General features: G+C 73.7%; 82 protein-coding genes. 43 read left to right on the top strand and 39 right to left on the bottom strand.

The genetic code is table 11. From position 1 onward, the window contains the following. Window positions 1-544: 544 nt before the first annotated feature. The gene (locus tag ACXVGS_RS00935) at window positions 545-1,198 is read left to right on the top strand and encodes a hypothetical protein (protein WP_458531145.1); all 654 of its coding nucleotides are present in this window, start codon (window positions 545-547) and stop codon (window positions 1,196-1,198) included. A 193-nt stretch (window positions 1,199-1,391) separates the two neighbouring features. Then, window positions 1,392-2,081: a DUF2255 family protein gene (locus ACXVGS_RS00930; RefSeq protein WP_458536530.1), complete on the top strand. Its 690-nt coding sequence runs from the start codon at window positions 1,392-1,394 to the stop codon at window positions 2,079-2,081. 22 nt (window positions 2,082-2,103) lie between these two features. On the opposite strand, the gene ACXVGS_RS00925 is transcribed toward ACXVGS_RS00930, so the two are convergent. After that, window positions 2,104-2,472: a hypothetical protein gene (locus tag ACXVGS_RS00925; RefSeq protein ID WP_458529560.1), complete on the bottom strand. Its 369-nt coding sequence runs from the start codon at window positions 2,470-2,472 to the stop codon at window positions 2,104-2,106. Between the two features lie 209 nt (window positions 2,473-2,681). Between ACXVGS_RS00925 and ACXVGS_RS00920 the strand changes: the two genes are divergently transcribed. Beyond that, window positions 2,682-3,545, top strand: coding sequence for a hypothetical protein (locus tag ACXVGS_RS00920; protein ID WP_458529561.1), 864 nt, complete (start codon window positions 2,682-2,684; stop codon window positions 3,543-3,545). A 46-nt stretch (window positions 3,546-3,591) separates the two neighbouring features. Here the strand turns inward: ACXVGS_RS00920 and ACXVGS_RS00915 are convergent, their stop codons facing one another. The 3 genes from ACXVGS_RS00915 to ACXVGS_RS00905 form a co-directional block, all read right to left on the bottom strand. Further along, a complete protein-coding gene (locus tag ACXVGS_RS00915) occupies window positions 3,592-5,406 on the bottom strand; it encodes a hypothetical protein (protein ID WP_458536529.1) in 1,815 nt (604 codons plus the stop codon). 45 nt (window positions 5,407-5,451) lie between these two features. Continuing rightward, window positions 5,452-5,886 (bottom strand): hypothetical protein, encoded by a 435-nt coding sequence (locus ACXVGS_RS00910; RefSeq protein ID WP_458533723.1) that lies wholly within the window; start codon window positions 5,884-5,886, stop codon window positions 5,452-5,454. A gap of 97 nt (window positions 5,887-5,983) precedes the next feature. After that, complete coding sequence (locus ACXVGS_RS00905; protein WP_458529564.1) at window positions 5,984-6,826, bottom strand: MIP/aquaporin family protein; 843 nt, start codon at window positions 6,824-6,826, stop codon at window positions 5,984-5,986. A gap of 186 nt (window positions 6,827-7,012) precedes the next feature. On the opposite strand from ACXVGS_RS00905, the gene ACXVGS_RS00900 reads away from it, so the two are divergent. The 5 genes from ACXVGS_RS00900 (at window position 7,013) to ACXVGS_RS00880 (ending at window position 13,625) form a co-directional block, all read left to right on the top strand. Continuing rightward, window positions 7,013-9,748: a cation-translocating P-type ATPase gene (locus tag ACXVGS_RS00900; protein ID WP_458531141.1), complete on the top strand. Its 2,736-nt coding sequence runs from the start codon at window positions 7,013-7,015 to the stop codon at window positions 9,746-9,748. Between the two features lie 28 nt (window positions 9,749-9,776). Then, window positions 9,777-10,790, top strand: a complete 1,014-nt coding sequence (locus ACXVGS_RS00895; protein WP_458536528.1) for a polyphosphate kinase 2 family protein — start codon at window positions 9,777-9,779, stop codon at window positions 10,788-10,790. A 140-nt stretch (window positions 10,791-10,930) separates the two neighbouring features. Then, window positions 10,931-12,160 carry a diacylglycerol/lipid kinase family protein gene (locus ACXVGS_RS00890; protein ID WP_458531140.1) on the top strand — a complete coding sequence of 410 codons (1,230 nt, stop codon included), beginning with the start codon at window positions 10,931-10,933 and terminating at the stop codon, window positions 12,158-12,160. After that, the gene (locus tag ACXVGS_RS00885) at window positions 12,157-12,783 is read left to right on the top strand and encodes a phosphatase PAP2 family protein (RefSeq protein WP_458529568.1); all 627 of its coding nucleotides are present in this window, start codon (window positions 12,157-12,159) and stop codon (window positions 12,781-12,783) included. The genes ACXVGS_RS00890 and ACXVGS_RS00885 overlap by 4 nt, the downstream gene beginning before the upstream one ends. A gap of 8 nt (window positions 12,784-12,791) precedes the next feature. Beyond that, on the top strand, window positions 12,792-13,625 hold the full coding sequence (locus ACXVGS_RS00880) for a 4'-phosphopantetheinyl transferase family protein (protein ID WP_458529569.1): 834 nt from the start codon (window positions 12,792-12,794) through the stop codon (window positions 13,623-13,625). On the opposite strand, the gene ACXVGS_RS00875 is transcribed toward ACXVGS_RS00880, so the two are convergent. Continuing rightward, complete coding sequence (locus ACXVGS_RS00875) at window positions 13,591-14,955, bottom strand: M1 family metallopeptidase (protein WP_458529570.1); 1,365 nt, start codon at window positions 14,953-14,955, stop codon at window positions 13,591-13,593. The genes ACXVGS_RS00880 and ACXVGS_RS00875 overlap by 35 nt on opposite strands. Then, on the bottom strand, window positions 14,952-18,869 hold the full coding sequence (locus tag ACXVGS_RS00870; RefSeq protein ID WP_458536527.1) for a Pls/PosA family non-ribosomal peptide synthetase: 3,918 nt from the start codon (window positions 18,867-18,869) through the stop codon (window positions 14,952-14,954). The genes ACXVGS_RS00875 and ACXVGS_RS00870 overlap by 4 nt, the downstream gene beginning before the upstream one ends. A 190-nt stretch (window positions 18,870-19,059) precedes the next feature. Here ACXVGS_RS00870 and ACXVGS_RS00865 point away from each other — a divergent pair, with 190 nt between their 5' ends. Continuing rightward, window positions 19,060-20,568, top strand: a complete 1,509-nt coding sequence (locus ACXVGS_RS00865) for a CYTH and CHAD domain-containing protein (RefSeq protein WP_458536526.1) — start codon at window positions 19,060-19,062, stop codon at window positions 20,566-20,568. Between the two features lie 22 nt (window positions 20,569-20,590). Here ACXVGS_RS00865 and ACXVGS_RS00860 read toward each other — a convergent pair whose 3' ends face one another. Continuing rightward, the gene (locus ACXVGS_RS00860) at window positions 20,591-22,324 is read right to left on the bottom strand and encodes a SulP family inorganic anion transporter (RefSeq protein WP_458529573.1); all 1,734 of its coding nucleotides are present in this window, start codon (window positions 22,322-22,324) and stop codon (window positions 20,591-20,593) included. 86 nt (window positions 22,325-22,410) lie between these two features. On the opposite strand from ACXVGS_RS00860, the gene ACXVGS_RS00855 reads away from it, so the two are divergent. The 5 genes from ACXVGS_RS00855 (at window position 22,411) to ACXVGS_RS00835 (ending at window position 26,319) form a co-directional block, all read left to right on the top strand. Beyond that, window positions 22,411-23,895: an MFS transporter gene (locus ACXVGS_RS00855; protein WP_458529574.1), complete on the top strand. Its 1,485-nt coding sequence runs from the start codon at window positions 22,411-22,413 to the stop codon at window positions 23,893-23,895. A 31-nt stretch (window positions 23,896-23,926) separates the two neighbouring features. Further along, window positions 23,927-24,325, top strand: a complete 399-nt coding sequence (locus tag ACXVGS_RS00850) for a DUF1622 domain-containing protein (RefSeq protein ID WP_458529575.1) — start codon at window positions 23,927-23,929, stop codon at window positions 24,323-24,325. A 67-nt stretch (window positions 24,326-24,392) separates the two neighbouring features. Continuing rightward, a complete protein-coding gene (locus ACXVGS_RS00845; RefSeq protein WP_458529576.1) occupies window positions 24,393-25,136 on the top strand; it encodes a class I SAM-dependent methyltransferase in 744 nt (247 codons plus the stop codon). After that, the gene (locus tag ACXVGS_RS00840; RefSeq protein ID WP_458529577.1) at window positions 25,133-25,861 is read left to right on the top strand and encodes a hypothetical protein; all 729 of its coding nucleotides are present in this window, start codon (window positions 25,133-25,135) and stop codon (window positions 25,859-25,861) included. Before ACXVGS_RS00845 ends, ACXVGS_RS00840 begins: the two co-directional genes overlap by 4 nt. Then, window positions 25,858-26,319, top strand: a complete 462-nt coding sequence (locus ACXVGS_RS00835) for a hypothetical protein (protein ID WP_458529578.1) — start codon at window positions 25,858-25,860, stop codon at window positions 26,317-26,319. The genes ACXVGS_RS00840 and ACXVGS_RS00835 overlap by 4 nt, the downstream gene beginning before the upstream one ends. A 29-nt stretch (window positions 26,320-26,348) precedes the next feature. Here ACXVGS_RS00835 and ACXVGS_RS00830 read toward each other — a convergent pair whose 3' ends face one another. After that, window positions 26,349-26,672, bottom strand: a complete 324-nt coding sequence (locus ACXVGS_RS00830) for a hypothetical protein (protein WP_458536525.1) — start codon at window positions 26,670-26,672, stop codon at window positions 26,349-26,351. Window positions 26,673-26,776: 104 nt separating this feature from the next. Next, a complete protein-coding gene (locus tag ACXVGS_RS00825) occupies window positions 26,777-27,757 on the bottom strand; it encodes a serine/threonine-protein kinase (RefSeq protein WP_458529580.1) in 981 nt (326 codons plus the stop codon). A gap of 141 nt (window positions 27,758-27,898) precedes the next feature. Between ACXVGS_RS00825 and ACXVGS_RS00820 the strand changes: the two genes are divergently transcribed. Continuing rightward, a complete protein-coding gene (locus tag ACXVGS_RS00820; RefSeq protein WP_458529581.1) occupies window positions 27,899-28,771 on the top strand; it encodes an alpha/beta fold hydrolase in 873 nt (290 codons plus the stop codon). A 10-nt stretch (window positions 28,772-28,781) separates the two neighbouring features. Here the strand turns inward: ACXVGS_RS00820 and ACXVGS_RS00815 are convergent, their stop codons facing one another. From ACXVGS_RS00815 to ACXVGS_RS00805, 3 genes are all read right to left on the bottom strand, one after another. Beyond that, window positions 28,782-29,681: a hypothetical protein gene (locus ACXVGS_RS00815; RefSeq protein WP_458536524.1), complete on the bottom strand. Its 900-nt coding sequence runs from the start codon at window positions 29,679-29,681 to the stop codon at window positions 28,782-28,784. A gap of 137 nt (window positions 29,682-29,818) precedes the next feature. Beyond that, on the bottom strand, window positions 29,819-30,184 hold the full coding sequence (locus ACXVGS_RS00810; RefSeq protein WP_458529583.1) for an SHOCT domain-containing protein: 366 nt from the start codon (window positions 30,182-30,184) through the stop codon (window positions 29,819-29,821). Window position 30,185: 1 nt separating this feature from the next. Beyond that, window positions 30,186-30,620, bottom strand: a complete 435-nt coding sequence (locus ACXVGS_RS00805) for a DUF6325 family protein (protein ID WP_458529584.1) — start codon at window positions 30,618-30,620, stop codon at window positions 30,186-30,188. Between ACXVGS_RS00805 and ACXVGS_RS00800 the strand changes: the two genes are divergently transcribed. Further along, on the top strand, window positions 30,619-32,223 hold the full coding sequence (locus tag ACXVGS_RS00800) for a DUF2252 domain-containing protein (protein WP_458529585.1): 1,605 nt from the start codon (window positions 30,619-30,621) through the stop codon (window positions 32,221-32,223). The two genes, ACXVGS_RS00805 and ACXVGS_RS00800, sit on opposite strands and share 2 nt — an antisense overlap. A gap of 63 nt (window positions 32,224-32,286) precedes the next feature. Here ACXVGS_RS00800 and ACXVGS_RS00795 read toward each other — a convergent pair whose 3' ends face one another. After that, window positions 32,287-35,064, bottom strand: a complete 2,778-nt coding sequence (locus ACXVGS_RS00795) for a LuxR C-terminal-related transcriptional regulator (RefSeq protein WP_458536523.1) — start codon at window positions 35,062-35,064, stop codon at window positions 32,287-32,289. Window positions 35,065-35,196: 132 nt separating this feature from the next. Between ACXVGS_RS00795 and ACXVGS_RS00790 the strand changes: the two genes are divergently transcribed. After that, entirely contained in the window at window positions 35,197-35,601 is a 405-nt protein-coding gene (locus ACXVGS_RS00790) for a hypothetical protein (RefSeq protein WP_458529587.1), read from the top strand. Window positions 35,602-35,711: 110 nt separating this feature from the next. On the opposite strand, the gene ACXVGS_RS00785 is transcribed toward ACXVGS_RS00790, so the two are convergent. Together ACXVGS_RS00785 and ACXVGS_RS00780 are read right to left on the bottom strand one after the other, a co-directional pair. Further along, window positions 35,712-37,091, bottom strand: a complete 1,380-nt coding sequence (locus ACXVGS_RS00785; protein WP_458536522.1) for a hypothetical protein — start codon at window positions 37,089-37,091, stop codon at window positions 35,712-35,714. 114 nt (window positions 37,092-37,205) lie between these two features. Beyond that, complete coding sequence (locus ACXVGS_RS00780; RefSeq protein ID WP_458534138.1) at window positions 37,206-39,416, bottom strand: alkaline phosphatase family protein; 2,211 nt, start codon at window positions 39,414-39,416, stop codon at window positions 37,206-37,208. Between the two features lie 181 nt (window positions 39,417-39,597). Here ACXVGS_RS00780 and ACXVGS_RS00775 point away from each other — a divergent pair, with 181 nt between their 5' ends. Continuing rightward, window positions 39,598-39,825, top strand: a complete 228-nt coding sequence (locus ACXVGS_RS00775; protein ID WP_458528701.1) for a hypothetical protein — start codon at window positions 39,598-39,600, stop codon at window positions 39,823-39,825. 79 nt (window positions 39,826-39,904) lie between these two features. Here ACXVGS_RS00775 and ACXVGS_RS00770 read toward each other — a convergent pair whose 3' ends face one another. Together ACXVGS_RS00770 and ACXVGS_RS00765 are read right to left on the bottom strand one after the other, a co-directional pair. Then, entirely contained in the window at window positions 39,905-40,333 is a 429-nt protein-coding gene (locus tag ACXVGS_RS00770; RefSeq protein WP_221632464.1) for a DUF7144 family membrane protein, read from the bottom strand. A 179-nt stretch (window positions 40,334-40,512) separates the two neighbouring features. After that, window positions 40,513-40,926, bottom strand: a complete 414-nt coding sequence (locus ACXVGS_RS00765; protein ID WP_458528702.1) for a DUF7144 family membrane protein — start codon at window positions 40,924-40,926, stop codon at window positions 40,513-40,515. Window positions 40,927-41,109: 183 nt separating this feature from the next. Between ACXVGS_RS00765 and ACXVGS_RS00760 the strand changes: the two genes are divergently transcribed. After that, on the top strand, window positions 41,110-41,643 hold the full coding sequence (locus ACXVGS_RS00760) for a DUF1269 domain-containing protein (protein ID WP_141787968.1): 534 nt from the start codon (window positions 41,110-41,112) through the stop codon (window positions 41,641-41,643). Window positions 41,644-41,754: 111 nt separating this feature from the next. On the opposite strand, the gene ACXVGS_RS00755 is transcribed toward ACXVGS_RS00760, so the two are convergent. The 3 genes from ACXVGS_RS00755 to ACXVGS_RS00745 are packed head-to-tail and all read right to left on the bottom strand — an operon-like array spanning window position 41,755 to window position 45,085. Beyond that, the gene (locus tag ACXVGS_RS00755; RefSeq protein ID WP_458531132.1) at window positions 41,755-42,396 is read right to left on the bottom strand and encodes a potassium channel family protein; all 642 of its coding nucleotides are present in this window, start codon (window positions 42,394-42,396) and stop codon (window positions 41,755-41,757) included. A 7-nt stretch (window positions 42,397-42,403) separates the two neighbouring features. Then, entirely contained in the window at window positions 42,404-43,189 is a 786-nt protein-coding gene (locus ACXVGS_RS00750) for an HdeD family acid-resistance protein (RefSeq protein ID WP_458533041.1), read from the bottom strand. 24 nt (window positions 43,190-43,213) lie between these two features. Next, on the bottom strand, window positions 43,214-45,085 hold the full coding sequence (locus ACXVGS_RS00745) for a glycoside hydrolase family 15 protein (protein ID WP_458536521.1): 1,872 nt from the start codon (window positions 45,083-45,085) through the stop codon (window positions 43,214-43,216). 151 nt (window positions 45,086-45,236) lie between these two features. Between ACXVGS_RS00745 and ACXVGS_RS00740 the strand changes: the two genes are divergently transcribed. After that, window positions 45,237-46,028, top strand: coding sequence for an MBL fold metallo-hydrolase (locus tag ACXVGS_RS00740; RefSeq protein ID WP_458531130.1), 792 nt, complete (start codon window positions 45,237-45,239; stop codon window positions 46,026-46,028). A gap of 1 nt (window position 46,029) precedes the next feature. Here ACXVGS_RS00740 and ACXVGS_RS00735 read toward each other — a convergent pair whose 3' ends face one another. Together ACXVGS_RS00735 and ACXVGS_RS00730 are read right to left on the bottom strand one after the other, a co-directional pair. Then, entirely contained in the window at window positions 46,030-46,527 is a 498-nt protein-coding gene (locus tag ACXVGS_RS00735; RefSeq protein ID WP_458531129.1) for an RDD family protein, read from the bottom strand. Between the two features lie 27 nt (window positions 46,528-46,554). Continuing rightward, window positions 46,555-47,481 carry a hypothetical protein gene (locus ACXVGS_RS00730; protein ID WP_458528708.1) on the bottom strand — a complete coding sequence of 309 codons (927 nt, stop codon included), beginning with the start codon at window positions 47,479-47,481 and terminating at the stop codon, window positions 46,555-46,557. 131 nt (window positions 47,482-47,612) lie between these two features. On the opposite strand from ACXVGS_RS00730, the gene ACXVGS_RS00725 reads away from it, so the two are divergent. Then, the gene (locus tag ACXVGS_RS00725) at window positions 47,613-48,788 is read left to right on the top strand and encodes an NAD(P)/FAD-dependent oxidoreductase (RefSeq protein ID WP_458533042.1); all 1,176 of its coding nucleotides are present in this window, start codon (window positions 47,613-47,615) and stop codon (window positions 48,786-48,788) included. A gap of 10 nt (window positions 48,789-48,798) precedes the next feature. Here ACXVGS_RS00725 and ACXVGS_RS00720 read toward each other — a convergent pair whose 3' ends face one another. After that, window positions 48,799-49,152 (bottom strand): hypothetical protein, encoded by a 354-nt coding sequence (locus tag ACXVGS_RS00720; RefSeq protein WP_141787962.1) that lies wholly within the window; start codon window positions 49,150-49,152, stop codon window positions 48,799-48,801. 178 nt (window positions 49,153-49,330) lie between these two features. On the opposite strand from ACXVGS_RS00720, the gene ACXVGS_RS00715 reads away from it, so the two are divergent. Beyond that, on the top strand, window positions 49,331-49,525 hold the full coding sequence (locus tag ACXVGS_RS00715; protein ID WP_141787961.1) for a DUF4177 domain-containing protein: 195 nt from the start codon (window positions 49,331-49,333) through the stop codon (window positions 49,523-49,525). A gap of 181 nt (window positions 49,526-49,706) precedes the next feature. Further along, on the top strand, window positions 49,707-50,135 hold the full coding sequence (locus tag ACXVGS_RS00710) for a hypothetical protein (protein WP_458531127.1): 429 nt from the start codon (window positions 49,707-49,709) through the stop codon (window positions 50,133-50,135). Between the two features lie 46 nt (window positions 50,136-50,181). Here the strand turns inward: ACXVGS_RS00710 and ACXVGS_RS00705 are convergent, their stop codons facing one another. From ACXVGS_RS00705 to ACXVGS_RS00695, 3 genes are read right to left on the bottom strand one after another with little or no spacing between them, the layout of a single operon-like run. Further along, entirely contained in the window at window positions 50,182-50,655 is a 474-nt protein-coding gene (locus ACXVGS_RS00705) for a pyridoxamine 5'-phosphate oxidase family protein (RefSeq protein WP_458528712.1), read from the bottom strand. Window positions 50,656-50,659: 4 nt separating this feature from the next. Next, window positions 50,660-53,338: a magnesium-translocating P-type ATPase gene (gene mgtA / locus ACXVGS_RS00700; protein ID WP_458536520.1), complete on the bottom strand. Its 2,679-nt coding sequence runs from the start codon at window positions 53,336-53,338 to the stop codon at window positions 50,660-50,662. Between the two features lie 4 nt (window positions 53,339-53,342). After that, the gene (locus tag ACXVGS_RS00695; RefSeq protein WP_458528714.1) at window positions 53,343-53,522 is read right to left on the bottom strand and encodes a hypothetical protein; all 180 of its coding nucleotides are present in this window, start codon (window positions 53,520-53,522) and stop codon (window positions 53,343-53,345) included. 295 nt (window positions 53,523-53,817) lie between these two features. On the opposite strand from ACXVGS_RS00695, the gene ppdK reads away from it, so the two are divergent. From ppdK to ACXVGS_RS00680, 3 genes are all read left to right on the top strand, one after another. Continuing rightward, complete coding sequence (ppdK, locus tag ACXVGS_RS00690; RefSeq protein WP_458531125.1) at window positions 53,818-56,532, top strand: pyruvate, phosphate dikinase; 2,715 nt, start codon at window positions 53,818-53,820, stop codon at window positions 56,530-56,532. 2 nt (window positions 56,533-56,534) lie between these two features. Next, complete coding sequence (locus ACXVGS_RS00685; protein ID WP_458536519.1) at window positions 56,535-58,979, top strand: cation-translocating P-type ATPase; 2,445 nt, start codon at window positions 56,535-56,537, stop codon at window positions 58,977-58,979. 126 nt (window positions 58,980-59,105) lie between these two features. Beyond that, window positions 59,106-59,651 carry a hypothetical protein gene (locus ACXVGS_RS00680; protein WP_458533045.1) on the top strand — a complete coding sequence of 182 codons (546 nt, stop codon included), beginning with the start codon at window positions 59,106-59,108 and terminating at the stop codon, window positions 59,649-59,651. A gap of 24 nt (window positions 59,652-59,675) precedes the next feature. Here the strand turns inward: ACXVGS_RS00680 and ACXVGS_RS00675 are convergent, their stop codons facing one another. Both ACXVGS_RS00675 and ACXVGS_RS00670 read right to left on the bottom strand, forming a co-directional pair. Further along, the gene (locus ACXVGS_RS00675) at window positions 59,676-61,391 is read right to left on the bottom strand and encodes a GAF domain-containing sensor histidine kinase (protein WP_458528719.1); all 1,716 of its coding nucleotides are present in this window, start codon (window positions 61,389-61,391) and stop codon (window positions 59,676-59,678) included. A gap of 107 nt (window positions 61,392-61,498) precedes the next feature. Further along, window positions 61,499-64,294 carry a bifunctional acetate--CoA ligase family protein/GNAT family N-acetyltransferase gene (locus ACXVGS_RS00670; protein WP_458536518.1) on the bottom strand — a complete coding sequence of 932 codons (2,796 nt, stop codon included), beginning with the start codon at window positions 64,292-64,294 and terminating at the stop codon, window positions 61,499-61,501. Window positions 64,295-64,485: 191 nt separating this feature from the next. On the opposite strand from ACXVGS_RS00670, the gene ACXVGS_RS00665 reads away from it, so the two are divergent. Both ACXVGS_RS00665 and ACXVGS_RS00660 read left to right on the top strand, forming a co-directional pair. Continuing rightward, window positions 64,486-65,481, top strand: a complete 996-nt coding sequence (locus ACXVGS_RS00665; protein WP_458528721.1) for an NAD(P)-dependent alcohol dehydrogenase — start codon at window positions 64,486-64,488, stop codon at window positions 65,479-65,481. Window positions 65,482-65,507: 26 nt separating this feature from the next. Then, complete coding sequence (locus ACXVGS_RS00660) at window positions 65,508-66,389, top strand: universal stress protein (RefSeq protein ID WP_458531120.1); 882 nt, start codon at window positions 65,508-65,510, stop codon at window positions 66,387-66,389. A gap of 93 nt (window positions 66,390-66,482) precedes the next feature. Here ACXVGS_RS00660 and ACXVGS_RS00655 read toward each other — a convergent pair whose 3' ends face one another. Then, a complete protein-coding gene (locus ACXVGS_RS00655) occupies window positions 66,483-66,911 on the bottom strand; it encodes a hypothetical protein (RefSeq protein WP_458528723.1) in 429 nt (142 codons plus the stop codon). Window positions 66,912-67,037: 126 nt separating this feature from the next. Here ACXVGS_RS00655 and ACXVGS_RS00650 point away from each other — a divergent pair, with 126 nt between their 5' ends. The 8 genes from ACXVGS_RS00650 to ACXVGS_RS00615 all read left to right on the top strand — a co-directional run bounded on the left by ACXVGS_RS00650 (window position 67,038) and on the right by ACXVGS_RS00615 (window position 73,195). After that, entirely contained in the window at window positions 67,038-68,420 is a 1,383-nt protein-coding gene (locus tag ACXVGS_RS00650; RefSeq protein ID WP_458528724.1) for an MBL fold metallo-hydrolase, read from the top strand. Window positions 68,421-68,528: 108 nt separating this feature from the next. Continuing rightward, complete coding sequence (locus ACXVGS_RS00645; RefSeq protein WP_458528725.1) at window positions 68,529-69,407, top strand: universal stress protein; 879 nt, start codon at window positions 68,529-68,531, stop codon at window positions 69,405-69,407. A 25-nt stretch (window positions 69,408-69,432) separates the two neighbouring features. Continuing rightward, window positions 69,433-70,416: an ABC transporter ATP-binding protein gene (locus ACXVGS_RS00640; RefSeq protein ID WP_458536517.1), complete on the top strand. Its 984-nt coding sequence runs from the start codon at window positions 69,433-69,435 to the stop codon at window positions 70,414-70,416. Window positions 70,417-70,423: 7 nt separating this feature from the next. Then, on the top strand, window positions 70,424-71,296 hold the full coding sequence (locus ACXVGS_RS00635; RefSeq protein WP_458536516.1) for an ABC transporter permease: 873 nt from the start codon (window positions 70,424-70,426) through the stop codon (window positions 71,294-71,296). Between the two features lie 126 nt (window positions 71,297-71,422). Then, complete coding sequence (locus ACXVGS_RS00630; protein WP_458528728.1) at window positions 71,423-71,674, top strand: hypothetical protein; 252 nt, start codon at window positions 71,423-71,425, stop codon at window positions 71,672-71,674. Window positions 71,675-71,929: 255 nt separating this feature from the next. Then, the gene (locus ACXVGS_RS00625; RefSeq protein ID WP_458528729.1) at window positions 71,930-72,415 is read left to right on the top strand and encodes an Hsp20/alpha crystallin family protein; all 486 of its coding nucleotides are present in this window, start codon (window positions 71,930-71,932) and stop codon (window positions 72,413-72,415) included. A gap of 2 nt (window positions 72,416-72,417) precedes the next feature. Next, window positions 72,418-72,918, top strand: a complete 501-nt coding sequence (locus ACXVGS_RS00620) for a DUF1918 domain-containing protein (RefSeq protein ID WP_458528730.1) — start codon at window positions 72,418-72,420, stop codon at window positions 72,916-72,918. A gap of 19 nt (window positions 72,919-72,937) precedes the next feature. Next, on the top strand, window positions 72,938-73,195 hold the full coding sequence (locus ACXVGS_RS00615) for an SHOCT domain-containing protein (RefSeq protein WP_458534143.1): 258 nt from the start codon (window positions 72,938-72,940) through the stop codon (window positions 73,193-73,195). Window positions 73,196-73,228: 33 nt separating this feature from the next. Here ACXVGS_RS00615 and ACXVGS_RS00610 read toward each other — a convergent pair whose 3' ends face one another. The 7 genes from ACXVGS_RS00610 to ACXVGS_RS00580 all read right to left on the bottom strand — a co-directional run bounded on the left by ACXVGS_RS00610 (window position 73,229) and on the right by ACXVGS_RS00580 (window position 84,000). Beyond that, window positions 73,229-73,906 (bottom strand): response regulator, encoded by a 678-nt coding sequence (locus ACXVGS_RS00610; protein WP_141787940.1) that lies wholly within the window; start codon window positions 73,904-73,906, stop codon window positions 73,229-73,231. After that, entirely contained in the window at window positions 73,903-74,862 is a 960-nt protein-coding gene (locus ACXVGS_RS00605; RefSeq protein WP_458528732.1) for a universal stress protein, read from the bottom strand. Before ACXVGS_RS00605 ends, ACXVGS_RS00610 begins: the two co-directional genes overlap by 4 nt. A 19-nt stretch (window positions 74,863-74,881) precedes the next feature. After that, complete coding sequence (locus tag ACXVGS_RS00600; protein WP_458536515.1) at window positions 74,882-75,799, bottom strand: universal stress protein; 918 nt, start codon at window positions 75,797-75,799, stop codon at window positions 74,882-74,884. 139 nt (window positions 75,800-75,938) lie between these two features. Beyond that, window positions 75,939-78,968 (bottom strand): bifunctional [glutamine synthetase] adenylyltransferase/[glutamine synthetase]-adenylyl-L-tyrosine phosphorylase, encoded by a 3,030-nt coding sequence (locus tag ACXVGS_RS00595; RefSeq protein ID WP_458535767.1) that lies wholly within the window; start codon window positions 78,966-78,968, stop codon window positions 75,939-75,941. A 100-nt stretch (window positions 78,969-79,068) separates the two neighbouring features. Next, window positions 79,069-80,886, bottom strand: coding sequence for a carboxypeptidase-like regulatory domain-containing protein (locus ACXVGS_RS00590; protein WP_458531118.1), 1,818 nt, complete (start codon window positions 80,884-80,886; stop codon window positions 79,069-79,071). Window positions 80,887-81,047: 161 nt separating this feature from the next. Further along, window positions 81,048-82,385 (bottom strand): glutamine synthetase family protein, encoded by a 1,338-nt coding sequence (locus tag ACXVGS_RS00585; protein ID WP_458531117.1) that lies wholly within the window; start codon window positions 82,383-82,385, stop codon window positions 81,048-81,050. 55 nt (window positions 82,386-82,440) lie between these two features. Next, on the bottom strand, window positions 82,441-84,000 hold the full coding sequence (locus ACXVGS_RS00580; RefSeq protein WP_458531116.1) for a phytoene desaturase family protein: 1,560 nt from the start codon (window positions 83,998-84,000) through the stop codon (window positions 82,441-82,443). Window positions 84,001-84,153: 153 nt separating this feature from the next. Here ACXVGS_RS00580 and ACXVGS_RS00575 point away from each other — a divergent pair, with 153 nt between their 5' ends. Together ACXVGS_RS00575 and ACXVGS_RS00570 are read left to right on the top strand one after the other, a co-directional pair. Beyond that, window positions 84,154-84,942: a thioesterase family protein gene (locus ACXVGS_RS00575; protein WP_458536514.1), complete on the top strand. Its 789-nt coding sequence runs from the start codon at window positions 84,154-84,156 to the stop codon at window positions 84,940-84,942. Between the two features lie 82 nt (window positions 84,943-85,024). Then, complete coding sequence (locus ACXVGS_RS00570) at window positions 85,025-85,540, top strand: hypothetical protein (protein WP_458528739.1); 516 nt, start codon at window positions 85,025-85,027, stop codon at window positions 85,538-85,540. 145 nt (window positions 85,541-85,685) lie between these two features. Here ACXVGS_RS00570 and ACXVGS_RS00565 read toward each other — a convergent pair whose 3' ends face one another. Then, window positions 85,686-87,938, bottom strand: coding sequence for an immune inhibitor A domain-containing protein (locus ACXVGS_RS00565; RefSeq protein ID WP_458528740.1), 2,253 nt, complete (start codon window positions 87,936-87,938; stop codon window positions 85,686-85,688). Between the two features lie 300 nt (window positions 87,939-88,238). On the opposite strand from ACXVGS_RS00565, the gene ACXVGS_RS00560 reads away from it, so the two are divergent. Continuing rightward, entirely contained in the window at window positions 88,239-89,984 is a 1,746-nt protein-coding gene (locus tag ACXVGS_RS00560; protein WP_458536513.1) for an NAD+ synthase, read from the top strand. A 49-nt stretch (window positions 89,985-90,033) separates the two neighbouring features. Next, window positions 90,034-90,903 carry a 3-methyl-2-oxobutanoate hydroxymethyltransferase gene (gene panB / locus ACXVGS_RS00555; RefSeq protein ID WP_458528742.1) on the top strand — a complete coding sequence of 290 codons (870 nt, stop codon included), beginning with the start codon at window positions 90,034-90,036 and terminating at the stop codon, window positions 90,901-90,903. On the opposite strand, the gene ACXVGS_RS00550 is transcribed toward panB, so the two are convergent. After that, window positions 90,889-92,172 carry an MFS transporter gene (locus tag ACXVGS_RS00550; RefSeq protein ID WP_458528743.1) on the bottom strand — a complete coding sequence of 428 codons (1,284 nt, stop codon included), beginning with the start codon at window positions 92,170-92,172 and terminating at the stop codon, window positions 90,889-90,891. The genes panB and ACXVGS_RS00550 overlap by 15 nt on opposite strands. A 1-nt stretch (window position 92,173) precedes the next feature. Continuing rightward, on the bottom strand, window positions 92,174-92,767 hold the full coding sequence (locus ACXVGS_RS00545) for a winged helix-turn-helix domain-containing protein (protein WP_458528744.1): 594 nt from the start codon (window positions 92,765-92,767) through the stop codon (window positions 92,174-92,176). A 344-nt stretch (window positions 92,768-93,111) separates the two neighbouring features. Between ACXVGS_RS00545 and ACXVGS_RS00540 the strand changes: the two genes are divergently transcribed. From ACXVGS_RS00540 to ACXVGS_RS00530, 3 genes are all read left to right on the top strand, one after another. Continuing rightward, window positions 93,112-93,234 carry a hypothetical protein gene (locus ACXVGS_RS00540; RefSeq protein ID WP_458528745.1) on the top strand — a complete coding sequence of 41 codons (123 nt, stop codon included), beginning with the start codon at window positions 93,112-93,114 and terminating at the stop codon, window positions 93,232-93,234. 200 nt (window positions 93,235-93,434) lie between these two features. After that, window positions 93,435-94,436 (top strand): TIGR03557 family F420-dependent LLM class oxidoreductase, encoded by a 1,002-nt coding sequence (locus ACXVGS_RS00535; RefSeq protein WP_458536512.1) that lies wholly within the window; start codon window positions 93,435-93,437, stop codon window positions 94,434-94,436. 88 nt (window positions 94,437-94,524) lie between these two features. Next, on the top strand, window positions 94,525-95,349 hold the full coding sequence (locus tag ACXVGS_RS00530) for a hypothetical protein (RefSeq protein WP_458532953.1): 825 nt from the start codon (window positions 94,525-94,527) through the stop codon (window positions 95,347-95,349). Window positions 95,350-95,545: the final 196 nt, after the last annotated feature.

Here is a 95,545-nt window from a genome sequence, read left to right as displayed (position 1 = left end):
GCCATTCGAACCGGGCCGTAACCCTGGCGCCGACGTTGACATGTCCGATCCCTTCTGGCGCGCCTCGCCTCCAGCGGGAGAGGCCATGACCAGCTCACTCTCCGAGCCGAAGGGGGCCGCGTCGTCACCCCTGTGGGATGGCGGCACATTTCAGCTCAATCCGGTACGCGTCTCGGCCCACGGTGACCTAGGTCCCCGCCCCGCGGACTCGGATGATGACCTAGGTCCCCGCGCCGCAAAGTCGGATGGTGACCTAGGTCCCCGCCCCGCGCAGTCGGATGGTGACCTAAGGCCCAGCCTCTCGGAAGATCGTGCGAAAAGCCGGGCATAGGCGGAAAGGGGCTATTCGCCTGGAGGGATGCCCGCGGCCATTCGCGCATCCAAGGCTGAGGATTCATCGCATTTGCGATGAAGATCCGAGATTTGGAGGCTCGTCATGAGCCGTCAGCAGCCGACCGTGCAGGCAACGAACAGTTCGCGAGTGCGTCGGCGAAGACTTCTGGCCGGAGCAGGCGCTGTGACCGCATTGGCAACCGTCGCGGCCGTGGCTCCCCAAGCTGTCGCCGACACCTCGCCGCCGCCCACCAGCACCCTTCACCTGACGGGCCTGCGGAACGTGCGGTACTGCGAGATCTTTCTGATCAACCCGGGGCCCAACAAGACCACGGTCTACAACACCACGGGCAAGGACGACTGCCCCACCGCACAGTGGAACTCCATGGACCCCAAGGCCATCGCCAAGCAGTACCACGTCCAGTCGGTGTTCAAGAACGGACAGCGGTTCTGGGTGCTCGACTCGCTGATCCAGGCCAACACCAAGGAGACCAACAACTTCAACGGGATCCTGGCCACCAACTGGGGCCTGACGACGATCGCCGGCAGCACCCCGCCGCCCTACACGGTCCAGCCGGTCACGCGTACGTCGCAGTGGGTCTACAACTCCGGGACAGTCATCTTCGAGCTGCTCGCGCCGGGCAACAAGCGGTACGTCATGCAGGCGTACAGCAACATCGTCAACACGTCGCTGAAGTATGACGACCTGCTGCAACTCGGCTACATGATCCACCCGCCGAAGGGTTGGACCTACAAGGTCGAGGTCCTGGACCACCAGCTCTCACTGCCCACGGTGAACAACGGTGCCCAGGTCGTTCAGGACGAGTTCCAGGACAGCTACATGCTGGACACGAACCCGGGCTGAGTCACTTCGGCGCTGGTGGGTCACGCCTTCCCGTCGTCTGCGACGTGACTCACCGCGCCGGGGTCGCCCAAGTCAGTCCCCGGCCGGATGATCACCTTGACCATGGTCGGATCGCTGCGGAAGACGGTCAGCGCGGTCTCGACGTCCTCGAGTCCGTAGTGACCGGTGACGACGGCGTCGAGGTCAACCCGCCATCTGGACCGTCGGCGACGCACCCCGCGTCTGCGTCCGCTCCACCAACGGACGGTCGGCGGCCTGGTTCCGCGGCGCGACCCCCACCGGTGAGGGACAGGTGGTCGCCGGCACGGCATACGACGTGACCTTCACCGAGGCGGCGGCCGCCGAACTGGCCTGGGTCGACGCGGCCTACCGGCGCAAGTACGGCCACTACCCCTCGATCGTGGACCACCTCATCGAGGACGGACCGCGCTCGGCCACCCCGCAGGCCCACCCCGGCCTGACCCCACCCACCTCCGAACCCACCCACAGCTGGAGTGCGTCGGCACCCACGACCCGGTCGTCCAGGCGCTGCGCTCGGCCGCCCCGGCGGCATCGTCGGCTGCGTCGGCGTACCGCACGTCACGGACCTGCCGCAGGAGGCCATGTTCTGGAAGAACGTCGGGCTGCGCGGCGGCCCCGCGCCCGCCCGCGCGTACCTGCCCGACCTGCTCCAGCGCGTGTGGGACCGCCAGACGAGCCCGGCAGGGTCTTCGACCTCACCCTCACGCTCGAGCAGCTCGCCGAGGGTATGCCGCGATGGACCAGCGCCGGTCGATCAAGATGCTGCTGCGCCCCTGATCGCCTGGGCGCCCGGGCCCGGGTCGAGGCGTCCGTCCTTGCGCCGACCGGCCCCCGCCAAGGCCAGGAGCGCCGCACCGGCTGAGTCGGCGTGGCCGCCGAGTGCCTCAGCCGGCGCAGATCACGTAGACCGGCGGGGAGTAGCTGTAGGACGAGAATCGCCATCCGGATGAGCTGTACCAGGTGCCGTGCACATGTGTGGCCGTGGCCCGCCACCCGTTCCCCGAAGGGAAGCTGCCCGTCAGCGCGTACTCGTCGCTGCTGGAGCTGCCGTAGTAGTTGCTGGAGATCTGACCGACGCCGCCGCCGGTGACCTTGGTGCCGTAGGGGCAGGTGGCCCATCCGGTCCCATAGTGGGTGGTCGTCGTGCTGAAGTACCTGACGGCGGCGTTGACCGCGGAAGGCGAAAGCAGCCCCACTCCGAGGAGGACGACCACGGTGCCGACGACGCCGGTGATGAACGAACGAAGGCGCATGGGCTTGTCCCCTCGTGACGGTGATGATCCCCAAGGAGACTAGGGGCGGCTGACCTGCTCCGAAGCGGTTTTGGCTGGACTGCTCGCGGGTCCGCGGCCGAGTCTGTGCCAGTCCGAGCGGTGACCTGGGCAGGGCGACAACAACAAGGCGCCCTGACCTCGCAGCGGGCATATCGTGGTGTCAGGCCGCACACCGCACCTCCCGGACCATGTCCCCCACCATCGGCCGCGCCCGTTCCGCGTTCCTCGTTGCGTCGGCTGCCGCACTCCTGGCCGCGTGCGGCCCGGCGCCCCAGCGCGTGGCCGCACTCCTCGTGAGCAGTGCCCCGACGCCGGCAACATCCCCGGCCACCGCGGCCGCTCCGGCCGCGCGCCTCGCGCCACCGGCCCAGATCCGGGCCGCCGCCGGCACCGCGTTCATCCTGGCCCGTCACCCGGGCGAGCAGGTCTCGAGCACCAGCTGGGTGGTCACCAGCATCAGGGGCGACAGCGCCGTCGCCACCCTCGTCATGGGGCATCCGCTCGTGGCCTCGAGCCCGGCCGTGGCCCCGGTCCTGGCCGACTGCGACCGCCAGATGCGCCAGCAGGCCGCCAGCGACCTGCACACCTCGGTGGCCGTCCCGTTCGTCCTGTCGCTGACACCGGGGGCCACCACCGGCGCCCGCGTCAGCGTGGTCGTCCGGCACACCCTCGCCGCCGGGCTCTACCTCGCGGTGCTGGACACCCCCGTGCCGACGCGGGGGCCACCGCCGTGCCCTGCGGTCGCCGCGACCGACGTCCCGATCGCCAGCCGTATCGCGCCCGGGCAGGCCCGCCGGACGTGGTACCTCTGGGCGGTCTTTCCCAGCACCATCACGGCCGCCCAGCCCAACCCGGACGTGGGGGCCAGTGCGGCCGGTATCCCGGTGCCCCGGGTGCTCTTCGACGGGCTCGCCACCGGGTTCGCGCGCACCCACACCCCAACAGGTGATGGCACGGTCGTCTGCCACGGCCTGACGACGACCTACTGGCTCACCTACCTGCCCAGTGTCTTCGCCACAAGGATGCTCGACCCCTGCCGGGCCGTCGGCTGACGCCGGGTTCCGTACCGGCCCGCAGGTGAGCTGTCGCCGCCGGAGCTCACCGCAGCACCCAGCGGACCGGCCGGTCGGGGTCGGGCTCGTAGCGACAGGCCCGGCCGGTGCTGACCGTGTCGCGCAGCAGCCGCCCGAGCGAGGCATCGGCAACGGCGACCCGGTCGATGGCAGCAGCGACCGCCTTTCGCACCGCGACCCGGGCCTTCTCCGCCGTGGCGCCTGCCTCCCGTGCGCGTCCACCCAGCCCGGTGGCCCCGCGCAGCTGCTCCAGCAACGCCTCGCGCTCGGCGACCAGCGCGTCGAGCCGGCCCTCGTCGGCCCACGCATGGGCCTCTTCGAGCTCCTCGTCCAGCTCAGCGAGGCGGCTCCGGTAGGCCAGCCGGGCCCGGCGGTCGAGCAGCTCCCCGGTGGCCGCCTCATCCACGCCGGACCCGGGGTGCCCGGCGACGGCATCGGACAGCTCCAGCGCGGGCACGTCGACCCCCGGTCGGGCGAGGAGGTACTGCAGGTAGCACAGCCCCTTGGCCTCGCGCACCGGCGCCACCGCCCCGTCGCGCCCGACCCACCAGATCCCGTCCGCGCCGGCGCGCAGGTGGGCCACCACGACCGCACGCTGCTCCCCCGTCGCAGGCGTCGAAGTCGGGACCGCGGCCGACTCCAGGCGCCGCAGCCACCAGGTCGCTCCCAGGCGGCGGTATGCCGTGCCCGCCGCCGCCTCCCACCGTGCGGCCTCGTCCTCCCGGCCGAGCAGGCGGCAGGCCGCCGCCAGGTAGTCGTCGACGACCCCGACGAAGCTGACACCGCCGGCGTTGACCACTCCCCGTCCGGCACACGGCTCCAGCAGCCGCACCGCGGCGGCGACGAGGGCCTCCTCGCCCACGGCCACGGCGACCTCCGTCAGCGCGGTCACCGTCAGGAGCCAGTCGACGTCCCTGGGGATGCCGGCCAGGTCCGGCCCGGCGAGCTGGTGCAACAACGGCACCGCCCGCTCCCTTCGACCGGCCGCCACCCACAGCACCGCGCCCTGCGCGGCGACCGAGGTCACCGACTCCCGGAGGCCGAACGCCTCATACGTCGCCGCCTCGCGGGCCAGCGCCGTAGTGTTCCCGGCCTGCCGGGCGAGGTCGGCGGTCAGGGTGCGCTCGATGGCGTAGGTGTCGACCTCGCCGGCCTCGGTCCCGGCGGCGACCGCCTCGCCGGTGGCCGCGGCGGCGGCCGCCAGGTCGCCGGTGAGCAGGCCGGCCATCGCTCGGCGCGAGGCGGCGAAGAAGCGCACCCGTGCCGATCCTGCCTCCTCGGCGAGCAGCTCCAGGGCACGCAGCTGGCGCCGGACCGTCGGCAGGTCCAGCGTCTCCAGCGCCGTGGTGAGCCGCCACAGGTGGGCCGACAGGCGGGTCTCCACGTCGGCCACGTGTGCGGCGGTGTCCTCCAGCCGGGCGGTGATCTCACGTCGGGCGGCGAGGTCGTCCGGCCCCCAGTGCACCAGCAGCTGGGCGTCGAGCGCCTGGGCGAGCAGCTGGTCGTCCCCCAGCGACTCCGCCGCTGCCAGCGCTTCCGACGCGAAGCTCGTGGCCCGGGAGGCGTCGCCGGCCCAGGCCCACACCCGCGCGAGCGCCACCGCCAGACGGGCCCGCTGCTCCCCGCCGGCGAGGGACCAGGCCTCGTGCAGGAAGGCGGGCACCCGCCCGTGCTGGGCACCGAAGGCGTAGGTGCCGGCCAGCGCCAGCGCGGCCGCCCCCATGGCCTCGACGTCGCCGGCGCCCCTGGCCTGCTCGAAGGCCCGGACGTGGACGGCCCGGGCGGCGACCACCCCGGGGTGGCTCCCCTCCCTCGGCGCATCCTGCACGGACCCGCTCACGCACCGAGTCTAGGTCGGGCGTGAGCGGGGCAGGCGCGCAACGCGTCAGGGGCGGATCAGGGTCACTTCCGCGGCGTGCTCGGCCACGCGGGCGCGATCCCAGTCCCCGGTGCAGTAGACCGACAGGCGCTCGATCCCCTCCGCGCCGACGTCGGCGCGGAACAGCTCGCGGCAGTACCAGTGCTCGCCGTCCTGCTCCCACTGTTCCTCGACCTCGAGCACGAAGCCCGTCGGCGTCGGGTCCAGCCGGTGCCGCGGCACACGACCCGGCCCGGGGTGACCTGCCAGCCGGAGCGCCACCAGGTCCGGGACGCCGAGGGCCTGCAGCCGCCAGCGCGGCATGGTGAAGTCGCAGAAGACGTCCGGTGCGAACAGGCCCTGTGGCGGGCGGCCGGTCTCGAGGAAGGTGATCATCGCGTCCGCGACCTCGCGGACCCGGTCGGTCGAGAGGTACGCGGGTGCGGCGGTGGTGGTCGACATGGCTGCCTCCTGGCTGCCGGGTGGTGTGTCACCCCGCAGGCGTGAGGTCCGGTGTCACATCGTGACGCCGGGGTGACCACCCGGCATACCGGACCGATCAGGTGGCGGTTGCACCCTGCGCCGCCCGCCGCGCTGACACGTCTCCTCCGGCCCCGCGCAGCAACCACGCCACGCCGACCGCGAGCAGCGCACCGGCCAGCGGTCCCACCACGTAGGCCCAGAAGTCCGTCCACGTCCCGCCCACCAGGGCCGGGCCGAAGGTGCGCGCCGGGTTCATAGAGGCCCCGCTGATGGGGCTGGCCCACAGGCCGGCGAGCGCGATGTAGGCGCCGACCGCGATCGCCGAGAGGGTGCCGACGTTCTGCGCGCCGGAGGCAGTGCCGAGGATCGTGCTGAGCAGCCCGAAGGTCAGCAGCGCCTCGATGAGCGTTGCCTGCCACATGCTGATGCCCGGCCCGGGCACGGTCGCCCCGAGCTGTCCGACGTTGCCGAACATCGCCCGCAGCACCAGGCAGGCAGCGGTCGCCCCGACGAGCTGCGCCGCGATGTATCCCGGCACGCGGCCCCACGGGAAGTCGCGCCGCAACGCAAACCCCAGGGAGACCGCGGGGTTGAGGTGCGCCCCGCCGACGGCGCCCATGAACAGGATCATCGCCAGCACCATCAGTCCCGGCGCGATCACCGCCGCGGTGCGCGAGATCTGGCCGTGGCTGACCGCGTTGACGACGCCGCCGCCGGCCGCGACGAGGACGAGCAGGAAGGTGCCGAGCAGCTCGCTGAACAGGCGCCGCCACTCCTGCGAGGAGTCGTAGAACTGGGCGACGAGGTCGAGGTCACGCGTGATGAAGGAACGGGCGGCGGCGCGCTCGCCGACGGACAGGCCGTCCTGCGCGGCTCGCGGTGGCTGCCCGCCCTGGACCGATGACTGCGGCTGTGCCACGAGGACCTCCTCGGGAGTGGCGGACGACCCCTCCAGCGTTGGTCCGTCCGGCCCCACCCGCCTCATCCGCGCGGGGTGAGCAGCCGCCGTGCCGCCGTCCGCACACTGGCAGCACAGCGTGCCGGGTCCCGTGACCGAGCGGGCGGGGTGGTTCCACCCGGGCGCCCGGAGCGAGGAGGTGGCCCGGTGACCGTCCAGGCCCGGAAGAGTGAGCTGACCTCGCCTGCCGGGGGGCCGTGGTACGCCCGGCCCGCGACTGAGGTGACTGCTGCGCTGCACGTCGACCCTGAGGTGGGGCTGAGCGCCGCGCGCGCCGCGCAGCTGCTGTCCGACCACGGGCCGAACGCCCTGCCCGAGGAGAAGCCCGAGCCCGGCTGGAAGCGGTTCCTGGACCAGTACCGCAGCTACATGCAGATCATCCTCGTGGTGGCGGCGCTGGTGTCCCTGCTCATCCAGGAGTGGAGCACCGGAGTCCTGCTGATCGTGCTGACCCTCGTCAACGCCGTCGGCGGCCTGCGCCAGGAGGGCAAGGCCGAGAGCGCGATGAACGCGCTGAAGTCGATGATGAAGGCCACCGCCCGGGTGCGGCGCGACGGCGCCGACGCGGAGGTGCCAGCCGAGCAGCTCGTCGTGGGCGACGTGGTCCTGCTCACCGCCGGTGACCAGGTGCCCGCGGACGGGCGGATCATCGCCGCGAGCGCCCTGCAGATCGACGAGTCCGCGCTGACCGGGGAGAGCGTGCCGTCGGCCAAGGACGCCACCGTGCTGACGGGGCACGACCTCAGCCCCGGCGAGCAGTCGAACATGGCGTTCATGAACACGCCGGTCACCCACGGCAGCGGCACGATCGTGGTGACCGGCACCGGCGCCGACACCGAGCTGGGCAAGATCTCCGGGATGCTCACGGCGACCGAGGCCGAGCAGTCCCCGCTGACCCGCGAGCTCAACCGGCTGACGCTGTGGATCGCGGCAGCGGCCGGGCTGACCATGGTCGTGATGTTCGTCCTCGGCCACGCCCGGGGCCAGGCCTGGGACGTGCTGTTCGTCGCCGCTGTCTCACTGGCCATCGCCGCCATACCCGAGGCGCTGCCGACGGTCACCCAGGTGATCCTGTCCCTGGGCAGCATCGACCTGGCCAAGCGGAACGCGATCGTCAAGGACCTGCCCTCGGTGGAGACCCTCGGCTACACCTCGGCGATCAACTCGGACAAGACCGGCACCCTGACGATGAACCAGATGACGGCCGTCGAGGTGGTCGACCCCACGGACCGCTACACCGTCACCGGGACCGGCTACAGCCTCGAGGGCAGCATCCACCACGCGGCCGGGGCCACGGACACGATCGAGGCGGCGGTGCTGCCCTACGTGATCGCCAACGACGCGAAGATCGTCGAGGGAAAGGTCGTCGGCGACCCCACCGAGGGCGCGCTGCTGGTGCTCGGGCACAAGGCCGGGCTCGACGTCGAGGCCAGCCACGAGCGGCTGCCGCGGCTGGCCGCGCTGCCGTTCGACCCGGGATACAAGCTCATGGCCACCTTCAACCGGGCCCACGACGCCGACGGCCGCGAGGTCGTGCGCTGCTTCGTCAAGGGGGCGGCCCCCGCCGTGCTCTCCCGCGCGACGACGGCGCTCTCCGGCGGGCGGACGGTGCCCTGGGACGCCGCCCTCGGCAAGGCGGCCGTGGAGCACATGGAGCGGATGGAGCGCGAGGGCCGGCGCGTCATGGCCGCAGCCACCCGCGACCTCGACCCGGCCACGTTCGACAAGGACGGCGACCTGCTCGGCTACGTCGAGCACCTGCAGATGACCAGCCTCGTCGGCATGGTCGACCCGCCCCGGGAGCAGTCGAAAGCCGCCGTCGCCGCCGCCCAGTCCGCGCACATCCGCGTGCGGATGGTGACCGGGGACGACGTCACCACCGGCGCCGCGATCGCGATCCAGCTCGGCATCCCCGGCGAGGCGATCCTCGGCGCGGACTTCGCGGCCCTGTCGGAGGCCGACCGGCTGGACCGGATCGAGAGCATCGGCGTGGTCGGCCGGGTCGCCCCCGAGCACAAGGTGCTGCTGGCCAGCACGCTCAAGGCGCGCGGCGACGTCGTCGCGATGACCGGGGACGGGGTCAACGACGCCCCCGCGATCAAGGCCGCCGACATCGGCATCGCGATGGGCAGCGGCACCGACGTGGCCAAGAACGCCGGGCGGATGATCCTCACCGACGACGACTTCGCCACCATCGTCTTCGCGGTCGAGCAGGGCCGGAAGATCTACGACAACCTCGCGAAGTACATCCGGTTCGTGCTAGTGCTGCTGGTCACCTTCGTGCTGACGTTCCTCGGCGCCACCCTGTTCAACATCGCGGGCGGTGAGCCGTTCACACCGGCGCAGGTGCTGTGGGTGCACTTCTTCGTCAACGCGCCGTTCGGCTTCGCTCTGGGCTTCGACCTGGAGACACCCGGGCTCATGGCCCGCCGGCCGCTCCCCCGCGGCCAGTCGGTGCTGACGAACCGGCTGGTCGCGACGGTCGGCCTCGTCGGCCTCGTCATCACCATCGGGCTGCTCAGCCTGATCCACTGGGGCGGCGCGCACTTCGGCAGCACGCAGGTCGGTCAGTCGATCGCGTTCACCTCCTTCGCCCTGTGCCTCATCGTCGCCGCGTTCGAGTGCCGTAGCGAGACGGCCACCGCCCTGAGCGCGACCAGCTTTGACAGCAAGCAGATGAACTGGGCCGCCCTCGGCGAGCTGGTCCTCGCGGTGATGACCACGCAGATGGACATGCTCCGCCGGCTGCTGGGCACCACCGAGATCACCATGCGCGAGTTCGCCTGGGCCCTGGTGCCGGCCCTGGCGCTGCTCCTGTTGTGGGAGCTGGGCAAGGTTCCCCTCCGACGCGGCGCCCTGTCGGGCGTCGCCGGCACCGACTGACCGGGACCGGCAGGAAAGGACGGCAGCCATGGCGCACGACGACCGGGGCAAGCGGATCGCAGAGGCGATCGAGCCCCTGCGGGTGGAACCGGGCACGCAGGTGGACCTGGAGGAGGACTTCGACCCGCGGTACAAAGCGGACTTCGTCAAGAAGAAGGACGGCGCCGAGCTGCTGCGCACCGGGGTCGAGCTGCTCGCGGAGTACCAGGAGCGGCTGGCCGCGCAGGACACCTGGGGCGTCCTGGTGTGCCTGCAGGCGCTGGACGCCGCCGGCAAGGACGGCACCATCCGGCACGTCATGAGCGGGGTGAACCCGCAGGGGGTGCGGGTGCGCGGCTTCAAGGTCCCCTCGGCCGAGGAGCTCGACCACGACTACCTGTGGCGCTACGCCCGGGAGCTGCCGCCACGCGGCGACATCGGCATCTTCAACCGCTCGCACTACGAGGAGGTGCTCGTCGTCCGCGTGCACCCCGAGCTGCTCGACCGGCAGCAGCTGCCGCCTGAGGCGAAGGGGAAGGGCGTCTGGGACCGGCGCTACCGGGAGATCAACGACTGGGAGCACTACCTGGTCGACAACGGCTTCAAGGTGGTCAAGCTCTTCCTCAACCTCTCCCGGGAGGAGCAGCGGGTGCGCTTCCTGCGCCGCATCGACCTGCCCGACCACAACTGGAAGTTCTCCCCCGCCGACGCCCGCGAGCGGCTGCGCTGGGACGACTACCAGGAGGCGTTCTCGGAGATGCTCTCGGCGACGAGCACCGAATGGGCGCCGTGGTACGTCATCCCCGCCGACCGCAAGTGGTTCGCCCGGCTGGCCACGGCCGCCGTCCTGGTCGACACCCTCATGGACATCGACCCGCAGTACCCCACCGTCAGCACCGACACCCGCGCCGAGATGCTGCAGGAGAAGGCGGCGCTGGAGGCCGAGGCACCCAAGGGCGCCGAGCTCGACCCGTTCGAGGCGGAGGCGCTGCGCGCGGAGGAGGGCGGGAGCGGCCGGAAGAAGAAGGGCAAGAAAGGGAAGCACCGGAAGGACCGCTCGTGACCTCCGGTGCCGCGAGCCCGGGCCACCGCGGCGGTATGACGGGTGCCCATCCCGGTGGCTCGGACGCACCGCAATCCTCTGCACAGGTCTGGCTGGCGCGGGCAGCGGTGTGCGGCCTCGCCCTCGCCATCCTGGCCACGGTGGCCTTCGCCCTCATGGACGGCTTCCGGCTGTTGGTGACGGCCGCCCTCGGCGTGGTGCTCATGGTCGCGTCGGCGTGGTGGTTCCTGACCCACCGGGGCCTGGTGCGTTGGGTCGCCCTCGCCCTCGTCGTGCTGAGCCCGGTGGTGCTGGGATTCCTCTTCGTCCGCGCCCACCTGCTGTGGACCGTCGTGCTGGTCCTGGGTCTGCTCGGAGCTGCGGCAGCGGCCGGCCGCGAGGCCCTGGCCCGCGACCGGGTGCCGGCCACCATGCCCGAGCACGTCGTGCCGCCGCCGCTGCGCCCGTTCCTGGTCATGAACCCCCGATCCGGCGGGGGCAAGGTGGGGCGGTTCAACCTCAAGGAGCTGGCGGAGCAGCTCGGCGCGACCGTCGTCCTGCTGGAGGGACCGGGCACCGTGGACGTCGAGGCGGTCGCTCAGGACGCCGTGGCCGCGGGGGCGGACCTGCTCGGGGTCGCCGGCGGCGACGGCACCCAGGCCCTGGTCGCCGGGGTGGCGGCCGAGCACGGGCTGCCCTTCGTGGTCATCAGCGCGGGGACGCGCAACCACTTCGCCCTCGACCTCGGCCTCGACCGGGAGGACCCCTCGACCTGCCTGGCGGCGCTGACCGACGACGCCGTGGAGCTGCATGTGGACCTCGGCGAGGTCGCCGGACGCACCTTCGTCAACAACGCCTCCTTCGGGGCCTACGCCGAGGTGGTGCAGAGCCCGGCGTACCGCGACGACAAGCGGGGCACGACCCTGGAGATGCTGCCGGACCTGCTGACCGGTCAGGGGGGTGCTCGGCTCACGGCGCGGGCCGACGGGGTCTCCGTGGAGGGCCCCCAGGCGGTGCTGGTCAGCGTCAACCCCTACGAGATGACCGACCTGGCCGGCATGGGCCGCCGGGCCCGCCTGGACACCGGCCGGCTCGGGGTGGTCGCGGTGAGCGTGGACAACGCCCGGCAGGCAGTCGGCCTGCTGCGGCTGGCCCACGACCGCGGCGTCACCCGGGTCGAGGCACCGCAGGTGGTCGTCACCGCAGACACCCCCGAGGTGCCGGTCGGCGTCGACGGCGAGGCGCTCGTCCTGCCCACCCCGGTGACGTGCACGATCCGGCCCCAGGCACTGCGGGTGCGGGTCCCGCGGTCGCGCCCGGGCGTGCCGCCACCGACCCCGGCGCTCAACTGGGTCCGGCTGCGCCACCTCGCATTCGGGGGCCACCGGTGAGCCGGCCCGCGCCCCGCCCCGGCCTGCGGTCCGGGCGCCGGCGACGTCACGCGGCGCCGGCCTCCGACGTGGGCCACCGGGCCCTGGCCGAGCTCGCCGCCCTGGACCTGGCCGTCCACGACACCGTTGCGGGGACCCCCACCCCCACGCTGGACCAGGCCCTGGGCCGGGTCTCCAACGCCGCCAACTACTCGCGCCTGTGGGTCGTCACGGCCGCGGTGCTCAGCCTGCTGGGGCGCCGCGGCCGGCGGGCGGCCGTCGTGGGCCTGGCGGCCGTCGGAGCGACCTCGGCCACGGCGAACCTGGTCGTCAAGCCGCTCCTGCGCCGGGGGCGTCCGGTGCGGGTTGAGGCCGAGCGCGGCCACCGGGTGAAGATGCCCACCTCGGGCTCGTTCCCCTCCGGCCACACCGCCTCGGCGTTCGCGTTCTCCTCGGCCGCCGGCGCGGAGCTGCCGGTCCTGGCCCTGCCGCTGCGCCTGGCGGCCACCGCGGTCGGCTGGTCCCGGGTCCAGTCCGGCGTGCACTTCCCCGGCGACGTCGTCGCCGGTGCGCTGCTGGGGGCGAGCATCGGCAGCTGGACCCATCGTCTTGCGGCACGACGCCGCGCGGCACGGGAGGGATGATGACTGCCATGGGGACCCACGCGGGGGCCACCTCGACCGCCGCGACCACGGCCGGCGCCACCGCCACCGCGACCACCGCGGCGGGGCCGCAACCGCGCACGCGCGCACCCGGCATACCGCTCGTGCAGGTGTGGTGGAGCAGGGTGGCACCGCTGGACGCGGTCGCGCAGTGGCTGGACGCCAGAGACCTGACCCGGGTCGTCGCCCTGCACCGTGCGGACGACCGGGCCCGCTCCGCGACCGGTCGGGCGCTGCTGCGCCTGGTCGCCAGCCGGCTGATGGAGGTCCCGCCCGACGCGGTCCGGATGCGGGTGCTGTGCCCCCTGTGCGGCAGCGACCGGCACGGCCGTCCGGTGGTCACCGCCGTGGACGGCGTGCGTCCGCCGCAGGTGAGCATCTCCCACGCCGGTGACCGTGTGGTGGTGGCGCTGGCCACAACCGGTCCAGTCGGCGTCGACGTGGAACGGGTGTCGGCGACCCCCGACGGGGTGGCCGACGTGGCCTGGTCGGCAGCCGAGCGCGCGGCGCTGGACCTGCAGCCCGAGGGTCGCAGCCCGCAGGCCCGTGCCCGCGTGTGGGTGCGCAAGGAGGCCGCGCTCAAGGCCACCGGCTACGGCCTCGCGGTGGCGCCGTCCTCGCTCACGGTCACGACCGGGCCCGGTGACGCCCGGGTGCTGGCGTGGGCCGGCCACGAGGACTGGGCCGGGTGCCTCGGGCTCGCGGACCTCGACGTCGGCCCCGGGTATGCCGGGTGCCTGGCCGTGCGGTGCGACCCTGACGCCGTGCCCCAGGTGCTGCTCGACCGGGTCAGCGACGCCCAGCTGCGCCGGGAACGCCACTGACCGGCAGGAGGGGCAGCGCCGGCTCGTCCAGCCAGACCCGGAACAGCCCGTGCAGCGGCAGCTCGGTGTGCCGCGACGCGCAGTCCACGAAGTCCTGCGTGGTCACCACGCCGTGGCGGTGGGTGGCGGCCCAGTCGCGCAGCACGGCGAAGAACGCCTCGTCGCCGAGGACGATCCGCAGCGCGTGCAGGGTCAGCGCGCCACGCTTGTAGACCCGGTCGTCGAACATCAGCGCCGGCCCGGGGTCGGCCAGGACCAGGTTCTGGGGCAGCCGCGCGAGTCGGGCGTGGTGCTGCACCGCGAGCGCGTGCGCCGACGGGCCGCCCCGGTGCTCCGACCACAGCCACTCGCTGTAGCAGGCGAACCCCTCGTGCAGCCAGATGTGCTGCCAGGTCCCGATCGTGACGCTGTTGCCGAACCACTGGTGGGCCAGCTCGTGGGCCACCAGGCGCTGCTGGCCCTCGTGGCCGTCGAGGTGGTTGGCCCCGAACACCGACAGCCCCTGGGCCTCCAGCGGGATCTCCAGGTCGTCGTCGGCGACGACCACGTCGTAGGCCGGGAACGGGTACGGCCCGAACAGCTGGGTGAACAGCTGCACCATCTCGGCCTGACGCCGGAAGTCGTTCAGCAGCAAGGACTTCAGGCGCGCCGGGACCAGCGCCCGCTGGCGCACGGGGCCCCCGGCCAGCTCGACGACGTCGTAGCGACCCACCTGCACCGTGGCCAGGTAGGTCGACATCGGCTCGGCCTGCTCGAACACCCAGCGTCGGCGGCTGGCGAGCCTGGACTGCCCGACGAGGGTGCCATTGGCCAGGACCTCGTACGCCGCGTCGGTGGTCACCGTGATCCGGTAGCTCGCCTTGTCGCCCGGCTGGTCGTTGCACGGGAACCACGACGGTGCACCGTTGGGCTGGCTGGCGACGATGACCCCGTCGGTGAGCTCCTCCCAGCCGACCTCTCCCCACGGGGAGCGCAACGGCCGCGGGTTGCCGGAGTAGATCACCTCGACCACGAAGACCGCGCCGGCGGGCAGCGCCTCGGCCGGGGTGACGTGCAGCTTGCCGCCCCGGTGCACGTATCGCGCGGGTCGGCGGCCGTCGACGGTCACCCGGGCGACACGCAGGGCCCCGAGGTCGAGGCTGAACCGGCTCAGCGACTGGGTGGCCACCAGCGACACGCGCGCCCGCCCGGCGAGGTGGTTGCTCACCACGCGGTAGTCCAGGTCGAGCTCGTAGCGGCTGGCGTGGTAGCCGCCGTTGCCGTGGGTGGGCAGGTACGGGTCGCCGGCGGTCGCGGCACCCGGGCCGGGCCCGCCGGGGGCGGCCCTCACCGGGAGCCGGCCTTCTGCCGGACAGCGGCGGCCGTGGCGCCCTGCCGGTCGGGCCACGGCTCGACCGGGTTGCCCCGCCACCGGGTGTGCGCCGGGAGCGCCTCACCGCGCAGAACCAGGGACGCCGGGCCGACCGTGGTGGCCGCCCCGATGGAGGCTGCCGGCAGCACCACCCCGTGCGGCCCGAGAGTGGCGCCCTCCTCGAGGGTGACCCGGTCCATGCTCATGATCCGATCATGGAACAGGTGCGTCTGCAGCACGCACCCCCGGTTGACGCTGGCGCCCGCGCCGATGCCGACGAGGTCGGCCTCGGGCAGCCAGTAGCTCTCGCACCAGCTGCCCGGCCCGATGCTCGCGCCCAGGGAGCGCAGCCACACGGCGAGCGCGGGCGTCCCGGCGGCGGAGCGCGCGAACCACGGCGCGGCGAGCACCTCCACGAAGGTGTCGGCCAGCTCGGTGCGCCACACGAACGCGCTCCACAACGGGTGCTCCCCCACGGCGAACCGGCCGACCAGCACCCACTTGGCCAGAGTGCTCACCCCGGCGGCGAGCACGCCGGCCACCAGCAGGAGCAGCCCGCTGACCAGCCCGGCGACGACCCAGCCGGCTCGCGTGACCACCACCTGCAGGGCCGCCACCACCCCGACGCCGAGGGCGACCGTGCACATCACCGGCACGACGCGCAGCACCTCGACGGCCCCGCGCGCGACCTTGAGCCGCGTTGGCGGGTTGAAGGTGCGGGTCTCGTCCCCGGAGGCCGGGGGCCGGCGCAGCCGCACCGGCGGGCTGCCGAGCCAGGAGGTGCCCGCCTTGGCCCGGGCGGGGGTCGTCGACAGCACCGCGACCAGCCCGCGCTTGGGGACCCTGAGGCCGGGCCCGGTCATGCCGGAGTTGCCGAGGAACGCCCGCTTGCCGACCTTGGCCCGTTCGACCCGCAGCCAGCCGCCGACCAGCTCGTAGGAGCCGATCATCGTGTCGTCGGCGAGGAACGCGCCCTCCCCGATGGTGGTCATGCTCGGCAGCATCAGCACGGTCGAGGCCTCCACGCCCCGCCCGATGCGGGCGCCGAGAGCCCGCAGCCACCACGGTGTGGCCAGGCTGGCGTAGAGCGGGAAGAGCAGGCTGCGGGACTCGTCCATGAGCCGCTCGGTGGCCCACACCTGCCACCCGACCCGGCTGTGCACCGGGTGGTGTCCTTCGGACAGGCCCAGGGCCAGCAGGCGGACGCCGACCAGCACCAGCACCGCCAGCACGACCACCATCACGAGCGTGGCGACCGGCACCCAGACCAGCGCGGTGACGGCCGCCCCGCCGAGGGTGACGGTGCCGTGCACCGCCCGCCCGAGGACGAGCGTGCCGCACGCGACGGCCACCAACGGCAGGGTCGCCAGCGCCAGCGCGGTCAGGCCGTAGACCACCGGCCACACCCGGGAGCGCGGCGCCCGCCGGCCCGGGCTGTCGGCGTGGGCGACGCCCGCGAACGCCGCGGGCGACCCGGCCCAGCGCTCGGCCGGCGGCACGTTCCCGAGCACCGCCGACCCGGCACCGACCTCGGCGCCCTGACCCACCCGGGAGCCGGGCCCGAGGGTGCTGCGCGCCCCGACGGTCGCGCCCGCACCGATCTTGACGCGGCCCACGTGCAGCACGTCGCCGTCGAGCCAGTGCCCGGACAGGTCCACCTCCGGCTCGACGGCGCAGCCCTGGCCCAGGGTGAGCAACCCGGTGACCGGGGGCAGGGCGTGCAGGTCCACGTCCGCGCCGACCCTCGCCCCCAGGGCCCGCGCATACAGGCTGGTCCACGGGGCGCACGAGAGGTTCTCCGCCCCGGCGGCGGCCACGACGGCCTCGGCGCACCACAGCCGCAGGTGCACCGACCCGCCGCGCGGGTAGGAGCCCGGCCGCAGCCCCCGCAGCAACAGCCGGGCGGCCAGCACCGCCAGGCCGATCCGCCCCGGCGGGGTGAACAGCAGCACCCATCCGGCCAGCAACCACCACCACGACACCGGGGTCACCCAGGGCGCCCCTGACCCGGCGAGCAGGTTGTCCACCAGGGCCAGGACGGTGAGCCAGCGCAGCCCCACCACCGTCGCCGTCACGACCGACGCCAGCGCCTGCACCGCCCCGGCCGAGCGCGGGACCGGCGCCACCGTCCGGCTGGTCGCGCTGACCGGTGGGGAGAACTCCTCCAGCACCTGCGCCAGCGCCCCGAGGCGGGGGTTCTCGTAGACGTCGGCGACGGTCACCTCGGGGTAGCGGGCCCGCAGGGCCGACACCAGCTGCGCCGCCGACAGGCTGCCCCCGCCATCGGCGAAGAAGTCGTCCTCGGGCCCGCGGACCCCGACGCCGAGCACGGCGGTCCACTGCTCGGCGAGCCAGGCCGCGGTGCCGGTGAGCCCGGCCGCGCCGGGGGCCACGTCCGGCTCCAGGGGCCAGGGCAGGGCGTGCCGGTCCACCTTCCCCGAGATCCGGGTGGGCAACGTGGGCACGACCGCGAGCAGGGGCACCAGGGCGGCCGGCAGGCTCGCGGACAGCCGCTCGCGGGCCGCCTGCTGGTCGAACGCCGTCCCCGGGGCGACGGTGAGGTAGCCGACCAGGACCGGCGTGCCGGCAGGCGTGGTGCGCACCGCCGCAGCCGCCGCGGTCACCCCCGGCAGGTCCTGCAGGGCGGCGTCCACCTCGCCGAGCTCGATCCGGCGGCCCCCGACCTTGACCTGGTCGTCGGCGCGGCCCACGAACACCAGCCCCTCCGGCTCGTGCCGCACGAGGTCGCCGCTGCGGTAGGCCCGGTCCCAGCCCAGGGCGGGGCTCGGCGCGAACTTCTCGCGGTCCTTGTCCGCGTCGAGGTAGCGGGCCAGGCCGACGCCGCCGATGACGAGCTCGCCGGTGGCGCCGACCGGCACGCGGTGGCCGTCGGTGTCGACCACGGCCAGGTCCCACCCGTCCAGCGGCAGGCCGATCCGCACCGGGCCCTGGCCGCTCAGCCGGGCGGCGCAGGCGACCACGGTCGCCTCGGTCGGCCCGTAGGTGTTCCAGACCTCCCGGCCCGGCTCGACCAGCCGTGCGGCCAGCTCGGGCGGGCACGCCTCACCGCCGAAGATCAGCAGCCGTATGCCGTGCAGCTCCTCCGGCTGCCACAGCGAGGCCAGCGTGGGGACGGTCGAGATGACGGTGATGCCCTGCGCCACCAGCCACGGGCCGAGGTCCATGCCGCTGCGCACGAGCGCCCGCGGGGCGGGGACGAGGCAGGCGCCATGCCGCCAGGCCAGCCACATCTCCTCGCACGAGGCGTCGAAGGCCACCGACAACCCGGCCAGGACCCGGTCGCCGGGCCCCAACGGTGCTCCCGGCAGGAACAGCCGGGCCTCGGCGTCGACGAACGCCGCGGCGGACCGGTGCGTGACCGCGACGCCCTTGGGGGTGCCTGTGGAGCCCGAGGTGAAGATGACCCAGGCGTCGTCCTGCGGGGTGGGCGTGGCCCGTGCGGTCCGGCTGGGCGTGCGCCGGACCACGTCGCCGCCGGCTCCGACGACCGCGGCGACCCCGGCCTCGGCGAAGACCAGCCGGGCCCGCTCGTCGGGGTCGTCGGCATCGACCGGGACGTAGGCGGCGCCGACGGTGAGGATCGCCAGGATCGCGACGTAGAGGTCGACCGTGCCCGAGGGCACCCGGACCCCCACCTTGTCGCCGGCCCCGACGCCCTCGGCGGCCAGCCGCGCCGCCTGCACGTCCACGGCCTCCAGCAGCTGCCAGTAGGTCAGGGTCACGTGGCCGTCGTCGATGGCCGGGGCGCCGCGGTGGCGGTCCCGTGTGGCCAGGAGCACGTCGACCAGGGTCCGCGGGGGCGCGGCCAGCTCCCCCCGCGAGAGGCCGTCGTCGTGCACGCTGGCGTCCTCGCCGGGGTTGCGCACGTCCACTCGGAGTCCTCGTCGTCGGGCCGGCCGGTGCTCGTCCCGGGCCGGTCGCTGCACGGACAGCGCCACTGTCGGCCCGCCCGCGCGGCCTGCGCAAGGGGCCGAACCGCCCGGGCTCACGGTCGGCAGGTGCGGGCCGCGTGGTCGTCGGAACGGCTGAGGCGGAAGCGGCCCGCAAGGCTGATGATGAGCCATGGCCGCATCCGTCCACGCCGAGGTCGAGCGGAAGTACGACGTGGACGAGCACGTCGCGCTGCCGGACCGGCGGGCGCTGGCCCAGCTGCCCGGCGTAGCGGTCGTGGAGGGGCCGGCCGAGGAACGCCTCGAGGCGACCTACGTCGACACGGCCGGGCTGGACCTCGTGGCCCACAAGGTCACGCTGCGCCGGCGCACGGGCGGCCACGACGCCGGGTGGACCCTCAAGCTGCCGGTGTCGCGGGAGGAGCGCCAGGAGGTGCACCTCCCCCTGGGGCCGGCGGACGAGCCGGTGCCGGAGGAGCTGCTGGACCGGGTCCGCGCACACGTTCGCGACCACGCCGTCACACCGCTGGTGCGCATCAGCACCACCCGCCAGGTGCACCGGCTCATCGGAGACGGCGGGGTGCTGCTCGCCTGGCTCGTCGACGACCAGGTGACGGCCACGCCCCTGCGCACGGACTCCGGGACCAGCTCGTGGCGCGAGTGGGAGGTCGAGCTCACCGACGAGGGGGGACGGGAGCTGTGGGACGCCCTGGACGCGGTGGTCGGCGCGGCCGGGGCGTCCCGGTCGGACAGCGGCAGCAAGCTGGCCCGGTCGCTGGGCGAGGGTGCCCCCGAGCCGCCACCCCCGGCCCGGCTCTCGCGGCGGTCCTCCGCCGGTGACGTGCTGCGCGAGGCCCTGACCACGCAGGTGGAGGCGCTCAAGACCCAGGACGCCGCGGTCCGCCGCGGTGCCGGTGACTCGGTGCACCAGCTGCGGATCGCCAGCCGGCGGCTGCGCTCCACCCTGGCCACCTACCGCCCGCTGCTGCGCGACCCCGATGCCGCCCAGACCGTCCGCGACGAGCTGCAGTGGCTCGGCCTGGGGCTCAACACCGCCCGGGACACGCAGGTGATGCAGGCGCGGCTGGCGAGCCTGCTGGAGCAGGAGCCCGAGCCCCTCGTCGTGGGTCCGGTCCAGGAGCGCATCGCGGCCGAGCTCACCAAGCGCTTCGTCACCGGGCTGCGGGAGGGGCTCGCGCTGCTGGACCAGGAGCGCTACTTCCGGCTGCTGGACGCCCTCGACGCCCTCGTGGTCGCCCCGCTGACCGCCCGGGCGGACAAGCCGGCCGGCACGGTCGTCCACGCCCTGGTCGGGCGCAACCGCCGGCGGCTGCGCCGGGCCGCCCGCCGCGCGGAACGGGCCGACGACCGCGACCAGCGGGACCTGGCGTTGCACGAGGTCCGCAAGGCCGCCAAGCGGCTGCGCTACGCCGCCGAGACCGCCCGGCCCGCCCTCGGCAAGCCGATGAAGAAGCTGGCCCGCCGGGCCAAGGCGCTGCAGGACGTGCTCGGCGAGCACCAGGACGGGGTGGTCTGCCGGGCCCTGCTGGTCGACCTGGCCACCTCGGCCACCGCCCACGGGGAGAGCGCCTTCACCTACGGGCGCCTGCACGCGCACGAGGAGGCGCTGACCGCGACCCAGGAGGCGGCATACCGGCAGGCGCTGGCCGCGCTGGGCTGAGCGCCTGCTCGCGTGGCGCAGGTCAGGCCGCCGGGGCCGGCGGCTCCGGGTCGGCCGCCGCGGGCGTGCGGTGCTCGCTGGCCCACCGCTGGTAGGCCGCGACCGCCGTCGGCAGGGTCGGGTAGAGGTGGTCCTCCCCCACGCTGTGGGCCAGGCCGAACGCCTGCAGCTCCTCGCGCAGGTCCTGCTTGACCCGCGCCATCGCGAACACCACCTCGCGGCGCTCCATCTCGGCGCGCAGCTGCTCGACGGCGTCCAGCGCGGTGATGTCGACCTCGACGTTGGCCTCGACGTTGAGCACGAACCAGCGCAGGTCGGGCGCCGCGTCCGCCGCCTCCAGCGCCCGGGTCTTGAAGTCCTCGGCGTTGGCGAAGAACAGGGGCGAGTCGTAGCGGTAGACGACCAGGCCGGGGATCGTCGTGGCCGTCGGGTAGTCGTCGACGTCGTGCATGCCGGCCAGCCCCTCGACCTGGCCCAGCACCGCGTCGTGCGGGCGCGCGACCCGGCGCAGCAGGTCCGCCACCGACACCGCGACCGCGATGAGCACGCCGTAGAGGATGTCGAAGACCAGCACGCCGACGAAGGTGACCAGCGCCAGGACCAGCTCGCTGCGCCGGAACCGCGCGATGCGGCGGAACTCGGGCAGGTCCACCAGCCGGGTCGCGGCGTAGATGATCAGCGCGCCCAGCGCGGCGTTGGGAAAGCTGGCCAGCACTCCCCCGCCGAAGAGGAGCACCAGCAGCACCCCGGCCAGCGCCACCAGGGTGTAGAGCTGGGTCCGGCTCCCCGCGGTGTCGCCCAGGGCGGTGCGGCTGCCGCTGCTGCTCACCGGGAAGCCTTGCATCAGACCGGCCCCCACGTTCGCGGCGCCGAGTGCCAGCAGCTCCTGGTTGGCGTCCACCTCGTAGCCTCCGCGGTCGGCGAAGGCCCGTGCCGTCAGCACGTTGTCGGTGTAGCCGACCACGGCGACGCCGACCGCCGCGAGCAGCAACGCCTGCAGGTCACCGGCCTGCAGGTCCGGCAGCTGGGGGCGCGGCAGGCCGCCGGGGATCTCGCCGACCACCGTGATGCCATAGGCGCTGAGGTCGAACACCGGCACCGCCAGCGCTGCCAGCAGCACGGCGATCAGCGGCCCCGGCAGCCGCGGGAAGCGTTGCAGCACAAAGAGCAGGGCCAGCACGGCGACGGAGAGGATGACCGTGGGCCACTTCACCTGGTCGAGCCCGCCCAGGAACGAGCGCAGCTGCTGGACCATCGTGTCGCCCTCGACGGGGATGCCGGTCACCTTCTCCAGCTGGCCGACGATCATGATGATCGCCACCCCGGCCATGTACCCCACCAGCACCGGCTTGGAGAGCAGGTCGGCGACGAACCCCAGCCGGGCCAGCCACGCCAGCGCGCAGAACACCCCGACCACGATCGCGAGTCCGGCGGCCAGCACGGCATACCGCGCGGGGTTGCCCCCGGCGAGGGGGGCGACCACGGTCGCCGCCATCAGCGCGGTGGTCGACTCCGGGCCCACCGACAGCTGGCGGCTGGAGCCGAACAGCACGTAGGCGGCCATCGCCGGCACGATCGCCCACAGGCCCGCGACGGGAGGCAGCCCCGCGACGCCGGCGTACGCCATCACCTGCGGGATCAGGTATGCCGCGACGGTCACCCCCGCGAGCACGTCGCCGCGCAGCCAGGCACGCTCATAGCCCCGGAGGTCCACGATCCCGGGGAGGACGGAGGCGACGCCGCCACGCGATGCCACGGTGACAGCGTGCCCACCCTGCACAGGTGGTGGATCATCCGGTCTGGATGACGACGGGTGGCGGCGCCCACGCCGACCATGGCGGGATGACGAGCGCAGCAGCCCGGCCGGCGGTGGCCGCCGCGGGATCAGTGGTCCTCCCCCTCGCGCTGGCGCAGTTCGTCTGCAGCTACGCCGGCAGCAACATGAACGTCGCCATCACCACGATCGCCGACGACATCGGGACGACCGTCGTCGGCATGCAGACGACGATCACGCTCTTCACGCTGACCATGGCGTCGCTGATGATCCCGGGCAGCAAGCTGACCGACATCTGGGGCCGCAAGGTCTGCTTCATGTGGGGGCTGGCCGTCTACGGCACCGGGGCGCTGCTTGCCTCGCTGGCCCAGGGACTGCCGCTGATGATCTTCGGCTACTCGCTGCTGGAGGGGGTCGGGTCGGCCCTGCTGGTCCCGCCGATCTACATCCTCATCACCGTCCTGTTCACGGACACCAAGTCCCGGGCCAAGTACTTCGGCATGGTCAGCGGCGCGGCCGGTCTGGGGGCGGCGGCGGGCCCCCTCATCGGCGGCCTGATCACCAGTGCCATCAGCTGGCGCGCCTCGTTCATCCTGCAGGTGCTCATCGTCGGCGTCGTCGCTCTGCTCGCCCGCAAGATCGACGACCCGCCGCGGGTGGGTGCCGCCCCGCACTTCGACCTCGTCGGCGCGATCCTGTCCGCAGCAGGCATGTTCTTCGTGGTCTTCGGCATCCTCCAGTCCTCGACCTACGGCTGGTTCACCTCACGCCAGGACTTCACGATCGGCAGCACGGTGATCATCCCCAAGGGCGGGATCTCCCCCGTGTGGCTGTTCATCGCCATCGGCGCGATCTTCCTGGCGTGGTTCTTCCTGCACATCCGCTCGACCGAGAAGAAGGGCCACGACCCGCTCGTGTCGATCCGGCTCTTCCGCAACCGCACGTCGAACCTCGGGCTGACGACCCAGACCATCCAGTGGCTGACGATGCAGGGCTCCTTCTTCGTCATCTCGGTCTTCATGCAGCAGGTGCGCCACTACAGCGCGATCCAGACCGGCCTGATGCTCACCCCCACCACCGTCGGCGTGCTCCTGTCCGCCGCGGCAGCCGAGCGGCTCGCCAAGCGGCGCTCGCAGCGGTTCCTGATCCGCCGCGGCTTCGGGGTCACCATCATCGGGCTGCTGCTGGTGCTGGCCCTGGGCCGGGCCAACTCGGCCGTCTGGACCTTCGTGCCGGGGCTGTTCCTCGTCGGCGCCGGCATCGGCGTCATGCTCACCTCGTCGGTCAACGTGGTGCAGTCGGCGTTCCCGGAGAAGGACCAGGGCGACATCTCGGGTGTCTCCCGCAGCGTGTCGAACCTCGGGTCCTCCCTCGGCGTGGCGCTGGCCGGCTCGGTACTCGCCGCCGAGGTCCTCCCGGGCAACCGGGACTTCGCGCTCTCGCTGATCATCATGACGGTCATCGCGATGATCGGCTTCGTCACCGCGATCCTCATCCCCAAGGGCCACGCGAGCGCGGCTCCGGCCGAGTCCGCGCAACCGGCGACGCCCTGAGTCACCGCCGGGGTCCGGGGCGGTCAGCGCGATGAGCTTCACAGCCGTGGTGGACGACCTGGTCAGGGCGTTCGAGGTCGTCGCCGCCGCCGTGCTGGCGGTCGGTCTGGTCTGGTCCGCCGTTCTGTCCTGGGGCGTGTGGCGGCGCACCCGGGAGGGGCGCACGGCATACCGGCTGCTGCGCGAGTCCCTCGGTGGGGTGCTCCTGCTGGCGCTGGAGGTGCTCGTGGCGGCCGACCTGCTGCGCACGGTCGCGCTCCAGCCGAACCTGCAGGACCTGACCAACCTGGGCCTCCTGGTGCTGATCCGCACCTTCCTCAGCTTCGCGCTCGAGACCGAGATCGAGGGCGTCCCGCCGTGGCGGCGCTGGCAGGTCAGCGGAGCGACGCGGATCGCGCAGGCCCAGCAGCGCTCGCGTGACGCCGGCTAGCACCGCCGACCACCCCAGGGCGCATGGTCCCTTGAGCGTCGGGTCAGCAGGCGCTTGGGTGAGGTGCATGACGACGCCGCGAACCACCGGCTCGCCCGGCAACCGGGTGGCGCGCGAGGTGTTCGCCGGCCTGCCACCGCGGTATGACCGGCTGAGCTGGTTGCTGTCGTTCGGGCAGGACCGACGGTGGCGGCGCTCCGTCGTGGGGCGGATCGCGGCGGCACAGCCGCACCGCGTGCTGGACGTGGCCACCGGGCCGGCAGGGGTGGCGCTCGCCGTGGCTCGCCGTACCGGCGCCACCGTCGTCGGTGTGGACCTCAACGAGCCGATGCTGCAACGGGGTCGGCGCAATGTGGCGGCAGCTGACCGGACCGATGCGGTGGTGCTGGTCGCCGGGCGGGCCGAGCAGCTGCCCTTCCCCGACGACTGCTTCGATGCGGTCAGCTTCTCCTACCTCCTGCGCTACGTCGACGAGCCGGCGGAGGCCATCGCGGAGATGGCGCGCTGCCTGCGGCCGGGCGGGACGATGGCCAGCCTGGAGTTCTTCGTCCCGCCGGCGGCCGGCTGGCACGCCGCGTGGCGTCTCTACGTGTCTGCGGTGCTGCCCGTGGCCGGCTGGGTCGCCGGCGGGAGCGCGTGGTGGCGGGTGGGCACGTTCCTGAGCCGGAGCATTCCGGCCCACTACCGGCGGTACCCGCTCGACTGGCACGTCCGCGCCTGGGAGGAGGCCGGCTTCCGCGAGGTCCGCTGGCAGCTGATGAGCCTCGGCGGTGGCCTGGTGATGTGGGGGACGAAGGGGGCCGGGCCATGACCCGCGCGGAGGACCGGCCGGCCTTCTACGCGGGCGGCGCCGGCACGGGCGGGATGCGGGACTGGGTGACCCTGCTGCACCCGCCGTACACCGCCTGGCACCTGTCCTACGTCGCGATCGGTGCCGCTCTCGCCCCGCACTTCGCGGCGTGGCGACTCGGCGGCACGCTCGTCGCATTCTTCCTCGCGGTCGGGGTCGGGGCACACGCCCTCGACGAGCTCGCCGGACGACCGCTGCAGACGGGTATCCCCGGCGCTGCGCTGGTCACCGCTGCCGGCGTGGGTATCGCCGGGGCGGTCGTGGCCGGCCTACTGTACGGCGGGCTGCGGTTGCTGCCGTTCGTCGTGGTCGGCGCCGTGCTGGTCCTGGCCTACAACCTCGAGCTGGGCCGCGGGATCCTGCACAACGGCGTGGGTTTCGCGCTGGGCTGGGGCGCGTTCCCGGTGCTGACCGGCTACTACGCGCAGGACTTCCGACTTGGCACTGCAGCGGTGCTGGCCGCGGCGGCAGCGTTCTTCCTCTCCCTCGGGCAGCGAGCGTTGAGCCTGCCCGCGCGCACATTGCGGCGGCGCACGCAGTCCGTGCACGGACGCCTCGTCCACCGTGACGGCGGGCAGGTGGACCTCGACCGGAACGTCCTGCTCGGGCCGCTTGAGGGTGCCCTGCGCGCGGTGGCGGGCGGCCTCGTCATGCTGGCTGCGGCGATGGTGGCGAGCCGGCTGTGAACCGGATCGACTATCGCGGGGCATTCTGGTTCCCGGTCCGGCCCGGCGAGCTGTGGGAGGTCATCGAGCAGTTCGACCAGTTCGAGTCCTGGTGGGCCTGGCTCCAGGACTTCGGGGCGGAGGCCGACGGGCTGGTCGCCGGGAACGCCCTGCACGGCACGGTCATCCCGCCGGTCCCGTACTGGCTGCGCCTGGACATCAGGCTGGAGAGGTGCGTGCGGCCGCACGTGGTTGAGGCGACGGTCGACGGCGACGTGCGGGGCTTCGCCGCGTTCCGGCTCGAACCCGTCGACGGGGGTACCAGGGTCGAGGCGGTGTGGTGGCTGGACATGAGGAGCACCCCGTTGCGCGTCGCGGCGCTCGTGGCCTACCCGCTCATGCGCTGGGGACACGACCGGGTGGTGGAGATGGCGGTCGTGGGGTTCCGCCAGCGGGCGCTGGCGGGCACGAGGTCGTGAGTCGTGACCCCCTCGCCCCGCGCCGCCCGCTAGGGGCGTCGGTCGTCGATGGCCAGGGGCTGCGACGTGGCCCCGCAGGTCAGCATCACCTGTGACTCCGACTCGCGGTCGAGGCGGCACGGTCCGCTGCTCGGGTCGACGGTGACGTCTACCGGCTCCTGCACGAAGACGACCGACGACGCGGGGCGCCAGATGCCCACGAAGTCGCCGTCGAAGCCGTCCTGGGTGACCATGATCGTCGTGCCGTCAGCCGCCCGGACGACCTGCTGACGGCCCCCAGCCCCCACGACCGCCATCAGGACGAGCAACGCGAGGTATGCCGCGCCGCAGAGCCAGGCGCCCGCGCCGAGCACCTCCGTGATCAGTCGCCAAGGCTCACGCAGACGGCGGACGACCGCGTGGATCACCCCTACGGCCAGGCCCCCATGAGGCCTATGAGATCACGCGGGGTGACGGGTCAGGGTTGGTCCAGCGCTACCGTGTCGATGTTCCTGGCCGCCTGCGGGATGGCGGCGTCGCTGTCCGACGGCGTCGCACCGACGTACCATGCGACGCCGAGGCCGAGGCCCATGGTCTCGTTGTCCCCCAGTCCGAGCCGCAGCGCGACGGCACGCGCGTTCGGCGGCCGGTGCGCCGGGTCCTTGGCCAGGCAGTCCTCGATCACCAGGGCGAGGTCCTCCGGCACGTCCGCCGGCAGGGGCGGCGGGGGCTCCTGGACGTGGCACATGGCGATGGCGAGGGGGGTCTCGCGCTCGAACGGGCGGCGCCCGGTGAGCATCTCGTGCGCCACCACACCGAGGGCGTAGAGGTCACTGGCCCCGCTGGCCGGCTGGCCCATCACCTGCTCGGGGCTGATGTAGTTCGGTGTGCCGAGGAGCTCGCCCTGCCGCGTGTGCCCGGACGCGTCCAGCGCCCTGGCGATGCCGAAGTCCGTGAGCTTCACCAGCCCGTCCGGGCGCAGCATGATGTTGGCGGGCTTGACGTCGCGGTGCACGACCCGCGCCTCGTGGGCGACGCCGAGGGCCAGGGCGGCCTGCCCCATGACGGAGCGCACCTCGGTGTGCGCAAGCGGCCCGCGCTCGCGCAGCACCGTGGACAGTGGATGGCCGTCCACGAGCTCCATGACGAGGTAGGCCAGGCCGTCCTCCTCGCCGTAGTCGAAGACGGTGGCGATGTTGGCGTGCAGCAGCCGCGCCGAGTTCAAGGCCTCGTCCCGGAAGCGGAGGGCGAAGAGCTTCTCGTGGCCGATGTCTGGACGCATCACCTTCACGGCGACGCGCCGCTGCAGCACGGTGTCCATGCCGGACCAGACGTCCGCCATGCCGCCCGAGGCCAGCCGGTCCCCCAGGAGGTATCGCCCGCCCATGAGGAACCCGTTGTGCAAGCGCTGCATGACCGTGCGCACCTCCGTCGAGACGAGGTGCACGTCCCACGACATGGCTGAGACCTCGGACGTAGCGTAATCCAGGCCAGCGCCTTCTGCGTCCCACGCGGGCACCGGGCACCGCTGCCCGCGGGCGCCGATGAGAAGTACGCTCGCCGTGCGTTGGACGAGAGACACCACTCTCAGGGAGCCATGATGAGCGAACCGACGACCCACACCCTGGACGCCCCCGGCGCCCTCCTGCACTACGACGTCCGCGGCAACGACTCCAGCAACGCGCCGGTCCTGCTGCTGATCGGCTCCCCGATGACCGCCTCCGGGTTCGTCACCCTGGCCGGCCACTTCACCGACCGCACCGTCGTGACCTACGACCCGCGAGGGGCCGGGCGCAGCCGACGCACCGACGACGCCACCGAGACCACGCCCGAGGAGCATGCCGACGACCTGCACCGGCTCCTCTCGGCCCTGGGCTCGGGACCGGTGGACCTCTTTGCCACCAGTGGAGGCGCCGTCAACGCGCTGGTCCTCGTGGCCCGGCACCCCGAACAGGTCCGAACCCTCGTCGCCCACGAGCCGCCGGCCGCGCAGGTGCTACCGGACCGCGAGGAGGCCCTGGCCGCCGCCGTGGACATCCACCAGACCTACGAGCGCAGCGGCCTCGGCCCGGCCATGGCCAAGTTCATCACCCTCGTCGGCCTGCAGGGCCCGGTCCCGGCCGACTTCGCCGACCGGCCCGCTCCCGACCCGGCCTCCTTCGGGCTGCCGAGCGAAGACGACGGCACCCGGGACGACCCCCTGGTCGGGCAGAACATGGTCTCCTGCCTGCGCCACCAGCACGACTTCGACGCGCTCCGCTCAGCATCGACCCGCGTCGTCGTCGCCGCCGGCACCGGGTCCGAGGGCGAGCTGGCCCACCGCGCCGCCCTGGCCGTCGCCGAACGGCTCGGGACACCACCCGTCGCCTTCCCCAGCCACCACGCCGGGTTCCTCGGCGGCGAGCACGGCATGAGGGGTGAACCCGACGCCTTCGCGGCGGCGCTGCGCGAGGTCCTGGACGGGCAGGGGTGACGCGGGGCCGCTAGTCCACCTTGTCCGCCCGCGCAGCCCGGCGGGCCTCCAGCCGGCGCTGGCGCGCCGACCACCACTCCTGGCCGACCACCGCCCCGCCGAGCATGACGACGCTGAAGCCGATGAACCACGACAGCAGCATGAACACGATGCCGATCGGGCCGTAGCGGTCGAAGTTGTAGGTGATCGAGTCCGACAGCGACACCGCGGCGAACGCGCGCAGGCCGTAGAGGCCGACGGTGATCGTCGCGGCGCCGGTCAGCAGCGGCCGCCACCCCACCCTCCCGCCGAGCAGCAGGTGCTGCGTCCACCAGGCCCACGCGAACACGATCGGCGTCAGGCCCAGGGGCAGCAGCCACACCCGGCTGACGCCGTGCTCCGAGCTGCCCCCGAGCACCACCACCAGCACGGCAGCCCCGAGCATCGTGGCGAGCCAGACGAGGGGACGCCACAGGTCACGCATCCCGCGGCCGGGCAGCTGCCAGGCGATCTCGTAGCCCTTCTGCAGGGCTGCCGGCCACGTGTATGCCGACACCAGCGTCACCAGCGCCCCGATGTAGCTCGTGTTGGTGCGCTTGACCCCGGGTCCGCCGAACAGGAGCTGCACGTCGTGGGCCGCCTGGGCGCTCAGGCCCAGCCGCCGGGTGACGGTGGTCGCGACCCCGTGGGTGTCGCCGAGCGGCACGAGCGCCGACAGGGTGATCAGCGCCGGGATGAGCAGCATCATCGCCAGGGCCGCAAGGACCATGGCCTGGTGGACCAGGTCCATCTCCAGGGCCCGTCGGCGCACCCGCCCGGCCGTGGTGGCCTCCGCCCTCTCCAGCGCGTGGTCGACGCGTTCGACCAGGGCCCGGGCACGGGCCGGCAACCGTTGCGGCACATGGGTGCTCAGCCGGGGAGTCGTCGGCACGGCCCCTCCGCCGGGCCCCGGCGCTGCACCCACGGCGGGAGCAGGAGGAACGGCGTCGCTGGGCGTAGGCGGCTCCCCGGGCGCCGGCGGCTGGCCGGGGACGGGCTGCTGGCCGGGGACGGGCGCAGCCACACCGGTCACCCGCCGAGCAGCTTGGCCTTCGCCGCGGCGAACTCCTCGTCGTTCACGGCGCCCTGCTGGTGCAGCTGCTCGAGCTGCTGCAGCTGCGCGACCAGGTCCGTACCGCCCGACGCCGCGGCCTCGGGGGCTGGCGCCGGTGCGGCAGGCGGCGGCTCGGCATACCCCTGCTGCTGGGGCGGCGGTGCGGCGTACCCCTGCTGCTGGGGCGGCTGCTCGGCATACCCCTGCTGCTGGTCCGGCGGCGCCGCGGCGGCGTCCTGGGACGCCCACTTGCGCTGCTGACGCCGCTGCACCCGGCCGGCGACGGCGGAGGCGGTGCCCGCGACGACCGCGGTGCGCGCCACGCCACGGATCAGGCCCATGTCAGCCCGCCTGCTGCTGGTAGGACTCGAGCGCCTTGGACACGGTCTCTGCGGGGATCCGGACCTGGTCGACGACGCGGGCGTCGGCGCGGCGCATCGCCGTGACGAACCGCTCGGCCCACGTGTTCTCCCAGACGATGAGGGCCGCCGAGCTGTTGTTGTCCAGGGCTGCGCCGACCTGGGCGACGTCCTCGGCGTCGAGCAGCCCGCCACCGAGCTGGCCGTCGAGGTCGGCGAACGCGGGCTGGAGCTCCGGGCCGAGACCCGCCAGCTCGACCGAGCCGACCTCGCCGTTCTCGTCCTTGTAGACGAACAGCAGGTCCAGGACACGCACGATCCCGTCGACGACGAGCTCGCGCAGGGCGGGGGCGATCTCCCCGTGGAAGTTGTTGCCGGGGAACTCCACGATGAGCAGGTCTACGGGACCGGTTTCCATGGCTGACTCCGTTTCGTTGGCCGTGTTCCTGCATTCCACGGCCCCCGCCCGCGCGCTGAATCCCCCGCCGCGGATGAACCGCCGCCGGGCCGGCAGCGACACGCTGGAGGGCATGACCGCGACCACACCCACCCCTGCCGTGTCCACCACCACTGCGCCCTCGCCGGCACCGACGGCGCCACCCTCGCCGGGACCGCCCGCGCAGGCCGCGCCGGAGTACCTGAGCCCGGCGGACCGCTCCGCCCGCGGCAAGGACGCGCGCAAGCGGGTGCCCCTGGAGAGCCACGCCGACCCCGGCACGGGGTCGGGCCGGCTCGACCCGGTGACCCTGCTGGAGGGGCAGGCCAGCAGCCGGGTGCCCGAGCTGGTGCCCGTGCGCTACGGCCGGATGCTGGTCTCGCCGTTCACGTTCTACCGCGGCGCGGCGCTGGTCATGGCGGCCGACCTCGCGAGAACGCCGGCCTCCGGTTTCGACGTCCAGGCCTGCGGCGACGCGCACCTGTCCAACTTCGGCGTCTACGCATCGCCGGAGCGGCGGATGGTCTTCGACGTCAACGACTTCGACGAGACCTATCCCGGCCCGTGGGAGTGGGACGTCAAGCGGCTCGTGGCCAGCCTCGCGGTCGCGGGCCGGGACAACGGCTTCAGCACCAAGAAGCGTCGCAAGGTGTGTGTCGACGCCGCCGAGGCCTACCGCACCGCGATGCGCGAGTTCGCCGGCCAGCCCAACCTGGCGGTCTGGTACGCCAGCCTGGACGTCGACCTGTTCATGACGCAGTACAGCGACCAGATCAGCGCCAAGCAGCTCGCACGGGCCCAGGAGAACGTCGCCAAGGCGCGCACCAAGGACAGCCTGCAGGCGTTCAGCAAGCTGACCACGATGGTCGACGGGCAGCGCCGGATCATCAGTGACCCGCCCGTCCTGGTGCCGATCGAGGAGCTCGTCCCCGGGGAGCCTGCGGACAACCTGTATGCCGCGCTGCGGGTCGTCCTCGCCGGCTACCGCGACAGCCTCCTCCCGGACCGGCGCGTCCTGCTAGACCAGTTCCGCATGGTTCAGGTCGCGCGCAAGGTCGTGGGGGTGGGCAGCGTCGGCACCCGCGCCTGGGTGATCCTCATGCTCGGCCGCGACGACCGCGACCCCCTGTTCCTCCAGGCCAAGGAGGCCCAGCAGTCGGTGCTGGAGCCGTACCTGGACGGGCCGACCTACGGCAACCAGGGCTACCGCGTCGTCGCCGGCCAGCACCTCATGCAGGCCTCGTCTGACATCTTCCTCGGGACCGGGACGGTGGTGGGCATCGACGAGCAGAACCGTGACTTCTACGTGCGCCAGCTGCGTGACGGCAAGGGCTCGGCCGACGTGGAGCGGATGGTCCCCTCCGGGATGCGCGCCTACGCCCAGATGTGCGGCTGGACCCTGGCCCGCGCCCATGCCCGCTCGGGGGACCGGATCGCCATTGCCGCCTACCTCGGCAGCAGCGACCGGTTCGCCCAGGCGGTGGCCGACTACGCCGAGGCGTACGCCGACCAGAACGAGGCCGACTTCCACGCCCTGGAGGAAGCCGAGCGTTCGGGGCGGATCAAGACCCTCCGCGGGATCTGACCCCTTCGGACCATCTGGCCCCCCGGGCGCTGCGACCCGAGGGGTCAGATGACGACCCGGGGGTCAGATGACGTTGAGCTCCCGGGCGCGGCGGATCGCCTCGTTGCGCCGGGCCACCGACAGCTTGCGCAGGATGCTGCGGATGTGTGACTTGACCGTGTTGACCGAGACGAACATGGCCTCGGCCACCTCCTCGGTCGTCAGCAGGTCGGCGAGGTGACGCAGGACCTCGGTCTCCCGCGCGCTCAGCGGCTCGACGATGATCGGCTCCTCGGACGCTCCGCTCGCAAGGCGTCGCCGCTGCGCCGGCACCGGGGCCCGGGCCGGCACCGACCGGGGCGTCCCCGGACCTGCCGCCGCGGGACGGTTCGCCGAGGGCCGGGCCGGGACAGCGCCCTCCGCCAGCCAGCGGGCTGCGTCGGCGACCGTCCCCTGGGCGGCCCACAGCCGGCGCACCTCGGGCGGGGCCTCGCGGAACGGGCGGCGCAGGCCCTCGGAGCGCGCCCGCCGCACCGCGCGCCGGACCGCCGCCACCGCCTGGTCGCGGCTTCCCGCGGCCACGCTGGCCTGCGCCTGCACCAGCCAGGCCTCCACCTGCAGGTCGACGGCCAGCTCGTCGGCCTGCTCGACGGTGGCCGGGTCCGGGCCGGTCACCGACGACCCGTCGCCGACGGCCAGCGCCGCCCTGGCGCGGAGCATCCCGCCACGCACGCCTGCCGATGCCCTCGCGGCCTCCCGTTGCGCGGCCACCGGGTCGGCCGCCGCCAGCAGCGCGCCCACCCGCTCCTGCGCGAGGAGGTCCCCCAGCCAGCCGGTCGGCACATCCTCGAGGTCAGGCAGGTCGGGCACCGCCTCCGGGCGGCGGAGCGCGCGCAGCGCCCGCGACCGCACCACGACGCCAAGCACGTGCAGCACCACGCGTTCGAGCGGCTCGGCCCGGTCCGTGGACGCGGGAAGCAGGGACAGCGCCGCCTCGGCCGCACCGGCTTCGACCTGGACCCACGCGGCCGCCACCGACAGCGCCGCCGGGCCGCCTCCCTCCTCCGTGACGGACTGCTCCTCGAGCAGCGGGTCGGTGGTGTCGACCAGCTCCCGGGCGTGCTTGAGGTGCCCGAGCACGGCCTCGGCGAGGGCACGCCGACCCAGGTTGGCCACGTGGTCGGCCCCCAGACCGCCCTCGACGCACGCGCCGACCGCTCGGCCCAGGGTCGCCGTGGCGGCGGTCAGGTCCCCGCTGTGCAGCTGGGTCAGGCCACGGATGGACAGCAGCCGCGCCCGCAGGTCCGCCGGCATGGGGGCGGGCTCCTCGCCGTCAGCAACCGCGGCCCAGGCCTGCTCCAGCCGGTCGGCCCACGCGCTGGCCCCCTCGGCGTCGGCATGGGAGGCGGCAGCGGCCAGCCGCGTCGTCGCCAGCGCCACCGCGAGGTGGCTGTCCTCGCCGGCCTGCTCGGTGGCTGCGCCGAGCGCGTCGTCGCAGGCCGGCAGGTCGCCCCGGCCGAGCGCCGCGGCGGCACGCACCACGGCGACCTCCGCACCCGGCGCGCCGGCCGGCATACCGGCGACCCGCTGGAGCGGCCATCCGACGGACGGGCGCAGCAGGTCACCCACGAGCCCCTTGCGCACGACGAGGTGGGCGACCTCCTCCCAGCAGCCGGCCGCGGCCAGGTGCGCGAGCGCCTGGTCGACGATGCCCGCGTCGGCGAACCACCGCCCGGCCCGCTCGTGCAGCCCGGGGAGCAGCTCTGGTGACTCGTAGGCCAGCTGGGCGCGCAGCAGCTCCCGGAAGAGCGGGTGCGCGTGGTAGCAGCCGGCCAGGTCCCCCGCGGCCTCGACGAGGATGTTCTGGTGGGACAGGGTCATCAGCGACATCGCCGCCCCGACGTCCCCGGTCAGCACCTCGGCGAGCTCGGCGCACACCGGGTCGATGATGCTCGTGCGCAGCAGGAAGTCACGCAGGTGCGGCGGCTGCCCGGCGAGGATCTCCCCGGTGAGGTACTCCGCCAGGTTGGCGTCCTGGGCGCCGAGAAGCCAGTCGCCGGCCTCCGGGTCGGAGTCGGGGCGGTGCTCGCGGGCGAGCGCTGCGAGCTGCAGGCCCGCGGCCCAGCCCCTGGTGCGGTCGTGCAGGGCCATCACCATCGGCTCGGTCAGGTCGATGCCTGAGCCGGAGAGCAGCTCGCGGGCCTCCTCGCGGGTGAAGGCGAGGTCGGCCATGCGGATCTGGCTCATCATCCCGGTCAGCCGGTAGCGCTGCATCGGCAGCAGTGGGTCGACCCGGCTGAGCAGCACCAGCCGGATGCGCACCGAGGCCAGGCGCAGCAGCAGGTCGAGCTGGTGCGGCACCCGGGCGTCGCTGAGCCGCTCGACCTCGTCCAGGACGAGGACCACCGGCTCGGCGCGGTTGAGCAGGTCGGTGGCCAGCTGGGTGACGAGGGCGTCGTAGTCCTGCGGCAGGCCCGGCAGGCTCGCGGTGTGCGGCAGATCGACACCCGCACGGGAGAGCGCCTCGATGACGAAGAACCAGAACTCCTCCGGGGAACCGGTGGCCTCGCTCAGGGTCAGCCAGACCACGCGCCAGGGGACGCCGGGGTGGTCCAGCCAGCTGGCGGCCAGGGTCGTCTTGCCGGAGCCGGCCGGCGCGCTGACCAGGGTGAGCGGGCTCTCCCGCACCGCCTCGGTCAGCTGGGCCGTCAGCCGTTCGCGCAGCACCGGACGCCGTGGCAACCGGGGCGGGGAGTACATCGTGGTGAGCATGAGGAAGTCGGCAGCAGCAGGGACCCGGACGGGCACCCCGGCACCGGGCGGCCGGGGGCGGGCCAGCGTGGTGTTGGACGGGTCCGGCACGAGCTATCGCCTCCAAAGGGCCCCCGAAATCATCCGTGCACGACGATCACAGCCTCAGGCCGGAGGTCCACCGTGGGATAGGGGCCAAGGTCCGCAAGGAGGCGGGCCGGCCGTGCTGGATGGAGGCCTGCGATGGTCCTGTCGTATGACGTCACCGTGCTGGGGCCGCTGCCCGAGCAGGTGGAGCTGGTGCTGGGGCAGTCCGTCGTCGGGGAGGTCGGTGCCACGACGGTGCTGGGCACGCGCGGGACCGACGCCACCGCGTTGCCCCGGGCGATCGGGCGGGCGTCGCGGTTCGGCCTGGAGCTGGCCGGCCTGCACCGGGACGACCGGCGCGGCGAGCTGGAGGTCAGCGGACCACTCGGCCCCGTGCTCCAGGCCGCTTTCGCCGACCTCACGGTGGCCGTCGCGCGGCGCAGCAGCGTGCTCTGCCTGCGCCTGCCCGGGCGGACGCTGGCCTCGGCGCTTCGGCTGCTGACCGAGCAGGGCGTGGACCTGCTCAGCGTCCGCGTCGCCCCCTGCTGCGGACCGGCCTGACCGCGACGCCCCCGGCCCGCGTCGGGCACCACGGCGGGCTGGGGCCCGCGCCGTCAGGACGGGCCCGGGGCGTCAGGACGGGCCCGGGGCGTCAGGCCAGGTCCGGGGCGTCAGGCCGGGCTCGGTGGCGGCCCGGCGTGGGCGCCGGGCGGCGCGGCCGGGCCCGGTGGGCGGCCGAGGAACTCGATGACGGCCAGGACGAGCAGCACGAGCACGGCCAGGAGCACGACCACCCCGGCGGTCGGCTGGGTCCAGAAGATGAGCGCCACCGCACCGGCCGCCACCGTGGCCACACGCAGCCATCGCTTGTGGTCCCAGACCCACGGGCCGAACCGTCCGGTGCGCAGGCCCGCGGACTCGGCACCGCCGCGCAGCCACCCGATGCCGCGCACCAGGGCCCGCCGGGTGGACACCGCGGTCACCGACCCGCCGCTCATGAACGCCGCCAGGGCGACCACCAGGCCGGCCACGAGCACCGCGCGCAGCGAGGTGCGCAGGAACCGCACGACGGTGTCGAAGATCGCCGCGGCCGCGTCGTGGGGCAGCGTGCTGGGCACCGCGTCGAGGTAGAGCGGGCGGACGATGGCCAGCCCCAGCCCGAGCAGGAGCATCCCGCCGGCCACGCCCAGACCGGAGGCCAGAGTGGCGCGCCGGTGGTTGCCGGCGACGTAGATGCCGATCGCCAGTAGCACCAGCGCCAGGATGGGAAGCCACACGCCCAGCGTGTTGAGCAGGCTGTAGATCCCCTGCGCCTTGGTGACGCCCTGGGACTGGAACACGGTGAATGAGGCGTTGACGGCCGGGATGTTGCTGGCCACGGTGAAGCCCTGCGCGACGAGCCGGTTCTTCACCTCGTTGACGAACGGCCCGAGGTTGACCGTGACCTGCCCGTTCTTGGAGCTCACCGCCCCGCCCTGCTTGCCGGACAGGACGTTGACCATCTGCTCGTGGGCGACCCGGTTGGCCTGCGTCCACGCCTGGGCGAAGGCGGGGCTGGCCACGACCTTGGCCACCTGGTCGTGCACGAACCCCTGCACGCCGTTGTTGATCGGCCCCTCCAGGGCGTGCAGCCGGGTGGTCAGCTCCGGGGGGACCCCTCGGGCCTGCAGGGCGTCGAGCAGCTGCGAGGTCAGCGAGGGCACGTCGACGTGAGTGAACACCTGCCTGGTCACGGCGTCGGTCACCGCGGCCTGCACGTCGGGGTCGTGAGCCAGCGGGGCCACCGTCTCGACGTACCGGCTGGTGTCGGAGACCTCCCGGTTGGCCCAGACGGCCAGCACCGACAGGGGCGCCAGCAGCGAGCCGACCACGATGAGCAGCCCGGCGACGAAGGCGCGCCACCGTCCCGGCCGAGAAGCCCGGGTGGTGTCCGCGGGCGGCGTGGCCCGGGCCGCAGCCAGTTCCCGCTCCAGCGACGCGATGCGCGCGTTGAGCTGCGCGACGTCCTGCTCCTGCGGCGGCCGAGCCGCCGGTGCACTGGGTTCGGACACGCGGTTCCCTCCGTCGTTGCAGGCCCTGCCCTCTCGCCGAGCGTCGCCCTCCAGCGGCCGGTCCCGCCTCCCTCAGTGCGGATGACTCGGTCCCGATGACTCGGTGCCGATGGCTCAGTGCGGGTGACTCGGTGCGGGTGACCCGGCCGGGGTCGCGGCGGCGGGGACCTCCGCGTCGTCCAGGCCGCGCCGGTGACCGAGGTCACGCAGCCAGCGGACCAGCTGGTAGTGGACCGCGTCGGCGCCGCGCAGCGGGGCGTCCTGCAGCGGCCAGGTGGCCGGGTGCAGCAGCACCGCCTGCGTCTGCCATCCGCCGAGGCCGCCGTGGTTGCCGACCAGCTCCTCGAACGCGGCCACCTCGCCCGTGCCCGGGTCCATCGCGCTGTTGAGCACCAGGTCCCCGACGTGCTCGAGCCGGGCGTGCCGCAGCACCTCGCGCGGCGCCGCCTCCCCGAACGGGGCCAGCGGGTCGCGCCCCTCCACCCGGTCCTCCTCCAGGTATCGCGTGCCGTCGGGTCCCAGCGCGACCAGCCCGTGCGCCCGGGTCTGCACGACCACGTAGCCGATCCCGGGGTGGGCGACCAGGGCCGGCAGCAGCCCGGGCCACGCGGCCTCGACCTCCTCGCGGGTCATCCGCCCGGGGTGACCCGGGAACCACACCATCGACAGGTTGCCCGAGGCGATGACCACGACGTCGGCCGGCGCGGCCGGCGCCGCGGCGCCCGACCCGTCGTGGCCGCCGGCCTCGAGGTGCACCTCGTCGTCGACGGACCGGTGCCGGAGGACCCGGCGCACGGCGTGGCCGGTGGCACCACCCTGGCTGCCCACCTGGGACAGGAAGGTGTTCGCCGGCCCGGCGGTTTCCTCCACCCCGGTGGCGGCCGTGACGGTCGGGCCGCCGCTGCCGCCGGAGGTGCCCATCAGGGACCGGACCAGCTCCTCCAGGGTCTGCCCGTACCGCTGGCGGAAGGTGGCGCCCTGGCTCTGCCCGTGGTCGGAGAGCACGACGAAGGCGTAGGGACGCGGCGCGTGCTCGACCGCGGACTCCAGCACACCGAGGAGCTGGTCGAGCCCGGCGAGGGAGGCCAGCGACTCCGGCCGGGTGGGCCCCGCGTGGTGGGCGATCTCGTCGTAGTCGGTGAAGTCGGTGTAGATCGCCGGTGTGCCCGCCAGCATCTGCTCCACGATCAGCCCGGCGTTGAGGTCGCGCAGCAGCACGTTGGTCACGGCCCGCAGCAGCACGTAGGAGCCGTGCCGGTCGATCCGCGGCTCCACCCCGCGCTGCCGCTGGCGCTGCGCCTGGAACTTCTCCTTGACCATCTCCGCGACGGAGAGCACGAGGGACCGGCACAGCCCGTAGGGGTTGATGAAGAAGGCCGCGTAGCCCCGGGAGGGACCGCGCCGCCGGGCTGCCCGGCGGGTGTCCTGCCCGCCCACCGCGCTCATCGTCAGCAGGGCGGTCGGCGCGTCACCGGTGAAGATGTTGGAGATGCTGGTGCCGCCGTCGGCCAGCAGCCCCCGGCCGTCGGTGAGCCGCTGCTGGATCACGTGGGCGTCCTTGGGCTTGCTGGCCACCATCAGCGCGCCGTGCTCCTTCTCGTACCACCGGAACGCCGGGACCTGCGCGCTGGCGCCGTGCAGCAGCCCGGCCTGGCTGGCCGGCGTGGTGGACGGCAGCTGGGCCTGCCACTCGGTCAGCGTGTGCGTGCCGGTGCGCACCCACCGGGTCATCGTCGGCAGGTCCCCGCTGCGGATCCCCCACTGCAGCAACGGCGCCGACAGCCCGTCGAGCTGGATGAACACCACGCCGGGCACCGAGGTGGCGGTCACCGACCCGGCGGCCCGCCGGGACTGGCCGAGCAGGTGCGACAGGAAGGCGGTGTCGTCTCCGGCCGATCCGACCCAGCTGACCGTCGTGGTGAGCAACGCGAACAGCCAGGAGCCCCAGAACGCCGGCCAGAAGCCCGACACGGTGATGCCCGGGCTGAGCACCAGCGCCAGGGCGAACAGCCCCACCTCGGCGAACAGCCCCGCCAGCAGCACCCCCACCCAGCCGAGCAGGAGCGCGAACGAGGTCACCACCGGCCGCAGCAGCGCGGTCAGCACGCCGAGCAGGGCGGCGGCCACGAGCACGTCCCACCGCGTCGAGGCGTTCAGGCCCGGCACCACCCAGATGGTCAGGGACAGGACCACCCAGGCCATCACCAGGCCCACGAGCATGCGGCGGACCTCGGTCCAGGAAGTCAGCCGCCGTCCCCTCAGCAGCCGCCAGCCGACCCGTGCGCGGGAGCTCGCACCCCCGGTGCTGGCCTGGTTCTCGTCCATGCCGGGGCCCTGCCTTCCGGTGCGGCGGTGCAGCGGCTCCAGCATCGGCCCGCGCCGGGCCCGGCTGCCTCATCCTGCGGGGACACCTGTGCGCGGGTCCGGCTCATCCGCGTGGGAGGTCGTCACCGGGCCGGCCACCGACCGAGACTTCCGGGGACGGTCGAGCGCCAGGGAGGACGGCATGAACCCACGGACTTACGAGGTCCGGGTCAGCGGGCTGGTACCGCCGGAGCTCGTCGAGGGCCTCGACGTGGCCGAGGTGACCGAGGAGCCGGTCCGCACGGTGATCCGCACCGCCCCCTCCGACCAGGCCGCCCTGCTGGGCCTGCTGGAGCGCCTGCGCGCCCTCGGGGTCGAGCTGCTCGAGGTGCGCCAGCTGCTGGAGGACTCCCCCTCCCCCACCCCCTGACCCACGACGGCGCAGGTATGCCGCGCCGCCGGGTGGCGACGCGGCATACCTGTTGTGCCTCAAGGGGACCCGACCGGGGTCAGGACTCCTTGAGCTCCCCGCCGTGCACAGCCAGGGCATAGATCACCAGGACGTCCAGGGCGATGATCGTGATCGACCACAGCGGGTAGGCCGCGATGTAGGCGAGGTTCACGATCGCGCTGAGGCCGGCCAGGGCCATGCCGATGATGCGGGCCCACATCTTGCCGGCGAGCACCGCGAAGCCGGCGGCGATCAACACGACGCCGATGATGAGGTGCACCCAGCCCCACGCGGCGATGTTGACGTGGACGAGGAGGCCCTTGCTCGAGACCAGCAGGTAGTTCTGGTTGAACAGGGCGGTCAGCGCCTCGATGACCTGGAACGCCCCGACCATCATCATCATGATGCCGGCGAAGTACGCCCAGCCGACCCAGGCGGTCTGCGGATGTTCGGAGATGGGGCCTGCCGAGGACGCGTGCTGAGGCATCCCCGCCTCCATGCTCCTCGCAGACGAGAAGTTCGACATGTCGCTCATCGCGATCCTCCGGTTGTTGCGGCTCACCGGGTCCCGGGACGGGTCCTCCGTGTGCACCTCCACGCTTGCCCCGGCACCCGGACCGCCACATCATGCGGCGCGGATGATCGGACCGGGGCGCGTCGGGCAGGTCAGAACCGGGCCTCGGCGCCGTGGACCGAGACGGCGTAGATGACGATGACGTCGAGGGTGATGACGGTCAGCGCCCACCACGGGTTGGCCGCGATGAATGCCAGGTTGGCCACCGCGCTGAGGAACGCCACCACGATCGCCACGGCACGCGCCCAGGTCTGCCCCGCGAGCAGTCCGTAGCCGGCGGCGATGAGCAGCAGCCCGAAGGCGAGCTGGATGATGCCCCAGCCGGTGTAGTTGATGTGCAGCGCGAGCGCCGAGCTCGCGACGGAGTAGTAGGCCTTGTTGAAGAAGGCGACCATCGCCATCATCACCTCGATCGCGCCGAGCGTGATCATCGTGAAGCTGGCGAACACCACCCAGCCGACCCACCTGGTGGGGGTCCGGGTGACGCCGGGATGCGCGTGGGCCATCTCCTGCTCCTTCCAGTGCCGGGCGGCACGCGCCGCGCGGGACGGACAGGCCGTCACCTCCACGCTGGCGTACCGGAGCCCGGGGCAGATCACTCGCCGGGGATGACGCGGCTCCCGGGCCGGGGACGGTGCCATGGACCCCGAGGGGCGAGACCGTCTCGTCGCCGCAGTCAAGGGAGCAACATGAGCACGCTGATCGCCATCGGGTACCCCGACGAGACGACCGCAACGGCCGCGGGCGACAAGGCCGAGGAGCTGGCCAAGGAGCTGATCATCCAGCCGGACGCCATCGCCGTGATCCGTCGGGACAAGCAGGGCAAGTACCACGTCACCACCAACCACAACCCCGTCGCGGGCGGGACGACGTGGGGCATGTTCTGGGGCCTGCTGTTCGGGATGCTGTTCTTCGTCCCGTTCCTCGGCATGGCCCTCGGTGCGGGCCTCGGCGCCCTCATGGGCAAGGTCGAAAAGGTCGGCATCGACAAGGAGTTCGAGAAGCAGGTCAAGGACATGGTGCAGCCGGGGACGTCAGCGCTGTTCCTGGTGATCGAGCACGCGACGCCGGACAAGGCTGTCGAGGCCATGGCGCCGTTCGGCGGCAAGGTCCTGAAGTCCTCGCTGTCCAAGGACGCCGAGAAGGAGCTGCAGGAGGCCCTGCACGGCCAGGGCGCGGCCGCAGCGTCGGCCGCGACGCCGCAGACGACTGCCAGCGCCTGACCTCAACCCCACCCCGGTGGCCGCGGCAGCAGTGCCGCGGCCACCGTTGGGTGTCCGGGTGGGGGGTGCCTCCTCACCTCAACCCGTGTCGCGCGCCTCCCCCCGGGAGGCTCACGCGTGGCCGGACACGTCCGGGTGTTCCTCGCCGCCGCTGGATCCTGTGGAGCCGCCTTCGGTGGAACCGCCTGCGCTGAGGCCGGAGCCACCAAGGGGCACCTGGTCCGTCCCCTCGAAGGGCTGCGCATCGCGCCCCTGGCGTCGGAGCCCCTCCTGGATCGCGCCGAGCAGCACCCGGGCGATGACACCGACGAAGACGAGGTCGCCGACCATCTGCAGGGTCGTCACGACCCGTGCCGTCTCGCTCACCGGGGTGATGTCGCCGAAGCCCACGGTGGCAAACACCGTCACCACGTAGTACATGGCGTCCATCCGCGACATGTCCTGCGAGTAGCTGCCGGGATGGGCGGCCTCGATCAGGAAGTGGACCGCTGCGCAGATGACGAGGAAGAGCGGCAGCGTGGTGCACACCGCCTCGATTGCCCGGAGCCGCGGGTAGGGCGAGCGCATGATGCTGCGCACCTGCCAGACCAGGAGTACGCCCACCAGCACGAGCCCGCCAAGCAGCCAGAGCGAGATGACGACCTCGCCGCGGGAGAGCGGTGCGGCGAAGTAGAGCCCGAGCACGGCCAACGTCGACGCGGTCGAGCGCACGATGGTGCCGACCACGGGGTGGCGCCGTCGGGGCCCAGCCACTCGGCCGTCAGCCCAACCGCTGGGACGTCGCCCGAGACGGGGCGGGCGTGCTCGGTGGCGGACTGCCCAAGGACGAGCCTGACGTCTCCAGCGCCCCGACCAGGGTGGCGTGCTGCTCCCCGCTGAGGTGACCCTCGGCATACAGCCGCTCGACGCGTTCGCGCAGGGCGGCGACCTCGTCCGGGGTGGCCGCGGTTGCGCCGGCCAGGGTGCGCACCGTGCGGCGCACCTCGAAGGCGAGGACGCACTGCAGCACCCCGGTGAGGACCGCCCAGAGCCCCAGCACCACGACCACGAGGCTGAGCGTCACCTCCGGGCGTCGCACCACCCACAGGCCGAGCAGGAGCTCGACCGCGCCCAACGCGGCCGCCAGGCCCCACGCCGGCAACGCGTGCCGCCGGGCGACCGAGGTCACCAGGTGGAAGCCGCCGGCGAGGACCAGCCAGATGCCGGCGAACTCGGCCAGGACGAGGAAGGTCGGGGCCGGCCAGGCGAGCAGCACGACTCCGGCGAGCACCTCGAGGATGCCGGCCAGGACCTGCTCGCCGCGACTCTCCCGGGCGAAGACGGGGCTGAACACCAGCGCCACGCCGTGGATGAGGAACAGCAGCCCGACCACCACGACCAGGCCCTTGACCGCCCAGTCGGTGACGAGGATGAGCAGGCCGACGAGGACGCTGACCAGCCCGGACAGCAGCGGCACCCACCACAGCAGGCTGACCTGGCGCGCCGCCTGGGGCAGCACCGAGCCCTCCCGCGGCACGCCGGCCTGCGCCGCGCCGGCCTGCGTCATCTCCTCACCTCCCCGGGGTCCGGCTCAGGTGCCCACGGCGACCGGGGCCGGGGCCTGGGCAGCGGCCCGCTCCAGCGCCTCGTCGAGGGTGATCGCCGCGTCGATGAGGGACAGGTGGGTGAACGCCTGCGGGAAGTTGCCCAGCTGCTCACCGGACAGCCCGATCTCCTCGGCGTACAGGCCGACGTGGTTGGCGTAGGTGAGCATCTTCTCGAACACCAGCCGCGCCTCCTCGACCCGGCCGGACCGGGCCAGGGCGTCGGCGTAGTTGAACGTGCACAGCGAGAAGGTGCCCTCGGACCCGCGCAGGCCGTCCGGGGAGGCGCTGGGGTCGTAGCGGTAGACGAGGCTGTCGGTGACCAGCTCGTCCCTCATCGCATCGAGGGTCGAGAGCCACATCGGGTCCTTCGGCGCCACGAAGCCCTCACGTGACATCCGCAGCAGCGAGGAGTCCAGGACGCGGTCCTCGTAGTGCTGCACGAAGGCCTGCCGCTCGGGGTTCCACCCGCGCTCCATCACCTGGGCGTAGATCGCGTCCCGCGCCTCTCGCCAGCGCTCCACCGGAGCGGGTCGCCCGTGCCGGGAGGCCAGGCGCAGCCCGCGGTCGAAGGCCACCCAGCTCATCAGCCGGCCGTAGGTGAAGTCCTTGCGCCCACCTCGGGTCTCCCAGATGCCCTCCTCGGGCTGGTCCCAGTTGTCGCACAGCCAGTTGAGCATCTCGCTGACGGCCAGCCAGCCGGCGTGCCCGGCCTGCAGACCCCGCTCGTCGCCCAGGGAGATGCTGTCCATGGCCTCGCCGTAGATGTCCAGCTGGAGCTGGCCCGCGGCATCGTTGCCCACCCGCGCGGGGAAGGACCCCCGGTAGCCCGACCAGTGCTCCAGCACGTCCTCCTTGAGGTCCGAGGAACCGTCCACGCGGTACATGATGTTGAGAGGTCCGGTGTCGCTGCCCACGTGCTCCCTCACGCGGTCCGCCAGCCACCGCCCCAGGCCAGTTGCCTCGTCGGTGTAGCCCAGGCGCAGGAGGGAGAACACCGAGAACGACGCGTCGCGCACCCACGTGTAGCGGTAGTCCCAGTTGCGCTCGCCGCCGACCTGCTCGGGCAGCCCCATGGTGGGGGCGGCGACGAGGCCACCCGTGGGCGCGTAGGTCATCAGCTTCAGCGTGACGGCCGAGCGGATGACCTCCTCGCGCCAGCGCCCGGTGTAGGTCGAGCGCGCCACCCACGACTTCCAGTACGCGACGGTGTCGTCGAAGAGCCTCCTGATCTCGTGGACCGGGATCTGCTGGGCCGGCCCATGGGCACCTGTCTCCAGCACGACACCGCGGGTCTGCCCGGCCTGGAGCGCCACCTTCATCGTCAGGTCGCCCTCGTGCTCGCTCACATGGCCGAGGCGCTCGTCCTCGGGCTCGCGCACGACATGGACCGCCACGTTCGCGCCGTGGCTGCGGAACACGGCGCCGTTCTCCGACAGCTCGACGGTGTGGGAGGCGCGCCCGTAGTCGAACCGTGGTGACAGCTCGATCTCGAACGACATGTGCCCCCGGACGCAGCGGATCATGCGCACGAGCCGGTGCCGGTCGGTGGCGACAGGCCCGCTGATCGGCATGAAGTCGGCGACCTCACCCAAGCCCTCTTCGCTGAGGAAACGGGTGACCAGGACGGCCGTGTCGGGGAAGTACATCTGCTTGGTCTCGTACCCGGTCCCTGCAGGGCGGATCCGGAAGCGGCCCCCCTTCTCGGCGTCGAGCAGCGCTCCGAAGATGCTGGGCGAGTCAAAGCGTGGCGCGCAGAACCAGTCCACCGACCCGTCGGTGGCGACCAGCGCACTGGTCTGCAGGTCACCGATCAGGCCGTGGTCGGCGATGCGGGGGTAGTCCGGCTGCTCGGGCATGACGGTCTCGATTCCTCTTCGGGGATGCCTCGGGTCCCCGCCATCATGTGAGCCGTGCACCGACGCGGGCCTCACCCGTCCCGGATGAACCCCCACCCGGGTCGGGGCGCCTACGGTGCCCGGAGGCGGGCGCTCGGCGGCGGGAGGCACCATGGCGGGCACGGAGGCGCACCACCCCGTGGAGACCACGAACGGCACGGGGGTGCGCTTCCTCGGGCACGCCACGTTCGAGCTCGACCTGGGTGGCGCCACCGTGCTCACCGACCCGCTGCTGCGCCAGCGGGTGACGTTCCTGCGCCGGCTCGCACCCCCGCCCCTGCCGCCTTCACGCACGCCCACCGCCGTGGTGGTCTCGCACCTGCACCACGACCACTGCGACCTGAGGTCCCTGGCGCTGCTGGGTCCGTCGACCCCGGTCGTGGTGCCCGCGGGTGGCGCGGACCTGCTGAGGCGACACGGGTTCGACGCCGTGGTGCCGCTGGCGGCCGGGCAGTCCTGGCGGGCCGGCGAGCTCACCGTGACGGCCACACCGGCACGGCACAGCGGCCGCCGGGAGCCGTGGGGGCCGAGCGCCGGTGCGGTCGGCTACCTGCTGGAGACGCCCGGGCGTCGGGTCTACTTCGCTGGCGACACCGACCTGTTCGCCCAGATGGAGGGCCTGGGCGCGCCCCTGGACCTCGCGCTGGTCCCGGTCGGCGGCTGGGGTCCCCGGCTCGGGCCCGGCCACCTGGACCCGGTGCGCGCGGCGGAGGCGGTGGCGCGGCTGCGCCCCCGCGTCGTGGTGCCGATGCACTACGGCAGCTTCGGGCCGCTCGGCTACCGCCCGTCCGCCGCCACGCGGCGGGCGCCCGCACAGGAGTTCGCCCGGGAGGTGCACCGCCGCTCCCCTGCGACCCACGTGCGCGTGCTGGCCCCCGGGTCCGGACGCACCTGGGTGGCCTGACTCAGCGGCGGCCGGGCCCCTGGGCAGTCCAGTCGTAGACCACCGACGTGCGCAGCAGCAGGTCCTGCACCGAGCGGTTCTGGCGACTCACCGCCACCCAGAAGAGCAGGATGGGGAACAGCACGCACAGCACCGCCCGCACCAGGGCCAGGCCGGCACCGGGCAGCTGACCGTGCCGGTTGACGACCCGCAGCCCCAGCAACCGGTCCCCCACGGTCTGCCCGGAGGTCATCCACGCGAACGCCAGGTATGCCGTGAGCAGGCAGAGCAGGGCCGTCAGCAACCAGCCCTGGCCAGGGTCGGGGAAGTGAAAAGCCCTGGGACGCAACAGGAACAGCACGGCCGCCCACGCGGCATACAGGCCCACGACGCCAACGCAGGCGACGAGCAGGTCGACGACCGCGGCGGTGCACCGGGTCACCACCCCGGCGCGGCGGCCCTGCGCGGCGCGGGCCGGTGCGGGGACGAGGATCCGCGCGGCGGCGGAACGGTCGGGCACCTCGGGGCTCCTCATCGGGCGCCCTGGTCAGCCCGCGTTCTCCTGGCCGCCCGGCGGCCCGGTCGGTGCCGGGCCAGGCGGCTCCTCGGGGACGGTGGGCTCCTGCGCAGGGGCCCCGGGTTCACGGCCCTGGCGACGCAGCATCTTGTCGATGGTGTTGGCGACCCGCTCGTCGGCACCGATGCCGTGCCAGCGCACCTCGCGCAGGGCCTCGGAGCCCATCGACCCCGAGGAGCTCTGGATGATCGCCGGCAGGTCCAGCCCCTCGGCGACCACCTCGGCGAGCGCGACGAGGTCCAGCCGCGACACGACCGCGTCGAGGTCCAGCCGGGAGGCGATGTCGTCGATGTCCACCTTGTCGACGATCGGGCCCAGGTCCAGCTTCGCCGCGATGGCGTTGACGTCGACCCGGTCCAGGATCGGCCCCAGGTCCAGCCGGGAGGCGATCTCGTCGATGTCCACCCGGTCGAGGATCGCGTCCATGTCCACCCGGGCCACGGCCGCGTCGAGGTCGACCGTGGCCACCAGGGCGTCGAGGTCGACGTGGTCCTTGACCAGGTCGGTGACGTCCACGTAGCCCATCGCCTGGTCGACCAGGCGCGGGGCGACCCGGCGGCCGAGGGCGTCCAGCCTCAGGGCGGTGGCCTCCCGCTCGGCCCGCCCCCTCTCGGCCAGATCCCGCAGCCACCGGGCCGGCCGCTCCCGCACCGCCGCGGGCGGCGCGAGCATCGCGGCGACCGGACGCACCGCCAGGCCGACTGCCGTGGTGACGCGCCGGGACCCGTCCATCGCCGCCGCGCCCAGCCCCACCGCGACGTCGGTCACCCGCGGCGACGGGTCGGCCGCCGCCCGGTGCTCCTGCTCGGCCACGGCCCGTAGTACGCCCACCACCACGCTGTTGAGCAGCCGCGCGCGTGCCCGCGCCCGCTCCGTCCCCGACTCGTTCTCGTCCATACGCGCCACGTCCTCGGTAGGTCTGCCGCCACGGTAGGTCGGCGCCCCCGCCGGCACCTCATCCCCGCAGCGTGATCCGGGGTGAGGCCCGCGCTGCCTAGCGTGGGGGTCGGGCGAGCGAGGAGGGCGGCATGCGGCGGCACGTGGTGGTCATCGGCGCGGGCGCGGCCGGGACGATGGTCGCCCACCGGCTGCGCCGCCGGCTCGACCCCGCCACCTGGGCGGTCACGGTCATCGACCGGGACGACCAGCACGCCTACCGTCCCGGCTTCGCGCTGGTGGCGTTCGGGACGTGGCCCCCGTCGGCGGTCGTCCGCTCCCGGCACGCGTTCCTGCCCGACGGGGTGGACCTGGTCCTCGACGAGGCCCGCCAGGTGGACGCCGACGCCTCGGTGGTGCTGCTCGCCGACGGGCGCCGGATCGCCTACGACCACCTCGTCATCGCCACCGGGGCAGTCCCCCGCCCGGACCTGGTCCCGGGGATGGCCGGGCCGCACTGGCACCGCAGCGTCGTCGACGTCAGCAGCCTCGAGGGAGCCACCGCACTGCACGAGGTGCTGCCGACGCTGCGTCAGGGCCGCCTGGTCGTGCACCTCGCCGAGCTGCCGGTCACCTCACCGTCCACGGCGTTGGAGCTCACCCTGCTCGCGGACGCGTGGCTGCGCCGGCGGGGGCTGCGCGACGGGGTGGAGCTGGTCCACGCCAGCCCGCTGCCCGAGCCCTCCGCCGGGGCGGACGGCCTGCTGGCCCGGCACGGCGTGGTCGTCGAGTCCGGCTTCCGGGTGGAGCGGCTCGACGGTGACCGTCAGCTGCTGGTCGGGCACGACGGGCGGGAGCTGCCCTTCGACCTGCTGGTGACCGTGCCCCCGCACCGGGGCGCCGGCGCGGTGACCCGCTCCGGGCTCGGGGACGAGCTCGGCTACGTGCCCGTCGACCGGCACACGCTGCAGTCCCGGGCGTTCGCCAACGTCTACGCCGTCGGGGACGCCACGGACCTGCCGACGGCACGGACCACCCGCACAGCCTGGCTCACCGCGCGGGTGGTGGGGCGCACGCTGCCCGACCACGCCACCGGCCACGCACCGTCGGCGTCCCTCGACCGGCGCTCACGCTCGCGGCCGCTCGGGCCGGCTGACGACGGCCTGACCGCCGTGATGGACCGCCTTGCCGGTGCCCGGAGCGGCACGCTGGGCCGGGCCGCCGCCCGCTGGCTCTACTGGCATGTCGCGCTCCCGGGGCGCCCGCTGCCGCTGCCGCTCCACTCCGCCTCGGTGCCGACCGGGCTGCGCCGCCACGCCCCCGCCTGAGGGCGCCCGCTCACCAGTAGCCCGGTCGGCGGTGCAGGTTCTCGACCAGCCAGGCCTCGAGCTGGGCCAGGGCATCGAGCAGGGTCGACACGGGGTACGTCGCGACCGGGAAGAGCTCGACGAGGTTCTCGATCTCGGCGGTCGAGCCGTGCACCGTGATCGCGCAGGCCCGCCCGACGACGTGCGGGCCGCTGCTGCGCTGGGCACCCCCGGCGACGGCGGCGGCCAGCTGGCGGCGCAGCTCCCGGGCGCGGTCGGGGTCCGGGCCGACGTCCCAGCCGACGAAGCTGATGATGACCTCGTCACGGGGGGTCGCGTCGACCAGGAGCGAGCCCTGGGCACTCCACGCGAAGTCCAGCTGCACCAGCCGTGTCCTCCTCGGGCGTCCGCGCGGCCGGCCGACCGCGTGCGGCCAACGGTAGCCACCCGCCGTGGCCGACCCGAACCCGCCCGGCGCAGCGCCCCCACCCCCGGCCGTCGGCGGGTTCCCGGCGGGACGACGCTGCGGCACCATGCGGAGACACCGACCAGGAGGAGCAGCCATGCCGCAGTACAAGGTCGTCGAGCTCCGCGAGGGGCTCATGGGCAGCAAGATGTCGGGGGCCAAGCTGGAGAAGGTGCTCAATGAGCACGGCGCGCAGGGGTGGACGCTGCGCGACATCACCGCGGTGGAGGTCAAGGGACGGGTGGGCCCCGGTGGCGTGGAGGGCGTCCTGGTGACCTTCGAGCGCCCCTGACCGGCCCGGTATACCGAGCCCGCGCCTCCCGCCTCCAGGCCTGGCCGCCTCCGGGTCGCCTGCCGCTGCGGGCCCCCCTCCGGCGTCACCCCGGCTCGCCCCGGCCGCTCCACCAGAGAGCGTGCCCGGGACCGTCCGCGAGGACGACGGCGGCCTCACCCGGCGCCCCTACGGTGCGTCCATGAGAGCCATGCCCCTCCTCGCCTCGCTCGCCCTGACCGGGGCCACCGCCGCGCTTGCCGGCCCGGCCGAGGCCGCCGGGGGATACAAGGTCAAGGTGACCTGCACCGTGCCCGCGAACCAGCCCGAACGGCAGCTGGCCCCCAACTCCTGCTTCAACTACCTGCCCGACGGCACGCAGACGTTCACCGCGAAGGTGACCAACAGCAGCGGCAAGGCCGTCGCCGGGGCCGTAGTGCAGTGGAACGACAACGCCAGCAACGCCGCGTTCCGGTCCGGGAACAACCCCTGCGTCACCGCCAGGAACGGCACCTGCTCCGACGAGATCGTGGTCACCCGGCCCAAGGCCAGCCAGAAGATCACCGTCACCGCGACCTCGAACGGCGCCTCGGGCACCGGCTACCTCGGCTTCCACTCCAGCGGGCGCTGACCCGGGCTCGCGCCGGGGGCTGACCTGGCCGACCCGCGAGCGCCGGCTACTCGGGCTCGCCGTGCAGCTCTGCGTCGCTCGGCTCGGCCTGGCCGGGGGTGCGCGCCAGCTCCTGGACGCGGAAGCGCCGTCCGGTGACGCTGTCGGCGTCGATCCGCACGAACCGCGGCTTGGGCAGGCTGTGCCACGGGAACAGCGGCAGCTCCACCGCCTCGAGCACCTCGTAGAGCCGGGTCACCTCGATCGCACGACCCTTGACCACGACACTCCACGCGTTGCCGGTCACCGGGTCGTAGCCGTCGACCTCGAAGGCCACGACGCGCCCGACCGCGGCCGCCAGCTTGGTCCCCGCCGCCGTGCGGAACACCAGGCTGCCGCGGTCGACGATGTGGTTCACCGGGAAGATCTCGGGGTGTTCGTCGACGATGACGGCCATCCGGCCCACAACCGCCTCGCGCAACAGGACCCAACACTCCGAGGAGCTGAGCTCCACGGCGGGCACCGCGTCACCTGTTCCCATGTCCTCATCGTCGGCTCGTCGTGGCCGGCTCGCTCAGTGCCGAAGGTCCTCGCGCCCCGGGACCTCCGGGCTGGGTGATCGCCCCGCGGTGGCTGAACCTGGCCGCCCGCCGGTGCAGCTGGTGGGTGACGTCGCGGGCACGGGGCACGGCCGGCGGGGGCCGGTGGTCGGCGTAGAACACCCGCTTGCCGCCCTCGATGAGCGCCAGGTAGGCGAGGACCATGACGGCCACGACGGCCAGGAACTCGGGCGGGGGCACCGTGAACCCCAGCAGGTGCGACACGGGGCTCACCGTGATGAGCACCCCGACCACGACCACGCTGAGGGCGGCCACCATCAGCGGCCAGCTGGGACGGCTTCGCCAGAACGGGATCCGCCGGGTGCGGATGGCGAAGATGACCAGCGTCTGCGTGGCCAGCGACTCGATGAACCAGCCGGTCCGGAACAGCGCGGGCCCGGCGTGGAAGGCCCCGAGCAGCACCGCGAAGGTCATGAAGTCGAACAGCGAGCTGAGCGGCCCGAAGAAGACCATGAACCGCCGGATGAACGCCACGTCCCAGTGCGACGGCGCGAGCACCCGCTCGGGGTCGACCCGGTCGGTGGGAATGGCCAGCTGGCTGGAGTCGTAGAGCAGGTTGTTGAGCAGGATCTGCGAGGGCAGCATCGGCAGGAACGGCAGCACCGCCGAGGCGGCCGCGGCGCTGAACATGTTGCCGAAGTTGCTCGAGGTGCCCATCAGGACGTACTTGATGGTGTTGGCGAAGATCCGGCGCCCGCCGACGACGCCGTCGGCGATGACCCCGAGGTCCTTCTCCAGCAGGATGATGTCGGCTGCCTCACGGGCCACGTCGGTCGCCCCGTCCACGGACAGCCCGACGTCGGCGCTGTGGAGGGCGAGCGCGTCGTTGACCCCGTCGCCGAGGAACCCCACGACGCGGCCGTCCTGGCGCAGCAACCGGATCAGCCGCGCCTTGTCCTCCGGGGAGACCCGCGCATACACGTCCACCGTGCGCACCCGCTCGATGAGCGTCGCGTCGTCCATCACCGCCATCTGCGCCCCGGTGAGCGTGCCGCTGGCGTCCACCCCCACCTGGGAGCACACGGTGGCGGCGACGACCGCGTTGTCACCGGTGGCCACCTTGACCCTGACGCCGAGGTCGGCGAGGCGCTCCAGCGTCTCGTGCGCACTGGCCTTGGGCTGGTCCAGCAGGACGAGGAAGCCGCGCAGCTCCAGCCCCGCCTCGTCCGCCGCCGTGAGCGCGACTCCCTCACCCGCCGCACGGGTCGCCACCGCGATCACCCGGTATGCCGCGGCGAACCGGGCCTGCAGCGTCACCTCAGCCGCGGCCGGCACCGCGACGCACCGGGCCAGCACGGACTCGGGGGCCCCCTTGGTGACCAGCAGCCGGGCGCCGTCCGGCGCCCGGACCAGGGCCGAGGTGAGCCGCCGCTCGTGGTCGAAGGGCAACATCTCCAGCCGGGTGTAGCCGGTCGGCCCCTCGGCGGCCGCCTCCCACAGAGCCGTGTCCAGGGGGTTGCCGGCAGAGGCGGCCAGCGAGGCGGTGTCGGTCCAGTTGTCCCCCTCGACGTCCGTTGCGAGCAGGCCCAGCGCCAGCACCTCGGGTGAGGTCACCCCGCACGGGTCGACCGCCTCGGCCAGGCTGACCCGCCCGTCGGTGAGGGTGCCGGTCTTGTCGGTGACCAGCAGGTCCATGTCGCCGAGGTCCTCGATGCACACCAGCCGCTTGACCAGCACCTTGCTGCGGGCGAGCTGGCGCGACCCCACCGCCAGGCTGGTGCTGACCACGGCCGGGAGCAGCTGCGGGGTGATCCCGATGGCGATGGCCAGGGAGAACAGCAGGGACTCCAGCAGCGACCGGTGCAGCAGCAGGTTGGTGAGCAGGATGAGCGCCGTCAGGGCGGCGGCGACCTGGAGCAGCAGTGTGGAGAACTGGCGCAGGCCCACCTGGAAGTCGGTCTCCGGCTGGCGCTCGCCGAGGGCCAGGGCGATCCGGCCGAACTCCGCGCGGGCCCCGGTGGCCACGACGACCCCGGTGGCGGTGCCGCCACTGACCACCGTGCCCATCAGCGCGCAGCAGGTCAGGTCGGCGACGCCCGCGCCGGGCCCGACCGGGGCGAGGCCCTTGTCCACCGTGGAGGACTCGCCGGTCAGCACCGACTCGTCGCAGTCCAGGCTCGCCACCTCCAGCAGGCGGATGTCCGCCGGCACGACCACGCCGGCGGCGAGGCGGACCACGTCGCCGGGGACGACGTCCTTGACGTCCACCCGCGCCGGGTGGCCGTCGCGCAGGACGGCGACGGTGTGGCGCATGAGGTCGTGCAGGCTGGCTGCGGCGCGCTCCGCGCGGTACTCGTTGACGAAGCCCAGCGCCACGCTGGCGAGCAGGATGACGCCGATGATGATGGCGTCGGAGGTGTTGCCGATGGTGGCCGAGATGGCCGCTGTCACCGCGAGCAGCAGCAGGACCGGGCTGCGCAACTGGCGGCCCAGGACGCCCAGCGCCCGGGCGTGGTGCGAGCGGACCGCGTTGGGGCCGCACTCGCGCAGCCGCGTCGCCGCCTGCTCGGTGCTCAGGCCGGCGGCGCTGCTGGCCAGCCGGGTCAGGACGGCGTCGGCCTCGAGTCGTGCCGCCTCCTCCACCGGCAGCCCGGTGGGTGGCACCGGCTCAGTCGTCGTGGCCGGTCAGGCGCAGGCGTTGCTCGAGGTAGGCGTCCAGTCGCTGCATGTCGCGCCGGGCCGCGTCGAGGTCGCCGTGCTCGCAGGCGTCCTGCCAGTGCCGGCCGACGGCAGCAAGGACACGATCGAGGTCGACCAGGGACACCGACTGCTCGGACTTGGTCTTCATCGCACACCACCCTGGTCGTCGGGGAACAGCCATGTCGGCTGATTCCTTTCTAGGGCAACGCATCTGCGACGGAAGGGCTGACGGTCCCAGATGACTCACGAATAGCCCACGGGACTAGTCCGGGTCATCGGCCGTTCGTCGTAGGCACGGCGCCGCACCATGGTCACCACGGGTGTGGCCCGTGCCCGCAGGGACCATGGTCACTACTCGCGAGCCGGCGGCCCGCCCAGCATCGGGGCATGGACCCGGACGCCCGACGACCTGTGATGTCCTCCGCCCGGAGGTCGCCGTGGCAGTGAACGCCACACCCGAGAGCTCGCCCCCGTGGGTGCTGGACTTCGCCGACGGGGACCGGTCCATGGCCGACCTGCTCGGGGGCAAGGGGGCCAACCTCGCCGAGATGACCCGCCTGGGGCTGCCGGTGCCCCACGGGTTCATCGTCACGACCGCGGCGTGCCGGGAGTACCTGCGCCACGGGTCCGAGCCGCCGGGGCTGACGGCCCTGATCGACGCCCACCTGGCCCGGCTGGAGCGGGACAGCGGTCGTCGCCTCGGCGACCCGGCCGACCCCCTGCTGGTGTCGGTGCGCTCCGGCGGACGGTTCTCCATGCCCGGGATGATGGAGACGGTGCTCGATGTCGGTGTCACCGACGACACCGTCGTCGGCCTGGCCCGCCGGGGCGGGGAGCGCTTCGCATGGGACTGCTACCGCAGGCTGGTGCAGATGTACGGCCGCACCGTCCTCGGGGTCGACGCCGCCGTGTTCGAGCATGAGCTGGCCGCAGCCCGCGCGACCCTGCAGGTCTCGCACGACGGCGAGCTCGACGCGCTGACCCTGCGCACCTTGGTGGCCTCGTTCCGGCGGATCATCCAGCGTGAGGTGGGCGAGGACCTGCCGCAGGACCCCCGCGAGCAGCTGCGCCGCGCGGTGCTGGCGGTCTTCTCCTCGTGGAACGTTCCGCGCGCCCGGTTCTACCGGCGCCAGGAGGGGATCCCGGACGACCTGGGCACGGCGGTCAACGTCGTGGAGATGGTCTACGGCAACACCGGTCCACGCTCCGGCAGCGGGGTCTGCTTCACCCGCGACCCGGCCTCCGGGGAGCTCGGGGCCTACGGCGACTACCTGCCCAACGCCCAGGGTGAGGACGTGGTCAACGGCAGCCGGGCCACGATCCCGCTGGCCCAGCTTGCGCAGCTGGACGCCGCGGCATACACCGCCCTGACCGGGCACCTGCGCACCCTCGAGCAGCACTACCGCGACCTGTGCGACGTCGAGTTCACCATCGAGGACGGCACGTTGTGGGTCCTGCAGACGCGGGTCGGCAAGCGCACCGCAGCGGCGGCGTTCCGGATCGCCTGCGCGCTGGTCGACGAGGGCCTGATCGACCTCGACGAGGCCCTACGTCGGGTCGACGGCCACCAGCTCTCCCGGCTGCTGCACCCCCAGCTCGGCGACACCACCGGCCACGACCTGCTGGCCACCGGCCTACCCGCCAGTCCGGGCGCCGGGGTCGGCGAGGTCGCCCTCGACCACGAGACGGCCGCCCGGTGGGCGCGGGAGGGCCGAGAGGTCGTGCTCGTCCGCCAGGAGACCAGCCCCGACGACCTGCCCGGCATCGTCGCCGCCCGCGCGATCGTCACCGCCCGTGGCGGCCTGACCTCGCACGCCGCAGTCGTGGCCCGCGGGATGGGCCGCCCGTGCGTGGTCGGTGCGGCCGACCTGACGATCGACCTGGAGACCCGCACCGTCACCACCCTCGCCGGGGTCACCCTCGCCGAGGGCGAAACGGTCTCCGTCGACGGCACCTCCGGACGGGTCCACCTCGGTCATGTGCCGGTGCAGCCCAGCGCGGTCGCGACCCGGCTCGCCGGGGGCGCCACCAACAACGGGACCGACCCGGTCTCGGACGGCGTGCTGCGCCTGCTGGCCCACGCGGACATGCGGCGCCGCGTCGGGGTCCGGGCCAACGCCGAGACCCTTCCCGACGCCCAGGCAGCCCGGCAGTACGGCGCAGAGGGGATTGGCCTGTTCCGCACCGAGCACACGCTGCTCGGGTCGCGGCGGGAGCTGGTCGAGCGCCTCGTGCTGGACCGCGACCGGGACGATGCCCTGCGCGAGATCGGCGAGCTGGCCCGGGCGGACCTCGTGCAGGTCCTCGAGGTGATGGACGGCCTGCCCGTCGTGGTGCGCCTGCTCGACCCGCCGCTGCACGAGTTCCTGCCCGACCTGACCGGCCTGGCCGTCGAGGTCGCCGTCAACGACGCCACGGGGGTCGAGGACGCCGAGGCGCAGGAGCGGCTGGCCGCGGTCCGGCGCTGGCACGAGTCGAACCCGATGCTGGGGCTGCGCGGCGTCCGCCTGCTGGCGGTGCTCCCGGAGCTGGTCGACGTGCAGGCCCGCGCGGTCGCCGAGGCGACCCTGGACCTGCGCGCCCGCGGGCAGGACCCGCGGCCCGAGGTGATGGTGCCGCTGGTGGCCGAGTCGGCCGAGCTGGTCCTCGTGCGGGCCCGGGTCGAGGCGGTGCTCGCCGCCGTCGCCGCCGAGCGCCACACCACGCTGCGGGTCCCGGTCGGCGTGATGGTCGAGCTGCCGCGCGCCGCCCTCACCTCCGGGCGGCTCGCCGCCGTGGCCGACTTCTTCTCCTTCGGCACCAACGACCTGACCCAGACCACGTGGGGCATGTCCCGCGACGACGCCGAGACGGGGTTCCTGCGCACCTACCGGGAGCAGGGTCTGCTCGCCAGCGACCCGTTCTCCACCCTCGACGTCGACGGGGTGGGCCGGCTGGTGTCCCTGGCGGTGCGTGAGGGGCGCCGGACCCGCCCCGACCTCGGTCTCGGTGCCTGCGGTGAGCACGCCGGCGACCCGGACTCGGTGCGTTTCTTCGTCGCCGCCGGGCTGGACTACGTCTCGTGCTCGCCGCCCCGCGTGCCGGTGGCGCGCCTGGAGGCCGGGCGTGCGGAGGTGCTCGAACCCGACGCCGGCGGGGCCTGGGCCGACACCCGGTGACGGTGACGGGCCAGCGGCTGCCCGGCCTCACCAGCGAGGAGGCCGCCGCACGGCTCATGGAGCACGGCCCCAACACCGTGCCCCCTCCCCCACCCCAGCCGGTATGGCGGCGGGTCGCCCGCGCGGTCGGCGACCCGATGGTCCTCGTCCTGCTGGCGGCGGTCGTGCTGACCCTGGCGACCCGGGACCTGGCCGACACCGCCGTGATCGCCGCGGTGGTCGTCGCCAACACCGTCCTCGCGGTGCGCCAGGAGGCCACGGCGGACCGGGCGGTCCGGGCGCTGTCGGACCTCGCCGCCCCGCACTGCCGGGTGGTCCGCGACGGACTGGAACGCCTGGTGCCCTCCGCCGACGTGGTGCCCGGGGACGTGGTGGTGCTGGCCGAGGGCGACCTGGTGGCGGCCGACGCCCGGCTGGTGGAGGTCGCGGCCCTGCGGGTCGACGAGTCGATGCTCACCGGTGAGTCGGTGGCCGTCGACAAGGTGGCCGGCACCGAAGCACCGCCGACCGACCGGACCGGGCCCGCTGAGGAGGCCGCGACGGACACGGTGCTCGCGGGCACCGTGGTCGTCCACGGCCGCGGGGTCGCCACGGTCTCGGCGACCGGCGCCGCCAGCGCCCTGGGTCGCATCGCCGCCCTGCTGACCGGGCCGCCGGTGGCGACCCCGCTGCAGCGACGGATGGCCCAGCTGTCAGCGATCCTGGCCGCGACGGCCGTCGCCCTGTGCGCCGTGGTGCTGGGCCTGGGACTGCTGCGCGGCGAGCCGCTGGAGACCATGCTGCTGACCGCGGTCAGCCTCGCCGTCGCGGCGGTCCCCGAGTCGCTCCCCGTGGTGGTCTCGGTCAGCCTGGCGCTGGCCGCGCGCCGGATGGCGACCCGCCACGCCGTCGCGCGCAACCTCGCCGCCGTGGAGACCCTCGGCTCGGTCACGCTGCTGGCCACGGACAAGACCGGCACGCTCACCCGGGCCAGCATGGAGGCGGTCGACCGGTGGGTGGCCCCGGGCGCGGCGGACCGCGACCTGCTGCGTGCGGCCGCCCTGTGCAACGACGCCCGGCTCGGCGCCGACGGACCGGACGTCGGGGACCCCACCGAGGTGGCGCTCCTGCGGCTCGCCCGTGACGAGGGCCTGGACCCCGACACCCTGCGACGCGCCTACCCGCGCCGCGAGGAGCAGGCGTTCGACCGGCTCCGCATGCGGATGAGCACCACGCACGAGTCGCTGACCCCTGGCGGCCCGGACCTGGTCCTGTGCAAGGGCGCCCCGGAGACCGTAGTGGGCCCGGCGGTCCTGGACGAGCCCGGGGACGTCCTCGCCGCGGCCCGCGAGCGCAGCCACGAGCTCGCCGCCGAGGGGTGCCGGGTGCTGGCCTTCGCCCAGCGCGAGACGGGCCCGCCGTCCTCCGCCGCCGCGGCACCCGACGCCGGCACCGACCCCGAGACGGGGATGCGCCTGCTCGGCCTGGTGGCACTGCGCGACCCGACCCGGGAAGCGGCCGCAGGGACCGTGCACGCCTGCCAGGACGCCGGCATCGAGGTCGTGCTCGTCACTGGTGACCACCGGCTGACCGCCGACGCCGTCGCCCGCCAGGTCGGCATCTCCGGCGACGGCTCGGTCATGGCCCGGGCCACGCCCGCCGACAAGCTGGCCGCGATCCGGGACTGGCAGCAGCACGGGCACGTCGTGGCCATGACCGGTGACGGCGTCAACGACGGCCCGGCGCTACGGCGCGCGGACATCGGGGTCGCGATGGGCGGCCGGGGCACGGAGGTCGCCCGGCAGGCCGCCGACCTCATCCTCGCCGACGACGACCTCGGCACCGTGGTCGCGGCCGTCGAGGAGGGCCGCCGGGTCTACGCCAACATCCGCCGGTTCCTGCTCTACGGGATCTCCGGCGGCGCCTCCGAGGTCACCGTCATGCTGGCCGGTCCGGCCATCGGGGTGCCGCTGCCGCTGCTGCCGGCGCAGATCCTGTGGGTCAACCTGCTCACCCACTCCTTCGTGGGCGCGGCGCTCGGCTCCGAGCCGGTGGAGGCGGGCTCGATGCACCGCCCGCCCCGCCGCCCCGACGAGGGGGTCCTGGGGTCCGGCCTGTGGTGGCGCATCCTCGCGGTCGGCGCCCTGCTCGCCACGGCAGCCCTCGTGGTCGGCGCCGTGGTCGCCGGGGACCAGCAGCGGTCAGCCACCCTGCTCACCCTGGGGGCCGGACAGCTCGGCGTCGCGTGGGGCGTGCGCTCCCGAGCAGCGGCCGGCGCGGGCAGCAACCCGGCCCTGGCGTGGTCGGTGGCCGGAGCCGCCGCGATGCTGGCGGCGGCCGTGCTGCTGCCGCCCCTGCAGACCCTGCTGTCCACCACGACGGTCGCGCCGGCCGGGTGGGCCGGCGCAGCGGCGGCCGGGCTCGCGGCATACCTGCTGGTGCGCGTGCTGCGCAGCGAGCCGCGGTGAGCGCGCACCAGCCCTCGCCTCCGGGTCCGGCGTCCCCGGTGACAGCGGACCGGTGTGCAAGGCCGACACAGGCCAACGAGGAGATCCGGGATGTCGGTCCCTGAGTTTCGTGCATCGTCGCCCTGGTTGGCGTTCACGGGGCTGCTGCCCGTGGTCATCATGGTCCCGATCCTGCTCGTGCACGCCTACGCGCTCGGCGTGGTCGTCGCCGCAGCGGGCTGCCTCGCCGTGGTGGGCTACCACCTCGCGCGGGGGCAGGGGATCACGAGCCTCGACCTGCTCGCCCTCGTCTTCGCGACGGTCAACCTCTGCGTGTACTTCTTCGCCCACAGCACCTGGCTCATCGAACACGTCGCGGTCGTCTTCTACACGCTGCTGGCCGCCCAGTGCCTGGTCAGCCTCATCCGGGGCGACCCGTGGACCGCCCAGTTCACCCGACGCGTGGTCACGCCGGAGTTCGTCACCGACCCGCGGTTCCGGGCCATGAACGTGCGGGCCACCGTCGTGTGGGCCGTGGCGTTCGTCGCCTGCGACGTCCTGTCGCTGGCCCTGCACGGCGCAGTGAGCATCTGGCTCCCGCTCGTCGTCATGCTCGTGGCGGCCGTCGCGTCGAGGGTCATGGGACGCCGCGTGGTGTCAGGCGGGGCCGGGCGCGGCACCGTCGCGGGGTAGCCACCGCGCCCCCGTCGGAGGGGCTCAGAGGGGCACGGACCAGCGCAGCAGCGTGCCCGAGGGCTCGCGGCGGCGGACCTCGAAGGTCCCCCCGCTGGCCAGGGCCCGGCGTTCCAGGTTGGCCAGGCCGCTGCGGATCGCCTCCGGCTCGGCACCCACGCCGTCGTCGGTGACCTCGACCACGAGGTCACGGTTGACGGTGACGTGCACGCCGGCGGAGGTCGCGTTGGCGTGCCGGACGATGTTGGACAGCCCCTCGCGCACCACGGCGACGAGGTCGACCTCCGCATAGTCCGGCAGCGCGACCAGCAGGCCCTCGACCACGAAGTCGGGCACAAAGCCCAGGCTCTCGGCGGCGGCGGCCACGATCTCGTCGAGCTCACCGCGCACGCCCGCGCCGAAGTCGGGCCGGTGCAGGGCGAAGATCGAGTTGCGGATGTCCTTGATCGCGGCGTCGAGCTCGTCGACCGCGACGTCGATGCGGTCCTGCACCACCTGGTTCGTCGCCAGCCGGGCGGCCGACTGCAGGGACAGGCCGGTGGCGAACAGCCGCTGGATGACGTGGTCGTGCATGTCGCGGGCGATCCGGTCGCGGTCCTCGAGCAGCACCGTGCGGGCCCGTTCGCGCTGCGCCCCCGCCGCTTCCAGGCCCAGGCCGGCGAGCGCGGCGAAGTCGGCCAGGTCGGCCAGGCTGGCGGTCGCGGCGGACTCGGCGCTCGGGTGCCACGCCACCAGCAGGACGCCGAGCTCGGCCTCACCCACCGCGATCGGCACCAGCGCCGTGGGTCCGGCGCTGTCGATGGTGCCCAGCGCCCGGGCCGAGGCGACCATCGCCGGCTGCGGCAGGTCCTCCCCCGAGCCGGGGACGAGCAGCAGCGGCTCCCGCCCGGACATCAGCTCGCCCCACTGATCGCCGCGCAGCAGGGTGCCGACCTCGGCCGCTCCGTCCACGGCGTCGATCGCCCGGACGACCAGGCCCTCGTCGTCGTGGATGCCGACCGCCGCCAGGTCCGCTCCCGTCAGCTCGCGCACCCGCCGCACCATCAGCGCCAGCGCGGAGCTCTCACCGCGCCCCTCGAGCAGCATGCGGGTGATCTCCCCGCTGGCGTCGGACCACCGGCGCTGGCGGCGGGCACGCTCGTAGAGCTGGGCGTTGTCGATCGCCACACCGGCGTTGGCCGCGAGGGCGATGAGCATCGACTCGTCGTCGGCGGTGAACTCGGGTGCCCCCTGCTTCTCGGACAGGTAGAGGTTGCCGTAGAGCCGGTCGCGGATCCGGATCGGGGTGCCGAGGAAGCTGTGCATCGGCGGGTGCCCCGGCGGGAACCCGGAGGACTCGGGGTGCGCCGAGATGTCCCGCACGCGCCGGGCCCGCGGGTCGCGGATGAGCAGGCCGAGCACGCCGCGGCCCCGGGGCGGGTCGCCGATGGTGGCGCGCTCCTTGTCGGTGAGGCCGTAGGTGATGAACGCGCTCAGGTGCTCCCCGTCCGGCCCGAGCACGCCGAGGGCGCCGTAGCGGGCGTCGACGAGCTGGCAGGCCGAGCGGACGATGCGGGCCAGCACCACGGACAGGTCGAGGTCGGCACTGACGGCCACGACGGCGTCGAGCAGCGCACCCAGACGCTCCTGCGAGCGCTGAGCGGTGCGTGCCCGCCCGCGCAGCTGCTCGAGCAGATCCTCCAGCTCGAGGGCGGCCGGCCAGGGAGAGCCTTCACCGAGGTCGATCCTCTCCTCACCCACACCAAGATCTTAGGCAGCACAGGGCTCCTGGCGACCGTGCCTTTGACGTAGCAATACCTTCCCGCACCGGACAGGGCCGCCCCGGGATCGGTATCGCGGGTGGCTGGCTACTCCCGCAGCCTCCTCAGCCCGGCCCGCCAGGGCAGGTCCGGCGTGGGGGCCACGCGCACCCGCGCATCGACGACGAGGGGGTGCTGGTCCCCGACGATGACGGGGTTGAGGTCGAGCTCGACCACCTCGGGCACCTGGTCCATGAGCTCGGAGACCTGGTGCACCAGCCGGGTCAGGGCATGCGGGTCGGACGCCGACTGCCCGTGCGGGCCGCGCACGGCACCGGAGCAGCGCAGCGAGCGGAGCATCACGGCGGCCTCCGGCTCGGGGACCGGGGCCAGGCCCCACGCCCGGTCGGGGTCGACCTCGGTGTCGACGCCTCCGCGGCCGACCATGACCAGCGCGCCCCAGCGCGGCAGCCGCACCCCGCCCACGATCAGCTCGGGACGGCCGTGCACCTGGGGCTGCACCACGAAGTCGGTGACGGCGTCGTCGAGCCGGGTGAGCATCTCCCGGGCCGCGGCACGCACCTCGTCGGCCGAGCGCAGCCCGAGCACGACCGCGCCGTGGACGCTCTTGTGCAGCAGGGTGGGGCCCAGGCCCTTGAGCACCACCGGGAACGGCAGCATCGCCGCGGCCTCCGCCGCGGTGCCCGGGTCGTCGGCCTCGATCACCGGGACCAGCTCGACGTCGTGGTCGCGCAGCAGCGTGCGCACCTGTCCGGGGGTCAGCCAGCCACCGGTGGGGCTGGCCCTGAGCACCTCCTGCACCACCGACCGCGCCGCCTCGTCCCGCTCGTGCGGCACCACCGGGGCGCCCGTCCCGCCGGCAGGCGCCGGCGCCGGCTCGGACCCCGGCGCCGGCGCAGTCGTGGCCGCCGCGGCGCTCCGGGCCCCGGCGCGTTCGGAGGCGCCGGCCGACCACGCCACGGCGTTGGCCAGTGCCCGCACGACGTGCCGCGGGTCGGCGACGGCCGGCACCATCGCCCCGGGGTCGGCGGCCAGCTCCACCCCGCTGGCCACGAACGTGGTGCGGGGGTGGTCCCGGGCGACCTGGTCGAGCATGTCCCGCACGATGGCGGCCGGGAGCTGCTCCAGGGCGATGACCACGGCGACCACGGCGTCCACCCCGGGGTCGTCGGCCAGGGTGCTGACCGCGGCGGTCAGCTGCGCCAGGTTGGCCGCGGCGGTGGTGTCCACCAGGGGCCCGATCGCCGCGCTGCGGGGCAGCAGGCTGCGCAGGCGCATGACGGTGTGCTGGGTCAGCTCCGGGCCGAGCAGCCCCGCCTCGGCGCACGCGTCCAGGGCCAGCACCCCCGTCCCGCCGGAGTTGCCGACGACGACGGTCCGGCCTCCCCGCGGCGGCCGCTGCATGGCGAGCACCGCGGCGGTGTCGACCAGCTCGGTGAGGGAGTCGACGCGCAGCAGCCCGGCGCGGCGGCACAGGGCGTCGACGGCGGCGTCGTCGGCCGCGGCGGCCCCGGTGTGGCTGTGCGCCGCGCTGGCCGCGACCGGCGTCCGGCCGCTCTTGAGCAGGACGACCGGCATCGAGCCGACCATGGCCGCGGTGCTGCGCACCACCTGCTCGGGGTCCTCGAGGCTTTCGACGTGCACCACGGCGACCTTGGTGCGCCGGTCCTCCGCGGCCCAGGCGAGCAGGTCGGCGGGGCCGACGTCCGGGGAGTTGCCGATCGTCACCAGGGTGGAGACGCCCAGGCCGCGGGCGGCCAGCATCGCCACGATCGAGGCCGCCACGGCCCCGGACTGGGCGATCACCGCCACCGGGCCCCGGGCCGGGGCGCTGGGCAGGAAGCTGGCATCCAGCCGCAGGGCGCGCTCGGTGTTGACCAGCCCCATGCAGTTGGGCCCCAGCAGGCGCACTCCACCCTCCCGGCAGATCCGGCGCAGCTCGGCCTCGGCGGCCGCACCCCCGTTGCTCTCCCCGAACCCCGCGCTGAGCACCGCCATCGCGCCGACCCCCCGCGTGACGCAGTCGCGGGCGACCTGCAGCACCGACTCGGCGGGCACCGCCACCACCGCGAGGTCCACCGGCCCCGGCAGGTCGGTCACCCGGCGCTGGGCCACCACGCCGCCGACCGGGTGCCCGCGACGGTTCACGGCATACAGCTGGCCTCGGAACTCGCCGCGGCGCAGGTGGGTGAGCACCTGGTGGCCGACCCCGTCGCGACGGGCGCCGGCCCCGACCACGACGACGGACTGGGGCCGCAGCAGCGGGGTCAGCGAGCGCACCACCGCCGCGCGCTGCCGCTCGGCCACGGCCCGTTCGAGCTCGGCCGTCCCGCGCAGCGACAGGGTCACGGCGAGCGTGTCGCCGCCCTCGACCTCGGTGTGCAGCGGCAGCCCCAGGTGGGTGAAGACCTCCAGCATCTGGGCGTTCGTGCGCAGCAGCCACGCGGCCATGCTCCGCACCCCGCGACTGCGCGAGCGGGCCACGAGGTCCTCCAGCATGAGCGTGCCCAGCCCGCGCCCCTGGTGGGCGTCGTCGACCAGCAGGGCCACCTCCACCGAGGTCGGCGTGAGCCGGTGCGTCGAGCCCACCCCGACGACCTCCCCGCGCCAGGTTGCCAGCACGGTGTCGGTGGTGCGGGCGGGGTCGAACAGCTCCTCGACATAGTCGACCGCAGCCGGCCGGGACGCGGTGAGGAACCGCTGGTAGGCCGAGCGCGGCGACAGCGCCTGCACGAGACGCCCCAGCGACGCCCGGTCCGCCGCCGCCACCGGGCGCAGGCGGAGCGTGACGCCGTCGCGGGAGAGGGTGTCGTACGCCGCCTGGTCGGGCAGGTCGGGGACGGAGCCCCGGGGATCGACGGGCGCGGGCGTGGCGGTGGGCATGTCCGGTCCTCCAGTCGGGGTGCGCTTCCCCCACCGTTTCGTGGACCGGGACGAGGCGGTCAGGCACTAGGTCCCACGCGGAGGGGCGGCACGCCCGCCGCCGCGGGGACCTAGTGCCCTTCCGGGTGCTCCCCGCCGGACGGGACGGTGAAGGTGCCCCACGAGGCACTGGACCCGACCCGGGAGACCCGATGCGCGCCGCACTGCTTCCCGACTACAAGGCCGACCTGGTCATCGATGACGTGCCCGTCTCCGACCCGGGGCCCGGCGAGGTGCTGGTCCGCGTGGCCGGTGCCGGCCTGTGCCACTCCGACCTGCACCTGGTCGGCGGCGAGGTCCCCGTGCTGCCTACCTTCCCGTGGATCCTGGGGCACGAGGTCAGCGGCTACGTCGAGGCCCTCGGCCCGGGCGCGCACGGCTTCGAGCACGGCGAGCCCGTCGCCGTGTACGGCGGCTGGGGCTGCGGCATGTGCCGGCTGTGCCTGGGCGGCGAGGAGCAGCTGTGCGCCACCACCTCCTGGGTCGGCATCGGCCAGCCCGGCGGCTTCGCCGAGTTCCTGGTGGTGCCCAGCCCGCGGCACCTGGTGCCCCTCGGCGACCTCGACCCGGTGAGCAGCGCGCCGCTGACCGACGCGGCGCTGACCCCCTACCGCGCGGTGCGCCGCTGCCTGCCCCGGCTGGTCCCGGGCACCACGGCGGTCGTCATCGGTGCGGGCGGGCTCGGGCAGTATGCCGTGCAGCTGCTGCGCGAGCTCAGCGCCGCCCGGGTGGTCGCCGTGGAGCCCTCCGCCGCTCGACGCGCCACGGCCCTTGAGCTCGGCGCCCACCTCACGCTCGACCCTGCCGACGACGACCTCGCGGGCGTGTCCGCGGCCGCCGTCATCGACCTCGTCGGCTCCGAGCAGACGCTGGCGCTCGCCGGCCGCCTCGCCTCCCGCCGTGCCGAGGTCGTCATCGTCGGCCTCGCCGGCGGGACCCTGCCGGTCAGCCCGCTCACCCTGCCCGCGGAGGTGCGGGTCTCCGGCTCGATGTGGGGCACCCGCACCGAGCTGGCCGAGGTCATCGAGCTGGCCCGCGCGGGCCGGCTCACCACCCGCGTGCACGAACGCGACCTGGCAGCCGTCAACACGGCCATGCACGACCTGGCCCGCGGGGACGTCGACGGACGCATCGTCCTCGTCCCCTGAGCTCCCACCAACCCGAGGAGAGTCACATGCCCCGCACCCCGGTCCCCCACGGAGCCATCGTCGTCGGCCTGGACAGCTCCCCCACCGGCGTCGCCGCGCTGGAGTGGGCCGTCCAGGAGGCCTCCCGCCGCAACCTGCCGCTCCACCTGCTGCACGCCTACTTCCACGAGCTGTGGCTGGCCGCGCCGCCGGAACGGCCCGAGGCCCTGGCCCGCACGGACGAGGTGGTCGAGACCGCCGTGGCCCGGGTGCGCTCCCTGGACAGCGACCTGCGGCTGACGTGGGACGTCCCGCTCGGCTCGGCCGCCGGTGAGCTGGTCGCCGCCTCCGAGCACGCCGACACGGTCGTGGTGGGCGCCCGCGGGCGGGGCGCCGTGGCCGGCGTCCTGCTGGGCACCGTGTCCCTGACGGTCGCCATGCATGCGCACTGCCCGGTGGTCGTCGTCCACGGCGGCGCGACCGAGGACGGCCCGCAGGCCGGACGCGTGGTCGTCGGTGTCGACGGCTCGGAGTCCTCCGCCGCGGCCATCGGCCACGCCTTCGCGCAGGCTTCCTCCCGGGGCACCGGCCTGACCGCGGTGCACTGCTGGTGGCTGCAGATCTCCGAGGGCGAGATCGCCGGGACCGCCGAGGCACAGGGTCCCGCCGACGTGGCGGAGTCCGGCCGGCTACTGCTGGCCGAGGCCCTCGCCGGCTGGCGCGAGAAGTACCCCGACGTCGACGTGCGCGAGCTGGTCCTGCAGGAGTTCCCGGTCGAGTCGCTCGTCGCCCAGTCCGCCGGTGCCGACCTGATGGTGGTCGGCTGCCGCGGCAAGGGCGGCTTCACCGGGCTGCTGCTCGGCTCGGTCAGCCAGGGGGTGCTGCGCGGTGCGCACTGCCCCGTTGCCGTGGTGCGCCCGACCGCGTAGCCCCCACCCGGCATACCGGGGGTGCACCACTGACCACCGGCCGGCTCCCGCAGGGGAGGCCGGCCGGTGGGCCGGGTGGGGCGAGGGAGCGGGCTACTCGAGGTGGGCGACGGTCAGGACGTCGCACTCGGCGTGCACCTGGCAGTAGCCGGCGACGTGGTCGACCGCGTCGGGCAGGTCGCGCCCGATGACCAGGATCCCGGCCTGCCGGCTGCGCTCGCACAGGATCCGGCCGGCCTCGCCCTCGAGCACCTCGAACGAGCAGGGCACCCGCGACTGGCCGCGCAGGGCGCGTAGGGCCGCCCGGAACGTGCCACGGTCGGCGTCGGCACGATCTTCCTCGTTCAGCCCCGGCGGGAGGACCTGGATGAAGCGCACCCGGCAGCCGCGGCGCACCGCCTCGCGGACGGCAGCACGGGCCACCGCCTCGGCGGAGCCGTTGTGCACCAGGCCGGCGACCACGTCGCCCGCCAGCGGACTCCTGGCCTGCGCCGGGCCCGCGGCTGCCTCGTACAGAGTCATGAGCCCACTGTGAACAGGGGGGCGGTCGGGCGTTCAGGGCCGAACGTCCCCCGGGGGCCCGGTGCGGGCAGGGAGGGGACCTTGGGCCCGCCTGCCCTCGGCCACGGCCCCCGCACCATGGCGACCATGGGGACCACGTTGACCTTCCTGGGGGCAGCCGGCACGGTCACCGGCAGCGCGTTCCTCCTCGAGAGCGGCACGCAGAGGGTGCTGGTGGACTGCGGGCTCTACCAGGGCGAGCGCGAGTGGCGCCGGCGCAACTGGGAGCAGTTCGCCGTCGACCCGGCCACCATCGGCAACGTCGTGCTCAGCCACGCCCACCTGGACCACTGTGGCTACCTGCCGGCGCTGGTCCGCCAGGGGTTCACCGGGCCGGCGTGGTGCACCGAGGGCACCGCGGCCCTGGCAGCGATCGTGCTGCGCGACAGCGCCCACCTGCAGGAGGAGGACGCCGAGCACGCCCGCGAGGCCGGCTACTCCCGGCACGACAAGCCGATGCCGCTGTACGACGCCGCCGACGCCGAGCGGGCGATCGAGGCCCTGTGCCCGTGCGACTACACCCTCCCGGTGCCACTGGCCGACGGGATCACGCTCAACCTCACCCGGGCCGGGCACATCCTGGGGTCGGCCTCCTCCCGGGTCGACGTCTTCGGCGACTCGGTCCTGTTCTCCGGGGACCTGGGCCGGCCCACCCACCCGCTGCTCCTCCCCCGGGAGGACCCGCCGGCGGCCCGCACGGTGGTGGTGGAGTCCACCTACGGCGACCGCACCCACCCCGCGCCGGGGCAGCACCCGCACGCCGTGCTCGCCGAGGCGATGCGCCGGGCCGAGCGGCTGCGCGGCGCCGTGGTGGTCCCGGCGTTCGCGGTCGACCGCACCGAGCTCGTCCTGCGCGCTATCAGCGACCTCCTCGCCCGGGGCGAGGCCCCCGACCTGCCGGTCTACGTCGACAGCCCCATGGCGCTGGCTGCGCTGGAGGTCTACGCCCGCCCCGGCCTGCGCGCCGAGCTGCGTCCCGACGTCGGGCCCCGCCTGTTCGAGCTGCCCCGGGTCCATGCGGTCCGCAGCGTGCAGGAGTCGGTCGCCCTGAACTTCCCCGAGGAGGCCTGCGTCATCGTCTCCGCGTCGGGCATGGCCACGGGCGGGCGGGTCGTGCACCACCTGCGGCACCTGCTGCCCGAGCGCCGCAACACCGTGGTGCTCACCGGCTACCAGGCGGTCGGCACCCGCGGGCGGGACCTGGCCGAGGGGGCACGGCAACTGAAGATGTTCGGCCGCTACGTCCCGGTGCGCGCCGAGGTGCTCGTGGACGAGGAGTTCTCCGTCCACGCCGACTCCGGGGAGGTCCTCGCCTGGCTGCGCCGGCTGCCCGAGCCCCCGGAGACGGTCTACGTCGTGCACGGCGAGCCGCCGGCCGCGGCCGTGCTGGCCGGGCGGATCCGCGACGAGCTCGACTGGACCGCGGTCGTGCCCCGGCACGGCGAGAAGGTCCGCGTCGACCCGGCCTGAGCCCTTCGGCCCACCGCGGCGTCCGGGGGACCTTGGGCCCTGCCTCCCCGCGCCCGGTCCGGGCGACCGTGGGCACACTCCCCCACGCCGCAGCCAGGAGGCCCCCTGATGGACGCGCTCGATGTCCCCCACCCCGTGATCACGGTCGGCAGCGATCTCACCTCCCGCGCCACAGCGGCGCTGCGGTGGGCGGCCGAGGAGGCGCGGCGCTCCGGCGCCCGGCTCCGCCTGGTCACGGTGTGGCACGCGGGGGTCGCCTCCCACGAGGTGATGCCCCCGGCGGCCGAGCGCGCCGCGATGATGGCCGAGGCCCTGGCCGACGCCGGGCTCGAGGAGCACCAGGCCTCGGTGGTGATGCTCGAGGGCCGCGCCGGGCCGACGCTGGTCGAGGCCGCCCGGGGGTCCTCCCTGCTCGTGGTCGGTTCCGCCGGCCACGTGGGGGCCCTGGGGGCCATGTCCGGCAGCGTGAGCCGCTACTGCGTGCGCCACGCGCCCTGCCCGGTGGCCGTGGTCGGCCCGTCTGCCGCCCCCGGCCCGGTCGAGCGGGTCCTCGTCAGCGGCACCCTCGACCCCGAGGGGTCCACCTTCCGCTGGGCCGTCCGCCAGGCCCAGCGCGACCGCGCCGACGTGCACCTCATCGACTCCTGGTACCTCGAGCCGATCGTCCCCTCCTACCCCGAGCTCGACGTGCGGGTCCGCGAGGAGGCCCGCGACCGGCACGCGAAGATGCGCCAGCGCCTCGAGCAGATCTCCGGGGGCACCGTCCGGGTCACCGAGTCCCTGGCCTCGGGCCACGCGCGGGACGTGCTCCAGGCCAGGACCCGGTCCCGGGACCTGCTGGTCCTGCCGTATGCCGCGCTGCACCACATCTCGTTCGTGCACGGTCGCTGCCCGGTCGTCGTCCTTCCGCCGGAGGTCCCGGCCACCGCGCCGGTCCGGCCGGCGACGGTCACCGAGCCCGCCTCCAGCGTCGTGCCGCTGGTCTGAGCGGCGACCGGGTCGAGGCAACGCCGTGAGCTCCACCGCGACCCGGGCGACCGGCATGCCTGCCGGCCCGCCCCGGGCCGGGGGGCTCGCCGTGGAGACCGTCGGCCTGACCAAGCGCTACGGCCGTGCCGTCGGCATCGAGGACCTGGACCTGCAGGTCCGGGTCGGGGAGGTGTTCGGCTTCCTCGGCCCCAACGGCGCCGGCAAGACGACGACGATCCGGCTCCTGCTCGGCCTGATCCACCCCACCGCCGGGCGCGTCAGCCTGTTCGGGATGGACCTGGCCACGACCGGCCCCCGCATCCGGGCGCACCTGGGCTACGTCCCGGGCGACCTGTCGCTGTGGGAGCGGATGCACGGCCATGACGTGCTCGGCCACCTCGCACTGCTGCGCGGGGGCGTGCCCGACCGGGCCTGGCGCACGCTCGCCGAGCGCTTCGACCTCGACCTCGGGCCCCGGGTGCGGGAGCTGTCCAAGGGCAACCGGCAGAAGCTGGGGCTGGTCCAGGCGCTCATGCACGAGCCCGACCTGCTGGTGCTCGACGAGCCCACCACCGGGCTCGACCCGCTGGTCCAGGTGGAGTTCCACGCCGTCCTGCGCGAGCTCGTGGCGCGAGGGGCCACCGTGTTCCTCTCCTCGCACGTGCTCGCCGAGGTCGAGCAGGTCGCCGACCGTGCCGCGATCGTGGCCCGCGGCCGCCTCCTGGTCGAAGACGACATCGAAGCACTGCGGGGGCAGGCGCGGCGCCGGATCGAGCTGGACTTCCCCCAGGACGTGCCGCCGGGCCTGGCGGACGTCCCGGGGGTCGCCGACCTGCGGGTCGTCGGCGGGCGGGCCTCCTGCAGCGTCACCGGGTCGCTCACTGAGCTGCTGCGCCTGGCCACGTCCCACGGGGTGGTCGACGTGCACACGCACGAGCCCGACCTGGAGGACGCCTTCGTCGGCTACGTCTCCGCCGCCCCCGCAGCCGGGATGCCCGGCCCGGCACCCGCGGCGAGCCCGTCGTGAGGGCGTCGTGAGCGCCGCCGTCCAGCCGGCGATGCCGGCCACCACCGAGCACGAGCTGGTGACCCCGCGCGCCGGGCGGCAGGTGCTCGTGGTCTGCGGGCGCGCCCTGGCCGAGCGGTGGCACTCGCTGCTGGGGTGGGGCGCCGCGATCGCGCTGCTCAGTGTCCTGCAGCTGTCGGTCTACCCCTCGGTGGCCCGCTCCCAGAAGTCGATGCAGGACTTCCTGGCGCAGTACCCCGCGGGCCTGCGCCAGGCGTTCGGCCTCGAGGACTACGCCACCCCGGCCGGCTACGTCCACGCCGAGCTGTTCTCGCTCATGGTGCCGATCGTGCTCATCTCGGTCGCGGTCGGCGCCGGCTCGGCGGCCACCGCCGGCGAGGAGGAGCACGGCACGGCGGACCTGCTGTTCTCCCTGCCGGTGGCCCGGGGCGCGGTGCTGGCCGGCAAGGCGGCAGCGATGGTGCTGGGCGTCCTGGCCGTCGACGTCGTCCTGCTGCTCTCGTTGCTCCTCGGCTCCCCTCCGGTGGACCTGCACCTCGACACCGGGCACCTGCTGGCCGCCACGGCGCAGGTGAGCCTGCTCGGGGTGATGTTCGGCGCCCTCGCCCTGGCCGTCGGGGCGCTCACGGGTCGGCACGGGGCGGCCACGGGAGCAGCGATCGGCCTGGCCCTGCTGGCGTTCCTCGTGGAGACCCTGGGCCCCCTCGCCGACTGGCTGCAGCCGTGGCAGCGGTGGTCCCCGTTCCACTGGGCGCTGAGCAACCGCCCGCTCGCCCACGGCTTCGACACCGGCGGGGCGCTGGCCCTGGCAGCGCTCACGCTCGTGCTGCTGGCCGCCGCGACGCTGCTGCTGCACCGCCGGGACCTGCGGACGACCTGAAACCGTCCAGAACAGGGACCTTTGTACCCTTTTCGTCGCGACCCGAGGTCGCTAATCTCCCTTGGACACGAACGCGCCCGCCGCGTGCGGCGGGTTGAGGGCAGGGGTGCCACGAAGGACCCGCTCATGACGCTTGCCTCCGCCCACCAAGTCACCTACCACGACCTCGCCGACCTGATCCGCGAGGAGCGCCGCCACCTCAGCGACGTGACCGCGGTTCTCGTGCGCGAGGCCTACCCCGTCCGGTCCGCCGGCTCGGTCATCGCCTGCGTGCTGCGCTGCCGCGAGGAGCTCCTCCGCGCGGGCGTGCGCGCCGGCCTCGCCGACGCGGCCGAGACCATGGCCCGTCACCGGCTCGGCCTGCCCGGCCGCAGCTGAGCGGCCGCGGCCGAGCCGCCGCCGCTGAGCGGGCTCGACCCGCTGCACCCGGTATGCCGGGCGCCCACCTCCCGGCTGCCCCTCACCGCGGGCGGCGACCGGACCCACCCGCGTGCCGCGGGCATACCTGGCGGTCCTCGCGGCTCTCCCTGCCCTGGTCCTCGGCGCCGTCAGGACCTTCGTCTCTGGGGTGGTGCACCAGCCCCGACAAGGCTGAAGGCGACAGGCGACGACGCCCACGAGGAGGAGAACCAGATGCCCAAGACCGCTGCCCACCCCACCAAGCCGGCGCCCGGTTCGGCTCTCGCGCAACGACTTCGTGCGTTCGAGGACTTCCGGATGGGTTGGCCCCTTGGCGACCTCCTGAGCCACGAGCTGAGCGACCTGATGGAGCGCACCACCGGCATGATCCGGGTCGAGGAGACCACCGAGGGCGGGTTCCTCGTCGTCCGCGCCGAGCTGCCCGGCATCGACCCCGACAAGGACGTCCACGTCACCCTCGAGGACGACGTGCTGACGATCTCCGCCGAGCGCCGGGACGAGCGCACCGAGGAGAACGAGGGCAGCCGGCGCACCGAGTTCCACTACGGGAGCATGACCCGGCGGCTGCGGGTGCCGAGGGGCATCGACCCGGAGGCGATCGCCGCGACCTACCAGGACGGCATCCTCGAGGTGCGGGTGCCCGCGCCGGCGCCGACCGCCGAGACGCGGGAGATCACCGTCCACCGCGCGGGATCCTGACGATGCAGGGGCACAAGGGCGACCGTCTGGTCCTCGCCGCCAACCGGACCGAGGGCGCGGTGCGTGACGGGGAGATCATCGAGGTGCGCGGGGCCAACGGCGCCCCGCCCTACCTCGTGCGGTGGAGCGACGGGCACGAGGCCCTGGTGTTCCCCGGGCCGGACGCCATCGTTCATGCCCCGGACGAGGACCTGCACCACCGCGGCGGCACCGGTGCACCGGCGCAGCCGCGGACGCCGGTCAAGCAGTGGCGGGTGCAGATCTCGGTGTATGAGCAGGGCGACGACACGGAGGCCTCGGCGGTGCTGCTGGCCGGCCCGGGCGACCACTTCGCCACCCACGGGCACAGCCACCGGTCCGCCGAGGACGACCCGGCGACGACGATCGGTGACGAGGTCGCCGTCGCGCGGGCGCTGCGGCACCTCGCCGACACGCTGCTCGCGACGGCCGAGACGCAGATCGAGCACGCCACCGGCAAGGACGCCTTTGTCCGGCCGGTGTGAGCACGCGCAGGGCTGACCGATGATGGGCTGGGGTTGGGGCGGCGGCTGGTTCGGGCTGTGGCTCGGGCTGCTCCTGCTGCTCGGGGTGGTCGCCGCGGTGGTGTTCGCAGTCGTCGCCGCGACCGGTCACCCGCAGGCCGGGCCCCCGGTCGGCCCTTCGCCGCCACCCGGCCTGCCGGTCAGCGAGGCGGAGCGCATCCTGGAGGAGCGGTTCGCCCGCGGCGAGATCGACGCGGACGCGCTGGCCCGCGGACGGCAGGCCCTGCGCAACCGGTGACCCCGCAGCGACCAGTGTCCCGGGGCGACCGTCCTACGGGTGACGCCGCGGCGCGCGGTGGGCCTGGCCCTCCTCCTCCGCCCCGAGGTGGGTCGCCGCGAACACCGCGGCCTGCGTCCGGCGCTCCATGCCGAGCTTGGCCAGGACCGCGGTGATGTAGTTCTTGACCGTCTTCTCCGCGAGGAACATCGCCTCGCCGATCTGCCGGTTGGTCAGCCCCTCGGCGACGTGCTCGAGGATCCGGCGCTCCTGCGGGGTGAGCGTGCGCAGCCGCGGGTCGGCGCCCCGGTCCTCCTCCCAGCTGCGCTTGACCCGCTGGGCGACCGCGGGGTCGATGAGCTTCTCCCCCGCCGCGACCCGCCGGATCGCCTGGACGAGGTCCTGGCCCTTGATGTCCTTGAGCAGGTAACCGGCCGCCCCGGCCAGGATCGCGGTGGCGAGCGCGTCCTCGTCGTTGAACGAGGTCAGGATCAGCCCCTGGATGGAGGGGTCGACCGAACGCACGTCCCGGCACACGTCCAGCCCCGACCCGTCGGGCAGGCGGGCGTCGAGCAGCGCCACCTGGGGTCGCAGCGCCGGGATCCGCCGGGTCGCCTCCTGGGCCGAGCCGGACTCCCCGACCACCTCGATGTCGGACTCCATCTCCAGCAGCTCGCGGATCCCGCGACGGACGATCTCGTGGTCGTCGAGGAGGAACACCTTCACGGTCATGGCACTGCCCTTCGTGTCTGCCCTGCGTCCCATGATGAACCCGGCACCGGCTCCCCGTCTCCGTGCACGACGAGGACCGGGCACTGCGCGTCGTGCACGACGCCGTGCCCCACCGACCCGAGCACCAGGCTCGCCAGGTTGCCTCGCCCGCGGCTGCCCACGACGACGAGGGCCGCGCCGTCCGCGGCCTCCACGATCGCCCGGGCCGGCGGCCCGGTCACCACGCGGCCGGTCACGACGAGCCCGGTATGCCGTGCCGTCGCGCGGTCGCGCGCGGCCTCCACCACCTTCTCGGCGCGGCTGCGCTCCTCGCGGACCTGGTCGCTCTCGTCGCCGAGGACCTCCCAGAAGGCCGAGACCCAGGACTCCGGCGGTGGCCGCCAGGCACAGACCACGCGCAGGGGCGCGCCGGTCTCGGCGGCGACGTCCCCGGCAGCGTCGAGGGCGACCAGGGACGGCGGGGTGCCGTCGACGCCAACGGCAACGGGTGTCCCCGGCCCGGGGCGGCGCCGGCCGTCGCCGCGGACGACGACGACCGGGCAGCTGGCGTGCCCGCTGACCGCGAAGGCCACCGAGCCGAGCAGCGTGGAGGTGGCCGGGTCCAGGCCACGGCTGCCGACCACGACCAGGCCGACCTCGTGCGAGACCCGCACCAGCGCCTCGGCGGCGCCACCGAGCACCGCCTCGGTCGCCACGCGCAGCCCGGGGTGCTGGCGCAGCACATAGGCCGCGCCGTCCTGGGCCCGTCGCTCCGCCTCGGCGTAGCGGCCCTCCGTGCTCAGGGGTGCCCCGGTGAGCGCACCGGTCGGGAGGGCGAGGTGGTCGATCGCGCTGACGACGACGAGGGTCGAACCGCGCCGCGCCGCCTCGGCGGCGGCCCACTCGAGCGCGGCGAGGGCCGGCACGGACCCGTCGTAGCCGACGGCGACGTCACGGCGGGGGTCCTGGGCGGTCATCGCCGGGTCCTGGCGCCGGTCACGGCCGCTGGGCCGGCTCCTGGCCGGCGAGGGCGAGACCGCGGTCGTCCCCGGACCCCGGCCGCGGAGGGGTGACGACCAGCACGTCGCACGGCATCGCGTCGAGGACGCCGCGGCTGACCGAGCCTGCCACCAGCCCGGCCAGGCGGCCGCCGGCCTTGGTGCCGACGACGAGCAGGTCACCGCCGCGCGCCCGCATCAGCAGCGCGGTGACCGGGTCGTCGCGGGTGATCACCAGGCGTGATGGCACGCCCTCGGGCAGGGTGACCGAGCGCATGGCCTCGTGCACCCGGCGCCACCCCGCGGCCAGGTCGGCGCGGGCCCGGCCGGTGCCCGACGCGAGCGCATGGACCGCTACGAGGCGCGAGCCGCGGGCGGCGGCCTCCTGCGCCGCGACGGTGAAGATGCGGGCGCAGTCCCTGCCGGCGTCGAGCCCCACGAGCACCACGGACGGCTCGGCGTCCTGCGGCGGCGGCTGCGTGGGGGTGTCGGTGGCGACCATCACCGGGCAGCTGAACAGGCGGGCCAGCTCGGCGCTGGTCGAGCCCATCGAGAAGGCGAGCTGCCCGTGCACGCCGTGGCGGCCGAGCACCAGCAGGCCGGCACCGGCGGCGGCCGCCGCGGCCTCGGGCGCGCCGAGCTCCGGGGCGATGACCACCTGCGTGGGCAGCGTCGGGTCGATGTCCACGACCAGGGTGAGGGCCTGCTCGGCGACGGCCATGGCATCGGAGATCGCGTCGTCGGCCGCGCGGACGAGCAGCTGCAGCCGGTCCGGGCCGGCGCTCAGTGGCTCGGCCACGCTGAGCAGCACCAGGCCGGTGCCGCGACGGGCCGCCTCCCGGGCGGCCACGCGCACCGCCTGCCGGCTGTGCCACGACCCGTCACACCCGACGACGACCGTTCCCGGCAGGTTCACGTCCGGCTTCATGGCACCGCCCTCCGGGTGGGGCCCGCGCAGGGGGCACGGGTGGTCGCTCCCGATGCTCGTGGCCCGGCGGTGCTCGAGGTCAGGGCCTTTGGTCCCCGGGCCCCGGGACCTCTTTGCCGCAGCGTGCTCAGGCGGGGTCGGACTCGTAGAAGTGCGCGACGACCGCCTTGCGGGCCCGGCGGGCGGTGCGTCGGTAGGCCTCCGCCAGCTCGTGCCCGGTGGCCGCCCGGCGCCCGACGATCCGCCCGATCCCGTCGGCGTCGCGCAGGTCGCTGGGCAGGGAGTCCACCGGCCGGCCGCGCCACAGCACCGCTGCGTTGCGCAGCGCGGACGTGAAGGTCCACGCGCGTCGCAGCGCCTCGGCGTCCTCGGCCGGCAACAGCCCGGCCTCCTCGGCCGCCGCGAGCGCCTCGAGGGTGCCGGTCGTGCGCAGCCCCGGCACCTGGTAGGCGTGCTGCAGCTGGAGCAGCTGCACCGTCCACTCCACGTCGGACAGGCCGCCCAGGCCCAGCTTGAAGTGGGTGCGTGGGTCGCCGCCGCGGGGCAGTCGCTCGGACTCCATCCGGGCCTTCAGTGTCCGGATCTCGCGCACCGCCGGGTCCGGGATCCCGCCCTCGGGCCGGCGCAGCGGGTCGATGAGGGCCACGAACTCCTCACCGAGCGCCACGTCGCCGGCGACCGGGGCCGCACGCAGCAGTGCCTGCCGCTCCCAGGTCAGCGACCACCGCTCGTAGTAGGCCCGGTAGGAGGACAGGCTGCGGGCAAGCGGGCCGGCCTTGCCCTCGGGGCGCAGGTCGGCGTCGACGACGAGCTGGGGGTCCGGGCCGGCCGCGCCGAGCAGCCTTCGGACCTCCTGGACCACGGCGACGGCGGCCGACTGGGCCTCCTCCTCGCCGACACCCGGCTCGGGCTCGTGCACGAACATGACGTCGGCGTCGGAGCCGTAGCCCATCTCCCCGCCCCCGAGGCGGCCCATGCCGACCACCAGCAGCCGGGTGCCCAGCGGCCGGCCACGGTCGCCTTCCACCCGCGCGGTGGCCACGTCGAGGGCTGCCTGCAGGACCGCGGCGGTGAGGTCGGTCAGCGCCCTGCCGACCCCCGCGAGGTCCAGCTGCCCGGTGAGGTCCGCGACCGCGATACGGAAGAGCTCCTGGCGGCGCACGACCCGGGCGGCGTTCATCGCGTCCTCGGGGGTGGTGTGCCGCTTGACCGCGGCCCCCATCGTCGTGAGCAGCGCCTCCCGGCTGCGGGGGGTGAGCCCGCCCGCGTCGCCGAGGATCGCCACCGACTCCGGCGCCCGGGTGAGCAGGTCCGCGGCGAACCGGCTCCGGGCCAGGACGTGGGCGAGCCGCTCGGCGGCGCTGCCCTCGTCACGCAGCATCTTGAGGTACCAGTGGGTGGTGCCCAGGGACTCGCTGATCCGGCGGAAGGACAGCAGCCCGGCGTCGGGGTCCGCCTCGTCGGCGAACCACTGCAGCATCACCGGCAGCAGCGTGCGCTGGATCGCGGCCCGGCGGCTGACGCCGGTGGTGAGCGCCTCGAGGTGGCGCAGGGCGCCCGCGGGGTCGCGGAAGCCGAGCGCGCCAAGGCGCTCGACGGCTGCCTCCGGGGTGAGCCGGGAGTCGTCCGAGCTCAGCTTCGCGGCGGCGGTCAGCAGCGGGCGGTAGAACAGCCGCTCGTGCAGCCGACGCACCTCGCGGGCCTGCTGCTGCCACTGCGCCACCACGGACTTCGCCGGGTCGCGGCGGTGCCCGATGGCCCGGCCGAGCCGGCGCAGGTCGGGCTCGGCGGTCGGCATGAGGTGGGTGCGGCGCAGCCGGAACAGCTGGATCCGGTGCTCCAGCGTGCGCAGCAGGCGGTAGGACTCGTCCAGCACAGCAGCGTCATCCCGCCCGACGTAGCCACCGCGCGACAGTGCCGCGAGCGCCTCCAGGGTCGTGCCGGAGCGCAGCGTCTCGTCGGCCCGGCCGTGCACGAGCTGGAGCAGCTGCACGCTGAACTCCACGTCGCGCAGCCCGCCGGGCCCGAGCTTGAGCTGGCGGGGCGCCTCGGCGCTGGGCACGTGGTCCTCGACCCGGCGGCGCATGGCCTGCACGTCCTCGACGAAGTGCTCCCGGCTCGCGGCCTGCCAGACCAGCGGCTGCACCGCGTCGAGGTAGGCCTGGCCGAGGGCGGGGTCACCGGCGACGGGGCGGGCCTTGAGCAGCGCCTGGAACTCCCACGTCTTGGCCCAGCGCTCGTAGTAGTGCCGGTGGCTGGCCACGGTCCGCACCAGCGGGCCCTGCTTGCCCTCGGGTCGCAGCGCCGCGTCGACCGGCCACAGGGTCCCCTCGGGGGTGGAGGCCGAGCAGGCCCGCATGAGCCCGGTGGCCAGCTGCGTGGCGTAGGCCAGCGCCGCGTCCTCGTCGGCGCCCTCGGCCGGCTCGGCGACGAAGATGACGTCGACGTCGCTGACGTAGTTGAGCTCCCGGCCGCCGGCCTTGCCCATCCCGATGACGGCGAACCGGCACCCGGGGTCCTCCCCGTCGGCCTCCTCGCGGGCGATCGCCAGCGCCGCCTCCAGCGAGGCCGCGGCGAGGTCGGCCAGCGCCTGTGCCGTGAACGGCAGCTCGACCACCGGGTCGTCGGCGGTCAGGTCCAGGGCGGCGATGCCGAGCAGCTCGCGGCGGTAGGCCACCCGCAACGCGTCGTATGCCGTCCGCGCACCGCGGTCGGTCACGGCCGCCACCATGGCGGCGCGCCGCTCATGCGGTCCGCGCCGGCGGGCGTGCGCGGCATACGTCCAGTCCCCGGGGTGGCTGACGACGTGGTCGACCAGCGCCGAGGACGCGCCGAGCAGGGCGAGCAGCCGGTCGCGGCCGGGCCCGGCGTGGCGCAGGGCGGCGACCAGCTCGCGCACCTCGGGGCTGCCGTCCTCGTGGTCGGGGTCGGTGGCGCGCAGGGCCTCCATCAGCCGGACCAGGCCCAGCAGGGCCAGGTCGGGGTCGGCGACGGCACCGAGAGCGTCGGGCAGGCCGTCCTCGAACACGTCGTCGAAGGGGTCGGTCAGCCCGGCCAGCGCGGGGTCGGCGAGCAGCGTCCCGGCGCGCTCCGGCTCGGCGAAACCCAGCCGCGCCAACGTCCCTGTGCGGCTGGTGGCGCGCGACGAGGTGCTCACGCGCCCAACCTACCCAGCGGCCGGCCCAGCCCGGCACCGCCCCGCAACGAGGGAAGGCCCACACCCCTGCGGGTGTGGGCCTTCCGGAGACCGCGCGGCGTCAGTGCGCCGGGCGTGTGACGGTGAGGTGCACGGTCCCGCCCGGCTCGACGGTGACCGGGGTGGCCGAGGCCTGGTCGGTGCCGCCGTACCAGAAGGTCTCCCCGGTCTCCCAGTTGTCGAAGCGCAGCACCAGCGGAGCCTGCGGCATGCCGGCGATGCTGAAGGTGCCGCCCTTGCCGTCGTACCACCCGCCGGCGCCGTACTGAACCGCGGTCGACTTCCCGGAGAACACGCTCACGTCGAAGGTGTCGGCGACGGGAGCGCCACTGGCGTCCACGACCGTGCCCGTGAGCGTGCCCGCCGGCTTCATGGTGAAGTCCGCCTGGGCCGCACCCCGCTTGGGCAGGTGGACCGCGGTGGCCCCGTCGGCGGTGGGAGCGCCGCCGCTCCAGACCGGTGCCCACCGGCCCTGCAGGTCCCACGCGACCAGCGTGGTGGAGGTGCCGGAGAGGTCGGTGAGCTCGTAGCGCCCGTCCGCGTCGGTGATGTCGTGGTTGCCCTCCGGGCCGCCGGCCCGCGGGGAGTACTCGGTCCCGACGATGACGCCCTCGAGCGGGTTGCCAGCGGCGTCGGTGACCCGGCCGGCGGCCACTCGGCCGGCGATCAGGCGCAGGTCCTTCAGCGCGGTGGTGCCGCCGGGGCTCAGACGGAAGACCCTGGCTCGCTGCTGCGTGGCGGCGTGGTAGGCCCAGGTGTCGTTGCCCCAGGCCCCGCCCACGACAAGGGTCACCCTGGTCGGAGGCACGCCGGTGAGCGTGTAGGTCCCGTCGGCACCGGTGCACCCGCCCGAGGTCGGCAGGTAGGTCTGGGTCCGCCCGAGGTAGGGCTGCGGGCAGCGGTTGGCGACGGGGTTGCCGGCGGCGTCGACGACGCGGCCGGTCATGGTCGCCCCGCGCGGGACGACGAGGTCGTATGCCGTGACCGCGGCGGCCGCGACGGTGACCGGCTTCGCGCCGGTCTCGGTCCAGGACCCGCCGGACCAGATCGAGGGGTAGGCCGGGTTCTGGCTCTGGAAGTCGACGGTGTAGCTGCCCGGAGACAGCTCGGCGGAGTAGTGCCCGTCCGCGTCGCTGCAGGCCCAGATCCACTGGTCGGAGGTGGGCACCGTGGCGCACAGGTCGCTGACCGGCTGGCCCTGGTCGTCGGTCAGCGTGCCCGCGATCCCGCTGGCCGGCGGCAGGGCCACACGGCCGAGGTCGGCGCCCGCGTCGAGCGTCGCGTGGTAGGTCGTGGCGTGCTCGCGGTCAGTGGCGTCCGGCGCCCAGACCGAGCGCGTGCCGTCCGTGACGTGGACGACGAGGTCACCGACCGGGACCGTCGCCGTCAGGTCCCCGTCCACGGAGGAGGTGCCCTGGTAGACCGGCTCGTCCGAGCCGGGCCGGAACGCCTCGACCGTGGCGCCCTCGACCGGGTGGCCGTCGGAGTCCACGAGCGTGCCGGTCATGGCGCCTGCCCGCTCGAGGGCGAAGTCGGCGGTGCCCGGGGCCGTCAGCAGGTCGGCGTGGTCCCAGGTGTAGTGGCCGGTGGCGTACTGCGCGACGTAGTCACCGCCATAGGCCTGGACGCGGTATGCCAGGTCGGCGTTGGGCACGTCCAGGCTGTAGCGGCCGTCGGAGTCGACGCAGCCCGAGGCCGTGCCGTCCCAGTTCTCGTCGGTGGCCTGGACGCAGGCGTCCGTGACCGGTGCACCGGTCACCGCGTCGACGACGCGCCCGCTCAGCGTTGCGGTGGCGGCCAACGCCGGGGCGGTGACCCCGAGCGCGGAGCCGGCCAGGAGTGCCGCACACAGCAGGGTGCGGGCAGCGCGAGATGGCAAGTGGACCCCCCTTGGTGAATTCGGGCAATCCGCCCGAATGTCAATGAAACCGGGCGAAATCTAGGGCCGGTGGAGCGTGGTGCGCAATGCCCTTTGCCGAAAACCTGCCGAGGCCGGTCCCCGCAGGCGCCGGGACCGGCCTCGGCAGGGCTGGACCGCGGTCAGAGCCGGGGCAGGTAGCGCTCCAGCTCGAACGGCGTGACCTGGTTGCGGTAGTCGTCCCACTCGGCCCGCTTGTTGCGCAGGAAGAAGTCGAAGACGTGCTCCCCCAGCGCCTCGGCGACCAGGTCCGAGCGCTCCATCAGCGCGATGGCCGAGTGCAGCGAGGTCGGCAGCGGCTGGATGCCCATGGCCCGGCGCTCGGCATCGGTGAGGGTCCACACGTCGTCCTCGGCCTCGTCGGGCAGGTCGTAGCCCTCCTCGATGCCCTTGAGACCGGCGGTGAGCAGCACCGCGAACGCCAGGTAGGGGTTGCACGCCGAGTCCAGCGAGCGCACCTCGATGCGGGTGCTCTGGCCCTTGGACGGCTTGTACATCGGCACGCGGATCAGGGCGCTGCGGTTGTTGTGCCCCCAGCAGATGTATGCCGGTGCCTCGCCGCCGCCCCACAGGCGCTTGTAGGAGTTGACCCACTGGTTGGTCACCGCGGTGATCTCGGCGCCGTGGCGCAGCAGCCCGGCGATGAACTGCCGTCCGACCTTGCTCAGCTGGTAGGGGGCGCCGGCCTCGTAGAAGGCGTTGCGGTCACCCTCGAACAGCGACAGGTGGGTGTGCATGCCCGAGCCCGGCTGGTCGGTCAGCGGCTTGGGCATGAACGAGGCGTAGATGTCCTGCTCGAGCGCGACCTCCTTGATGACCGTGCGGAACGTCATGATGTTGTCCGCGGTCGACAGGGCGTCGGCGTAGCGCAGGTCGATCTCGTTCTGCCCCGGGCCCATCTCGTGGTGGCTGAACTCCACCGAGATGCCCATGTTCTCCAGCATCGTGATCGCCGCGCGGCGGAAGTCGTGGGCGGTCCCGTGCGGCACGTGGTCGAAGTAGCCGCCCTGGTCCACCGGCACCGGCGGCTCGCCCTTCTTCACCGGCCGTTCGAAGAGGAAGAACTCGATCTCGGGGTGGGTGTAGAAGGTGAACCCGAGGTCGGCGGCCTTGGACAGCGCCCGCTGCAGCACGTGCCGGCTGTCGGCGAAGCTGGGCGAGCCGTCGGGCAGTGTGAGGTTGCAGAACATCCGCGCGGTGCCGGGGTTCTCCCCACGCCACGGCAGCACCTGGAACGTGCTGGGGTCTGGCTTGGCCAGCATGTCCGCCTCATAGACGCGCGCAAAGCCCTCGATCGCGCTGCCGTCGAAGCCGATCCCCTCGGCGAAGGCACCCTCGAGCTCGGCCGGTGCGACGGCCACCGACTTGAGCGTGCCGAGCACGTCGGTGAACCACAGCCGCACGAAGCGGATGTCGCGCTCCTCGATGGTGCGGAGGACGAACTCCTGCTGACGATCCATGGTGACGATCCTGCCTCAGATGCGTTTCCGATGTGTTACGGACACGGCCGGCGGCTCAGCGCCGCAGGACGGCCTGGGCGGCGTTGTGGCCCGGGATCCCGCTGACCCCACCGCCACGGCGGGCCCCTGCCCCCGCGAGGAGCACCTTGTCGTATGCCGTCTCCACGCCCCAGGTGCCCACCTCACCGTCGGTCTCGGCCCAGGGCCACTGCAGCGAGCGGTGGAAGATGTTGCCCGCCGGCAGGCCCAGGTCGGCTTCGAGGTCCAGCGGGGTGCGCGCCTCCAGGCACGGGTTGCCCTGGCCATCGCGCAGCAGGACGTCCTCGATCGGTTCGGCGAGAACGGAGTTCAGCGACCGCAGGGTCGCCGCGAGGGCCTCCTCGCGGCGCGCGTCGTTGTCCTCGCGGAACAAGCGGGCCGGCATGTGCAGGCCGAAGAGGGTCAGGGTCTGGGCGTCGCTCGCGGCGAGGTCGGCGCCGAGGATGCTGCGGTCGGACAGGCTGTGGCAGTAGATCTCGCACGGCGGCAGCTGCGGCACCTCGCCTCGGGCTGCCGCGGCATACGTCTGCTGGAGCTGCTCCCATCCCTCGTTGATGTGGAACGTCCCCGCGAAGGCGCCGGCCGGGTCGACGGCCCCGTCGCGCAGACGTGGCAGCCGCGAGAGCAGCATGTTGACCTTGAGCTGGGAGCCCTCGGGGGCCTCCTCGGTCTCCACCGGCGCCGCGCCCGTCGCGGCCAGCAGCCGGTTGAGGACCACGGGGGCGACGTTGGCCAGGACCGAGCCGGAGGCGGTCACCTCGTGCTCGCGGCCGTCGGCCCCCTGCCAGGTGACCGTGCCGTCGGGGTCCAGCGCCACGACGTCGGCGCTGGTGGTCAGCGTGGCCCCGGCGTCGGAGGCGGCCCGGGCCAGCGCGCCGGTGACCGCGCCCATGCCGCCGACCGGGACGTCCCAGTCCCCCGTGCCACCACCGATGAGGTGGTAGAGGAAGCAGCGGTTCTGGGCCAGCGACGCCTCGTCGAGGTCGGCGAACGTGCCGATCAGTGCGTCGGTGGCGACGATCCCGCGCACGGTGTCGTCCGCGAAGGTGTCGCGCAGGACCTCGCCCAGCGGGCGCTCCACGACGGCGGACCACAGCTCGTCGTCCGCGACGAGGGCGCGCACGTCCTCCGCCGCGCGCAGCGGCTCCAGGACGGTCGGGAACATCCGCTGCGCCAGGTGGTGCATCCGGCCGTAGAACCGTTGCCACTGCTCGTGTTCGGCGTCCGAACCGGTCAGCGCGCGGAACGCCGCCCGGGTCGCCGCATCGTCACCGTTGTCGACCAGCAGACCCCGCTCGGGGGCGGTCGGCACCGGCGTGAACGAGGAGAACCGGCGCCGCACCAGGTCCAGGCCCAGGCCGAGTTCGGCGATGATCTGCCGCGGCAGGAGCGAGACCAGGTAGGAGTAGCGCGACAGGCGGGCGTCCACCCCGGGGAAGGCCCGCGCCGAGACGGCGGCACCCCCCACGTGGTCGGCCCGCTCCAGCACGAGCACCCGCCGGCCGGCACGGGCGAGGTATGCCGCGGCCGTCAGCCCGTTGTGCCCGGCACCGATGATCACGTCGTCGTAGCTCACGAGCGCGACCCTAGGCCGTGACGGCCCGGTCGCGCTCGGCCATCCCGCACCCCGGCCACCCCCGACCCCCCACCGCAGTCGCCGCGTCCCGACGCCGTCCCGGCCGCCGGACGAGGGGTCGGCACCACGGCTACCCGTGGGTAACATCGGTTCGTGGCCGACTCGTTCTTCACCCCCACCGACGACCAGCACACGTGGCAACCCACCCGGGCGACGGTCGGGCCCTGGGCCCCGACCATGCAGCACGGGGGCCCGCCGTCGGCGCTCGTCGTCCGGGAGGCCGAACGGCTAGGGGCGGCCGCGGCCGAGGGACCGGTGGACGCACTGCGGGTGAGCCTGGACTTCTTCGGGCCGGTCACCACCGACCCCGTCCACGTCAGCGGGGAGGTCGTGCGGGCCGGGCGCAGCGTCACCCTCGTCGACGTCCGCCTCGAGCAGGACGGCCGGACCGCGCTGCGGGGCAGCGTGTGGCTGGTCCGCCGCGACACCGAGGGCGCCACCCCTGTCGTGCCCGGACCGGAGTCCGGCCTGCCCGGCCCCGAGGACCTGGCCCCGTTCGAGGTGGGGCACTTCCCCTACATCGAGCACTTCGACTGGCGCGTCATCCTCGGCTCCACGACCCAGCCCGGGCCGGCCCAGGTGTGGGCCCGCCCACTGGTGCCCCTCGTCCCCGGGGAGGAGCCGACCGGCCTGCAGCGCGCCGTCCTGATCGGGGACTCCGGCAGCGGCGTGTCCGCCGAGCTCGACTGGAGCGACTGGTCCTTCGTCAACGTCAGCCTCGACGTGCAGCTGCTGCGCCCGATGGGCGCCGACTGGCTGCTGCTGGACGCCCGGACCCGGCTGGCCGGCACGGGCACCGGCCTGACCCTGACCACCCTGCATGACCGCGCCGGGGTCGTCGGGCACGTCGGCCAGAACCTCGCGGTGGGCCGAAGGGGCTGACCCCACCCCCGAGTGGGACGAATCACCACAAACGCGACATACTCACGCGACGCACATCACGGTGGATGACAGGGGTTCTCTCGTGCAGGTTCCAAGCTGGTCGCGCCTTCGGCTGCCCTCCCTCTCCCGGATCAGGGTCCCGGCCGGGTCACCGATCCGCGTCCCGGACCTGTCGCGGCTGCGCCTGCCGAGCGCGTCCCCGCTCGCCGTCCCGGGCTGGATGCTCACGCCCCAGGGCAAGCTGGCGTGCGTCCTCGCCGTGAGCCTGCTCGGCGGCGCCATGGGCGGCGCTGCCGTCGTCGCGTTCACCCGCCCGCACACCGCCGAGACCGCGCACTTCTCCCCTGTCCCCGTCCCGGTCAGCAGCACCTCCACGACGACGCCGGCCCGGCCGAAGCACCACCGGCCGACACCGACCATGACCCCGACCGCGACGGTCGCCACGACCCGGCACACCCGCCAGGCGACCCCCGAGGCCACGAGCAGCCACTCCGCCGAGCCGACCACCGCTCCCGCGCCGCGGCCGACCACCCACCCGTCGCCGTCGCCGAGCCCGAGCACCACGACCCACGGGCCGCTCATCCCGCTTTTCCCCTAGAGCCGCACCTGCCCGCCAAGCCCCTGGGGCTGTGAGGGCACCGGCGCGGCCGGAACCGGCCTGCGGCCAGCAACCGCACGGCATACCGACGCACGACACTGGCCCCCGGGGAGCACCCCGGGGGCCAGTGTCGTTGGTGTGACGCCTACTTCGCGAAGGTCACCCAGACGGTCATGTCGTCACCGTTCTTGCTGGTGTCGGCCACCGTCATGCGGGTGCCCGTGCCGGCCACCTGCACCGAGCTCCACGGGTTGTCCGCGGACCAGTAGCGCATCGGGTCGGAGTCGTCGAAGGACGGGATCGCCTTCTGCGGGGCGATCGTCAGCGGGACACCGTTGCGGTGGAAGGTGACCTCGTCGGTCGCCTCCTGGCCGAAGGTGGCGTCCCACGGCTGACGCCGGTTGCCCAGCTTCACGCCGTCGGCGAACTTCACCGGGGTGGGCCGGGCGTCGACCTGCAGGACCTGGCCGTGGCCGGGGTGCACCGAGGTGTTGTTGTCCTCGTACTCACCGTCGACGTAGCTGACGAGCAGGCCGTTCTGGTACGGGAAGCGCTCGACCCAGTCGGGGCGGGTGTTGCCGTAGCCGAAGTTGTACGGACCGGTCTTCAGCGTGGCGTCGTAGCCGGCATAGTTGCGGTTCTCCGCGAGGTAGAACTGCGGGACGGAGGCGTCGGTGGAGCCACCCATGCGGGTGAACCCGTTGGCGGTCCAGCCGTTGTCGCCGTTCTCCACGTTGTCGGTGAGCACCGGCAGGCCGTTCGCGGAGACGACGACGTCATCCAGGAACGGGCCCTTCTGGTGCACGCCGCCGTCGGTGGCGTAGCGGAAGCGGAACTGGACCTTCTGGCCCGCCCACTTCGACAGGTCGTAGCTCAGCGTGGTCCAGTCGGCGCTGGTGCCGGTGACCGGCGCGCCGGCGTCGGCCCAGGTGGCCCCACCGTCGGTGGACACCTCGCCGTAGAGGAAGTCGTAGCCATCCTCGATGTCGTACCACGCGGCCGTGCTCAGCGACGCGGTCGTCGCGGTGGTCAGGTCGATGGTGCGGGTCAGCGTGGTGTTGAGGTTGTCCGCCGAGCCACCCCACCACTCGGTCGCACCCGAGTGCGGCGTGTTGTACTCGGTGTGGACGTTCTTGTCCGGCAGGTTGACCAGGATCGCCTGGGGCGTCTTCTTGCCGTCACGGTCGGCCGGGCCGAGCTTGACCTTGGTGTTCGTGCCGTAGTTCACCGTCTGGTAGTCCAGCCAGCCCAGCTGCAGCTTCTCCCACGCCGCCTCGTAGCCCGGCTTGGTGCCGATCGAGTCGGTGCCGTCGTTGAGCCACGAGCCGCCGCTCATGATGGTCCAGAAGCCGGTACCGTTGTCACCGCCGGCGGTGTCGTAGAGGTCTGGCAGGCCGAGGTCGTGGCCGAACTCGTGGGCGAAGACGCCGAGGCCGCCGTTCTCCGGCTCCGTGGTGTAGTCGCCGATCCAGATGCCGGAGTCACCCAGCGGGACACCGCCGAGCAGGTTGCCGGACGGGCCGGTCTTGCCGGCGTTGTTGGAGAACGCGTACCAGCGGTGCGACCAGATGGCGTCGGTGCCCTGGGCGCCGCCGCCGGCCTCCTCGCCCTCACCGGCGTGGATCGCCTGGAAGTGGTCGATGTAGCCGTCGGGCTCGTTGAAGTTGCCGTCGCCGTCGTAGTCGTAACGGTCGATCTTGTCGAACTGGCTCAGGTACGCCTTGATCTGGTCGGGGGTCTTGCCCTGCTTGACCTGGTCGGCGTACCACGCCTGCGCGGTGTCCTTGATGTAGTTCCAGTAGCCGTCGGCGTTGTTCTTGGCGCCGTAGCGGGCCTCGTTGTAGGGGACCTGGACCCAGTCGCTGACGTCGCCCTTGGCGAGGAACCGGCCGTTGGACTGCTTGGTGTAGAAGTCCTTGAAGGAGTTCGTGTCCCCGAACATCATGTCCAGGTAGTGCTGGCGGTTGAAGTCCTTGGACCAGTACGTCGAGTTGTCGTCGGTGCTGTTGCCGTCCCACACCCGGTCGGGCGAGGGGATGGTGTTGTGCACCGGGCCGGCCGTCCCGCCGTAGGTCGGGCTGACCTGCGTGCCGAAGTCGGTCAGCACCGTGAAGATCGACTCCTCACGGTTGACGTCGTACTGGACGAACTTGTCCTTCTTGCCGTGCTTGCCCTTGGGCACCCGGATGACCCGGTGGCCGCCCCGGGTCTCGAGGGTCGCCTCGCCCTTGACGAGCTTCTTGACCGCCTCCTCGCGCAGCGTCTGCTGCTGCTCCCCCATGGGGCTGCTGAGGTTGTCCTGCTGGTGGGTCGAGCTCTGCGGCTCGGGGTCGGCCTGCGCCGGGATCGCCTGCGCGGGTGCCTGCACGGTGGCCATGGCGACGGCGGCAACAGCCACCCCCGACAGGACACTCCAACTGCGTCGTCTCACAAATCCTCCTGGGAGTCCCCACATACGTGCGCGCTGTTCTGGACGCACAAGTGGGGATGCTCACACCTAACGCACAGGGAAGGGACAGGTGACAGGCAAAGACTTCGACAAGGTTGCGTCAGCCAGAGGTATGCCGTTGGCAAAGTCGCCGGGCCCCTCTAACACCCGCGCGGGCCGGCTCACCGGGCTTCGCGCAACGATCCGGTGACGACGATCCCGGCGGCGGCCGCGCGCCGGCACCGGGTCACCGCGCACTAGGCTCCAGCCATGGCGCAGATGCGACTTGCCCTGGCCCAGGTCAATGCCACCGTGGGGGACCTCCCCGGCAACGCGCGGGCGGTGCGGGACTGGAGCGCGAGGGCCCTGGCACAGGGCGCCCACCTGGTCGCCTTCCCCGAGATGATGGTGACCGGCTACCCGGTGGAGGACCTCGCCCTGCGGCGCTCGTTCGTCGACGCCTCCCGAGCCACCGTCGAGCAGCTGGCCCGCGACCTCGCCGCCGACGGGCTGGGCGACCTGCCGGTCGTGGTCGGCTACCTGGACCGGGTCCCGGAGGGCTACAGCGACCGCGACCCGGGGCGGGACCTGCCGCAGAACTGTGCCGCCGTGCTGCACCAGGGGCAGGTCAGGGCCCGGTATGCCAAGCACCACCTGCCGAACTACGGCGTCTTCGACGAGGCGCGGATCTTCGCCCCCGGCCGGGACCTCACGGTCGTGCGGGTCGGTGACATCGACGTGGCCATCGCCATCTGCGAGGACCTGTGGCAGGAGGGCGGGCCGGTCTCGCTGACCCGGGACGCCGGCGCCGAGCTGCTGCTGGTCATCAACGGCTCGCCGTACGAGGAGGACAAGGACGACACCCGGCTGGAGCTGGCCTCCCGGCGCGCGGCCCAGGCCGGCTGCACCCTGGCCTACCTCAACCTGGTCGGCGGCCAGGACGACCTGGTCTTCGACGGCGACTCGGTCGTGGTCAGCGCCGCCGGACAGGTCCTCGCCCGGGGCCGGCAGTTCGAGGAGCAGCTGCTCGTCGTCGACCTCGACCTCGAGGAGAGCACGGTCGACCCGCTGGCGGGCCTGCCCGCCGGGGTGCAGCACGTGGTCCTGTCCGAGACCCCCGTCGAGCCCTACGAGCCGGCGCCGATCTCCCTGCCGCCGCGGCTGGACCCGGTGGGCGAGGTCTACTACGCCCTGACGCTGGGGCTGCGGGACTACGTGCGCAAGAACGGCTTCCGCTCGGTCCTGCTCGGGGTCTCCGGCGGCATCGACTCCACGCTCGTGGCGACCATCGCGGCCGACGCGATCGGCGGCGAGAACGTCGTCGGGGTGAGCAACCCCAGCAAGTACTCCAGCCAGCACTCCCGGGACGACGCGGCCGAGCTGGCCGCCAACCTCGGCCTCGACTACCGGGTCATCCCGATCGAGCCGATGGTCAGCGCGTTCCTCGACAACGTGAAGCTCAGCGGGGTGGCCGAGGAGAACCTCCAGGCCCGTGTGCGTGCCCTGGTCTGGATGGGCCTGTCCAACCAGGAGGGCCACCTGGTGCTGGCCAACAGCAACAAGAGCGAGCTGTCCGTGGGCTACTCGACCATCTACGGCGACAGCGTGGGCGGCTTCGCGCCGATCAAGGACGTGCCCAAGACGATGGTCTGGGAGCTGGCCCGGTGGCGCAACGCCGAGGCGCTGCGCCGGGGCGAGAAGCCGCCGATCCCGGAGAACACCATCACCAAGGCGCCCTCGGCCGAGCTGCGCCCGGGCCAGGTCGACCAGGACTCGCTGCCGCCCTACGACCTGCTCGACGCGATCCTCGACCGCTACGTCGAGGGCGCCGAGGGCCGGGCCCAGCTCATCGCCGACGGCTACCCCACGGCGGTCGTCGACAAGGTCGTCTCCCTGGTGGACCGCGCGGAGTGGAAACGGCGCCAGTTCGCCCCGGGGACGAAGATCACCGCCCTGGCCTTCGGCCGCGACCGCCGCCTGCCCATCACCAGCCGGTGGCGGGAGCAGGACTCGTGACCTCTAGCCTGACCACCCCCGCTTCCCCCCGCACCAAGGAGTCTGGTCGATGAGCGAGCAAGCCCCATACGGCACCGGCCCCGGCACCTCCGGCGACCCGGCCCCGGGCGCGACCGCCCTCAAGCGCATCCGCATCCCGCACCTGCAGGCGATGAAGGAGCGCGGCGAGCGCTGGGCGATGCTCACCGCCTACGACCAGTACGCCGCGGAGATCTTCGACGCGGCTGGCATCCCCGTGCTGCTGGTCGGCGACTCCGCCGGGAACAACGTCTACGGCTACGAGACGACGCTGCCGGTCACGGTGGACGAGCTCATCCCGCTGGTGCGCGCGGTCAGCCGCGCCGCCCGGCACTCCCTCGTCGTGGCCGACCTGCCCTTCGGGTCCTACCAGGGCAGCCCGCAGCAGGCCCTGGAGACCGCGACCCGGTTCATGAAGGAGGGCCTGGCCCACGCGGTCAAGCTCGAGGGCGGCAAGCACGTCGTGCCGGCCGTCGAGCTGCTCACCCAGGCCGGCATCCCGGTCATGGCCCACGTCGGGTTCACCCCGCAGAGCGAGCACGCCCTCGGCGGCTACCGGGTCCAGGGCCGCGGCGACAGCGCCGACTCCCTCGTGCAGGACGCCTGCGAGCTGGAGAAGGCCGGCGCCTTCTCGATCGTCATGGAGATGGTGCCCGCCGAGGTGGCCGCGCGGGTGACCGAGGTCCTGCACATCCCCACCATCGGCATCGGCGCCGGCGCCGAGTGCGACGCCCAGGTGCTCGTGTGGCAGGACATGGCCGGCCTGCGCGGCGGCAAGGCGCCGCGCTTCGTCAAGCGCTACGCCGACCTGCGCACGGTGCTCAGCGACGCCGCCCGCGCATACGCGGACGACGTCGCCAAGGGCACCTTCCCCGACGCGGAGCACTCATTCCAGGACTGAGGCCGTGACCTCGACGCCCACGCCCGCCGGCACCACGGCGGGCGTGGGCGTCGCCGTCTCCGCGGCCGTCTCCGGTGGGGTCTCCGGCCGGAACAGGCTGCGGCGCAACGTGATCGCCAGGTAGGCCACCGAGGCGAGGGTCACGACCGCCATCGTGGTGAAGATGGCCCGGTAGCTGACGAGGCTGACCAGCCCGGCGCCGAGCGCGATGCCCATGGTCTGCGGCGCGCCGAGGACGGCGTCCGTGGCCGTGGAGACCCGGCCCATGAGCCGGCCCGGTGTGCGCCGCTGCATCAGGGTGGTGAAGCCGATCAGGACCACGGGGATGGACCAGCCGAGCGCCACCACCGACACCATGACCACCCCCAGGGACGGGGCCAGGGCGACCCCGGCCTGACCGGCTGCCAGGGCGACGAGGGCCAGGGTGAGGGCCCCGGCCTCGCTCGTCCGGCGCACCACCCTCGGCGCGGTCAGGCCGCCGACGACGGCGCCGACGCCCTGCACCGTCAGGACCACGCCCACGAACTCCACCGGCCTGCCGAAGGCGTCGATGACCGCGAAGACGGTCGACTCGCTGAACCCGAGCACGGTGACGGTCAGGGCCAGCGCGACGAGGATGTGCCGCAGCACCGGCTCGCGCCACAGGTGGCGCATGCCCTCCGTCATCTCGTGCCGCCAGTGCTGCTCGCCGCGCTCCGGCGTAGCCTCGCCCACCCGGACGCGGGCGATGACGAGCGCGGCGACGAGGAAGGAGAGGGCGTCCAGCGCAGCGACCGCTCCCCCACCGACCGCGGCGAACAGTGCCGCGCCCACGAGCGGCCCCACGAGCCGGAAGCCCTCCTTGGTCGTGGTCAGCGCGGAGTTGGCGTCGACGAGCTGCTCCTCGGGCAGGAGCTCCTTGAGCAGGCCGTTGACTCCGGCCGGCAGCACGACGAAGGAGACGCCGTAGAGGAACGCCACCACCCAGACCAGCCACACCTGGCTCGCGTCACGGACGAGCAGCAACGGCACCACCACCAGCGCCGAGGCCACGTTCCCCCAGATCAGCAGCGGGCGCCGCCGGACGCGGTCGACATACATCCCGAACACCGGCGCGACCAGTGACGGCGCGACCACGCAGAGGAAGGTGAGGCCGGCCATCGCGTTGGAGCCGGTCAGCGACTTCACCCACATGCTCAGCACGATGAGCATGAGCGAGTCGCCGAGCATGCTGGTCGCCAGTGCGGCGAACAGCGGGGTGAAACCGTGGTGCGAGAACGCCTTGCGCATGTCAGCTCCCCTTCTCGGAGGTGTCCGCCGGCGGGTATGCCGGGATCCCCCAGGCCATGAACGCGCAGACCCGCGCGCCCTCCGGTCGCCGGCTCGGGTCCTCGAGCCGGTCCATCTTCGACAGCAGCAGCTCCGCGACCTGGTCGTTGATCTCGGTGAGCTCCTCCGCGGTGAGCCAGAGCATCGACTGGGTCGAGGAGGACGCGTCACGCCACTCCTGCGGCTCCTGGCTGCGTCGCTCCTGTGCCCGCACGAAACGGTCCACCTCGCGGTCCAGCACCACCCGGGTCAGGGCCCGTCCGGCCACCAGCGCCTCGGCGGCGCCTTCGTCCTCGTCCCACCGCATGCCGCGGTGGGTGGCCCTCCAGGGTCGCTGGCGCCCCGTGCCACCCTCGGCCTCGGCGACGAACCCGTGCTCGGCGAGCTTGCGCAGGTGCCACGAGCAGTTGGCCGGGCTCTCCCCCAGCCGCTTCCCGAGCTCGCTGGCCGTCATCGGACCCTCGAGCATGAGCGCCTCGAGGATGTTCATGCGGAGCGGGTGGGCGATCGCGCGCAGCTCACGCGCGTCGGTCAGGGTGCGAGGTTCGTGGACCATGCATCGAAAGTACTCTTTCGAAAGACTTCTTGCAATAGCTCCCGCCGAACTCGACCAGGCTGCCCTTCAACCAACAGCGACGGGGCGGCACCGTCCAGCTCGGCCACGTGGCGGAGCCGCCGCCTCAGCAGCGCCCTGCCGGCCATGCTCGCCCCCGCCCCGTCGGCGCAGGCGACCAAGCCCGGGAGCGGCAGCGTCTTCATGGTCAACCTGGTCCAGTCCAGCGGCGACGAGTCACTCACCGACCACGGCGACTCCGACGCGGCCGTGCCCGCCAGCGCCTACACCACCGTGGCGCTGCGCAACCTCGACGGCTCGGGCTACCTGTCCGCAGGTGGGCCAACGTGCGCACCAACACCGGCCACGCGGTGCACGCCCGCGCACGCGCCTGGGACACCACGCTGGTCGACAGCCAGTTCGACTACCCCCCGGACACATCGTTCTCGGCCGGCGCGAAGGCGACGTGACTCAAGGCCAAGGCCCGCGACGGCAGGAAGGCCGCGGACCTGGTCCGGGCACGCCTTGCCGCGCGCGGGACATCACGTTCTGAGCCCACGCATCCCGTCACCTACGCCGTCAGGGTGACGGCGCGCAATACCGCGAGGATCACGTCCCCGACCGCCGCCCACCACGGGGGGGCAGCGGTCGCGGCGGTTAGCGTGTGCCCATGAGCGACCTCACGTTCGGCTACGCCGCGATGCTGGAGCAGTTCCACCCGAGCGAGGTCGTCGACCTCACCGCGCTGGCCGAGGAGCACGGCTTCTCCGGCTGCATGGCCGCCGACCACTTCCAGCCGTGGGTGCCCCAGCAGGGCCAGGCTGCCTTCGTCTGGAACGTCCTCACCGCCGTCGGCGAGCGCACCCGCGGTGACATGGGCCCGGGCGTGACCTGCCCCAGCTTCCGCTTCCACCCCGCGATGGTCGCCCAGGCCGCGGCGACGCTGGAGGCGATGTACCCCGGCCGCTCGTGGCTCGGCGTCGGCTCCGGCGAGGCGCTCAACGAGCACGTGATCGGCGGCTACTGGCCCGAGGCCGGCGAGCGCAGCCGCCGCATGTTCGAGGCCATCGAGCTGATCAAGAAGCTCTTCGACGCCTCGATCGCGGGCAAGGACATCAAGCACAAGGGCGAGTTCTTCACCATGGAGACGAGCCGGCTGTGGACCATGCCGGAGGTCGCTCCCCCGGTGCTCGTCGCCACCGCCGGCCCGATCAACGCCAAGAAGACCGGCAAGGTCGCCGACGGCATCATCACCGTCGGCGCCCCGCTGGAGAAGATCGAGGGCCTGTTCGCCAAGTTCGCCGAGGGCGCCCGCGAGGCCGGCAAGGACCCCGACACCATGCCCAAGGTGCTGCAGCTGCACATGTCGTGGGCGGCCACCGACGAGGAGGCCCTGTCCAACGCGCTGACCGAGTGGCCCAACGGCGGCATGAAGTTCCCCAAGGCCGACATCCGCAGCCCGCACGACTTCGCGCAGATGGCCCAGCTCGTGCGCCCCGAGGACTTCGAGGGCCGCATGGTCATCTCCTCCGACCCGGACGAGCACCGTGCCTACATCCAGCGCTTCGTCGACCTCGGCTTCGACCGGATCTACCTGCACAACGTCGGCCGCAACCAGGCCGAGTGGATCGAAGTCTTCGGCCGCGACGTGCTGCCCAAGCTCACCCGCTGAGCGAGGCATCCGGCACATCGCGAAGGGTTCTTGGGGTCATGACCCCGAGAACCCTTCGCGGTGTCGAGGGGCCGGGCAGGATGGGGCGGTGAGCAAGACCGGTATGCCGCGACGCCCCTCCGCGCGTCCGTTCACGCCCGCTCGGGACCGGGTGGCTCCGGGGGCCTTTCTCGTGGGCCTCGGCGTCTTCGCCCTGCTGGTCGCCTCGGCGAGCATCGACGGGCCGGGCTGGTTCGACCCCGGCGAGCAGTGCGCCCTCGACTCCAGCGGTGGCGTCAGTTCGGCCGCCAGCGGCGAGTTCGCCAAGCAGGTGCGGTTCTTCCCGCCGCGCGTCTCCTGCTCGCTCGGCGGCATCGTCCACGCCTACCAGAGCGAGGCGCGGTCGTGGCTGACCGGGCTCGTCCTCCTGGCCGCCCTGGCCTGCCTCGTGGCCGGGACGGTGCTGCTGTGGCGTCGCGCCCGAAGGATGCGGGCCCGCACTCCGGGCGGCCGCGCGCGGTGGCACGTGCCGCTGATGGCGGTGGTCGGCGCCCTGTCCACCGGGGTCTGGGCCTTCGTGCTGCTGCTGGCACTGTTCACCATGGAGACGGCCTGGAGCTGGGTGGCCGCCGCAGCCGCGTGCCTGGTGCTCACCCTGCCCCTGCTCATCCACCTGGACACCGTGACCGGGCCACCGCGGCTCTGGCGCTCGACGTCGTGGTGGCGCGCGCTCCTCGTGCTCGGTGCGACCGCCGTTGGCGGGACCGCCTCGGCGCTGGCAGCCCACGCGGGCGACGGTGGCCCTGCGCTCGGTGCGGCCTCCGTCGCGATGGCGGTCGGTGGCGCGACCGGGGCCGCGCTGGCGTCCGGCGCCACCTGGCTGGCTGCCCGGCACATCCGCCCTGGACAACCCGAAGAGTTGTCGGGGTCATGACCCTGACAACCCTTCGCCCTGTCGGAAACGGAAAGTCGGGCGACCGGCATGCCACCTCTCTGGGATCATCGCGGCCGTGAGTCTTCGGGAACGCCTGGCCCGCCTGCGGGTCGACACGACACCGCTGCGCGAGTCGCGCGACTTCCGGCTGCTGTTCTGGGCCGGCACGGTCTTCTACCTCGGCGGCATGGTCAGC

The sequence above is a fragment of the Oryzihumus sp. genome (assembly GCF_054325275.1).
The sequence above is the reverse complement of the archived record's forward strand: the minus strand, read 5'-3'. Positions and strand labels throughout refer to the sequence as shown.

What these genes read in the sequence shown, in the direction of transcription:
- ACXVGS_RS00710 (WP_458531127.1), top strand. Translation starts at nt 49,707, where the DNA reads ATGAGAGCCATGCCCCTCCTCGCCTCGCTCGCCCTGACCGGGGCCACC.
- ACXVGS_RS00620 (WP_458528730.1), top strand. Translation starts at nt 72,418, where the DNA reads ATGCAGGGGCACAAGGGCGACCGTCTGGTCCTCGCCGCCAACCGGACC.
- ACXVGS_RS00910 (WP_458533723.1), bottom strand. Translation starts at nt 5,886, where the DNA reads ATGTCGACCACCACCGCCGCACCCGCGTACCTCTCGACCGACCGGGTC.
- ACXVGS_RS00670 (WP_458536518.1), bottom strand. Translation starts at nt 64,294, where the DNA reads ATGCCCACCGCCACGCCCGCGCCCGTCGATCCCCGGGGCTCCGTCCCC.
- ACXVGS_RS00880 (WP_458529569.1), top strand. Translation starts at nt 12,792, where the DNA reads ATGGGGACCCACGCGGGGGCCACCTCGACCGCCGCGACCACGGCCGGC.
- ACXVGS_RS00760 (WP_141787968.1), top strand. Translation starts at nt 41,110, where the DNA reads ATGAGCACGCTGATCGCCATCGGGTACCCCGACGAGACGACCGCAACG.
- ACXVGS_RS00560 (WP_458536513.1), top strand. Translation starts at nt 88,239, where the DNA reads ATGGCGCAGATGCGACTTGCCCTGGCCCAGGTCAATGCCACCGTGGGG.
- ACXVGS_RS00845 (WP_458529576.1), top strand. Translation starts at nt 24,393, where the DNA reads ATGACGACGCCGCGAACCACCGGCTCGCCCGGCAACCGGGTGGCGCGC.
- ACXVGS_RS00665 (WP_458528721.1), top strand. Translation starts at nt 64,486, where the DNA reads ATGCGCGCCGCACTGCTTCCCGACTACAAGGCCGACCTGGTCATCGAT.
- ACXVGS_RS00865 (WP_458536526.1), top strand. Translation starts at nt 19,060, where the DNA reads ATGGCCGCATCCGTCCACGCCGAGGTCGAGCGGAAGTACGACGTGGAC.
- ACXVGS_RS00535 (WP_458536512.1), top strand. Translation starts at nt 93,435, where the DNA reads ATGAGCGACCTCACGTTCGGCTACGCCGCGATGCTGGAGCAGTTCCAC.
- ACXVGS_RS00770 (WP_221632464.1), bottom strand. Translation starts at nt 40,333, where the DNA reads ATGCCTCAGCACGCGTCCTCGGCAGGCCCCATCTCCGAACATCCGCAG.
- ACXVGS_RS00630 (WP_458528728.1), top strand. Translation starts at nt 71,423, where the DNA reads ATGACGCTTGCCTCCGCCCACCAAGTCACCTACCACGACCTCGCCGAC.
- ACXVGS_RS00925 (WP_458529560.1), bottom strand. Translation starts at nt 2,472, where the DNA reads ATGCGCCTTCGTTCGTTCATCACCGGCGTCGTCGGCACCGTGGTCGTC.
- ACXVGS_RS00800 (WP_458529585.1), top strand. Translation starts at nt 30,619, where the DNA reads ATGGCTGACTCCGTTTCGTTGGCCGTGTTCCTGCATTCCACGGCCCCC.
- ACXVGS_RS00645 (WP_458528725.1), top strand. Translation starts at nt 68,529, where the DNA reads ATGGACGCGCTCGATGTCCCCCACCCCGTGATCACGGTCGGCAGCGAT.
- ACXVGS_RS00825 (WP_458529580.1), bottom strand. Translation starts at nt 27,757, where the DNA reads ATGTCGTGGGACGTGCACCTCGTCTCGACGGAGGTGCGCACGGTCATG.
- ACXVGS_RS00810 (WP_458529583.1), bottom strand. Translation starts at nt 30,184, where the DNA reads ATGGGCCTGATCCGTGGCGTGGCGCGCACCGCGGTCGTCGCGGGCACC.
- panB (WP_458528742.1), top strand. Translation starts at nt 90,034, where the DNA reads ATGAGCGAGCAAGCCCCATACGGCACCGGCCCCGGCACCTCCGGCGAC.
- ACXVGS_RS00745 (WP_458536521.1), bottom strand. Translation starts at nt 45,085, where the DNA reads ATGCCCGAGCAGCCGGACTACCCCCGCATCGCCGACCACGGCCTGATC.
- ACXVGS_RS00605 (WP_458528732.1), bottom strand. Translation starts at nt 74,862, where the DNA reads ATGACCGCCCAGGACCCCCGCCGTGACGTCGCCGTCGGCTACGACGGG.
- ACXVGS_RS00765 (WP_458528702.1), bottom strand. Translation starts at nt 40,926, where the DNA reads ATGGCCCACGCGCATCCCGGCGTCACCCGGACCCCCACCAGGTGGGTC.
- ACXVGS_RS00850 (WP_458529575.1), top strand. Translation starts at nt 23,927, where the DNA reads ATGAGCTTCACAGCCGTGGTGGACGACCTGGTCAGGGCGTTCGAGGTC.
- ACXVGS_RS00610 (WP_141787940.1), bottom strand. Translation starts at nt 73,906, where the DNA reads ATGACCGTGAAGGTGTTCCTCCTCGACGACCACGAGATCGTCCGTCGC.
- ACXVGS_RS00545 (WP_458528744.1), bottom strand. Translation starts at nt 92,767, where the DNA reads ATGGTCCACGAACCTCGCACCCTGACCGACGCGCGTGAGCTGCGCGCG.
- ACXVGS_RS00820 (WP_458529581.1), top strand. Translation starts at nt 27,899, where the DNA reads ATGAGCGAACCGACGACCCACACCCTGGACGCCCCCGGCGCCCTCCTG.
- ACXVGS_RS00725 (WP_458533042.1), top strand. Translation starts at nt 47,613, where the DNA reads ATGCGGCGGCACGTGGTGGTCATCGGCGCGGGCGCGGCCGGGACGATG.
- ACXVGS_RS00660 (WP_458531120.1), top strand. Translation starts at nt 65,508, where the DNA reads ATGCCCCGCACCCCGGTCCCCCACGGAGCCATCGTCGTCGGCCTGGAC.
- ACXVGS_RS00655 (WP_458528723.1), bottom strand. Translation starts at nt 66,911, where the DNA reads ATGACTCTGTACGAGGCAGCCGCGGGCCCGGCGCAGGCCAGGAGTCCG.
- ACXVGS_RS00730 (WP_458528708.1), bottom strand. Translation starts at nt 47,481, where the DNA reads ATGGACGAGAACGAGTCGGGGACGGAGCGGGCGCGGGCACGCGCGCGG.
- ACXVGS_RS00790 (WP_458529587.1), top strand. Translation starts at nt 35,197, where the DNA reads ATGGTCCTGTCGTATGACGTCACCGTGCTGGGGCCGCTGCCCGAGCAG.
- ACXVGS_RS00740 (WP_458531130.1), top strand. Translation starts at nt 45,237, where the DNA reads ATGGCGGGCACGGAGGCGCACCACCCCGTGGAGACCACGAACGGCACG.
- ACXVGS_RS00780 (WP_458534138.1), bottom strand. Translation starts at nt 39,416, where the DNA reads ATGGACGAGAACCAGGCCAGCACCGGGGGTGCGAGCTCCCGCGCACGG.
- ACXVGS_RS00855 (WP_458529574.1), top strand. Translation starts at nt 22,411, where the DNA reads ATGACGAGCGCAGCAGCCCGGCCGGCGGTGGCCGCCGCGGGATCAGTG.
- ACXVGS_RS00715 (WP_141787961.1), top strand. Translation starts at nt 49,331, where the DNA reads ATGCCGCAGTACAAGGTCGTCGAGCTCCGCGAGGGGCTCATGGGCAGC.
- ACXVGS_RS00840 (WP_458529577.1), top strand. Translation starts at nt 25,133, where the DNA reads ATGACCCGCGCGGAGGACCGGCCGGCCTTCTACGCGGGCGGCGCCGGC.
- ACXVGS_RS00920 (WP_458529561.1), top strand. Translation starts at nt 2,682, where the DNA reads ATGTCCCCCACCATCGGCCGCGCCCGTTCCGCGTTCCTCGTTGCGTCG.
- ACXVGS_RS00805 (WP_458529584.1), bottom strand. Translation starts at nt 30,620, where the DNA reads ATGGAAACCGGTCCCGTAGACCTGCTCATCGTGGAGTTCCCCGGCAAC.
- ACXVGS_RS00695 (WP_458528714.1), bottom strand. Translation starts at nt 53,522, where the DNA reads ATGAAGACCAAGTCCGAGCAGTCGGTGTCCCTGGTCGACCTCGATCGT.
- ACXVGS_RS00650 (WP_458528724.1), top strand. Translation starts at nt 67,038, where the DNA reads ATGGGGACCACGTTGACCTTCCTGGGGGCAGCCGGCACGGTCACCGGC.
- ACXVGS_RS00615 (WP_458534143.1), top strand. Translation starts at nt 72,938, where the DNA reads ATGATGGGCTGGGGTTGGGGCGGCGGCTGGTTCGGGCTGTGGCTCGGG.
- ACXVGS_RS00775 (WP_458528701.1), top strand. Translation starts at nt 39,598, where the DNA reads ATGAACCCACGGACTTACGAGGTCCGGGTCAGCGGGCTGGTACCGCCG.
- ACXVGS_RS00585 (WP_458531117.1), bottom strand. Translation starts at nt 82,385, where the DNA reads ATGGATCGTCAGCAGGAGTTCGTCCTCCGCACCATCGAGGAGCGCGAC.
- ACXVGS_RS00550 (WP_458528743.1), bottom strand. Translation starts at nt 92,172, where the DNA reads ATGCGCAAGGCGTTCTCGCACCACGGTTTCACCCCGCTGTTCGCCGCA.
- ACXVGS_RS00705 (WP_458528712.1), bottom strand. Translation starts at nt 50,655, where the DNA reads ATGGGAACAGGTGACGCGGTGCCCGCCGTGGAGCTCAGCTCCTCGGAG.
- ACXVGS_RS00750 (WP_458533041.1), bottom strand. Translation starts at nt 43,189, where the DNA reads ATGACGCAGGCCGGCGCGGCGCAGGCCGGCGTGCCGCGGGAGGGCTCG.
- ACXVGS_RS00625 (WP_458528729.1), top strand. Translation starts at nt 71,930, where the DNA reads ATGCCCAAGACCGCTGCCCACCCCACCAAGCCGGCGCCCGGTTCGGCT.
- ACXVGS_RS00895 (WP_458536528.1), top strand. Translation starts at nt 9,777, where the DNA reads ATGGCGCACGACGACCGGGGCAAGCGGATCGCAGAGGCGATCGAGCCC.